109 protein-coding genes and 1 pseudogene (1 of these 110 running past the window's edge) are annotated in these 115343 nt (G+C 65.3%); 50 read left to right on the top strand and 60 right to left on the bottom strand.

Going from position 1 to position 115343, the window contains the following annotated elements; translation table 11 throughout:
• A protein-coding gene (locus QM615_RS20240; RefSeq protein ID WP_283347837.1) for an ATP-binding protein crosses the window boundary here: on the top strand, nt 1-1652 show its final stretch. The gene continues 3826 nt to the left of window position 1, outside the view; 1652 of the gene's 5478 nt are visible here — the last part of the coding sequence; its start codon lies off the left edge, out of view; its stop codon occupies nt 1650-1652.
• 112 nt (nt 1653-1764) lie between these two features.
• Here QM615_RS20240 and QM615_RS20235 read toward each other — a convergent pair whose 3' ends face one another.
• From QM615_RS20235 to QM615_RS20225, 3 genes are read right to left on the bottom strand one after another with little or no spacing between them, the layout of a single operon-like run.
• Nucleotides 1765-2640 (bottom strand): pseudouridine synthase, encoded by an 876-nt coding sequence (locus QM615_RS20235; protein WP_283347826.1) that lies wholly within the window; start codon nt 2638-2640, stop codon nt 1765-1767.
• A gap of 4 nt (nt 2641-2644) precedes the next feature.
• The gene (gene trhO / locus QM615_RS20230; protein WP_283347825.1) at nt 2645-3487 is read right to left on the bottom strand and encodes an oxygen-dependent tRNA uridine(34) hydroxylase TrhO; all 843 of its coding nucleotides are present in this window, start codon (nt 3485-3487) and stop codon (nt 2645-2647) included.
• 21 nt (nt 3488-3508) lie between these two features.
• Nucleotides 3509-5158 (bottom strand): alkaline phosphatase D family protein, encoded by a 1650-nt coding sequence (locus QM615_RS20225; protein ID WP_283347824.1) that lies wholly within the window; start codon nt 5156-5158, stop codon nt 3509-3511.
• Between the two features lie 127 nt (nt 5159-5285).
• Between QM615_RS20225 and QM615_RS20220 the strand changes: the two genes are divergently transcribed.
• Both QM615_RS20220 and QM615_RS20215 read left to right on the top strand, forming a co-directional pair.
• Nucleotides 5286-6758 (top strand): cryptochrome/photolyase family protein, encoded by a 1473-nt coding sequence (locus QM615_RS20220; protein WP_283347823.1) that lies wholly within the window; start codon nt 5286-5288, stop codon nt 6756-6758.
• 574 nt (nt 6759-7332) lie between these two features.
• On the top strand, nt 7333-8751 hold the full coding sequence (locus tag QM615_RS20215) for an HNH endonuclease signature motif containing protein (RefSeq protein ID WP_283347822.1): 1419 nt from the start codon (nt 7333-7335) through the stop codon (nt 8749-8751).
• A 160-nt stretch (nt 8752-8911) separates the two neighbouring features.
• On the opposite strand, the gene QM615_RS20210 is transcribed toward QM615_RS20215, so the two are convergent.
• Nucleotides 8912-9955, bottom strand: coding sequence for an iron-siderophore ABC transporter substrate-binding protein (locus tag QM615_RS20210; protein WP_283347821.1), 1044 nt, complete (start codon nt 9953-9955; stop codon nt 8912-8914).
• Nucleotides 9956-10055: 100 nt separating this feature from the next.
• On the opposite strand from QM615_RS20210, the gene QM615_RS20205 reads away from it, so the two are divergent.
• Nucleotides 10056-10880 (top strand): SDR family NAD(P)-dependent oxidoreductase, encoded by an 825-nt coding sequence (locus tag QM615_RS20205; RefSeq protein ID WP_121873565.1) that lies wholly within the window; start codon nt 10056-10058, stop codon nt 10878-10880.
• Nucleotides 10877-11371 (top strand): SRPBCC family protein, encoded by a 495-nt coding sequence (locus tag QM615_RS20200; protein WP_283347820.1) that lies wholly within the window; start codon nt 10877-10879, stop codon nt 11369-11371. Before QM615_RS20205 ends, QM615_RS20200 begins: the two co-directional genes overlap by 4 nt.
• On the opposite strand, the gene QM615_RS20195 is transcribed toward QM615_RS20200, so the two are convergent.
• Nucleotides 11362-11877 (bottom strand): mycothiol transferase, encoded by a 516-nt coding sequence (locus tag QM615_RS20195; protein WP_283347819.1) that lies wholly within the window; start codon nt 11875-11877, stop codon nt 11362-11364. The genes QM615_RS20200 and QM615_RS20195 overlap by 10 nt on opposite strands.
• 100 nt (nt 11878-11977) lie before the next feature.
• On the opposite strand from QM615_RS20195, the gene QM615_RS20190 reads away from it, so the two are divergent.
• Nucleotides 11978-13012, top strand: coding sequence for an NADPH:quinone reductase (locus tag QM615_RS20190; protein ID WP_283347818.1), 1035 nt, complete (start codon nt 11978-11980; stop codon nt 13010-13012).
• 1 nt (nt 13013) lies between these two features.
• Here QM615_RS20190 and QM615_RS20185 read toward each other — a convergent pair whose 3' ends face one another.
• A complete protein-coding gene (locus tag QM615_RS20185) occupies nt 13014-13487 on the bottom strand; it encodes a phosphoribosyltransferase (protein ID WP_283347817.1) in 474 nt (157 codons plus the stop codon).
• Nucleotides 13488-13571: 84 nt separating this feature from the next.
• Between QM615_RS20185 and QM615_RS20180 the strand changes: the two genes are divergently transcribed.
• The 3 genes from QM615_RS20180 (at nt 13572) to QM615_RS20170 (ending at nt 16274) form a co-directional block, all read left to right on the top strand.
• On the top strand, nt 13572-14240 hold the full coding sequence (locus tag QM615_RS20180; protein WP_283347816.1) for a class I SAM-dependent methyltransferase: 669 nt from the start codon (nt 13572-13574) through the stop codon (nt 14238-14240).
• Nucleotides 14241-14249: 9 nt separating this feature from the next.
• Nucleotides 14250-14612: a VanZ family protein gene (locus QM615_RS20175; RefSeq protein ID WP_283347815.1), complete on the top strand. Its 363-nt coding sequence runs from the start codon at nt 14250-14252 to the stop codon at nt 14610-14612.
• Between the two features lie 153 nt (nt 14613-14765).
• Nucleotides 14766-16274, top strand: a complete 1509-nt coding sequence (locus QM615_RS20170; protein WP_188078858.1) for a stealth family protein — start codon at nt 14766-14768, stop codon at nt 16272-16274.
• A 3-nt stretch (nt 16275-16277) separates the two neighbouring features.
• On the opposite strand, the gene QM615_RS20165 is transcribed toward QM615_RS20170, so the two are convergent.
• Nucleotides 16278-17189, bottom strand: coding sequence for a phosphodiesterase (locus QM615_RS20165; RefSeq protein ID WP_094641556.1), 912 nt, complete (start codon nt 17187-17189; stop codon nt 16278-16280).
• 158 nt (nt 17190-17347) lie between these two features.
• Here QM615_RS20165 and QM615_RS20160 point away from each other — a divergent pair, with 158 nt between their 5' ends.
• Nucleotides 17348-18157, top strand: a complete 810-nt coding sequence (locus QM615_RS20160; protein ID WP_094641337.1) for an alpha/beta fold hydrolase — start codon at nt 17348-17350, stop codon at nt 18155-18157.
• A gap of 72 nt (nt 18158-18229) precedes the next feature.
• Here the strand turns inward: QM615_RS20160 and QM615_RS20155 are convergent, their stop codons facing one another.
• Both QM615_RS20155 and QM615_RS20150 read right to left on the bottom strand, forming a co-directional pair.
• A complete protein-coding gene (locus tag QM615_RS20155; RefSeq protein WP_283347814.1) occupies nt 18230-19357 on the bottom strand; it encodes an acyl-CoA dehydrogenase family protein in 1128 nt (375 codons plus the stop codon).
• 16 nt (nt 19358-19373) lie between these two features.
• Nucleotides 19374-20549, bottom strand: coding sequence for an acyl-CoA dehydrogenase family protein (locus QM615_RS20150; protein WP_283347813.1), 1176 nt, complete (start codon nt 20547-20549; stop codon nt 19374-19376).
• Nucleotides 20550-20627: 78 nt separating this feature from the next.
• Here QM615_RS20150 and QM615_RS20145 point away from each other — a divergent pair, with 78 nt between their 5' ends.
• From QM615_RS20145 to QM615_RS20130, 4 genes are read left to right on the top strand one after another with little or no spacing between them, the layout of a single operon-like run.
• Entirely contained in the window at nt 20628-21182 is a 555-nt protein-coding gene (locus tag QM615_RS20145; RefSeq protein WP_283347812.1) for a histidine phosphatase family protein, read from the top strand.
• Nucleotides 21183-21196: 14 nt separating this feature from the next.
• A complete protein-coding gene (locus QM615_RS20140; protein WP_283347811.1) occupies nt 21197-21679 on the top strand; it encodes a RidA family protein in 483 nt (160 codons plus the stop codon).
• 39 nt (nt 21680-21718) lie between these two features.
• The gene (locus tag QM615_RS20135; protein WP_283347810.1) at nt 21719-23209 is read left to right on the top strand and encodes an ABC transporter permease subunit; all 1491 of its coding nucleotides are present in this window, start codon (nt 21719-21721) and stop codon (nt 23207-23209) included.
• Complete coding sequence (locus tag QM615_RS20130) at nt 23206-23952, top strand: amino acid ABC transporter ATP-binding protein (protein ID WP_283347809.1); 747 nt, start codon at nt 23206-23208, stop codon at nt 23950-23952. Before QM615_RS20135 ends, QM615_RS20130 begins: the two co-directional genes overlap by 4 nt.
• Nucleotides 23953-24037: 85 nt before the next feature.
• Here the strand turns inward: QM615_RS20130 and QM615_RS20125 are convergent, their stop codons facing one another.
• The 4 genes from QM615_RS20125 to QM615_RS20110 form a co-directional block, all read right to left on the bottom strand.
• Nucleotides 24038-26101, bottom strand: a complete 2064-nt coding sequence (locus QM615_RS20125; RefSeq protein WP_283347808.1) for a xanthine dehydrogenase family protein molybdopterin-binding subunit — start codon at nt 26099-26101, stop codon at nt 24038-24040.
• Nucleotides 26098-27093 carry an FAD binding domain-containing protein gene (locus tag QM615_RS20120; RefSeq protein WP_094688050.1) on the bottom strand — a complete coding sequence of 332 codons (996 nt, stop codon included), beginning with the start codon at nt 27091-27093 and terminating at the stop codon, nt 26098-26100. Before QM615_RS20120 ends, QM615_RS20125 begins: the two co-directional genes overlap by 4 nt.
• Entirely contained in the window at nt 27090-27590 is a 501-nt protein-coding gene (locus QM615_RS20115) for a 2Fe-2S iron-sulfur cluster-binding protein (RefSeq protein WP_068053261.1), read from the bottom strand. The genes QM615_RS20120 and QM615_RS20115 overlap by 4 nt, the downstream gene beginning before the upstream one ends.
• Before the next feature lie 95 nt (nt 27591-27685).
• Complete coding sequence (locus QM615_RS20110; protein ID WP_231911489.1) at nt 27686-29431, bottom strand: DEAD/DEAH box helicase; 1746 nt, start codon at nt 29429-29431, stop codon at nt 27686-27688.
• 310 nt (nt 29432-29741) lie between these two features.
• Here QM615_RS20110 and QM615_RS20105 point away from each other — a divergent pair, with 310 nt between their 5' ends.
• Nucleotides 29742-31529, top strand: coding sequence for an AMP-dependent synthetase/ligase (locus QM615_RS20105; RefSeq protein WP_176460380.1), 1788 nt, complete (start codon nt 29742-29744; stop codon nt 31527-31529).
• A gap of 60 nt (nt 31530-31589) precedes the next feature.
• On the opposite strand, the gene QM615_RS20100 is transcribed toward QM615_RS20105, so the two are convergent.
• Nucleotides 31590-32207 (bottom strand): alpha/beta hydrolase, encoded by a 618-nt coding sequence (locus tag QM615_RS20100; protein WP_068053245.1) that lies wholly within the window; start codon nt 32205-32207, stop codon nt 31590-31592.
• 79 nt (nt 32208-32286) lie between these two features.
• On the opposite strand from QM615_RS20100, the gene QM615_RS20095 reads away from it, so the two are divergent.
• Nucleotides 32287-35736, top strand: a complete 3450-nt coding sequence (locus tag QM615_RS20095; RefSeq protein WP_149407959.1) for a TM0106 family RecB-like putative nuclease — start codon at nt 32287-32289, stop codon at nt 35734-35736.
• Here QM615_RS20095 and QM615_RS20090 read toward each other — a convergent pair.
• Together QM615_RS20090 and QM615_RS20085 are read right to left on the bottom strand one after the other, a co-directional pair.
• Nucleotides 35706-36920, bottom strand: a complete 1215-nt coding sequence (locus tag QM615_RS20090; RefSeq protein WP_283347807.1) for an alanine racemase — start codon at nt 36918-36920, stop codon at nt 35706-35708. The two genes, QM615_RS20095 and QM615_RS20090, sit on opposite strands and share 31 nt — an antisense overlap.
• A 72-nt stretch (nt 36921-36992) precedes the next feature.
• Entirely contained in the window at nt 36993-37634 is a 642-nt protein-coding gene (locus tag QM615_RS20085) for a TetR/AcrR family transcriptional regulator (RefSeq protein ID WP_068053247.1), read from the bottom strand.
• A gap of 101 nt (nt 37635-37735) precedes the next feature.
• Here QM615_RS20085 and QM615_RS20080 point away from each other — a divergent pair, with 101 nt between their 5' ends.
• Nucleotides 37736-39049, top strand: a complete 1314-nt coding sequence (locus QM615_RS20080) for a D-arabinono-1,4-lactone oxidase (protein ID WP_283347806.1) — start codon at nt 37736-37738, stop codon at nt 39047-39049.
• 134 nt (nt 39050-39183) lie between these two features.
• Nucleotides 39184-40671: a molybdopterin-dependent oxidoreductase gene (locus QM615_RS20075; protein WP_283347805.1), complete on the top strand. Its 1488-nt coding sequence runs from the start codon at nt 39184-39186 to the stop codon at nt 40669-40671.
• Nucleotide 40672: 1 nt separating this feature from the next.
• On the opposite strand, the gene QM615_RS20070 is transcribed toward QM615_RS20075, so the two are convergent.
• Both QM615_RS20070 and QM615_RS20065 read right to left on the bottom strand, forming a co-directional pair.
• A complete protein-coding gene (locus QM615_RS20070) occupies nt 40673-41614 on the bottom strand; it encodes an adenosine deaminase (protein ID WP_283347804.1) in 942 nt (313 codons plus the stop codon).
• Between the two features lie 10 nt (nt 41615-41624).
• On the bottom strand, nt 41625-42416 hold the full coding sequence (locus tag QM615_RS20065) for an enoyl-CoA hydratase/isomerase family protein (protein ID WP_068053232.1): 792 nt from the start codon (nt 42414-42416) through the stop codon (nt 41625-41627).
• A gap of 89 nt (nt 42417-42505) precedes the next feature.
• On the opposite strand from QM615_RS20065, the gene QM615_RS20060 reads away from it, so the two are divergent.
• On the top strand, nt 42506-43651 hold the full coding sequence (locus tag QM615_RS20060; RefSeq protein ID WP_032396497.1) for an acyl-CoA dehydrogenase family protein: 1146 nt from the start codon (nt 42506-42508) through the stop codon (nt 43649-43651).
• A 196-nt stretch (nt 43652-43847) separates the two neighbouring features.
• On the opposite strand, the gene QM615_RS20055 is transcribed toward QM615_RS20060, so the two are convergent.
• The gene (locus QM615_RS20055) at nt 43848-44051 is read right to left on the bottom strand and encodes a cold-shock protein (protein ID WP_008714360.1); all 204 of its coding nucleotides are present in this window, start codon (nt 44049-44051) and stop codon (nt 43848-43850) included.
• A 173-nt stretch (nt 44052-44224) separates the two neighbouring features.
• On the opposite strand from QM615_RS20055, the gene QM615_RS20050 reads away from it, so the two are divergent.
• The 8 genes and pseudogenes from QM615_RS20050 (at nt 44225) to QM615_RS20015 (ending at nt 57440) form a co-directional block, all read left to right on the top strand.
• On the top strand, nt 44225-44968 hold the full coding sequence (locus QM615_RS20050; protein WP_283347803.1) for a GNAT family N-acetyltransferase: 744 nt from the start codon (nt 44225-44227) through the stop codon (nt 44966-44968).
• A gap of 68 nt (nt 44969-45036) precedes the next feature.
• A pseudogene (locus QM615_RS20045) lies at nt 45037-46054 on the top strand (glutathione S-transferase family protein).
• Between the two features lie 29 nt (nt 46055-46083).
• The gene (locus QM615_RS20040) at nt 46084-46803 is read left to right on the top strand and encodes a hypothetical protein (protein ID WP_283347802.1); all 720 of its coding nucleotides are present in this window, start codon (nt 46084-46086) and stop codon (nt 46801-46803) included.
• Nucleotides 46804-46846: 43 nt separating this feature from the next.
• The gene (locus QM615_RS20035; protein WP_283347801.1) at nt 46847-47686 is read left to right on the top strand and encodes an LLM class F420-dependent oxidoreductase; all 840 of its coding nucleotides are present in this window, start codon (nt 46847-46849) and stop codon (nt 47684-47686) included.
• A 111-nt stretch (nt 47687-47797) separates the two neighbouring features.
• Nucleotides 47798-48841: an ABC transporter ATP-binding protein gene (locus QM615_RS20030; RefSeq protein WP_283347800.1), complete on the top strand. Its 1044-nt coding sequence runs from the start codon at nt 47798-47800 to the stop codon at nt 48839-48841.
• Entirely contained in the window at nt 48838-49608 is a 771-nt protein-coding gene (locus QM615_RS20025; protein WP_283347799.1) for an ABC transporter permease, read from the top strand. Before QM615_RS20030 ends, QM615_RS20025 begins: the two co-directional genes overlap by 4 nt.
• Nucleotides 49609-49662: 54 nt before the next feature.
• The gene (locus QM615_RS20020) at nt 49663-53523 is read left to right on the top strand and encodes an ABC transporter ATP-binding protein (protein ID WP_502941897.1); all 3861 of its coding nucleotides are present in this window, start codon (nt 49663-49665) and stop codon (nt 53521-53523) included.
• A gap of 110 nt (nt 53524-53633) precedes the next feature.
• A complete protein-coding gene (locus QM615_RS20015) occupies nt 53634-57440 on the top strand; it encodes a multifunctional oxoglutarate decarboxylase/oxoglutarate dehydrogenase thiamine pyrophosphate-binding subunit/dihydrolipoyllysine-residue succinyltransferase subunit (RefSeq protein WP_283347798.1) in 3807 nt (1268 codons plus the stop codon).
• Nucleotides 57441-57762: 322 nt separating this feature from the next.
• Here the strand turns inward: QM615_RS20015 and QM615_RS20010 are convergent, their stop codons facing one another.
• Nucleotides 57763-58416: a TetR/AcrR family transcriptional regulator gene (locus QM615_RS20010; protein WP_149407950.1), complete on the bottom strand. Its 654-nt coding sequence runs from the start codon at nt 58414-58416 to the stop codon at nt 57763-57765.
• 69 nt (nt 58417-58485) lie between these two features.
• Between QM615_RS20010 and QM615_RS20005 the strand changes: the two genes are divergently transcribed.
• The 3 genes from QM615_RS20005 to QM615_RS19995 are packed head-to-tail and all read left to right on the top strand — an operon-like array spanning nt 58486 to nt 61852.
• Entirely contained in the window at nt 58486-60057 is a 1572-nt protein-coding gene (locus tag QM615_RS20005; protein WP_149407949.1) for a flavin-containing monooxygenase, read from the top strand.
• Nucleotides 60054-60887 (top strand): SDR family NAD(P)-dependent oxidoreductase, encoded by an 834-nt coding sequence (locus tag QM615_RS20000; protein WP_068053168.1) that lies wholly within the window; start codon nt 60054-60056, stop codon nt 60885-60887. The genes QM615_RS20005 and QM615_RS20000 overlap by 4 nt, the downstream gene beginning before the upstream one ends.
• An 8-nt stretch (nt 60888-60895) precedes the next feature.
• Entirely contained in the window at nt 60896-61852 is a 957-nt protein-coding gene (locus QM615_RS19995; protein WP_149407948.1) for an alpha/beta hydrolase, read from the top strand.
• On the opposite strand, the gene QM615_RS19990 is transcribed toward QM615_RS19995, so the two are convergent.
• Nucleotides 61808-62698, bottom strand: a complete 891-nt coding sequence (locus QM615_RS19990) for a glycine betaine ABC transporter substrate-binding protein (RefSeq protein WP_149407947.1) — start codon at nt 62696-62698, stop codon at nt 61808-61810. The two genes, QM615_RS19995 and QM615_RS19990, sit on opposite strands and share 45 nt — an antisense overlap.
• A gap of 207 nt (nt 62699-62905) precedes the next feature.
• Here QM615_RS19990 and QM615_RS19985 point away from each other — a divergent pair, with 207 nt between their 5' ends.
• Genes QM615_RS19985 through QM615_RS19970 form a run of 4 tightly spaced genes read left to right on the top strand, consistent with a single transcriptional unit; the run spans nt 62906 to nt 66382 of the window.
• A complete protein-coding gene (locus tag QM615_RS19985; RefSeq protein ID WP_149407946.1) occupies nt 62906-63880 on the top strand; it encodes an ABC transporter substrate-binding protein in 975 nt (324 codons plus the stop codon).
• Nucleotides 63880-65031, top strand: a complete 1152-nt coding sequence (locus QM615_RS19980) for an ABC transporter ATP-binding protein (RefSeq protein WP_149407945.1) — start codon at nt 63880-63882, stop codon at nt 65029-65031. The genes QM615_RS19985 and QM615_RS19980 overlap by 1 nt, the downstream gene beginning before the upstream one ends.
• On the top strand, nt 65028-65693 hold the full coding sequence (locus QM615_RS19975) for an ABC transporter permease (protein ID WP_068053154.1): 666 nt from the start codon (nt 65028-65030) through the stop codon (nt 65691-65693). Before QM615_RS19980 ends, QM615_RS19975 begins: the two co-directional genes overlap by 4 nt.
• Nucleotides 65690-66382, top strand: a complete 693-nt coding sequence (locus QM615_RS19970) for an ABC transporter permease (protein ID WP_149407944.1) — start codon at nt 65690-65692, stop codon at nt 66380-66382. The genes QM615_RS19975 and QM615_RS19970 overlap by 4 nt, the downstream gene beginning before the upstream one ends.
• Before the next feature lie 79 nt (nt 66383-66461).
• Here QM615_RS19970 and QM615_RS19965 read toward each other — a convergent pair whose 3' ends face one another.
• From QM615_RS19965 to QM615_RS19950, 4 genes are all read right to left on the bottom strand, one after another.
• Nucleotides 66462-67667, bottom strand: a complete 1206-nt coding sequence (locus tag QM615_RS19965) for an NAD(P)-dependent malic enzyme (protein ID WP_188078852.1) — start codon at nt 67665-67667, stop codon at nt 66462-66464.
• Nucleotides 67668-67899: 232 nt separating this feature from the next.
• On the bottom strand, nt 67900-68187 hold the full coding sequence (locus QM615_RS19960) for a hypothetical protein (RefSeq protein ID WP_149407943.1): 288 nt from the start codon (nt 68185-68187) through the stop codon (nt 67900-67902).
• Nucleotides 68184-68798, bottom strand: coding sequence for a MarC family protein (locus tag QM615_RS19955; RefSeq protein WP_149407942.1), 615 nt, complete (start codon nt 68796-68798; stop codon nt 68184-68186). The genes QM615_RS19960 and QM615_RS19955 overlap by 4 nt, the downstream gene beginning before the upstream one ends.
• Complete coding sequence (locus tag QM615_RS19950; RefSeq protein ID WP_149407941.1) at nt 68795-69631, bottom strand: PHP domain-containing protein; 837 nt, start codon at nt 69629-69631, stop codon at nt 68795-68797. Before QM615_RS19950 ends, QM615_RS19955 begins: the two co-directional genes overlap by 4 nt.
• A 57-nt stretch (nt 69632-69688) precedes the next feature.
• Here QM615_RS19950 and QM615_RS19945 point away from each other — a divergent pair, with 57 nt between their 5' ends.
• Together QM615_RS19945 and QM615_RS19940 are read left to right on the top strand one after the other, a co-directional pair.
• Entirely contained in the window at nt 69689-70777 is a 1089-nt protein-coding gene (locus QM615_RS19945) for a magnesium and cobalt transport protein CorA (RefSeq protein ID WP_188078851.1), read from the top strand.
• Nucleotides 70778-70915: 138 nt separating this feature from the next.
• A complete protein-coding gene (locus QM615_RS19940; protein ID WP_149407939.1) occupies nt 70916-71872 on the top strand; it encodes a lipase in 957 nt (318 codons plus the stop codon).
• A gap of 7 nt (nt 71873-71879) precedes the next feature.
• Here the strand turns inward: QM615_RS19940 and QM615_RS19935 are convergent, their stop codons facing one another.
• Nucleotides 71880-72473: a suppressor of fused domain protein gene (locus QM615_RS19935; protein WP_094641303.1), complete on the bottom strand. Its 594-nt coding sequence runs from the start codon at nt 72471-72473 to the stop codon at nt 71880-71882.
• 70 nt (nt 72474-72543) lie between these two features.
• On the opposite strand from QM615_RS19935, the gene QM615_RS19930 reads away from it, so the two are divergent.
• The 4 genes from QM615_RS19930 to QM615_RS19915 all read left to right on the top strand — a co-directional run bounded on the left by QM615_RS19930 (nt 72544) and on the right by QM615_RS19915 (nt 76136).
• A complete protein-coding gene (locus QM615_RS19930; RefSeq protein WP_149407938.1) occupies nt 72544-73260 on the top strand; it encodes a metallophosphoesterase family protein in 717 nt (238 codons plus the stop codon).
• Nucleotides 73250-74113: a chromosome partitioning protein ParB gene (locus QM615_RS19925; protein WP_094641301.1), complete on the top strand. Its 864-nt coding sequence runs from the start codon at nt 73250-73252 to the stop codon at nt 74111-74113. The genes QM615_RS19930 and QM615_RS19925 overlap by 11 nt, the downstream gene beginning before the upstream one ends.
• A gap of 124 nt (nt 74114-74237) precedes the next feature.
• Nucleotides 74238-75692, top strand: coding sequence for an MFS transporter (locus tag QM615_RS19920; protein ID WP_149407937.1), 1455 nt, complete (start codon nt 74238-74240; stop codon nt 75690-75692).
• Between the two features lie 159 nt (nt 75693-75851).
• Nucleotides 75852-76136 carry a hypothetical protein gene (locus QM615_RS19915; protein WP_149407936.1) on the top strand — a complete coding sequence of 95 codons (285 nt, stop codon included), beginning with the start codon at nt 75852-75854 and terminating at the stop codon, nt 76134-76136.
• A gap of 64 nt (nt 76137-76200) precedes the next feature.
• Here the strand turns inward: QM615_RS19915 and QM615_RS19910 are convergent, their stop codons facing one another.
• The 6 genes from QM615_RS19910 to QM615_RS19885 form a co-directional block, all read right to left on the bottom strand.
• Nucleotides 76201-77370 carry an ABC transporter ATP-binding protein gene (locus QM615_RS19910; RefSeq protein WP_094641297.1) on the bottom strand — a complete coding sequence of 390 codons (1170 nt, stop codon included), beginning with the start codon at nt 77368-77370 and terminating at the stop codon, nt 76201-76203.
• A 5-nt stretch (nt 77371-77375) separates the two neighbouring features.
• Nucleotides 77376-78209, bottom strand: coding sequence for a carbohydrate ABC transporter permease (locus tag QM615_RS19905; protein WP_032375916.1), 834 nt, complete (start codon nt 78207-78209; stop codon nt 77376-77378).
• The gene (locus QM615_RS19900) at nt 78209-79159 is read right to left on the bottom strand and encodes a carbohydrate ABC transporter permease (RefSeq protein WP_149407935.1); all 951 of its coding nucleotides are present in this window, start codon (nt 79157-79159) and stop codon (nt 78209-78211) included. Before QM615_RS19900 ends, QM615_RS19905 begins: the two co-directional genes overlap by 1 nt.
• Nucleotides 79156-80478 (bottom strand): ABC transporter substrate-binding protein, encoded by a 1323-nt coding sequence (locus QM615_RS19895; protein WP_149407934.1) that lies wholly within the window; start codon nt 80476-80478, stop codon nt 79156-79158. The genes QM615_RS19900 and QM615_RS19895 overlap by 4 nt, the downstream gene beginning before the upstream one ends.
• A 195-nt stretch (nt 80479-80673) precedes the next feature.
• Nucleotides 80674-81162: a YflT domain-containing protein gene (locus QM615_RS19890; RefSeq protein WP_057475533.1), complete on the bottom strand. Its 489-nt coding sequence runs from the start codon at nt 81160-81162 to the stop codon at nt 80674-80676.
• A 70-nt stretch (nt 81163-81232) separates the two neighbouring features.
• Nucleotides 81233-82174: an HpcH/HpaI aldolase/citrate lyase family protein gene (locus QM615_RS19885; RefSeq protein ID WP_283347835.1), complete on the bottom strand. Its 942-nt coding sequence runs from the start codon at nt 82172-82174 to the stop codon at nt 81233-81235.
• 74 nt (nt 82175-82248) lie between these two features.
• Between QM615_RS19885 and QM615_RS19880 the strand changes: the two genes are divergently transcribed.
• The 4 genes from QM615_RS19880 (at nt 82249) to QM615_RS19865 (ending at nt 86267) form a co-directional block, all read left to right on the top strand.
• Nucleotides 82249-83523, top strand: coding sequence for a magnesium transporter MgtE N-terminal domain-containing protein (locus QM615_RS19880; protein ID WP_068053108.1), 1275 nt, complete (start codon nt 82249-82251; stop codon nt 83521-83523).
• A gap of 20 nt (nt 83524-83543) precedes the next feature.
• On the top strand, nt 83544-84083 hold the full coding sequence (locus QM615_RS19875) for a DUF1003 domain-containing protein (protein WP_149407932.1): 540 nt from the start codon (nt 83544-83546) through the stop codon (nt 84081-84083).
• Between the two features lie 113 nt (nt 84084-84196).
• Complete coding sequence (locus QM615_RS19870; protein WP_188078850.1) at nt 84197-85069, top strand: lytic transglycosylase domain-containing protein; 873 nt, start codon at nt 84197-84199, stop codon at nt 85067-85069.
• A 61-nt stretch (nt 85070-85130) separates the two neighbouring features.
• Nucleotides 85131-86267 carry an Mrp/NBP35 family ATP-binding protein gene (locus tag QM615_RS19865; protein WP_068053099.1) on the top strand — a complete coding sequence of 379 codons (1137 nt, stop codon included), beginning with the start codon at nt 85131-85133 and terminating at the stop codon, nt 86265-86267.
• A gap of 191 nt (nt 86268-86458) precedes the next feature.
• Here the strand turns inward: QM615_RS19865 and tatB are convergent, their stop codons facing one another.
• The 4 genes from tatB to sigE form a co-directional block, all read right to left on the bottom strand.
• A complete protein-coding gene (gene tatB / locus QM615_RS19860) occupies nt 86459-86908 on the bottom strand; it encodes a Sec-independent protein translocase protein TatB (protein WP_068053096.1) in 450 nt (149 codons plus the stop codon).
• Between the two features lie 18 nt (nt 86909-86926).
• Nucleotides 86927-88459 (bottom strand): S1C family serine protease, encoded by a 1533-nt coding sequence (locus QM615_RS19855; RefSeq protein WP_394855413.1) that lies wholly within the window; start codon nt 88457-88459, stop codon nt 86927-86929.
• 73 nt (nt 88460-88532) lie between these two features.
• Nucleotides 88533-88859: an anti-sigma factor family protein gene (locus QM615_RS19850; protein ID WP_068053118.1), complete on the bottom strand. Its 327-nt coding sequence runs from the start codon at nt 88857-88859 to the stop codon at nt 88533-88535.
• A 16-nt stretch (nt 88860-88875) separates the two neighbouring features.
• Complete coding sequence (sigE, locus tag QM615_RS19845) at nt 88876-89502, bottom strand: RNA polymerase sigma factor SigE (protein ID WP_052047749.1); 627 nt, start codon at nt 89500-89502, stop codon at nt 88876-88878.
• Between the two features lie 239 nt (nt 89503-89741).
• On the opposite strand from sigE, the gene QM615_RS19840 reads away from it, so the two are divergent.
• The gene (locus QM615_RS19840; protein ID WP_068053115.1) at nt 89742-90353 is read left to right on the top strand and encodes an O-methyltransferase; all 612 of its coding nucleotides are present in this window, start codon (nt 89742-89744) and stop codon (nt 90351-90353) included.
• 100 nt (nt 90354-90453) lie between these two features.
• Here the strand turns inward: QM615_RS19840 and glgC are convergent, their stop codons facing one another.
• A complete protein-coding gene (glgC, locus tag QM615_RS19835; protein ID WP_094681525.1) occupies nt 90454-91668 on the bottom strand; it encodes a glucose-1-phosphate adenylyltransferase in 1215 nt (404 codons plus the stop codon).
• A 76-nt stretch (nt 91669-91744) separates the two neighbouring features.
• On the opposite strand from glgC, the gene glgA reads away from it, so the two are divergent.
• On the top strand, nt 91745-92908 hold the full coding sequence (gene glgA / locus QM615_RS19830; protein ID WP_149407930.1) for a glycogen synthase: 1164 nt from the start codon (nt 91745-91747) through the stop codon (nt 92906-92908).
• Nucleotides 92909-92918: 10 nt separating this feature from the next.
• Here the strand turns inward: glgA and QM615_RS19825 are convergent, their stop codons facing one another.
• The 12 genes from QM615_RS19825 to QM615_RS19770 all read right to left on the bottom strand — a co-directional run bounded on the left by QM615_RS19825 (nt 92919) and on the right by QM615_RS19770 (nt 102402).
• Nucleotides 92919-93773, bottom strand: coding sequence for a methyltransferase domain-containing protein (locus QM615_RS19825; RefSeq protein ID WP_149407929.1), 855 nt, complete (start codon nt 93771-93773; stop codon nt 92919-92921).
• Between the two features lie 103 nt (nt 93774-93876).
• Nucleotides 93877-94044 (bottom strand): DUF3117 domain-containing protein, encoded by a 168-nt coding sequence (locus tag QM615_RS19820; protein WP_008714277.1) that lies wholly within the window; start codon nt 94042-94044, stop codon nt 93877-93879.
• A 95-nt stretch (nt 94045-94139) separates the two neighbouring features.
• Nucleotides 94140-94748 carry a DNA-3-methyladenine glycosylase I gene (locus QM615_RS19815; protein ID WP_149407928.1) on the bottom strand — a complete coding sequence of 203 codons (609 nt, stop codon included), beginning with the start codon at nt 94746-94748 and terminating at the stop codon, nt 94140-94142.
• The gene (locus tag QM615_RS19810; RefSeq protein ID WP_068053083.1) at nt 94745-95071 is read right to left on the bottom strand and encodes a DivIVA domain-containing protein; all 327 of its coding nucleotides are present in this window, start codon (nt 95069-95071) and stop codon (nt 94745-94747) included. The genes QM615_RS19815 and QM615_RS19810 overlap by 4 nt, the downstream gene beginning before the upstream one ends.
• 31 nt (nt 95072-95102) lie before the next feature.
• Nucleotides 95103-96032 (bottom strand): glucosyl-3-phosphoglycerate synthase, encoded by a 930-nt coding sequence (locus QM615_RS19805; RefSeq protein ID WP_068053080.1) that lies wholly within the window; start codon nt 96030-96032, stop codon nt 95103-95105.
• The gene (folP, locus tag QM615_RS19800; RefSeq protein ID WP_094641281.1) at nt 96029-96889 is read right to left on the bottom strand and encodes a dihydropteroate synthase; all 861 of its coding nucleotides are present in this window, start codon (nt 96887-96889) and stop codon (nt 96029-96031) included. The genes QM615_RS19805 and folP overlap by 4 nt, the downstream gene beginning before the upstream one ends.
• 36 nt (nt 96890-96925) lie before the next feature.
• Entirely contained in the window at nt 96926-98701 is a 1776-nt protein-coding gene (locus tag QM615_RS19795; protein WP_068053074.1) for a long-chain-acyl-CoA synthetase, read from the bottom strand.
• Between the two features lie 92 nt (nt 98702-98793).
• The gene (gene log / locus QM615_RS19790) at nt 98794-99357 is read right to left on the bottom strand and encodes a cytokinin riboside 5'-monophosphate phosphoribohydrolase (protein WP_149407927.1); all 564 of its coding nucleotides are present in this window, start codon (nt 99355-99357) and stop codon (nt 98794-98796) included.
• A complete protein-coding gene (locus QM615_RS19785; RefSeq protein WP_149407926.1) occupies nt 99354-100160 on the bottom strand; it encodes an LOG family protein in 807 nt (268 codons plus the stop codon). Before QM615_RS19785 ends, log begins: the two co-directional genes overlap by 4 nt.
• Nucleotides 100161-100170: 10 nt before the next feature.
• The gene (dapE, locus tag QM615_RS19780) at nt 100171-101256 is read right to left on the bottom strand and encodes a succinyl-diaminopimelate desuccinylase (protein WP_149407925.1); all 1086 of its coding nucleotides are present in this window, start codon (nt 101254-101256) and stop codon (nt 100171-100173) included.
• Between the two features lie 11 nt (nt 101257-101267).
• A complete protein-coding gene (locus QM615_RS19775; RefSeq protein ID WP_149407924.1) occupies nt 101268-102212 on the bottom strand; it encodes an SMP-30/gluconolactonase/LRE family protein in 945 nt (314 codons plus the stop codon).
• 46 nt (nt 102213-102258) lie between these two features.
• On the bottom strand, nt 102259-102402 hold the full coding sequence (locus tag QM615_RS19770; RefSeq protein WP_156516329.1) for a hypothetical protein: 144 nt from the start codon (nt 102400-102402) through the stop codon (nt 102259-102261).
• A 211-nt stretch (nt 102403-102613) separates the two neighbouring features.
• Here QM615_RS19770 and dapD point away from each other — a divergent pair, with 211 nt between their 5' ends.
• Nucleotides 102614-103567 carry a 2,3,4,5-tetrahydropyridine-2,6-dicarboxylate N-succinyltransferase gene (dapD, locus tag QM615_RS19765; RefSeq protein ID WP_149407923.1) on the top strand — a complete coding sequence of 318 codons (954 nt, stop codon included), beginning with the start codon at nt 102614-102616 and terminating at the stop codon, nt 103565-103567.
• A gap of 85 nt (nt 103568-103652) precedes the next feature.
• Here the strand turns inward: dapD and QM615_RS19760 are convergent, their stop codons facing one another.
• From QM615_RS19760 to QM615_RS19745, 4 genes are all read right to left on the bottom strand, one after another.
• Nucleotides 103653-105080 carry an HNH endonuclease signature motif containing protein gene (locus QM615_RS19760; RefSeq protein WP_149407922.1) on the bottom strand — a complete coding sequence of 476 codons (1428 nt, stop codon included), beginning with the start codon at nt 105078-105080 and terminating at the stop codon, nt 103653-103655.
• Nucleotides 105081-105430: 350 nt separating this feature from the next.
• Nucleotides 105431-105886: a 6,7-dimethyl-8-ribityllumazine synthase gene (locus tag QM615_RS19755; protein WP_149407921.1), complete on the bottom strand. Its 456-nt coding sequence runs from the start codon at nt 105884-105886 to the stop codon at nt 105431-105433.
• A 10-nt stretch (nt 105887-105896) separates the two neighbouring features.
• A complete protein-coding gene (locus QM615_RS19750; RefSeq protein ID WP_149407920.1) occupies nt 105897-106328 on the bottom strand; it encodes a DUF1810 domain-containing protein in 432 nt (143 codons plus the stop codon).
• A gap of 10 nt (nt 106329-106338) precedes the next feature.
• A complete protein-coding gene (locus QM615_RS19745; protein WP_149407919.1) occupies nt 106339-106923 on the bottom strand; it encodes a TetR/AcrR family transcriptional regulator in 585 nt (194 codons plus the stop codon).
• A 61-nt stretch (nt 106924-106984) separates the two neighbouring features.
• Here QM615_RS19745 and QM615_RS19740 point away from each other — a divergent pair, with 61 nt between their 5' ends.
• A complete protein-coding gene (locus QM615_RS19740) occupies nt 106985-107746 on the top strand; it encodes an SDR family NAD(P)-dependent oxidoreductase (RefSeq protein WP_262498613.1) in 762 nt (253 codons plus the stop codon).
• Nucleotides 107747-107750: 4 nt separating this feature from the next.
• On the opposite strand, the gene QM615_RS19735 is transcribed toward QM615_RS19740, so the two are convergent.
• The 6 genes from QM615_RS19735 to QM615_RS19710 form a co-directional block, all read right to left on the bottom strand.
• Nucleotides 107751-108236, bottom strand: coding sequence for a CoA-binding protein (locus QM615_RS19735; protein ID WP_149407917.1), 486 nt, complete (start codon nt 108234-108236; stop codon nt 107751-107753).
• Nucleotides 108233-109531 carry an O-acetylhomoserine aminocarboxypropyltransferase/cysteine synthase family protein gene (locus QM615_RS19730; protein ID WP_149407916.1) on the bottom strand — a complete coding sequence of 433 codons (1299 nt, stop codon included), beginning with the start codon at nt 109529-109531 and terminating at the stop codon, nt 108233-108235. Before QM615_RS19730 ends, QM615_RS19735 begins: the two co-directional genes overlap by 4 nt.
• A gap of 4 nt (nt 109532-109535) precedes the next feature.
• The gene (locus QM615_RS19725; protein ID WP_094641255.1) at nt 109536-110048 is read right to left on the bottom strand and encodes an OsmC family protein; all 513 of its coding nucleotides are present in this window, start codon (nt 110046-110048) and stop codon (nt 109536-109538) included.
• A 190-nt stretch (nt 110049-110238) separates the two neighbouring features.
• Nucleotides 110239-110898, bottom strand: a complete 660-nt coding sequence (locus QM615_RS19720; protein ID WP_094641253.1) for an SDR family NAD(P)-dependent oxidoreductase — start codon at nt 110896-110898, stop codon at nt 110239-110241.
• Nucleotides 110899-110969: 71 nt separating this feature from the next.
• Nucleotides 110970-112028: an ABC transporter substrate-binding protein gene (locus QM615_RS19715; RefSeq protein ID WP_149407915.1), complete on the bottom strand. Its 1059-nt coding sequence runs from the start codon at nt 112026-112028 to the stop codon at nt 110970-110972.
• 45 nt (nt 112029-112073) lie between these two features.
• Nucleotides 112074-113489, bottom strand: coding sequence for an acyl-CoA synthetase (locus QM615_RS19710; RefSeq protein ID WP_149407914.1), 1416 nt, complete (start codon nt 113487-113489; stop codon nt 112074-112076).
• Between the two features lie 2 nt (nt 113490-113491).
• Between QM615_RS19710 and QM615_RS19705 the strand changes: the two genes are divergently transcribed.
• Nucleotides 113492-113917 (top strand): hypothetical protein, encoded by a 426-nt coding sequence (locus QM615_RS19705; RefSeq protein ID WP_149407913.1) that lies wholly within the window; start codon nt 113492-113494, stop codon nt 113915-113917.
• 108 nt (nt 113918-114025) lie between these two features.
• Here QM615_RS19705 and QM615_RS19700 read toward each other — a convergent pair whose 3' ends face one another.
• The gene (locus tag QM615_RS19700; RefSeq protein WP_149407912.1) at nt 114026-114643 is read right to left on the bottom strand and encodes a LysE family translocator; all 618 of its coding nucleotides are present in this window, start codon (nt 114641-114643) and stop codon (nt 114026-114028) included.
• A 157-nt stretch (nt 114644-114800) separates the two neighbouring features.
• On the opposite strand from QM615_RS19700, the gene QM615_RS19695 reads away from it, so the two are divergent.
• Nucleotides 114801-115343: transposase (locus QM615_RS19695; RefSeq protein ID WP_502941896.1), on the top strand; the 543-nt coding region annotated here is incomplete at its 3' end.

Here is a 115343-nt window from a genome sequence, read left to right as displayed (position 1 = left end):
TTCCGTTGCTCAGCAGCAACGGCGGCACGTTCACCGAGTACGACTTCGACGCCGACGGCGTGCTCGCACCGGTCGATCGTCCCTACGGCCGCAACACCGCAGGCGTCATCGTCGGCGTCGCGACCACACCCACCGCCAAGTACCCCGAGGGCATCACCCGCGTCGCACTGTTCGGCGACCCGACCAAGGCACTGGGCACCGTCGCCGAGGCCGAGTGCTCGCGGATCGTCGCGGCCATCGACCTCGCCGAGCAACTCGGCGCACCTGTCGAATGGTTCGCGTTGTCTTCCGGTGCAACGATTTCCATGGAATCGGGCACCGAGAACATGGACTGGGTCTCCCGCGGACTGCGTCGCATCATCACCTTCACCCAGGCCGGCGGTGAGATCAACATCGTGGTCGCAGGCATCAACGTCGGCGCGCAGCCGTACTGGAACGCCGAAGCCACCATGCTCACCCACACCAAGGGCATCCTGGTGATGACCCCCGACAGTGCGATGGTGCTCACCGGAAAGCAGTCCCTGGACTACTCCGGCGGCGTCTCGGCCGAGGACAACTTCGGCATCGGCGGCTACGACCGCGTCATGGGCCCCAACGGACAGGCGCAGTACTGGGCACCGAACCTACGGGCCGCGTGCGACATCCTGTTCGCGCACTACGACCACGCGTATGCCGCACCAGGAGAACGCTTCCCGCGCCGCGCGGCCACCGCAGACCCGACCGAACGCGACGTGCGCACCTACCCGCACGTGCACCCGTCGAGCGACTTCACCACCGTCGGCGACATCTTCTCCTCGGTCACCAACCCGGACCGTAAGAAGCCGTTCGACATTCGTACCGTGATGCGCGCCGTGGTGGACCAGGACCACTCGGTACTCGAACGTTGGGCCGACATGGCCGACGCCGACACCTCGGTGGTGTTCGACGCCCACCTCGCCGGAATCCCGGTGTCCGTCATCGGCATCGAATCGCGGGCCATCCCCCGCAAGGGCTGGTTCCCGTCCGACGGCCCCGATCAGTGGACATCGGGCACCCTGTTCCCGAACTCGTCGAAGAAGACCGCACGCGCCATCAACGCCGCCAGCGGAAGCCGGCCGATCGTGGTGCTGGCCAACCTCTCCGGCTTCGACGGATCACCGGAATCGCTGCGCAACATCCAACTCGAATACGGAGCCGAGATCGGCCGCGCCATCGTCAACTTCGACGGACCGGTCGTGTTCTGTGTCGTCTCGCGCTACCACGGCGGCGCGTTCGTGGTGTTCTCCGGAGCGCTCAACGACAACATGGAAGTCCTCGCCGTCGAGGGCTCCTTCGCCTCCGTGCTCGGCGGTGCCCCGGCAGCAGCCGTGGTGTTCACCCGCGACGTCAACGCCCGCACCGCAGCCGACTCCGAGGTCAAGGACCTCGAAGCCAGGTTGAACACCGCAGACGACGACGCCACCCGCTCGGCCCTGCGCGTCGAACTCGCCACCGTCCGAGCGAACGCCCGCAACGCCAAACTCGGTGAAGTGGCAGCCGAATTCGAGGCCATCCACAACATCCAGCGAGCGCAGAACGTCGGATCGGTGCACCACATCGTCCCCGCAGCCGAACTACGACCGCAGCTGGTCGCCGCCATCGAACGCGGAATGGCGCGATCGCTGGCGAAGTAGGGTAGGGGTTCTCGCAAACGCGCGCGCGTTTGCTGGATGCTCGCGGAATGGTTACCTGTTCCGCGAGCGTCTGGCGAATGCGCGCGCGTTTGTCGGTGGGGGGTCCGGGCCGTCAGAGCTCGAGGGTTCGGGCACTGACGAAGCGCCTGGGTTTACCGGTGAGTGGGTCCGTAAAATTCAGAGCCCGGGCGAGAAGCTGCAACGGCCGGGCGAAGTCGTCTGCCGGGACCGATGTGTACACCGGATAGTACGGGTCGTTCACGATGGGAATTCCCAACGACGACAGATGGATTCGCAGCTGATGAGTCTTGCCCGTCTTGGGGAAGAGTCGATATCGGGCGGCTGTGCCGAACGCATCGACCAGTTCGATCGTAGTCTCACTGTTCGGCTCCCCCGGCTCCTCGTATGCCGTCATGACCCCGTGCTCTTTGAGGATTCGACTGCGCACGACGCGGGGAAACTCCAGCGACGCATCGAATCCCGCAACGGCCTCGTATTCCTTGGTGACGTTTCGGGAAGAGAAGAGTTCCTGATACGGCCGTCGGGCATTCTTGGTCTTGGTGAAGAGCAACACCCCGGCGGTGGCGCGATCGAGTCGGTGCGCGGGCGTCAGGTCCGGACAGTCGTACTGCCTGCGCAGCCGCACAGTCGCGGTTTCGGTGACGTGTCGGCCACGCGGGATGGTGGCGAGGAAGTGCGGCTTGTCGACCACCAGCAGATTCTCATCCTCGTGCAGGATGCCGATCTCGAACGGAACCGGAACCTCCTGTGCGGGAACGCGATAGAAGTACACCTGGCTGCCGGCGCGGTACCGCGTCGCGTCGGAGATGGGCCTGCTCTTCTCGTCGACCACTTCGGCGTCGCCCATGGCCCGTCGCCAGTCGTCTTCGGGCATCTCACGTTCGAGATACTCCACGATGGTGGTGGCCGAATCACCGTGCGGCAACAGCAGTCTCAGTGGAGCGAGACCGTCCCGGAAGGGCAGCATGTCTCTACGCGCAGTCGAGACAGATCAACCGCAGACCACGGCCGGCGTCGCCGTCGAAATCCTGGTAGCGGGACGTCGGGTTGCCGCAGGCACTGCAGCGACCGATCACGGCGGTGTGATCGGAGAAGTTCTGCGCCATCCGCTTGTCGAAGACGAACAGCGAGCCCTCCCAGAGCGCGTCGTCGCCGAAAGTCTCTGCGTACCGAACAATTCCGCCGTCCAGTTGGTAGACCTCCTCGAACCCGCGCGCGACCATCAACGACGAGAGCACCTCGCACCGCACTCCCCCGGTGCAGTACGTGACAACCGGGGACTGCTTCAGATGGTCGTAGGCACCGGAATCGAGTTGGGAGACGAAGTCTCTGGTGGTCTCGACGTCGGGCACCACTGCGTTCTTGAACTTGCCGATCTGCGCCTCGAAGGCGTTGCGGCCGTCGAAGAAGACGACGTCGTCGCCGCGGGAATCGACGAGCTCGTGCACCTGCTGCGGGCTCAGGTGAGTACCGCCGCCGACCACTCCGTCGGCGTCGACCTTCAGTTCCCCGGGGGCTCCGAATGTGACGATCTCGTCTCGGACGCGAACGGACAACCGCGGGAAGTCGTCGCCGAGTCCATCGGACCACTTGACGTCGGCCGCCTTGAACGCCGGATAGCTGCGAGTGCCGCGGACGTACCGTTTGACGTCGTCGACATCACCGCCCACCGTCGCGTTGATGCCGTGTTCGGAGATCAGGATGCGTCCGGTCAGGTTGTTGGACGCGGCCAGCGTCTGCTGCCACAACCGGATCGCCTCGGGATCGGGTAGCGGAGTGAACACGTAGAACAGGACGATTTTCGGTACAGCCACGCCGACCAGTATGGCGCGTTGTCAGGCAGGCGGTGCCGCCGCCCGGACGCGCTGAGTGCCCGAGTCGACGGTGAAGCCCGCTCCCCAGTACACGCCGGTCTGCGGATCCTCCTTGGCGGTGAGGAACCAGTGGTCCATCCGAGCCGCCGTCCTGGTGACCTCGAAGACGCCGAACCCGTGGCTGTCGAGGTCCACGAACTTCACGTGCTGGTTGAGCGCCTTGAACGCCTCCTCGGCGACTCGGCCCAGCGTGTGCGGCGGAGTACGCGTCAGGTCGTCGATGTTGGCCGAGCTCACCGAGGTGACGACCAGCTCGGTGGCAGCGGGCTCCGTAGTTGCGTAATGCGCCGCGTCGAGGGGTACCTCGCAGGCCCACGCCGAGTGGATGTCGCCGGTGATGAAGACGGTGTTGTCGACGCCTGCGTCCACGATGGCACCGAGGAGCTTCCGGCGGTCGGCGGTGTAGCCGTCCCACGGATCGGCGTTGTACGGCAGACCGCCCTCTGGAATGCCGAGCAGCGAGGTGACGGCCCTGGCTGCGTCGCGATCGAGCGGCGGGATGAGAGTGGGTGTGATCATCACCGGGTTGCCGACGATCTTCCACTGCGTCGGCGACGAGACGATGCCGTCGGTGAGCCACTGCATCTGCTCCGCGCCGGTGATGGTCCGGTTGGGAGAATCGACCTCGGGCCCGTTGAACGGCAACACCTGCTGCGAGCGGTACGTGCGTAGGTCCAGCATCGAGAGTTCGAGGAGGTTGCCGAACCGCAGCCGACGGTAGAGGTGACGGTTGGTCGCCGTGCCTGCCGCGCACACCGGCATCCACTCGTAGTACGCCTGCTCCGAATTCGCCTTGCGCGTGGACCAGTCGCCCTCGGTGCCCGGGGTGTGATTCTGCGCGCCGGTGTCATAGGCATCGTTGGCGGATTCGTGGTCGTCCCACGTGCAGATCCACGGCACGCCGATGTGCGCGGCCTGCAGATCGGGATCGGACTTGTACTGGCCGTGGCGCTGCCGGTAGTCGGCGAGCGTGACGATCTCGTGGGTGGGCGAATGCTGCCGGATCACCCCGTCGCGGCCAGGGAACCCGCCCGTCTCGTACTCGTAGATGTAGTCACCGAGATGGACGATGGCGTCGAGGTCTCCCCGGGCGGCAAGATGCCGGTACGCACCGAAGTAACCCGACTCCCAGTTGGAGCACGAGACGACACCGAAGCGCATCGCGTCGACGTCGGCATCGTTGCGCGGTGCGGTGTGTGTGGTCCCGACGGCCGACGTCGCGTCGCTCGTCCGGAAATCGTAGAAGTACGTGGTGTCTGCAGCCAGGCCGTCGACGTCGACCTTGACGGTGTGGTCGGTGTCGGGGCCGGTTGCGACGGTTCCGGAGGAGACCACGTCGCCCATGTCTGCACTGCGGGAAATCCGCCACGTCACCGATACCTGCGGGCCGACGCCGGAGCCCGGGGTGGCGTCGGGCGTGGGGGTGATGCGGGTCCAGAGGACGATCGCGTCGGGCAACGGATCTCCCGATGCGACTCCGTGCAGGAAGCCCTGATCGCTGCCCTGCGCGTGTGCGATTGCCGGCAGCGTCGTGGCGACTCCGGCCACCGCGACGGCCACCGACGACGAGCGAAGAAACGTCCTTCTGGAAAGCGCAGAATCAGCGTGCATCGGGTCAGTCCATGCGATGGATCGTCGGTGGTCAAGTAAGGCGCACCTGGGTCGGCCACAGTGTTCACCGGACGGCCATGTGCCGGATGCTGGTTTGCCAGACTGGCGGCGGGAGAACACTGGGTGCATGGACGCTCTGTGGTTGTTCGGTGATCAGCTCGGTCCGCACTTTCACTCGGTTGACGAGCATGCCGACCGGGATGTGCTGATGATCGAGTCCCGGCGCGTGTTCCGGCGTCGGAGATACCACCGGCAGAAGCTGCATCTCGTGTTGTCGGGGATGCGTCATCTGGCCGACGAGCTGGGCGATCGCGTCACCTACCTGCAGACCGAGACGTACCGGGAAGGGTTGGCCGAGTACGGCAAGCCCGTAGTGGTTTTCGAGCCCACCTCACATGCGGCCGAGAAGTTCGTAGCCGCCTTGCACGAGGAGGGACTGGTCTCGGAGATTCTTCCGACGCCGATGTTCGCTCTCCCGCGCGCCGAGTTCGCGGAGTGGGCAGCCGAACGCGGCACCTTTCGGATGGAGACGTTCTACCGGGAGCAGCGCAAGAAGTTCGGGGTGTTGATGGACGGTTCCGAACCGGTTTCCGGAAAGTGGAACCTCGACGCCGAGAATCAGTCGCCGCCGCCGAAGGGACGCCTGACCCTGGGTGTCGAAGAACCGTGGTGGCCGACCGAGGATGACATCGACGATCAGGTGCGCGCCGACCTCGACTCGTGGGACCTCGACACCGTCGGAGTCGACGGACCTCGCGTGTTTGCGGTGACTGCTTCTGAGGCGTCGGAAGCCTTGGCGCACTTCGTGAACTATCGCTTGGACGACTTCGGCAAGTACGAGGACGCGGTGATGGCCGACGACTGGACGATGTCTCACTCGCTGCTGTCGGTGCCGCTGAACCTCGGCCTGCTGCAGCCGCTGGACGTGGCGCACGCCGCCGAGGACGCCCACCGCGACGGCACCCCGCTGGCGAGCGTGGAGGGTTTCGTTCGCCAGATCCTCGGCTGGCGCGAATACGTGTGGCACCTGTATTGGCATCTGGGGCCCGAGTATCTCGAACACAACAAGCTCGAAGCCCATGAGCCACTGCCGGATTGGCTGCTCGAGTTGGACGGCGACGCTGTGGTTTCGAAATGCCTGTCCAGCACGGTGGACGGCGTGCGCGAGCGCGGCTGGGTGCACCATATCCCCCGACTGATGATCCTGGGAAACTTTGCGCTGCAACATGCCTGGGATCCGCGGGCGTTGACCGACTGGTTCGCAACGGCTTTCGTCGACGGGTTCGCCTGGGTGATGCCGGTGAACGTGATCGGCATGAGTCAACACGCGGACGGCGGCGTGATCGCCACCAAGCCCTACGCCTCGGGCGGGGCGTACCTGAACCGCATGACCGACTACTGCAAGCCGTGCGAATTCAACCCGAAGAAGCGACTGGGCGACGACGCATGCCCGTTCACTGCCGGTTACTGGGCATTCGTGCACCGGCATCGAGAGATGTTGGCACTCAATCACCGTACGGCGAGACAGGTGTCGTCGATGAACCGATTGAGCGACCTCGAGCAAGTGTTGGAACAGGAACGGCAACGCGAGGTGTACTGACGCGTTGAGTTCTCGAACCCGGGAGCCTCCACTCGCGAGGAGACCAGGCAGCAGTGAGAGCAGCATTGCCCTGTCCGGAGTCGTGGGTGCTGACGGCGCGCCGGCCGAAATGCTGCCGTGAGGGCCGACCGTGATCCAAGGAAACTGCCTCACCCGCCAGTGAACCCAGTCCACCTGATTCATAGGAAGTCCCCGAATAGCTAAGTATGGCAGCAGAATTAGCTAATCATCGGTGCGTCGGTTCGACGTCGCCGCCGACTGCAATACCGAGCTGACCCTTGTGAGCATCGCGCTCCGCACCGAATCGTCACCGCGAAACCACATTGCCGCAGAATTGGATGTCTCACCCCGACCCGGCACTTGGGCAACGTTCAGGGTCGATGGGTCAGTCCACATGCATCGATGTTCGAGCGTACTTCTCGCCGACGAATGGCGGTCTTGTGCGATCGTCGGAGAAATCGCGTATCCACCACGCGCCACCGACAGGTTACGATTCACGAATCCTTATGCACGGCAACAGTTTCAGATTCGACTATCATTGCGAATCGAACACTCGTTCGATACACTTGCTCCCATGACGACGGAGATCTGGCAACTGAGCGAGAGCGAACTCCTCGCCGACGCCGCCGCCGTCTCCCACCAAATCCAGCTGCTCGAAGCCCGACGTATCGCTCTCGTCGCCGAAATCGACACCCGCGTCTCGCGGGAGAAGCTCGGTTTCCCCGGACCCGCCGGCTGGCTGACCTCCACCACCCTGCTTTCACCGTCCACAGCAAACAAGATCGTCGCCCTCGCCCGCGGCATGGCTGCATTTCCCGACATCGCCGACGCCGTAAACACAGGCGTCATGTCCGTCGATCACGCCGCGTTGATCCTGACCTTCGCCGAAACACCCCCGGAGAACCTGCCGGAAGAGGGTCGCGATGTCGCGCGTAAAGCTCTGATAGCCGCCGCCACCGGGCCCGAAGCGCGCACCGGCCGGATTCGTGCAGCGATCACCAGACTCGAAGACAGCTTCGGCAAGAAGAAACCACCCGCCGAGGACACCGACCGCAACGAATTCTTCGCATCCAAAACGTTGAACGGGCGGCTGGTGTTGAAAGGTGATTTCGATGCGATCACCGGAGAGAAGCTGCTCACCGCACTCTCCCCGTTGACCGAACCCCGCCCCGCCGCCGACGGCACCCAAGACGACCGCAGTCCCGCCAAGCGCAGAGCCGACGCCTTCGGACACATCCTCGACCAATACCTCGCCTCCAGTAACCGCCCCATCGAAGGCGGTGAACGCCCGCACCTGAACCTGCACATCCGGCTGCAGGACCTCACCGACCTCCAGAGCCGCGGCGACGAAGACGACATCACCGACGACGAAAACTCGCGCGCAGCAACAGAATCCGACACCGACCGAGCAGATCCGGTCGACATCAATACCGGCGTACCAATTCACCCCGACACGGCAGAGTCGGACACCGGAACCGCCCACACTGACAGTGACACCGGCGGTGACCGCCGTGCAGCGGATCCTGGCGCGTATCACGACTTGTTCGGCGACGGCACTTCGGTCGGGTGGCTGCCGTGGATGGGACCGCTCTCCCGCAACACTTCCCGCCAGTTGGCCTGCGACTGCGTCCTCACTGCCATCGTGATGGACGAGCACGGCAACCCGTTGAACCTCGCCCGCACCGCACGCACCGTCACCGCCAAACAACGCAAAGCCCTCACCGCCCGCGATCACGGCTGCGCATTCCCCGGCTGCGGAAAACCCGCCGCTTGGACCGAAGGACACCACATCTGGCACTGGGGCGACGGCGGCCCCACCGACATGAACAACCTGGTCCTGCTCTGCGGATTCCACCACCGCCTCATGCACCACAGCGACTGGGAGGTGTTCATCGGCACCGACAACCACCCCTGGTTCGTACCACCAGCCACCGTCGACCCCTACCGACAACCCAGACCATCCCACGCCCGAGCAGGCCCCCACATCGCATAAGCCCCAAGAAAAGCTCCAGCCCCGCACCGAGAACACGGTGCGGGGCTGGAAGAGATTACCGGGCAGCTACTTCGGTCGAATCAAGGATCCGTCACCGCGGTCGTGCCACATCACCTCGAGCAGGTGTTGCAACAGGAACGACAGCGCGAGGTGTTTTGACCTAGTTCGCGTCCACCTTCGCGACCGCCTCGTCGATCATCGGCACGTATCGCTCGAGTGCCCACGGCACCGTCAGCGGATTGATGATGGACGACCCGGTGACGAACGACTGATCCGTCGGCGCAACGACCGAACCGCGGGACACAGCCGGAATCTGCTGGTAAGCAGGCTGATTCTCGGTGTCGGTGCGGTTCTGCGGATCGGAGTAGAAGGTGAAGATCAAGTCCGAGTCGTTCAGCAGATTCGCGTTCTCCAATCCGATGACCGCCGAGTCGGTGCCCTCGGTCTCGTCGAAGGTGTTCACCACCGGATCGACCTGCAAGCCGAGTGCGCGGACCATCGCGACGCGTTGCTCGTCGGCGAGGAAAACCCCGAGCGTCCCCGGCCCGGTGTTGTAGGTGTACGAAAAGCTCACTCCGGCATATTCGGGATGATCGGTGGTGGCGTCGGCGAAGCGGGCCTTGATCTTCTCGATCTCCTCCGCAGCCTTCCGCTCCTCACCCATGGCCTTGCCGATGACGGTGATCTGGTCTTCCCAGGTGATCGTCCAAGGCTGCTCCTCGTAGGCGACCACCGGAGCGAAGGCGCTCATCTTGTCGAATTGATCCTGCGTCACTCCCGACCACGGAGCCAGGATCAGATCAGGTTCGAGGGCTGCAACGGATTCGATATTGAGTTCGGTTCCACCGGTGAATTGTTCGGGAAGTTCGGCACCCAACTCGGTGACTGCGTCGTGAACCCACGGCAGATATCCCGATTCGTCGGCACCCCACGAGTACTCCTCGACGCCGACCGGGACGGTACCCAATGCGATCGCGGTCTCGGCCGACCCCTGACCGAGAGTCACGATGCGCTCGGGCTTCTCGGTGATGACGGCCTGCCCCAGAGCCGAATCGATGGTCACGGCCGCAAAATCGCTGGACTGCTCGGGCTCGGCAGTGTCGGCAGACGAGCACGCGCCGACCACCAGGGCCGACACAGCGAGGACGGACAGCAGGGACGCGCGGCGAGTGAAACGCCGACCGACCGGTGGGGCAGAGAACATGGTTACCTCTCGACGACTGACGGGCTTTAAGTAAGTCAAGGCTAACCTACAAGAGCGGTTCGAATGCACTGCACAGCGGGCGTTCGCTACGGTGGGAGCCATGAGCCTTCCTCGCCCCGCCCCTGATCGGACAGCCGTCGTGACCGGAGCGTCATCGGGAATCGGAGCCGCGATCGCCCGCGTGCTCGCATCCCGCGGCCACGGCGTCACCCTCGTCGCCCGGCGTGCCGACAAGCTCGAAGACTTGGCACAGGAGATCCGCGCACGGGGAGTCCGAGCCGAAGTGCTCGCCGCAGACCTGTCCGACCGCACTGCTCGCGCCGAGCTACTCGGCCGCATCACCGAACTCGGCCTGATCCCGGACATCCTGATCAACAACGCCGGGCTCTCCACCCTCGGACCGGTCGCAGAATCCGACCCGGACGCCGAGATGCACATGATCGAGGTCGACGTGGTCGCCGTCGCGGACCTGTGCACCCGATTTCTCCCCGGCATGATCGAACGACGACGCGGCGCACTGCTCAACGTGGCCTCGACCGCTGCTTTTCAGCCTCTGCCCGGTCAGGCAGGATACGGCGCGTGCAAGGCGTTCGTGCTCTCCTACACCCAGTCCCTGACCGGCGAGCTGAAGGGAACCGGCGTGACCGCAACTGCACTGTGCCCCGGACCGGTGCAGACCGGGTTCGGCGAGGCCGCCGGCTTCGCGAAAGACGATGCAGAGAAAGCACTTCCGTCGATCATGTGGGTCTCGGCCGAGACGGTGGCCAGAACTGCCGTCGACGACATGACCAAGGGACGCATGGTGTCGATCCCCGGGCCCGCCAATCGAATCGGATCGATCTTCGCGCAGATCACCCCGCGCACACTGTTGGTCCCGATGCTCACTCGTGTTCATCCCGGCCTGAAGAAGGGTGCGTCGTCGTGAAGCGCGAACTCACCGTTTGCGACAGCATCGTCGTCGATGCCGACGCCGACACTCTCTACGCTGCGATCAGTGACCCCACGAAAATGGGTCAGTGGAGCCCAGAGAACACCGGTGCCACCGTGCACGAACCCCGCGAAACCGCCTATGTGGGAATGGTATTCGACGGCACCAACAAACGCGGCCCAGCTACGTGGGTCACCCGCTGCACAGTGACTGCTGCCGACCCGGGCAAGACCTTCGAGTTCCGAGTCCACGCCATCGGCAAGAGCGCTCCGAAGATCAAGGGCGCGAATGCAACCTGGCGATACGACTTCGAACCGGTCGAGGGCGGCACGAAAGTCACCGAAACCTGGACCGACGACCGCACGAAGTGGCCCGACGCGCTGGCGCTGGTCTTCGACAAGATCGTCACCAGCGGTAAGACGTTCCCGCAGTTCCAGCGTCGCAACATCCGTAAGACTCTGGAGAACCTGCAGAAGCGTTACGCCTGAGCGCTTCTGGAGTACATACCGAGCACGTACGACGCCTGCCCCGCGTGCTGGAGGTCGTCGGACAAGACCGAGACCAGCCTGGTGCCCAGGGTGACCGGCGGGTTCCAGTTCTCGTCGACGATCCGGTCCAGATCGTCGACCCCGATACTGCCCAGGTACGCAATGGTTTTCGAGTGCACAGCGTCGTAGTACTCGCGTAGTAGCTCGGCACTCGAGGCGACCTCGGCGACGTCGGACGAGGAGTGGCCGTACCCGATGTCGGACTTCTCGAACGGGAGGCCGAAACGCTCGAACCACGAGTCCGACGTCCAGACCTGTTCGCTCCCGGCCACACCCGCGATGTGGTCGTCCTGCACCCGAGTCAGGTGCCACACCAACCACGCGATGCTGTTGGCATCGGCGTCCGGTCGATAGGTCAACGCAGCCGCGGGGATGTCGTCCAGGACCGAATGCACGAGTTCCTTGATTCGGTCGAACGCGTCGGTGAGCAGGTCGTTGTGATTCATGAAAGATCCATCTCTTCTGTGACAGCACTGATGACCACTCATGCATACCCCGATGGGAGCGCAGGGAACATCGGGGCGGGCCGAGCGCGTTGGACCTGACATGACTGCTCCAGCAATTGTGTACACCCGCACCGGCGATTCGTCCGTCCTCGAGCTGAAGGATCGTGAGGTGACCGAGCCCGCCGCAGGCGAGGTGCGTGTTCGCATCGTGGTCTCCGGCGTCAATCCGACGGATTGGAAGAACCGAACCGGTTCCGGACCAGGTGAGAAGCTGGCATTCGACGAGGTGGTGCCAAACCAGGACGGTGCCGGAGTGATCGACGCCGTCGGCCCCGAGGTCGACGGCGTGGCCGTGGGAGATCGAGTGTGGATCTACCTGGCCCAGCATCAGCGTCCGACCGGAACAGCGCAGTCCTTTGCAATTCTGCCCGCCTCCCGGGTGGTTCCTCTGCCCGACGGCGTCGGCTTCGACGTGGGCGCGAGCCTCGGCGTGCCCGCGATGACGGCACACCGCGCGCTGACCGTCTCCGAGGACGGACCCACGCGGCTGCACCCGGGTGCACTGGACGGCAAGTCGGTGCTCGTCGCCGGTGGTGCCGGTGCCGTCGGCCATGCCGCGATCCAGTTGGCCCGATGGGCGGGGGCGACGGTTGTGACGACGGTCAGCGGGCCGGAGAAGGGCGCACTGGCGACCGCCGCGGGCGCGCATCATGTGGTCGACTACAAGGCCGGTGACGCCGCCGCCGAGATCCGCGAACTGGTTCCTGCCGGAATCGATCTCGTCGTCGAGGTTGCTCCCGCACAGAACGCAGCGCTGAACGCTGCCGTGGGGGCGAACCGAGCATCAGTTGCCGTCTACGCCAACAACGGTGGCGACACTGTGACGTTCGACGTCCGACCGAACATGGTGTTGAACACCCGCTACCAGTTCGTGCTGCTCTACACCGTGGGCGACGAGGCTCTGCGTAACGCCGAAGAAGACGTCAGCGCGGCTGCAGCAGCAGGCGTTCTCGAAGTGGGCGAAGCCACGGGCCTACCGCTGCACCGCTACTCGTTGAGCGAGACCGCTGCAGCACACGACGCCGTGGAGAACGGTGCCGTCGGCAAGGTGCTGATCGACGTCTCCAGCGAATAATTCAGGTGATGACCGGCAACGTGGACCATGGGAAATTGATCCACTTGTCGGTCTCTCGCCACGAGTAGTCCGGCTGCACAATGGTTCTCGGCTTGGTGTAGATCACGGCCGAACGCACGTCGACGGTGTGCGCCGTCAACAGGTCGATGACCAGAGCCAGGGTGCGGCCGGAATCGGCGACGTCGTCGACGACGAGCAGCTTCTTGCCGACGATGGCGTCGGTGTCCAGAAGTGGTTCCAGGACAACAGGATCGGGCAGAGTCTCTTCGATGTCGGAGTAGAACTCGACATTGAGGGTACCGGCAGCCTTGACGCCCATCGCGTAGGAAATCGCACCCGCAGGAATGAGTCCGCCGCGAGCGATCGCGATCACGATGTCCGGGACGAAGCCGTCGTCCACGATCTTCTTCGTCAGGTCGCGCGAGGCGTCCCCGAACGTCGCCCACGTCAGTACTTCGCGTTCCTGTTCGGTCATGGAGCATCACTCTACCCAGCACCGAATTTTGCCGAAATAGCAACGATGTTTGCGTGAAGGCCCGGCAGCGGGCAGTCTCGAACCATGGCCGACCACACACATACTCACACTCATTCCGCCGACGGGGCCCACGTGGAACCGGATTTCGAGAACGGTGCCTTCGACGAGGCATTCTGGGACGACCTCTACAACCAGCGCACCACCATCTGGAGCGGCAATCCCAATGCCGTGTTGGTACAGGAAGCGTCCGAGCTGACTCCGGGTCGCGCACTGGACATCGGCTGCGGTGAAGGTGCGGACTCCCTGTGGCTGGCCGGCGAAGGCTGGAACGTGACCGGCGTCGACATTTCCGATGTCGCCCTCGGCCGGGCTCGCGCGGCGCAGCAGGCGCTGGAGCCGCAGACACTCGAGGTGGAATGGCGTCAGGAAGACGTTCTGGACTGGACTCCCCCGGCCGCGGCGTTCGATCTGGTGTCGGTGCACTTCCTGCAGGTGCCGCCGGACGAGCTCGCACTGACCACTCGCAGGTTCGCGGCTGCTGTCGCACCGAAGGGACGTCTTCTGATCGTCGGGCACAGTCCGAGCGACAGCCACGCCTCGCAGCACCCGGCCAAGAACCGGCTGTTCGCTCCGGAACCGGTGGTCACCGCGGCGGGCAATGGGTTCGAGCAGATCCATGCCGAACACCGCACCCGTACGACGCCCGACGGCGACGAGCGAATCGACACGGTGGTGGTACTGCAGCGCCGGTAAACTCAGGCGGTGTTCTCGCAGTCGACGTATCGAATTCCCCTGGCTGTCACCTTCGTGGTGGCGCTGATCGTGCTGTTCACCCCTGCGTCCGGGGTGCCGTCGGGATTTCAGCACAGCGACAAGATCATTCACTTCCTGTTGTTCGCGGTACTCGCGTACACCTCTCGCCTGGCCGGAATCGGCTGGGCCGGCACCGCAGTGTGGGTACTGGCATTCGCGGCGATATCGGAGGTCCTGCAAGCGAATCTGCCGCTGGGACGCTCCGGATCGGTCGCCGACGCTCTCGCCGATGCCGCCGGAGTTGCTGTGGGCCTGGTCGCGGCGAGCCGGGTACTACCGCGGCCCGTCGGAAATGCCGCGGACCTGCACTAGACTGTGTCTGCACCGGGTTTCCCCGGCCTGCGCGCACACTCCGGAAGGAACGCCATCACCTCGTCCTCTGCCCCGCACGATATCTACCTCGTTCCACCGGAGCACGAGACCAATGATGCCGTCACCCGAGAATCCGCAGCGTCCGCAGCACGCCTGAGCGAACGATCCGACGTGGTCAGCCACGACGGCCGCTACGCACTGACGATCACCTCCACCACCCCGCACCAGGCGATGGTCGAGGACCTGCTGTTCGTTCGCGCCGTGCTCGACGCCGCCCGCATCAAGTACCTGCTCGTCCGCGGCAACGACGAACGACCGGTCATCGCCATCGAACTGGCTGCCCGGGACGCGCTGACCACCGCATTGGTACACGCCTGCCGCGCCGAGCCGTTCTACTCCAAGACCGTCGACGCCCGCGGGAAAGCCGTGCTGGTTGCCGACGGCACACTCTCGCCGTCCGCGAACGCCCGGATCGTGCGGCTGTACCGTCCGCGAGTCGAACCGTTCAGCGGGTTGTACTACGGCGCATCGACGGCAGTGCAGATCGAACTGTGGTCGTTCTCGCCGTCCGAGATCGTGCTTCCGATCGAGAATTCGCTGACCCGTCGCAACATTCGGCCCGACGAAGCCGTCCGCGGAACGGTCGAACGCTTCGGCAGAACGTGGCCGACCATCGAGAACATGTTCGCCGACCACGCGTCGGACATCAATTTCGACATCGACATCGTGTTCTCCTGGGTCGACGGCTCCTCGGCAGAATTCCAGGCCCAGCGCGCGCGGCGGATGGCTAACTACGTCGTCGGTGAGGGTGATGACTCAGCAGCCCGCTACCGGCAGATCGACGAACTGAAGTATGCGCTGCGGTCGATTCACATGTACGCACCGTGGATCAGGCGCATCTTCGTGGCCACCGACTCGGCGAGGCCGGCGTGGCTGGCTGACCATCCCAAGGTGACGTTCGTGCCGAGCGAGGCCTTCTTCGTCGACACATCCGTTCTGCCGACCCACAATTCGCAGGCCGTCGAAAGCCAACTGCACCACATTCCCGGATTGTCCGAGCACTTCCTGTATTCGAACGACGACATGTTCTTCGGTCGACCGGTCAGTCCGTCCATGTTCTTCTCCCCCGGTGGAATCAGCATGTTCATCGAGGCGACGACCCGAATCGGGTTGGGGTACAGCGACGCCGACCGCAGCGGTTTCGAGAACGCGGCGCGGGTGAACCGTCGAATCCTGCAGAACCGATTCGGAATGACCACAACCCGGCATCTCGAACACGCAGCAACACCGCTGCGGCGCAGCGTGATGCAGGAGATGGAGAACGAATTCCCGGACGAGTTCGCCTCCACCGCGGCGAGCGCGTTCCGGGCGAGTACCAACATCTCGGTGACCAACTCGCTGTACCACTACTACGCGCTGATGAGCGGTCGCGCCGTGGTCCAGAAGGACGCCAAGGTCCGGTACATCGACACCACCACCGTGGCTGGTCTCGACCTGATGGAGAAGCTGCTCCCCAAGCGATCGGTGGACTTCTTCTGCCTCAACGACGGCAGCTTCCCCGAGGTCGACCTGGACCTGCGCACCCGAACGGTGACACAGTTCCTGGACAAGTACTTCCCCATCGTCGCGCCCTGGGAACGCGCGAGGACCGACGAACGCTGATGCTCATGCGTCACTGAACGTCTTGCGCCGCGCGCTGTCTGCGATGGTCACTCCCGCTGCATTCAGCCTGCGCGCAGTCTCCTGAGCCGAGACCGGCTCTCCCACAGTGTCGTACGACCCTGTGGGCACCACCGAATGCACGACGGTGTCCTCGTAGACATGGACCAAGTTGTAGCCCTGGGCACCGTCGCGTCCGCGCAACCCGCCTGCGGGCACGTTCAGATCCTGGGTGTAGCACGTGGCCGACGCCACCGAGACCGGGATACCCGCGAACGTGGCGGTCGTCGAATAGTGCAGGTGCCCAGCAAGAATGGATCGCACATCGGTTCCGCGTAGCACGTCGGCCAGCCGAGGCTGATCGATCAGTTCGACCAGCACGGCGAGATCGAGCACGGTCGGTACCGGCGGATGATGCATCGCGAGAATGGTGCCGAACTCGGCGGGGGTCGCGAGAGTGTCTGCCAGCCAGGTCAATTGCTCGTCGCCGAGCTCACCGTGATGCCTGCCCGGCACCGTCGTGTCGAGCGTCACCACACGAAGACCGTCGACGTCGTGGACACGATCGATGGACTGCCCGGTGGGTTCGGCGTCGAGAAGCTTCTGACGAAACGTCGCCCGGTCGTCGTGATTGCCCATCGCCCAGACGATCTGCGCACCGAGTTCCTCGGCCACCGGCTCGACCAACGCGCGCAATTTCTCGTACGCGCCCGGCTCACCCTTGTCCGTCAGATCCCCCGTGAACACCAATGCGTCGGGCCGCACACCGGAGTTGCGTACGTCGGTCATCACCTGCTCGAGCCGCAAATGGCTGTCCACGCCCCCGTACAACCGACCTCCGCCGTCGACGAGATGCGTGTCGCTGATATGCAGCAAGCAGTGATGGGGACGTGGGTACTCGGCCATCCGAGACTTCATCGAACTCTCGCTCACGATCGGACCTACCGTTTCACGTTCACCCGGCCGGGCGAACGCCACTGTTGCAACCCAAGCATACGAGCGTTCACTGAGAAAAAGCTGGTCGGATCTACGCGGTGAACACCGCACCAACATCCGGCGTGTGACAGGTTGAGAGCATGACGAAACCGAAGCTGACCACCCTTCTCGCAACTGCAGGACTGACGGTGGGGTCGATGGTCGGCATCGGCGTCGCGCCCGCTGCCGCGCAGGAGCTGCCGACCGTGGTGCTGGTGCACGGAGCCTTCGCGGACAACACCAGCTGGGACGGCGTAGCCGACAACCTCCGCGGCCGCGGCTACCCGGTGGTGACGGCGGACAACTCGCTGCGCGGACCGGCATTCGACGCGGCCTCGGTCACCGATGTCGTCGAGAGCATCGACGGGCCGGTGGTACTGGTGGGCCATTCGTACGGCGGCACGGTGATCAGCAACGTGCACGCCGACAACGTGGAAGCGCTGGTCTACGTCGCCGCGTTCATGCCCGTCGAGGGCGAACCCGTCGCCCTGGAACTCGACCCCATCCGATTCCCGGTGACCGCGCTGGTGCCGCCGGTGATCGGCCTGTCGATCGTCGACGACTCCTCCAACCTGATCGGCAAGAACGTCGACTCGTACATCACGCCTGCCCTGTTCCGGCCGTTCTTCGCCCCTGATGTCACCGAGGAGCAGGCCGCGCGCATGGTCGCTCACCAGAAGACGATCGCTGCCGGTGCGCTGCTCGAGCCGAGCGGTCCGCCGTCCTGGGCGGACACACCGTCGTGGGCGCTGATTCCCCAGCAGGATCAGATCATCCCGGCCTCGGCCGAGCGGTTCATGGCGCAGCGGGCGGGTGCTCGGGTGACCGAGGTGCCGGGTTCGCACGCGATCCTGGTCTCGAACCCCGCAGCCGTGGCCGACCTCGTCGCCGAGGCGGATGCGGGCAGCTGACACCTCACGAAACGACCTCGGGCCCGGCCACCTGTCGAAGGTGGCCGGGCCCGAGGAGTCTTCGGACGAGCGTCAGATCCCAATCAGATCGTGATCGGCGACCTTCGCGGCAAGGATGCGTAGGTGCTCGTCGGCACCACCGAGCGTGTGCTCGATGGCCACCAGTCGACTGGTGTAATGCCCCACCGGATACTCGGCCGTCACGCCGATTCCGCCGTGCAACTGAATGGCCTCCTGGCCGATCTTGCGACCGGACCGCGAGATCTGCAGCTTCGCGCGCGACGCGATGGTCGGGTCGACGTTGCCGTCGGCCAAGGACATCGTGGCGTACAGGCTCATGCTGCGGGCGAGTTCGAGCAGCACGTACATGTCCGCCGCACGGAAGGTGAGCGCCTGGAACTTGGCCAGCGGAACCCCGAACTGCTTGCGCTGCTTGAGGTAATCGGTGGTCAACCGAAGCGCCTCTTCCATCGCACCGATCGCCTCGGCGCAGAGCGCGGCCTGCGCTCGCACCTCGGCACCGGTGATGGCCGCGGCCGCGTTCTCGGCGGTGCCGAGCGGTTCGGCTGCGACGTCGACGAATTCGATCTGCGCGGCGCGCTGACCGTCGTGGGTGGCGTAGGACTTGCGCGTGAGACCGGTCGCGTCGGCGTCGACGACGAACAGTCCTGTTCCACCGGTGGGCAGCGTCGCACTGACGACGATCACGTCTGCGCTACCACCGTGCGGAACCGGATTCTTGACGCCGCTGATCGACCACGATCCACCGTCCTCGGTGGCGGCGGTGGCGACCTCGACGTTGGGCCAGCGGCTACCGGATTCGTTGTGCGCGAACGCCAACATCGACGATCCCTCGGCGACGGGCGGCAGGAGCCGCGCGCGCTGATCGGCGCTGCCGAGCTCGGAGATCAACCCGCCGGGGACGAGAACGGCGTCGAGAATCGGCTCCGGTGCGAGCCGTCGTCCGACCTCGGTCATCACGGCCATGATCTCCACCGGGCCGGCGTCCATCCCGCCGTCTTCTTCGCTGAACGTCAGACCCAGCAGGCCGACCTCGGCCAACTGCTTCCAGACGTCGGTGCTCCAGCCCAGCTCACCGGCAACGATCTTGTTGCGCTTCTCGGTGTCGTAGGCCCGTGAGAGAACCTCACGAGTGGTGTCGCGCAGCAGCTTCTGCTCTTCGTTGAGTTCGAAATCCATGTCTTCAGATGCTCCCTTACAGTCCGAGAATCGCAGAGGCGATGATGGTGCGCTGAACCTCGTTCGAGCCGCCGTAGATCGACACCTTGCGGTAGTTGAGATACCCCGGTACCGAGCGCTGAGCCCAGCCCTCGCTCTCGATGTCCTCGCCCGCCTCGTAGGGCAGTGAGTCCGGCCCGGCGACGTCCATCAGCAATTCGGTGGTGGCCTGCTGCAGTTCCGATCCCCGCAGCTTGAGAATGGACGACGCCGGATTCGGCTTGCCGTCGTCGGAGCTCGACACCATGCGCAGCTGAGTCAGCTCGAGGGCGAGCAGTTCGTTCTCGACCTCGGCCATCTTGGCCGCGAACAGTGGATCGTCGAGCAGCGTGCCGGTGCCGACCTTGGTCTGCGCCGCGTGCTTCTTCGCCTGTCCCAGATGCACTTTGGTGTGCCCGGCACGGGCGACGCCGGTGCGCTCGTTGCCGAGCAGGAACTTGGCGTAGCTCCAGCCCTGGTTCTCCTCGCCGACGAGGTTCTCCGCTGGAACGCGGACGTTGTCGAAGAAGACCTCGTTGACCTCGACACTGCCGTCGACCAGCTTGATGGGACGCATCTCGATGCCGGGAGTGTTCAGATCGATGAGCAGGAAGGAGATTCCGGCCTGCTTCTTCGGCGCGTCCGGGTTGGTGCGCACGAGGGCGAAGATCCAGTCGGCGTACTGGCCGAGCGTGGTCCACGTCTTCTGTCCGTTGACGATGTAGTCGTCACCGTCGCGGATGGCGGTGGTGCGCAACGACGCCAGGTCCGATCCGGCCTCGGGCTCGGAGAAGCCCTGGCACCACCAGATGTCGAGGTTCGCCGTCTTGGGCAGGAACTTCTCCTTGAGCTCCTGCGAGCCGAACGTCGCGATGACCGGACCGACCATCGAGGCGTTGAACGCCAGCGGCTCGGGCACCGACGCCAACTGCATTTCGTCGAGCCAGATGTGACGCTGTACAGCGGTCCAGTCGCGGCCACCGAACTCGGCGGGCCAATGCGGCACCGCCAGGCCGTTCTCGTTCAGGATTCGCATGGTCGTAACCACCTCGTCCTTGCTCAACTCCTGACCCGTCGCGCTCTTCTCGCGAATCTCGGCGGGGACCTTCGTGGTGAAGAACGTCCGCATCTCGTCACGGAACGCGGCCTCTTCTTCTGTCAGGGCAAGATTCATCGACAATCCTCCAAGCTCGTTCGCGTATCTTCGTATCGACCGTACTCCCTGGTAACTCTGGGATATTCTCCGCTCACTATGACTCTTCTGGCACTGGTTCGGCACGGTGAAACGAACTGGAATCTGCACGGGCGCCTGCAGGGCTCTTCGGACATTCCTCTCAACGACACCGGGCGAGCTCAGGCCCGCGAGGCCGGCTACGAGCTCGAGTACCGGACATGGGACCACCTGGTCAGCTCCCCGCTGATCAGAGCGGCGGAAACCGCAGACATCATCGGCGCGCACCTGGGTCTGACCCGCACCGCCGAGTTCCCCGATCTGGCCGAGCGGCACTTCGGTGACGCCGAGGGCTTCACCGACTGGGACGCGTACTCGCACTGGCCGGACGGCCGGTACCCGGGCTTGGAGCCGCGTTCGAACCTGATCGTGCGAGGTGTGCGCGGCGTGGACGAGATCGCGTCGCGTTACCCGGACTCGGCGGTGATCGCCGTGGCGCACGGCGGCGTCATCCGGGCGATCTTCGACGCTATCCGGCGACGCCACTCCCCGCGCATCCTCAACGCGGGCGTCTCCACCCTCGAACACGACGGTTCTCGCTGGACCGTTCGCACCATCAACGGCATCCCGGTCTGACAGAGTTTTCTTTCATGGAGATCGAACGTCGCATCACCGAACTCGGCTTCACGTTGCCCGGCGAACCGACCGCCCCACCCGGTTTCGAGTTCTCGTTCGAATGGGTGCGCGTACGCGGCAACCGGGTCTTCGCCTCCGGCCATTCCCCCTTGGACCGGGACGGCACCCTGGCCGGCCCGTTCGGTGCAGTGCCGTCGCAGGTCGATCTCGATTCGGCCACCGATGCCGCACGCGACACCGCGCTGGCGCTCCTCGGCAGCGTCGCCCGTGCCATCGGCGACCTCGATCGAATCAGCGCGTGGCTGACCGTGACCGGGTCGGTCAATGCCGACCACGGCTTCACTCAGACCACCACGGTCGTCAACGGCTTCTCGGATCTGGTGCTCGCCATCTTCGGTCCGGAGATCGGTGCTCATGCCCGCACCGCACTCGGGGTGTCTGCATTGCCGATGAACAACACCGTCGTGGTGTCAGCGGAACTGGAGATCGACGGGTAGGTTTTGCTCCACTCGTACATACGGCGAAAGCGGGCGCAGATGGTGCGCAGATCGATTCTTGCTCTGGTCGCGATTCTCATCGGCATCCTCGGGTTGTCCGGCTGCAGTTCGTCCTCCCAGTCGTTGCTGGACCGGGTGCAGGACGAGGGCGTACTGGTCGTCGGCACCGAGGGCACCTACAGCCCGTTCAGCTATCAGGGCGCGGACGGACAACTCACCGGATACGACATCGACGTCATCAACGCCGTCGGAGCCGAGTTGGGCGTACGCGTCGACTTCGTGCAGACCCCGTTCGATTCGATCTTCGCCGGACTGCAATCCCAACGCTTCGACCTGATCGCCAACCAGGTCTCGATCACCCCTGCGCGCCAGTCGGCCTACGACCTGTCCACGCCGTACACGGTGTCGGAAGGCCAGATCCTCACGGCCGCAGACGACTCCACCATCACCTCTCTCGCCGATCTGGCCGGCAAGACCACCGCGCAATCCTCGACGAGCAACTGGGCCGAGGTCGCGGCGAACGCAGGCGCGAACGTCGAAGCCGTCGAGGGATTCGTACAGGCGGTCACTCTCGTCAAGGACGGCCGCGTCGACGCCACCGTCAACGACTCCCTCGCCATCGCCGAATACCTGCAGCAGACCGGCGACACCGGCGTGAAGATCGCAGGCGAGACCGGCGACACGACGCTGCAATCCTTCGTGGCCCGCAAGGACAGTGGGCTGATGGACGAGGTCGACACCGCCATCGACACGCTGCGCGAGAACGGCACCATCGCCGAGATCTCGAACAAGTACTTCGGCAGTGACGTCGCCGCACCGACCGCCGACACCGTGGTTCCGACGAGCGACGACGCAGCGTCGACGGCACCGTCCAAAACGCAGCTCGTTCTCGACAACCTGTGGCCGATGCTCGAAGCCACGGTGACAATGACGATTCCGCTGACCGCCATCAGCTTCGTGGTCGGACTCGTCATCGCCCTCGCGGTGGCACTGGCCCGGATCTCGTCGATCGCACCGCTCGCTGCGGTCGCCCGGTTCTACGTCTCGATCATCCGCGGCACTCCCCTGCTGCTGCAGCTGTTCATCATCTTCTACGGGCTCCCGCAGTTCGGCATCGTGATCTCGCCGTTCCCGGCCGCGGTGGTCGCGTTCTCGCTCAATGTCGGTGGCTACGCGGCCGAGGTGATCCGGGCCGCGATACTGAGCGTGCCCAAGGGACAGTGGGAGGCCGCGCAGACCATCGGGATGGGCTACCGAACCACGTTGCAGCGCATCGTGCTTCCACAGGCACTGCGCACCGCGGTACCACCGTTGTCGAACACGCTGATCTCGCTGGTCAAGGACACCTCGCTGGCATCGACCATCCTGGTGACCGAACTGCTGCGCGTCGCACAGCTGGCAGCGGCACCGACCTTCGACTTCTTCACCCTGTATACCGTTGCGGCGCTCTACTACTGGGTGATCTGCATCGTTCTCTCGTTCTTCCAAGGCAAACTCGAAGTCCGACTCGACAGGTACGTGGCCAAATGACAGACCTGCTGGAAGTATCCGCACTGAAGAAATCGTTCGGGCCACTCGAGGTGTTGAAGGACATCTCGTTCACCGTGCCGTCCGGCACCGTCACCGTCATCATCGGACCGTCCGGATCCGGCAAGACCACGGTGCTGCGCACACTGAACGCACTCGATCAGGCCGACGCAGGCATCATCCGGATCGGGGACGTGTCGGTGGATTTCGCACAATCCGTCAACGCGGCGCAGCTCCGACACTTCCGCGCTCAGAGCGGCATGGTGTTCCAGAGCCACAACCTGTTTCCACACAAGACTGTGCTGCAGAACATCATCGAGGGACCGGTGATCGTGCAGAAGCGAGCCAAGGACGACGCCATCCGTGACGCGCACGCGATCCTCGATCAGATCGGTCTCGACGCCAAGTCCGACCAGTACCCGTTCCAGCTTTCCGGAGGCCAGCAACAACGCGTCGGAATCGCCCGAGCTCTGGCCCTGCGCCCCAAGCTGATGCTGTTCGACGAGCCCACCTCGGCACTCGATCCCGAACTCGTCGGCGAGGTACTGGCCGTCATCAAAGGTCTTGCCGCGCAGGGCTGGACGATGGTGATCGTCACCCACGAAATCCGCTTCGCCCAGCAGGTCGCCGATCAGGTGCTGTTCATCGAGAACGGCGTCGTCCTCGAACGCGGCACACCCGAGCAGGTGCTGGTGAACCCGACCGAACCCCGCACCCGCCAGTTCCTGCAGCGGATTTTGGCCTAGAGGGGCTGCGTAGAGGGGCTGCGCCCCAGGTGTGTGGAACTTCGTAGCAGGGGTCGAGTTTCCACTCACCTGCGGCGAAGCCGCTCTAGAGGTGCGGCAGCACCTTGTCCATGGTGATCGGCAGGTCGCGGACTCGGACGCCGGTGGCGTTGTAGACGGCATTGCCGATGGCCGCCGAGGATCCGACCGCACCGATCTCACCGATTCCCTTACCGCCCATCGGCGCGAGTTCGGTGTCGACCTCCTCGACCCACACGGCCTCGAGATCGGTGACGTCCGCACAGGCCGGGATGTGGTACTCGGCGAGATCGTGATTGGCGAACCCGCCGAACTCGTGATCGGTGATGCCGTTCTCCATCAGCGCCATGCCGAGTCCGAACGTCATGCCGCCGATGAGCTGAGACCTCGCCAGCCGCGGATTCATCACCGCGCCGATGCCGAAGACTCCGAGCATCCTGCGTACCCGCACCTCACCGGTATCGATGTCGACCGCGACCTCGGCGAACTGGGCACCGAAAGCCATGCGCGCCAGCTCCTTCTGCCCCTCGACGTCATCGGTGGTGTCGGCCTCGGCGGAGTTGCCCGGCTCGTACGAACCCTGAGACTTCAACGAGTGGCAGACCTTGGTGACGGCCCAGCCCCACGACGAGGTACCCGAGGACCCACCGGCTCCTGGAGCGGTCGGCAGAGCGCTGTCGCCGAGTTCGACGGTCACGCTGTCTGCATCGACCTCGAGCGCATCGGCGGCAATCTGTCGCAGCACGGTGCGCGCGCCGGTACCGATGTCCGACGCGGCGACGGACACCGTGATCGTGCCGTCCGACTCCACTCGCGCCGACGCGGTACTCGGCGAGATCAACACCGGGTAGCTGGCCGTCGCGACTCCCATGCCGACAAGAGTGTTGCCTTCTCGACGCCGACCGGGCGTGGGATCGCGGCGGTCCCAGCCGAACTGCTCCGCACCCTCGCGAAGGCACTGCACCACACTGCGTGAGCTGAACGGGTTACCACTGGCGGGATCGACGTCCGGCTCGTTGCGAACGCGCAGTTCGATCGGATCGACGCCGGTGGCCGCGGCCAATTCGTCGATGGCCGTCTCGACGGCGAACATGCCGGGTGCCTCGCCGGGTGCCCGCATCCACCGCGGCGTTCCGACGTCCAGTTTCGCGAGACGGTGGGTGGTGCGACGGTTGGGGGCCGCATAGATGTGCCGAGTCGATTCCGACGTCTGCTCACAGAACTCGAAGATCGTGCTGGTCTGCTGGAACGAATCGTGCGCGATCGCCTGCAGCGCACCGGTCGAATCAGCGCCCAGACGAACGTGATTGAGCGTCGGCGTGCGGTACCCGACGACATCGAACAACGCCTGCCTCGGCAGCACCAATTTCACGGTGCGGCCGGTGGCTCGCGCGGCCATCGCAGCGAGGATCGCATTGGGCCGAGTACTTCCCTTGGCTCCGAATCCGCCGCCGACGTTCTCCGCGACGACGCGAACGTTCTCGGGCTCGAGGTCGAACGCCGTGGCGAGATCGCCCTGCACACCCGACGGTGCCTGCGTCGAGTCCCACAGCGTCAGAACGCCGTCGGCCCACTGCGCCGTGGTGGCATGCGGCTCCATCGGACTGTTGTGCATCGGCGCGGTGGAATACCAGTTGTCGACGACATGCTCAGCCGTCTTCAGCGCTGCATCGGGATCCCCGATCGTCACGTCGGTGGGAAAGCCGGCGTTGACGGACTCGGGTGCGTAGAGCGAGCCGTGCTCGGCCGTCAAAGAGTTGTCGGGTGAGCGGACATCGGTGTACTGCACCCGCACTCGGGCTGCGGCGGCGCGGGCGTCCTGAAGAGTATCGGCCACGACGACGGCCACGATCTGACCGCGGTACGCGACGGTGTTCGATTGCAGGACATGCAGTTCGGCGTCCTCGACCTCACCCAGCTTCTCCGCGTTGCCGTGCCAGACGACCGCATGCACCGTGGGGTCGTCGTCCAGTTCGACTCGTTCGACCGTGCCCGCAGGAACTGTCGCGGGCACGTACCAGGCGTACAGCTGCCCGACGGCCGGCGGCTGCTCGGCGGCGTACCGAGCCCGGCCGGTGACCTTCGCGATCGATTCGGTGCGCTGAATCGGTTGTCCGATCGATGCAGTCATGACCGGTCTCCCGACACTGTGAGTTCCGCCAAGGTGCGGGTGACGAGATTGGTCACCAGTGGGATCTTGAACGCGTTGTCGCGCAACGGTTCCGCCGCATCGAGTTCCAACGCGATGGCCCGCCGGAACGACGCCTCCTCGGCGGCCGCGCCGAGCAGCGTGTGCTCGGCCGTGCGAGCCCGCCACGGCTTGTGCGCCACACCGCCCAGCGCGATCGACACCCCGCGCACGATTCCGTCCTCGACATCGAGAGTGGCGGCGACCGAGGCGATCGCGAAGGCGTAGGACTGCCGGTCTCGCACCTTGCGGTAGGTGGAGACGGTGCCGTCCGCCGGTGCCGGTATCTCGATGGCCGTGACGAGTTCGTCCCGCGCGACCGTGTTGTCGCGCTCGGGCGCGTCGCCGGGGAGCCGATAGAAGTCATCGATCGCGAGGGTGCGCTCTCCGTCGACTCCGCGCACGACCACACGTGCGTCGAGAGCGGACAGCGCGACCGCCATGTCGGAGGGATGCGTCGCCACGCAGGCCTCCGAGGCCCCGAGGATGGCAAGGTTGCGGTGCTCACCGGTCCGGGCCGGGCAGCCCGACCCGGGTTCGCGCTTGTTGCACGGCTTCGATGCATCCATGAAGTACACGCACCGAGTGCGCTGGAACAGGTTCCCACCGGTGGTGGCCATGTTGCGCAACTGACCCGAGGCACCGGCCAGCACCGCCCGCGAGAGCACCGGATAACGCTGACGCACCACCGGGTGCACCGCGAGATCACTGTTGCTCACGCCGGAACCGACACGAAGCGAGCCGTCGTCGGATACATCGATGTCGTGCAACGGAAGTCGCGTCACGTCGATCAGCGTCGTCGGGCCCACGACTCCGAGTTTCATCAGGTCCACGAGGTTGGTTCCCCCGCCGAGCAGCATCGCGTTCTCGTTCTCGGCGAGGCGGGCCACGGCGTCGTCGACTGCGGTGGCTGCGTCGTACTCGAAGGTCTTCACGACGCGTCCCGTACGGCCGACACGATATTGCAGTAGGCACCGCAACGACAGAGGTTGCCGCTCATACGTTCTCGTATTTCGTCGGGATCGAGTTCGACGTCGGCACCCTCGATGTCCTCGGTGACCGCGCTGGGCCATCCCTGCTTGGCCTCTTCGATCACCGCGACCGCCGAACAGATCTGCCCGGATGTGCAGTACCCGCACTGGAACGCGTCGCGATCGACGAAGGCCTGCTGCACGGGGTGCAGGGTGTCGCCGTCGGCCAACCCCTCGACCGTGGTGATCTCACGATCCTGCTGCGCCACTGCGAACGTCAGGCAGCTGTTGATCCGCCGTCCGTCCACCAGCACCGTGCAGGCCCCGCACTGCCCGTGGTCACACCCCTTCTTGGCACCGATCAGGTCCAGGTTCTCGCGGAGAGCGTCGAGCAGGGTGGTTCGGGTATCGCAGTCGAAAGCGCGGTCGGTCCCGTTGACACGGAGAGTGACGTTGGTCATGCACGGGCGGATACCCGCGGCCTCGGCCACCAAACGCTCGCGCTTGGGTCGTGCGCGGAAACTCGTAGTGGGCTACGAAGTGCCGTGCACGTGCGCTAGCGCCGCCCCTTGTACTTTCCGCCGCCGCTGCGTCCGGGAGGACCGGAATCGGGTTGCAGCTGAATCAGTACGCCACTGATGCGGGTGCGGCGCAACGCCTCGACGGTCTCGTCGGCGAGGTCGGCCGGCAACTCCACCAACGAGTGATCGGGACGAATGCTGATGTGCCCGAAGTCGCTTCGACGCAGACCGCCCTCGTTGGCGATGGCACCGACGATCGCTCCCGGGGCGACGTGATGCCGCTTGCCGACGCTGATGCGGTACGTCGCCATCTCCTGGCCGGTCTTGCGATGATGCGAGCTGGCCGCGTCCTCGTCGAACGTGCGCGGTGGCCGGGGTTCGCGCGGCTCGCGCGGTGCCCGCGGCGGGGCAGGCGGCTCGGGCTTGAGCAGGAACGCTTCGCCGTCGCGGGACTGAATGGCCAGCGCCGCCGCGATGTCGACCAAGGGCACGTCGTGCTCGCGCTCGTAATCCTCGATGAGACGACGGAACAGCGCCAGATTCTCGTTGCCCAGGCTCTCGGTGATGGAGTCCTTGAACTTCGTCACGCGCTGCGCGTTGACGTCGTCGACGCTCGGGAGCTGCATCTCGGTGATCGGCTGACGCGTCGCACGCTCGATGGCCTTGAGCAGGTGCCGCTCGCGCGGCGCGACGAACAGCAGGGCCTGCCCGGCGCGGCCGGCGCGACCGGTACGACCGATGCGGTGCACGTAGGACTCGGTGTCGTGCGGGATGTCGTAGTTGATGACGTGCGAGATGCGGTCGACGTCGAGACCACGGGCCGCGACGTCGGTGGCCACCAGGATGTCGATCTGACCGTTCTTGAGCTGACCGATGGTGCGCTCACGCTGTGCCTGCACGATGTCGCCGTTGATCGCCGCGGCCGAGAAGCCCCGTGCGCGCAGCTTCTCGGCGAGCTCCTCGGTGGCCTGCTTGGTACGGACGAACATGATCATCGCCTCGAACTCTTCGACCTCGAAGATTCGAGTGAGCGCCTCCAGCTTGCGCTGATGTGCCACCTGAACGTAGCGCTGGGTGATGTTCGGTGCCGTCGACGTCTTGGTCTTGACGGTGATCTCCACCGGATCGTGCAGGTACTGCTTGGAGATCTTGCGAATCGCGGCCGGCATCGTGGCCGAGAACAACGCGACCTGCTTGTACTCCGGGGTATCGGAGAGGATGCGCTCGACGTCCTCCTGGAAACCCATCTTGAGCATCTCGTCGGCCTCGTCGAGGACCAGGTACTCTAGCCCGGACAGGTCGAGGGTGCCCTTCTCGAGATGGTCGATGACGCGGCCGGGAGTACCGACGATGATCTGCGCGCCCTTGCGCAGACCGGACAGCTGGATGCCGTACGCCTGACCGCCGTAGATCGGCAGGATGTGCAGACCCGGAATGTGGGTGGCGTACTTGCCGAACGCCTCGGCGACCTGGAGCGCCAGCTCACGGGTCGGGGCCAGTACCAGAGCCTGCGGCACCCGACGCGAGACGTCGAGACGCGAGAGGATCGGCACCGCGAACGCGGCGGTCTTGCCGGTTCCGGTCTGCGCGAGTCCGACGACGTCGTTGCCTGCCATCAGCGGCGGAATGGTGGCCGCCTGAATGGGCGACGGGCTCTCGTAGCCGACATCGCGGAGGGCCTTCAGGACCCGCTCGTCGATCCCGAGGTCGGCGAAGGTGATGTCGTCGCCCGCTGGAACGGCGGACTCCTGCGGGGGCGAATTCGTCTCGTCGGACGTCACGGCGGCATCCTGTTCAGTTTCTGAAGTGCTCATATGTCGCACGAGTTTAGTACCTGCTCGGGCCCTGCGAACCCTTCTACGCTGATCAGGTGACGAAAACGGTCACGACGGCCTGCGGTGCGAGCGGCCTCACACCGGCGACCCGACACCCGAACGCGACTGCGGACCGTTAAGTTGTACCCCGAGTCACACTCAACTACCCCGGACTCGCGGCAAAGTCGACAAACCGGACACCCCGGATGGTGCGCCACGGCCTCGAATGTGATGAAATGCACAACTACCACGCTATTTTTCCGTAAGGGGTCCAGCAGTGCGCGAATATTCTGTGCCGGCGTCGTTCACCATTCCTGACGACGCATCCATGGCCGACACCGTCTACAGGTACGAGAAGGAATCGCCCAACTTCGTACCCTTCCAACGTCTGGTGAACGGCAACTGGACCGATGTCACCGCAGCTCGCTTCGCGACCGAGGTCGCGGCAGCAGCCAAGGGACTGATCGCCTCCGGTATCGAACTCGGCGACCGTGTCGCGATCCTCAGCGCGACGCGCTACGAGTGGGTCGTCCTCGACTACGCCATCTGGTCCGCAGGTGGCTGCACCGTCGCGATCTACGAGACCTCCTCCGCCGACCAGGCGCAGTGGATTCTCGAGGACTCCGCCACCAAGTTGCTCGTCGTCGAGACCGCAGCGCACGCCTCGAACCTCAAAGAGGTCACCGAGGGTGCCAAGGATCTGCGTGAGGTTCTGCAGATCGACGCCGGAGCCATCGACGAGCTGACCACCCGCGGAGCCTCGGTCAGCGACGAGGAACTGCATGCACGACGCCATCAGGTCAGCGCGGCATCGCCCGCGACCCTGATCTACACCTCGGGCACCACCGGACGACCCAAGGGCGTTCAGCTCACGCACGCCAACTTCTACGCCGAGGTGCAGGCCACCCAGATCGCGCTGCACGACTCGATGAAGGAAGGCAACCGCACGCTGATGTTCCTCCCGATGGCGCACGTGTTCGCCCGCGCCGTCTCGTTCGGCTCGTTCGAGTCCAAGGTCACCGTCGGACACACCTCGGACGTGACGACGCTGGTGGATCAGTTCGCCGTGTTCAAGCCGGACTTCATCCTGTCGGTGCCGCGTGTGTTCGAGAAGGTCTACAACTCCGCCAAGCAGAAGGCACACGACGGCGGCAAGGGTTCCATCTTCGACAAGGCCGCCGCGACGGCCATCGAGTGGAGCGAGGCCCAGGAGAAGGGCGGAGCCGGGCTGGTTCTGAACCTCAAGCACACGGTGTTCGACAAGCTCGTGTACTCCAAGCTGCGCGCCGCACTCGGCGGCAACTGCACCCGCGCGGTGTCCGGTGGTGGACCTCTCGGTGCCCGCCTCGGCCACTTCTTCCGCGGTGCGGGCGTCCCGGTCTACGAGGGCTACGGCCTGACCGAGACCAGCGCGGCCATCACCGTCAACACCACCAAGGAACAGCGCGTCGGCACCGTCGGCAAGCCCATCGACGGCCACTCGGTGAAGGTCGCCGAGGACGGCGAACTGCTGCTCAAGGGACCGGTCGTGTTCAGCGGCTACTGGCACAACGAGAAGGCCACGTCCGAGGCCATCGTCGACGGCTGGTTCCACACCGGCGACCTCGGTGCCATCGACCAGGAAGGCTACGTCTCGATCACCGGCCGCAAGAAGGAGATCATCGTGACCGCGGGTGGCAAGAACGTCGCCCCCGCAGTGCTCGAGGACGCCCTGCGCGCGAACGCGATCATCAGCCAGTGCCTCGTCGTGGGCGACGCCAAGCCGTTCATCGGTGCGCTCATCACCCTCGACCCGGAAGCACTGCCCGGCTGGCTCGAGCGGCACAACCTGTCCGCGGACATTCCGTTCTCCGAATTGTCCAAGAATCCCGAGATGGTCGCCGAGATCGACAAGGCCGTCGCCGAGGCCAACAAGAAGGTCTCGAACCCGGAGCAGATCAAGAAGTACACGATCCTCGAGAACGACTTCACCGTCGAAACCGGTGAGCTCACCCCGACGATGAAGCTCAAGCGCAACATCATTCATGCCGAGCGCGGCAGCGACATCGAAGCCATCTACTCGTAGATCGACCGAACGAGAACGGGCCCGGCGCTATCCTCGCGCCGGGCCCGTTCTTTTTCGTTGTCAGGACATGTGGTCGTCGAGGAACTCCGCCACCACCGACGTAACCTGCAGATGGATCTTCTCGTGCAGCAGGTCGTGGCCACCGTCCTCGAATTCACGCAGGGACGCGTCGGGAACACCGCCGATCCACTCGCGCACCGCATCGACCGGAGCCAGACGATCGTCCACGCCGTGCACGGCCAGCAGCGGAATGACGTTGTCGGCGAGATCGGTGACCGAGCCGGTCACCGACTTGGGCGTTCCGCACAGTACGGCGCACTGCACCGCCTCCGGATGCGCACCGAGGGCTGCGATGGCCGTCGCCGCGCCCAACGAATGACCCATCAGTGCAAAGGACAACTCCGGGTGTTCGGCCTCGGCGATCTCGAGCAACTGCAGCGCGTTCTGAGCGAGTGCGGGAATCTGAGCGGCGTCCGTCAACTCACCTTCGGTGAGGCCGTGGCCCACATGGTCGACCGCCCACACATCGACTCCGCGTCCGTTGAGGACGCGAGCGAAACGGTGATAATGGCCGCTGTTCTGGCCGAGACCGTGCAGAAAAACGAGACCGAAACGAGCATCGGGGACAGTCCAGTTTCGGTAATGGACCGCGCCGGTGGCTCCGTCGAAAAAAGGCATTCGATCATTTTGCCTCCTCGCGACGGCATCCGCGCGCAACGTGACCGGAACCGCTCGCGGCGGTGACTAGGGTGGGCGCGTGTTCCTCATCGGCGATCGCGTCATCTACAGCGCCAGCGACCTCGCCGCGGCAGCGTCGTGCGAATTCGGACTGCTGCGCCGACTCGACGGCCTCACCGGTCTGATCCCGCGGGCCACCGCCGAGCCGGATCCGATGCTCGACCGCACCTCTGCACTCGGATTCGAGCACGAACGCCGTCAACTCGAGACATTCCAGCAGCGGTTTCCCGGCGGCGTCCTGACGATGGACCGACCGGGACGCACAGCGCAGGAAATGGCCGACGCGGCCTGGGCGACGTTCACCGCCCTGACCTCACGCACACCCGTGGTCTATCAGGCCACGTTCTTCGACGGCCGATTTCTCGGTTTCTGCGACTTCCTGGTGGCCGAGGGCGATCGGTACGCCGTGTACGACACCAAGCTGTCGCGGCACGCGAAGGTGTCGGCACTGCTGCAGTTGGCGGCCTACGCGGACGCGCTGCGGTCCGGCGGCATCACCCCGAGCGACGAGGTGCACCTGATGCTCGGCGACGGCAGCGACTCCGCGCACTCGCTCGCCGAGATCCTGCCGGTCTACCGACAGTCCAGGGAACACCTGCAACACATCCTCGACGAGCACCACGCCGAGGGGACCGTCGTCGACTGGTTCGACGCGCGCTACTCCGGCTGCGGGCAGTGCGAGGCATGCACGGTCGAGGTGGAACAGCACCGCGACCTGGTTCTGGTCGCAGGCATGCGCGCGAGCACCAGGGACAGACTGCTCGACGCCGGCATCTCGACGGTCGACCAACTGGCTGCATCGACCGGAAGCGTGGACGGCATGTCGTCTCGCACGGTCACGAATCTGCGAGCTCAGGCCGCGCTGCAGGTTCGTCAGGAACACAGCGGCGACGCCGAGTTCGAGATCTTCGACGCCGACGCCCTCGGCGTGATCCCCGAGCCCGATCCGGGAGACATCTTCTTCGACTTCGAGGGCGACCCACTGTGGGCCGAGGCCGGCAGTGCCGAATGGGGACTCGAGTACCTGTTCGGTGTCTACACCGCCGACGGCGATTTCCTCCCGTTCTGGGCGCACGATCGCGCGCAGGAACGCCGCGCCCTGATCGACTTCCTCGACTACGTGACCACCCGTCGCGCCGCCTACCCGAACATGCACGTCTACCACTACGCGCCGTACGAGAAGACCGCGCTACTGCGCCTCGCCGGACGCTACGGAGTGGGTGAGGACGCGGTCGACGACCTACTGCGGGACGACGTTCTGGTCGACCTCTACCCGATCGTGCGATCTGCGGTGCGCATCGGAGCCAGGTCGTACAGCATCAAGAAGCTCGAACCCCTGTACATGCCCGCGGCCCGCGACGGGGACGTCACCGATGCGGCCGCGTCGATCGTCGAATACGCGAACTGGTGCGATCTACGAGACCAGGGCAAGGACGCCGAGGCTGCTGCGCTCCTCGCCGATATCGCCGAGTACAACCGCACCGACTGCGAATCGACGCTGCGACTGCGGGATTGGTTACTTGGGCGCGCGTCGGACGCCGGTGTGCACCCGCGGGCTCGGCAGCATCTCGAACTCGAAGACGGTGCGACGGACACCGCGAGCCCGCTGGAGCTCGAACTCGCCGACTACGCCGGTCTGCCGTGGGAGCGCACCTCGACGCAGCAGGCCGTCGCATTGTTCTCCGGTTCCATCGGCTACCACCGCCGCGAGCGAAAGCCGTTCTGGTGGGCGCACTTCGATCGCCTCACCCACCCGCTCGACGAGTGGGCCGACGCAGCCGACGTGCTGAAGGTCGAGCGCGCAGAGCTGGTGCACGACTGGATGAAAACTGCACCGAAGCAACGGGTCCTGCGACGACAGCTCAAGCTGTTGGGACACCTGAGCAGCGGCGTCCTGTCGAGCTCCAAGGTCAAGCTGCTCTACGAAAACCCGGCCCCGGAGGGATTACCGAAACAGCAGCCGACCCATCGCGCGACCACGACGGTCGAGATCGTGGAGGCGGGCTACGAGGGCACCCTCGACATGGTGGTGGTGCAGGAGAACCTGCGCAAGGGAGTGGACGAGTACCCCGACTTTCCCGTCGCCACCGCACCCGAGCCGCCCCCGGCCACCAAGTATCTGGAGCAGGCGATCGTTGCCGTCGCGGCCGAGGTCCACGCCGCGCTGCCGCACCTTCCGCGCACGGCCGTCGCCGATCTGCTGACGCTGTCGCCGCCCCGAACCCGTTCCGGCACCGGACTTCCCGAGGTGCACGCCGGTGACTACGCGGCGGCCGTCACGGCGGCGCTGCTCGATCTGGACCGGTCGTACGTTGCCGTGCAGGGGCCGCCCGGGACCGGGAAGACGTACACCGCCGCCCGGGTCATCGCCGAGTTGGTCGGTGTCCATCACTGGAAGGTCGGGGTGGTGGGCCAGTCGCATCACGTGGTGAACAATCTGCTCGACACGATTGTTCAGGCCGGAGTCGACCCGGGTCGGGTGGGCAAGAAGGCCCCGACCGCCCACACCGTCCTGGACCCGACGGACTACTGCCGCTTCGTCACCGAGGCCGACGAGGGATGCGTCATCGGCGGTACCGCCTGGGACTTCTCCAACCCCGGCCGCATTCCGCCCGAGTCGCTCGATCTGCTGGTCATCGACGAGGCCGGGCAGTTCTCCCTGGCCAACACCATCGCCGTCTCGGTGTCCGCACGCAACCTGCTGCTGCTCGGCGACCCGGCACAGTTGCCGCAGGTCAGCCAGGGCACTCACCCAGAACCCGTCGACGAGTCGGCTCTGGGTTGGATCACCAGCGGTCACCCGACGCTGCCCGTCGACCGCGGGTACTTCCTGGCCACGACGTGGCGGATGCATCCCGATCTGTGCGCGCCGGTCTCGGCACTGTCGTACGAGGGCAAGCTCGAGTCCAACCGTGCTGTGACACAGGCACGTTCACTGGAGTCGCTCGAACCCGGCCTGCACCTCGTCTACCTCGACCACCACGGCAACTCCACCGACTCGGTGGAGGAAGCCGACGAGATCGTCACTCACGTGCAGAAGCTGCTGGGCCGACTGTGGAGCGACCCGCAATCCTTCGAGGGTGCGCGGCCGATGGACCAGGGCGACTTCCTGGTCGTCGCGGCCTACAACGCGCAGGTGGCCGTCATCGCCCTGCGACTCGCGGCCGCCGGACTCGACGAGGTCTCGGTGGGCACCGTCGACAAGTTCCAAGGACGGCAGGCACCGGTGGTGTTGATCTCGATGGCCGCGTCGGCAATCGAAGACGTGCCACGAGGCATGGGATTCCTGTTGTCCCGCAACAGACTCAACGTCGCCGTCTCGCGAGGCCAGTGGGCGGCGATACTGGTCCGGTCGCGGGCACTGACCCGGTACCTGCCGTCGACCCCGGCCGGACTGGTCACCCTCGGCACTTTCATGAGCCTGTGCGAGAACGGAATTCAGCCGAACGCCATGCCCTCACCACGATAGGTGGGGAGCGCCTCGACGGACCCGTCGGCGTGTACCAGATGCAGGGTGTCGAACCGCTCGCACAGCTCGCCGGCCTTGGCATGCCGGAACCAGACGCGATCACCGATCCTGATCTCGCCCGCTCCGCTCACCGGAGTCTGGACCTCGCCCGCGCCTTCGTTGCGCAGCAACTTCAGACCGGACGTCACCACGCCCCTGGCCTTTCTCGACCACGCGATCGGCCGGGGTGCCCGCGACGACGATGCCGGACCCGACGCGATGTAGCCACCGCCGAACAACGTCGCGATCTGCGGGGTGGGCTTGCGCACCGCGGGCAGCGCGAAGAACAGCGACGGCTCCGCCGAGAACGCGCGATACCGATCGAAGAGCGTCGGCGCGAACAGACCCGATCCCGCAGTCACCTCGGTGACGACCGGATCGGTCGCCGAGAACTCGATCGACCCGGTCCCGCCACTGTTGACGATCTCGATCCGGCCGACTGCCGCGGTCACTGCCTCGACCACTGCCGTTCTGCGCGTGGAGATCTCACGAGACGACAGCGACTTCATCCATTCCACCGCGAGATTGGCGTCGGGCACACCGGCGATCTGCGCCTCGTAGAACATCAGCCCGACTACTCGGAACCCCCGCGCCTGCGCCGCCCGTGCGAAGGCGGCGACCTGCTCGGGTTCGCGCAGTGGCGAACGTCTGACACCGATGTGCAGCGGCCCGATCCGCAGCGAGGCATCGACGTCGAGACAGATACGGGGCTTGAGAAGATCGCTGGCGGTGGCGTCGCGCACGATGTCCAGCTGTGCGACGTCGTCGACCATCAGCGTGATGCGCCCCGACAGAACACGATCGTTGACGACCTCGGCGAGAGCGGTGCGGTCGACCGTCGGATACCCCATCAGGATGTCCTCCACGCCGTGGCGTGCCAACCAGATCGCCTCACGCAGGGAGTACGCCATGACCCCGCTCACGCCGTCGGCCGCGAGCACCCGATCCAAAACCCCCCGGGACCGAACCGACTTGCTCGCGATCCTGATCGGCACTCCGTCCGCCCGTGCTCGCAGCGCCGCAGCATTGGCATCGAGAGCCGCCAGATCGACTGCAGCCAAGGGTGATTCGAGCCCTTCGGTGGCAGCGGCGATACGGGACAGTGGTGTCGTGTCGGTGGTTGCGACACCGGCGATCGAACTCATGCGGCTCATTCCTTTGTCGTTGCCAGGTCCGAACAGTCAAACACTCCACAGCCGAGAAGTCCCGGCGAGCATTCAGCGGTCCTGAGCCTTGGCCGCTATCAGACCCGACAGGTCGTCGATCTGCGCCAGCACCTCGAGATCGTCGCCGTCGACCAACCATCGCAGCACCAGGCCGTCGAGAGTGGCCATCCCGAAACGCGCGATCGACGCCACCGGCTCCAGCCATCGCGTCCCGGTGTGGGCGGAACACTTCTCGAAGAACAACCGGGCCTCGGAGTCTCGGATTCGGTACTGCCCACTGGCGATCTCGGCGGCCGTGGCGGACCCGAGCGCACGATGGCGCAGCAAGTAGGTCTTGATCTCGTACGCGAGCAACTGCCGACCCGGTGACTTCTCGATCAGCAACCACACCGCGCTCAGACCGCCGTGCACCAGCTCGCGCAGACCCCGGACACCCGGGAGTTCGCGCGTGCCCACCGCGCTGTCCAACGCGGCATGCAGAATCTCGGTGACGTCGACGATGAGGTGCTCCCCCATCGCGATCACCAGATCCTGCTTGGTCTCGAAGTGGTACTGCACGATGCCCTTGGTGACGTCGGCGTGCTCCGAGAGAGCACGCACGGTCAGAGACTCGATGCCGACCCGCTCCGCGACATCGATCGCAGACTGCACCAGTTGTGCGCGCCGCACATCAGCGGGCAGCCTCGATTGCATCACCCGATCCTAGGGCGCGGACGAGTTCTGTGCCTCCGATTGACCCACGGGAGTGGAGCCTGCGGAATGACCCGCCGTTCGAGCAGTGCGATAGTGATTCGATGATCGAGCGGTCGTGGCAGAACTGGGCGGGGAACCAGCATGCGTATCCGGTGCATCGAGCCGAGCCCTCATCGGTGGACGAGTTGCGTGCGATTCTGCGGGATGCCGTCGAACGATCTCGGACGGTGCGGTGCGTCGGAGCGGGCCACTCGTTCACTCCGATCGCGGTCACCGACGGCGTTCAGATCAGCCTGGATTCGCTGCAGGAGATCGAATCGGTGGTGCACGAGGACGACGGCTCCGCCCGGGTGACGGTGCTCGCAGGCACTCGGCTGCGCGATCTGACCGCGCGGTTGTGGGACCTCGGCCTGGCCATGACCAACCTCGGCGACATCGACGAACAATCGATTGCCGGAGCCATCTCCACGGGCACTCACGGAACCGGAGCCCGCTTCGGCGGCATCGCCACCCAGGTGCGCGCACTGGAACTGATGACCTCGGACGGCCGGCTGGTGCAGTGCTCTCGCGAGGAGAACACGGCACTGTTCGACGCGGCCCGCGTCGGGCTCGGTGCGCTCGGTGTCATCACCCGAGTCACGCTCGAATGCGTTCCGGCCTTCGCCCTCCGGGCCGTCGAGGAGCCGTCGACGCTCCGGGCGACGCTCGCCGATCTCGATGCGATCGTGGCAGGCGTCGACCATTTCGAGTTCTACTGGTTTCCGCACACCGACCGAGTGCTGACCAAACGCAACACCCGACTGCCCGGCGACGCTGCGCTGCGTCCGCTGGGAAAGGTGCGGTCGTATCTCGACGACGAATTGCTGTCCAACACGGTCTTCGAGGGCCTCAACCGCGTGGTGACGCGGGTGCCTGCCCTGATTCCACGCCTCAACGCGGTCTCGGCGAGAGCGCTGTCAGCCCGCGAGTACACCGATCGTTCGTACCGGGTGTTCGCATCGTCGCGGACCGTCAAGTTCGTCGAGATGGAATATGCGGTGCCTGCAGCCGAGATCGGCCGGGTGCTGCGCGAGGTGGATCGCTGGCTGGAGCGGTCTGCCATGTCCATCGCGTTCCCCGTCGAAGTGCGGTTCGCCGCGGCCGACGACATCTGGCTCTCCACCGCGTACGGACGCCCGACGGCCTACATCGCCGTGCACCAGTACCACCGCCGCGATCACCGCGAGTACTTCGACGCCGTCGAGGCCATCTGCCGCAGCGTCGGCGGCAGGCCACACTGGGGCAAACTGCACTCCCTCGGCGGCGATGAGCTCCGCGATACCTACGAACACTTCGACGACTTCCTGCGTGTTCGGGATGCGATGGACCCGATGAAGCTGTTCGGCAGCAGATACCTCGAACACCTACTGTCCTGAGCGGCCGACCGGTGTAGCGCTGCGCGCAATTTTTGCTCCACTCCTGCGACCGTCGAGTGGGTTTCCGCAGGTGAACGCGTCGAGTGGAGTGTCCTGTGCACGCAGCCACTCCCCGCACGCTTACATTGGAACGAGTGAGCACAGGAAAACGCGCGCTGTCCGGCATCGTCGCCGCCGGGGTGGTCCTCGGCGTCGGTGAATTGATCGCCGTCCCCATCGGACCCAACTCGTCACCGCTGACCGCCGTCGGCTCCTCGGCCGTCGACAACAGTCCGGCCCCGATCCGTGAATGGGCCATCGACACGTTCGGCACCTCCGACAAGCTCGCCCTGTTCATCGGCATGGCAGTGGTGATCGGAGCGATCGCCGCGGCAGCAGGCATCGCCCGCAAGCCGATCGGTGCCGTGGTGTTCGCCGCGCTGGGCGTCGTGGGCGTACTCGCCGCAGTGACCCGACCCGACGCGACGGCTCTCTACGCAGTCCCGACCATCGGCGGCGTCATCGTCGGCATCGTCGTGCTGCACGCCCTCATCGGTGCCGCCGCGCCTGCGACCGAGGGAATGAACCGACGCAGCTTCCTCACTCTCGCCGCCGGTGCCGCGGTGCTCGGCGTCGTCGCCGGAACAGCCGGACGGATGCTCACCTCCGCCCGCGCCGTCACCGCCGATCGACTCGGCTTCATGCTGCCCACGCCGACGCCGCAACCCCCGATACCGGCCGGGGCGGACCTACAGATCGACGGCCTGGCGTCGTACATCACCCCGAACGACGACTTCTACCGCATCGACACCGCGTTGGTCGTGCCGCGCGTGGCGTCCGAGGACTGGTCGCTGCGCATCCACGGCATGGTCGACCGCGAGATCGAGCTGACGTTCGCCGACCTCGCCGAGCGCCAGGCAGTGGAGAAGACGGTCACGTTGACCTGCGTGTCCAATATCGTCGGCGGCGACCTCGTGGGCAACGCAACGTGGATCGGCTACCCGCTCAAGGACATTCTCGAAGAAGCGGGCATCTCACCCGACGCCGACATGGCCCTGTCGTCGAGCAGCGATGCCTTCACCGCGGGCACTCCCCTCGAGGTTCTGCTCGACGGCCGCGACGCCCTCCTGGCCGTCGGGATGAACGGGGCCCCGCTGCCCGTCGAGCACGGCTACCCGGCCCGGCTCGTCGTCCCCGGCCTGTACGGATACGTCTCGGCGACCAAGTGGGTCACCGACATCGAGATCACCCGCTTCGACCGCGCGACGGCATACTGGACCGACCGCGGTTGGGGCGAACGCGGACCGATCAAGACGGCCTCGCGGATCGACACCCCGCGATCGGGCAGTTCCGTGCCGGCCGGGCAGACGGTGATCGCGGGAGTGGCGTGGGACCAGCACACCGGAATCGACGGCGTGGAAGTGCAAGTGGACGAGGGCAACTGGGTGCCGGCCACGCTGTCGGAGGAGTACTCCAAGGACACCTGGCGGCAATGGACGGTCGAGCTCGACCTACCCGCGGGACAGCATTCGATCCGAGCCCGCGCCACCAACTCCGCAGGAGAACTGCAGACCAACAGGACCGCAGACACCGTTCCCGACGGCGCGACCGGCTACCCCAGGATCTCGGTCACCGCGAGCTGATCTAGACAGTCATGAAACTCGCGCGGATCGAGTTCTCGGCCAACACGTTTCGCTCCTGCGCGGTCAGCCCCATACCTGCTTCGAGGGCAGCGAAATTGTCGTCGACGTAGCCGCCGAAGTAGGCGGGATCGTCGGAGTTGATCGACACCGACAGTCCGCGTTCGAGCATCTGTCGCAGCGGCAGCTGCTCTACATCGTCGATCACCTTGAGCCGGACGTTGGACAGCGGGCATACCGTGAGCGGAATCTGTTCCTCGACAAGACGATTCACCAGCGCCTCGTCTTCGAGGCACCGCACCCCGTGGTCGATGCGCTCGACCTTCAGCAGATCCAGTGCCTGCCAGATGTAGTCGGGTGGACCTTCCTCACCGGCATGGGCGACGACGTGCAGACCCTCGGCGCGGGCCTTGGCGAACACGTCGACGAACAGCGATGGCGGGTAGCCCACCTCTGCGGAATCGAGGCCGAGACCGATGATCGGGGCCTGCATGGCCAACAGATCGTCCAACAGCTGATTGGCATGCAGCACCGGCTTGTCCCGCAGGATCGACGCGATCAACCCACTGGTGACACCGAATTCGCGCTCGCTGGATGCGCAGGCGTCGGCCAATCCCTCGACGACGGCCTCGAGCGGGACACCACGCTCGGTGTGCGCCTGCGGATCGAAGAAGATCTCCGCGTGCGTCACCCCGGCCTGCGCGGTGCGGCGGAAGTAGGCCCGGGCGAGGTCGGCGAAATCCTCGGCAGTGCGCAGCACGGCCATGTTCGCGTAGTACAGATCCAGGAACGACTGCAGGTCGCTGAACTCGTACTTCGCCCGCAATTCATCGATGTCGTTGTACGGCAGTGACAATCCGTTGCGCTCGGCGAGATCGAATATCAGCGGAGGCTCGAGCGACCCTTCGATGTGCAGGTGCAGTTCGGCCAGCTGATCGGTACTCACTCACCCGATGCTACTTGCCCGTGTACGTAGCCTTCCCCGGGCCGACCTCGAGGAAGCTCTTCACCGCACCCCGCAGATCCTCGGTCTCGAACAGTGCTCCGGAGACCTCCGAGGTGATCTCGTCCGCGTGGGCCACGCCGCCCGAACGCCACGCTGCCACAATCTGTTTGGTTGCCGCATGCGCGACGGTGGGGCCGTCGGCCAGGCGATGCGTCAGCGCGAGCGCCGCGGCATCGACGTCGTCGTGGATCTGATTGACCACGCCCCACTCCTTCAGCGTCTGCGCGTCGTACAGATCACCGGTCATGACGAGCTCGCGAGCTCGACCCGAACCGGCCCGCTCGGCGAGGCGCTGCGGTCCACCCATCGACGGTGTCAGACCGACGACGGTCTCGACCAGACCGAACTTGGCCTTGGGACCGGCGAGAATGATGTCGCACGCCAGCGAGATCTCGAACGCCGCCGTGAGCGTCAAACCGTGCGCGGCGTAGATCACCGGGCAGGGCAGCGCCTCGAGCGGATGGGCGATCTGTGCGAACAATCCACGCCACAGATCGGCACCCTGCGCGGCGGACAGACCATCGAAGACGTGCACGTCGACGCCCGCAGAGTTCACCTTGCCCTCGGCGCGCAACAACACCGCCCGCGGGGGGCGTGCGACGAGATCGGCAACGTTCGCGGCAACCGCGTCGAACATGGCCTGATCGAAGAGGTTGAGCGGACCGTGGTCGAAGGTGAGGACGGCGAGCTCGGCGCCTGCCGCGGTGGTCGATCGAACGAGCGAAGTGGGTGCGTCAGCCATGGTTCGCATAGTGCCACACCGGTCCGGGACGGTTGTTACCAACGAGTATTGTTCGCTGATAACTCACCGTTACCGAGAGGAACAGATAGATGAAGCGCAGCTTGTTCGAGGCCGATCACGAGGACTTCCGCGCGTCGGTGCGCGAGTTCGTCACCCGGACCATCACACCGGTCGAGGAAAAGCTCGTCGAGCAGCGATACATCGACCGCGAGATCTGGCTCGAAGCCGGACGCAACGGCTTCCTGGGACTGGAAGTACCGGAAGAATACGGCGGTAGCGGAGCCGAGGACTACCGATTCAACGCCGTCCTCGCCGAGGAACTCGCCCGCTCGAGCGCCGCGGTGGCGTCGTGCTTCGGTATCCACGTGGACATCGTCGCGCCCTACTTGGTCAAGCTCACCACCGAAGAGCAGAAGAAGCGCTGGCTGCCCGGCTTCTGCAGCGGTGAGATCCTCACGGCGATCGCGATGACCGAACCGTCCGGTGGCTCCGACCTGGCCGCGCTGAAGACCACTGCCGTCAAGGACGGAGACGACTTCATCATCAACGGTTCGAAGACGTTCATCACCAACGGCAACTCCGCAGACCTGGTCATCGTCGCCACCCGCACCACGCCGGAGAAGAAGGCCAAGGGCATCACGCTGTTCGCCGTCGAGAACGGCACCGAAGGATTCTCCCGCGGCCGCAAGCTCGACAAGGTCGGTCAGCCCGAATCCGACACGGCCGAGCTGTTCTTCGAGAACGTGCGCGTCCCGAGCTCGAACATGATCGGCGAGTTCGACGGCGGCTTCATCCACATGATGCAGCTACTCCCCCAGGAACGGATCAGCTGCTCGGTGGCCAACCTCGGACACGTCCGTCCCATTCTCGAGGAGACGCTGCAGTACGCCAAGGATCGCAAGGCATTCGGCCAGCAGATCGGCTCACTGCAATGGAACAAGTTTCTGCTCGCCGAGCTCGTCACCAAACTCGATGTGGCACAGGCGTACATCGACAACTGCATCGCCGCACACGGGATCGGTGAACTGACCGCCATCGACGCCGCCAAGGCGAAGTGGTGGAGCTCGCAGGTGCAGAACGAAATTCTCGACCACTGCGTCCAGCTACACGGCGGCTACGGATTCATGAACGAATACCGCGCCGCTCGGGCGTGGAAAGACGCTCGCGTGACGAAGATCTGGGCCGGATCGAACGAGATCATGAAGGAACTGATCGGACGCGATCTGGGGCTGTAGGTGAGTGCCTGCGGCAGTGGTGTGAACAAGTGCCCTGGAAGGCACCCAACCGCACCACTGCCGCAGGCACTTCGAAACAGACGAAGACCGGATACTCGGAGTTTCTTCCGTGTATCCGGCCTTGTCACCGAGTTTCTGGTGGAATTTACTTCGGAAAGGTCACTCCACCAGGAGAAGTCGGGTTACGAAGCTTGAATCAGATGGCGCGGACGCCGGTAGCCTGGGGGCCCTTCTGACCCTGGCCCACCTCGAACTCCACGCGCTGGCCCTCGTCGAGCGACTTGAAGCCGCTACCCTGAATCTCCGAGTAATGAACGAAAACGTCCGGTCCGCCACCATCCTGCTCGATGAAGCCGAAGCCCTTTTCGCCGTTGAACCACTTCACACTGCCCTGCGTCATTCTGTAAACCTTCTGTAAGCGAGCTAGATCTTCACGTCGAAGCTCTAATCTCAAAAGTGAGTCTGCCATCTATCGGCGCTGAGCGAAACACCGGGGGCGAAAAAGTTCGAAAGATTGCTTTTGGACGGTGAAACCGGAACGTCGCTCAGCGCCTCGGTGGCTAGGGTTCAGACGTGGATCTCCCCCTTCTCGATGCCGGCCCTTTCGATCCCCATCGACTCGACATCGTCCGTCTGGCCTGGTGTCGCCGACTGCAGATGGACGATCGAGCCCTCGACACCGACGCCGAGCGCGTCGAACATGTCGGTGCCACCGACGACGTCACCGTGCTGCGACTGGCCGAGACCACCGTGATCGTCGGACCGTCCTGGGCCGTTGATGCCTCTCGCGCGATCAGTGGCCCGGCGAGCGCGGACCGAACCTGGATCTCGGCACTGCTCGGCGACCGTTCGGCGCACTACGAGATCGGCACCCACACGCTGGCGTACGGCTCGGACATCGGCCACACCATCGACGTACACGACCCGCTGATCTCCCACGATGCGCAGCACGCACGCAACCTTGCCGCGCACTGCAGCGACGCCGACGTCGCCGAAGCATTCGGCGAGCCGGTCTCGCGGAACTGGTTCACGCTGCTCGGCGACGACCGACCTGCCGACTCGGCCCATTCGCTCGCATCGGCCGGCTACTCGGAGGAGCAGCTGATTCTGGCCGACATGCGCGTGCTGACGGACCCGGACCATCGCCGACGGGGCCACGCCCAGGTGGTCGGCAGGCTGGCCACCAACGACGCCATCGACGACGGCCTGATTCCGCAGTGGCGATCGCGACCCGAGAACGCCGTTGCTCGACGCCTCGCCGCGCGGCTGGGATATGTGGAAATCGGCGCGTGCCACACCGCAGTGCTCCGACCGTGACCCGGTTGAGCCGGCTCCGAACTGGGTAGCGTCGAGATGAGACCGATCGATGTGAGGAGTTCGAGAGCATGGCCGACGATGCCGCATATGTGGAACCGGGCAAGGAATTCAAGCGCGACACCAACTACATCCCGACGCGGATCACCGCCGACGGCCGGGACGGGTATCCGGTGGAGCCGGGACGGTACCGATTGATCGCCGCGCGCGCCTGCCCATGGGCCCATCGATCCATCATCGTCCGACGGCTGCTCGGCCTCGAAGATGTTCTCTCGCTCGGCATTCCGGGTCCGACCCATGATCCCCGGAGTTGGAACTTCCAGGAGGAGCCCGGCGGCGTCGACTCTGTATTGCAGATCCCTCGACTTCAGGACGCGTTCTTCGCCCGCTTCCCCGATTACGAGCGCGGCATCACCGTCCCCGCCATCGTCGACGTTCCCTCCGGCCAAGTAGTCACCAACGACTACCCGCAGATCACCCTCGATTTCTCGACCGAGTGGACGCAGTATCACCGCGACGGCGCACCCGATCTGTACCCGGAGGCCCTGCGCACCGAGATCGACGAAGTGGCCCAGCTGGTGTTCGAGGACGTCAACAACGGCGTCTACCGCTGCGGATTCGCTGGATCGCAGGAGGCATACGACAAGGCCTACGACCGACTGTTCGCCCGCCTCGATTGGCTCGTCGAACGCCTCTCCACGCAGCGATACCTGGTCGGCGACCACATCACCGAGGCCGACGTGCGCCTGTTCACCACATTGGTGCGCTTCGATCCCGTCTACCACGGCCACTTCAAGTGCAACCGCAGCAAGCTCAGCGAGATCCCGGTGCTGTGGAACTACGCACGCGACCTGTTCCAGACCCCCGGATTCGGCGACACCGTCGACTTCGACCACATCAAGCGGCACTACTACGAGGTGCACACCGACATCAATCCGTCGGGCATCGTGCCGAACGGACCGGACCTGACCGGGTGGCTCGAACCCCACGGCCGCGAAGCCCTGAGAGGATCACCCTTCGGCGACGGCACCGCGCCCCCCACCGCCCAAGCCCGACGAGCTCGTTCCGCCCGATCACTGGGTGCGTTGACTCACAACTCTCCAGAAGAAAGAGGACCGATGGCAGGCAAGCAGGACGACGCGCAGGTCGAGGGCGGGGGCGGAGGCAAGCTCGAACGCGCGCTGGTCAACATCCTCGACAACGCCAGCCGCCTACAGGGACCCGCCGTCGACAAATATGTCGCGCACGTGCGTCGAGCACACCCGTACGACACCCCGGCACAGATCATCGAACGCCTCGAGAAGCGGTTCCTGCTCGCGGTCACCGGCAGCGGTTCGGCGGTGGGCGGAGCGGCGGCGATCCCGGGCGTCGGGACCGTCGCCTCGCTCGCCGCGGTCGGTGCCGAAACCGCGTTCTTCATCGAGTCCTCGGCGCTGCTGACACTGTCGGTCGCGTCCGTGCACGGCATTCCCGTCCAGAACCACCAGCAACGACGCGCCCTGGTGCTGTCGGTCGCCCTGGGCGAATCGGGCATGCAGATCGTGCAACGAACCGTCGGCAAGACCGCCAAGAACTGGGGACCGCTGATCACCTCCCGCATCCCGGGCGGGTCGATGGCGACCATGAACAAGTCGCTGGTGAAGAAGTTCATCACCAAGTACCTCGCCAAGCGCAGCGCGCTGTTGGTCGGCAAGATGCTCCCCGCCGGAATCGGCGCGGCAATCGGCGGCGCGGGCAACCGCGCGGTCGGCAAGGGTGTCATCAAGAACGCACGCGACGCGTTCGGTCCGCCGCCGGCCCGGTTCCCGGAGAACCGCATCATCGAGCCGGACGTATGAGGGCTCGTGGAATCTTCGCGAGTCCGACGCGTTGACTCCGAACATGACTTCCACACCTGAGCTCGGCACGTACGGCGTCTGGCGACTGCACTCGGCGTTCACACCCGAACTGTCCCGGGCGATCGAATCCTTCGGCTACGGCACGATCTGGCTCGGCGGCTCGCCGCCTGCGGACCTGACCACCACCGAGGAGATCCTCGACGCCACCGAGACAGTTGTCGTCGCCACCGGCATCGTCAACATCTGGTCGGACGCAGCGGCCGACGTCGCCGCGTCGTATCACCGGTTGGAGAGCAAGCACCCGGGCCGTTTCGTCCTCGGAATCGGCGCGGGCCACCCGGAGGCGACGCAGGAATACACCAAGCCGTACGACGCTCTGGTGGCCTACCTCGACGCTCTCGACGAGGCCGGAGTCCCGGTGGAGCGACGCGTCCTCGCTGCTCTCGGCCCGAAGGTGCTCGCGCTGGCGGCCGACCGCACCGCAGGTGCGCATCCGTACCTGACCACCCCCGAGCACACCCGTGAAGCACGAGAGGCATTGGGACCGAACAAGATCCTGGCACCCGAGCACAAGGTGGTCCTCGAGTCGGATCCGGAGAAGGCTCGCTCGATCGGCCGGCCACCGGTCAACAACCCCTACCTGCACCTGCGCAACTACACCAACAATCTGAACCGACTCGGCTACTCCGACGAGGAGATCGGCGACGGCGGCAGCGACCGACTGATCGACGCGTTGGTGGCGCACGGTACCGCCGACGCGATCGCAGCACGATTGAACGAACACATCGACGCAGGTGCATCGCACGTGACACTGCACTCGCTGCCCGACATGGCCGATCCGCTCGAGACCTACCGAGAGATCGCCGCCGCGCTGCACCGCTGACAGCGGTAGGCGCTCTCGCCACGTTGTCGGTCGCACCCCGTAGCCTCGGGTACCGGTTGCCGCGCGCAGCCGGTACTCGAGGTGACCAACGGCCAGGGGGATTGCGCACAGATGACCAGCTATCCGGGAGCGGCGCTCGAAGCGCAGGCACTGACCAAGCAATTCGGCACAGTTCGCGCGGTCTCGGACCTGAGCTTCGTCGTTCCACGCGGAACGGTCACCGGATTCCTCGGCCCCAACGGATCGGGCAAGACGACGACGCTGCGCATGCTCCTCGGACTCGTCGCCCCCACCTCGGGTGTCGGCCTCGTCAACGGGGCTCCGTTCCGCACGGCAACCCACCCGGCCCGCACGGTGGGAGCCGTCCTCGACTCGCTGAGCCTGCACCCCAAGCGCAGCGCTGCACATCACCTGAAGATCTACACCGCCGCGATCGGCGTACCCGACAGTCGCGCCCTCGACGTGCTGCACCTGGTGGGCCTCGGCGATGCCGCCGACCGCGCCGCGGGCGGGTTCTCACTCGGCATGCGTCAACGCCTCACGCTCGCCACCGCGCTGCTCGGGGATCCGGAAATCCTCGTGCTCGACGAACCCGCGAACGGTCTCGATCCCGAAGGAATCGCCTGGCTGCGCGACTTCCTGAAGGCCTTCGCTGCGTCAGGGCGCACCGTGCTCGTATCGAGCCACATCCTGCGCGAGATCGAGCAGACCGTCGACAATCTGGTGATCGTCAGCGCCGGCGCACTCGTGTACCAGGGTTCCATCGCGCAACTGCGATCGACGCGTCCGAGCCGCGTACTCGTGGCCGCATCGGACCCCGCGGCATTGGCACTGGCGTTGGCCTCGAATGGGTTCAACGACAGTCAACTGCTGCCCGACGGACGCATCGGCGTCGCCGGGACCGACGCGTCCACGATCGCCCGCATCGCGGCCGCCGCCCAGGTGACGATCTTCGGGACCACCGGTGAACACGTCGACCTCGAGCAGGTGTTCCTGTCGATGACCGCGGGTCAGTACAACGCCGCACCCGTTCAGCAGAATCCGTACGGTTACGGCCCGCCGGGTCATCGGCCGGGTTACGGCCCACCGCCGGGGTACGGCCCCCCGCCGCAGAATTACGGCCCGCCGCAGAACTGGAACGGGGGTCCGCGATGAACGCCTTGCTGACGTCGGAGATCCGCAAGGTCACGACACTGAAGTTCTGGTGGGCTTTGGCTATCGCCCCGATCGTCGTCGGAGTGTTCGCGTCCGTCATCACGTCGGTGATCGCGAATGGGCTGGGCGAATTCGAGGAGGACCTCGACATCTCCGGCGGGGTCGCCTCGATCGGCCTGTACGTTGCCGCCGGTGCCGCAATTCTGTTTGCCGGCATCTTCGGTGCCGTCAACGCCGGAACCGAATTCCGCCACAAGACCATCACCACCAGCTTCCTGACCGCTCGCGGCCGCGACGGGGTGATCGCCGCCAAACTCATCGTCACTGCGCTGTTCGGCCTCGGATACGGCCTGGTGGTGCTGCTGGCCAGCTTGATCTGCCTGCTGATCTTCAACGAGCGGACAGTGCTGCTGGACGGCGCGTTCATCGGCGTGGTGGCGTCGTGCCTCCTCGCAGTCGTGCTGTGGTCGATGATCGGTGCCGGCCTGGGTCTGTTGCTGAAATCTCCGACGTGGGCCGCGATCGTGCTGGTCGCCTGGCTGCCGTTCGGCGAGGGTCTGATCTCGCTGATCCTGTTCGGCCTCGGGCTCGGATCGGTTGCCGTGGCGTTGCCGTCGAACCTGACTCTGCCGACCATGGCGGCGACTCAACTCGACGACGCGGGCGACCTGGCATCGTGGCCGTGGGCACCGCTCGGACTCGCGCTGTGGGCCGCGATCCTCACCGGCGTCGGCTGGTTCCTGGCCCGCACCCGCGACATCGACTGAGGTCGGTATCGGCGGGCCGAAGCTGTCGGTACTCGGGTCTAGCGTGGTGAATCGATGGCACACAGTAATGCGGTGAAAGACCGTGCGGCGGTACCCGGACGCAGCTCGTCGACACTCGACAGCGCAGAACCCACGTCGAGTAGTCGGCGTGGGTGGATCAGACGTCTGATCGCGCAGTGCATGCTGCATCGACGTACCGCACTCGGAGCTCTGGGCGTGACGATGATCGCCGCGGTCATCGACATCTCGTTCCCGCTGCTCACCAGGGTTGCCATCGACGACGCGACTGCAGGTAGGGGCGAGAAGATCGCCACCGTCGCCGCCGCCATCGCACTGTTGGGTCTGGTGCGTTTCGCGTGCCAATTCGGTCGACGCATGCTCGCCGGCCGGCTCTCGATCGACGTCCAGCACGATCTACGCCTCGACCTGCTCGCGTCACTGCAACGGCTCGACGGGCGCAAACAGGACGAGATCCGTACCGGTCAGGTCGTGTCGAGATCGATCACCGACCTCCAACTGTTGCAGGGGCTGTTGGCCATGGTGCCGCTGTCGGCGGGAGCCGTCCTGCAGTTCGTGCTGGCGTTGGCGGTGATGGCATATCTGTCGCCACTGCTCACCATCGTCGCGGTCCTCATCGTTCCTGCGGTCGGCATCGTGGTCTACCGAATTCGGCCCACTCTCTTCGCGGCCACCTGGTCTGCGCAGCAGCGCGCCGCCGATCTGGCGCAACATGTGGAGGAGACGGTCACCGGCGTCCGAGTGGTGAAGGGCTTCGGCCAGGAAGCCCGTGCGGTGGATCGCATCGAGACGCTCGGTCGCACGCTCTTCGCCGAGCGCATGCGATCGGCGAAGATCAACTCGCGGTTCGCACCGTCGCTGGCCACCATTCCGCAACTCGGACTCGTCGGAGTCATCGCCCTGGGCGGCTATCTGGCCCTGCAGGGCCACATCACGATCGGCACGTTCCTGGCCTTCGCCACCTACGTCGCAACCTTGTCCGCCGTGACCCGCACCGTCTCGTCGGTGGTGATCATGGCTCAGCTCTCCCGCGCGGCCGTCGAGCGCGTCTACGAGGTGGTCGATACCCAGCCGTCCGACCCGGAACCGGCCGCCCCCGTCGCATTGCCCGACGGCCCGCTCGGAGTCCGCATCTCCGAGGTGACCTTCGGGTTCGAGCCCGAACGCGATGTGCTGACCGGCCTGAATCTGACCATCTCGCCGGGTGAGACGGTGGCCGTCGTCGGCCACGCGGGCTCGGGAAAGACCGCTCTCGCCCTGCTGCTCCCCCGTTTCTATCGCCCCTCCGAGGGACAGATTGCGCTGACATCCGACGGAACGTCGTTCGATATCGACGACCTCGACTCGACGTCGCTCCGCGAAGCGGTCTCGCTGGTGTTCGACGAGCCGTTCCTCTTCTCGGACACCATCGCCGCCAACATCGCCCTCGGCAGGCCCGACGCCACAGCGGAGGAGATCGAGCATGCGGCGCGGCTGGCACAGGCATCGACCTTCATCGACGCGCTGCCCGAGGGATACGACAGCCTCGTCGGCGAACGCGGACTCACCCTCTCCGGTGGCCAACGCCAACGCATCGCACTGGCCCGTGCTCTTCTCGTCGAGCCGCGCATTCTGATTCTCGACGACGCCACCTCCGCAGTCGACGCCGAGACCGAGGCCGCCATCTTCGACGCGTTGCGTGGCGTCCGGACGCGCGCGACCCTCGTTCTCGCTCATCGCCGCTCGACCCTGACCCTGGCCGACCGCGTCGCCGTGCTCGACAACGGCCGCATCATCGACACCGGAACCGTCGACGAACTCGATCGGCGTTGTCCGTTGTTCCGGGCCCTCCTGGCCGGTGGAGACGGAGAGGAGAACGACGATCCCGGTGAGGAGCCGACCGTCGACCCCTCCGCCGACACGCTCTGGCCGGACACGGATCCGGAGTCGACGGTCGAGCCCGGCGCAGTATCGACACCCGCGCCCGGAGGCGGCGGTGGTCACGGAACTGCGATGGCCGGGGCTTTCGGCTCACTCGCACCCACACCCGCCATATCCCGGGCAGTCGCGGCCCTGCCGCCTGCGACCGAGGATCCGGGCACATCCGGATCCCAGTTGCGTCGACCCGACCCGGAGTTCCGGCTGTCGAGACTGCTGAGCCCCGTGCGCTCGTTGCTCGCAGTCGTGGTCGTGCTTCTCGCGCTGGACTCACTGGCCTCGATCGCCTTCCCCTCGCTCGTTCGCTATGCGGTGGACAACGGAGTGGCGAGTGGAGACTCGAACACCCTGTGGATCGCCACCTCGATCGGCGTCGTGTTGGCAGCGGCGAGTTGGTTCGTCGTCTGCTGGACGACGGTGATCACCGCGCGGGCGGGTGAGCGAGTGCTCTTCGGACTCCGCGTCCGCAGCTACGCGCACATTCAGCGGCTCGGCCTCGACTACTACGAACGTGAGCTGTCGGGCCGCATCATGACCCGCATGACCACCGACGTCGACGCACTGTCGTCGTTCATTCAGACCGGGGCATCGACGGCCGTGGTGAGTGTGCTGACCGTCGTCGGTATCGCCGCCGCTCTGCTCGTCACCGACCCCACTCTCGGGCTGGTGGCGCTGGCCGTCGTGCCACCGCTTGCCGTGGCCACCGTGATCTTCCGGCGCATCTCCTCGGCGGCGTACTCGACGTCCCGCGAGCGAATCTCCATCGTCAACGCCGATTTCCAGGAGAACGTCACGGGCCTGCGCGCGGCACAGGCCTACCGGCGCGAGGAGTACGCCGCATCCCGATTCGCCGAACGCTCCGACCGCTACCGCGCGAGTCGAATGCGATCGCAGACCGCGATCTCGGTGTTCTTCCCCCTCATCACGTTGCTCTCCGATATCGCCCTCGCCGTCGTCGTGTTCGTCGGCGCGCACCAGATCGCCACCGGCACCACCACAGCGGGCACCCTCGTGGCGTTCGTGCTCTACCTCGGACTGCTCTTCGGACCCATCCAGCAGCTCTCGCAGGTGTTCGACGGTTACCAGCAGGCACGTGTCGGTGTCGGCCGCATCGGGGATCTCCTGCGCACCACGAGTTCGATCGAAACCTCCGCCGACGCGAACACCACCGCACTTCCCGGCGGACGCCTTCGCGCCGACATAGAACTCGTCGATGTCGGTTTCCGGTATGCCGGGGCTCACTCCGACGCCCTGAGTGAGGTAAATCTCACCATCCCCGCCGGGACCACCGTCGCCTTGGTCGGACGGACCGGCGCGGGCAAGTCCACGGTGGTGAAACTGCTGGCCCGCTTCTACGATCCGACCTCCGGATCGGTGCGGGTCGGCGGCCACGATCTACGCGACTATCGCCTCTCGGACTACCGCCACCGACTCGGCGTCGTACCGCAGGAAGCGCACCTGTTCACCGGAACCGTGGCGTCGAACATCGCCTACGGCAGACCCGATGCCAGCCGCACCGACATCGAGAACGCGGCACGCTCGGTGGGTGCTCTGAGCACCATCGCCGCACTTCGCGGCGGTATGCACCAACCCGTCGGCGAGCGCGGCCAAGGACTGTCCGCAGGTCAACGACAGCTGATCGCACTGGCCAGGGCCGAGCTGGTCGACCCCGACCTGCTGCTCCTCGACGAGGCCACCGCCACGCTCGATCCCGCGACCGAACGCACCGTGCTAGCCGCCGGCAGTGCCGTCGCGCGTACTCGCACCGCAGTGGTCGTCGCGCACCGCTTGGCCACCGCCGCGCGGGCAGATCTGATCGTGGTGGTCGACGGCGGCCGTATCGTGGAAGTAGGTCGACATTCGGAGCTCCGCACGCAGGGCGGCTTCTACGCGCAGCTGTGGACTGCAGCCGAAACGAACCGAGGGAATAATTCGATAATCGAAGGTGTCATCGACAACGAGGCCGATGGTTACCGGTGAGTACATATCACAGCTACGTCCCGGACGCACGTGAGCTGGACCAACGGTCTAGCCTTGACACGTACGCGCGCTGAACGGGAACGAAGACAGAAACGAGGCGAACTACTGCCGTGAGCAGCAGCTCTACTACCCAATTCGGACAAAACCAATGGCTGGTCGACGAGATGTACCAGCGATTCAAGCAGGACCCTTCATCCGTCGACGCGAGCTGGCACGAGTTTCTGACCGGTTACGACCCCGAGGCAGCAACCGACGAGACCGCCGGATCCAACGGTGCTGCCGGTAACGGCGCAGCCTCGAACGGTAGCTCGACCAAGTCCGCGCCTCCCGCAGCACCAGCGCCACCAGCCAAGCCGGCCGCCTCTGCTCCCGACAAGACGGACGCGCCGAAGGCCGCAGCACCCAAGGCCGCTCCGAAAGCCGCCGCTCCCAAGGCTGAGGCCGAGAAGCCTGCCGCTGCTGCCAAGCCTGCCGAGAAGAAGGCCGCGCCGGCCAAGTCCGCTCCCGCGAAGCCCGCCGCAGCCGAGTTCGGTGAAGAGTCGAGCAAGATTCTGCGCGGCGCTGCTGCCGCGGTGGCGAAGAACATGTCCGCCTCGTTGCAGATTCCCACCGCGACCAGCGTGCGTGCGATTCCGGCCAAGCTCATGGTCGACAACCGCCTCGTCATCAACAACCATCTCGCTCGTACCCGCGGCGGCAAGATCTCGTTCACACACCTGCTCGGCTACGCCATCGTGCAGGCCGTCAAGGCGTTCCCGAACATGAACCGCCACTTCGCCGAGGTCGACGGCAAGCCGAACGCCGTCACTCCGGCCGCGATCAACCTCGGTCTCGCCATCGACCTGCCCGGCAAGGACGGCAACCGTTCCCTCGTCGTCGCTGCCATCAAGAACACGCAGGACTTCACGTTCACGCAGTTCTACAACGCGTACGAGGACATCGTGCGTCGCGCTCGCGACGGCAAGCTCACCGGTGAGGACTTCCAGGGCGTCACCATCTCGCTGACCAACCCCGGTGGAATCGGAACCGTGCACTCGGTGCCGCGTCTGATGAACGGCCAGGGAGCCATCATCGGTGCCGGTGCCATGGAGTACCCGGCAGAGTTCCAGGGAGCCAGCGACGAGCGTCTCGCCGAGTTCGGCGTGGGCAAGCTCATGACGCTGACCTCGACGTACGACCACCGCATCATTCAGGGTGCGGAGTCGGGTGACTTCCTCAAGACGATCCACAACCTGCTGATCAGCGACGAGTTCTACGACGAGCTGTTCCACTCGCTGAAGATCCCCTACGAGCCCATTCGCTGGCGCAAGGATCTGCCCGAGGGCACGGTCGACAAGAACACCCGCGTGCTCGAGCTCATCGCCGCGTACCGCAACCGCGGTCACCTGATGGCCGACACCGATCCGCTGCAGTTCACCAAGGACAAGTTCCGGATGCATCCGGACCTCGACGTGATCAGCCACGACCTCACGCTGTGGGATCTCGACCGCGAATTCAAGGTCGGTGGATTCCACGGCAAGGACAAGATGAAGCTGCGGGACGTGCTCAGCGTTCTGCGCGACTCGTACTGCCGCCACGTGGGCGTCGAGTACACCCACATCCTCGAGACCGAGCAGGTCACCTGGCTGCAGGAACGCGTCGAGGCCAAGCATGTCAAACCGACTGTGGCGCAACAGAAGTACATTCTGAGCAAGCTCAACGCAGCCGAGGCGTTCGAGACGTTCCTGCAGACCAAGTACGTCGGGCAGAAGCGCTTCTCGCTCGAAGGTGCCGAGTCGGTCATCCCGATGATGGACTCCGTCATCGACCAGAGCGCCGAGTACGCCCTCGACGAGGTCGTCATCGGTATGCCGCACCGCGGTCGCCTCAACGTGCTCGCCAACATCGTCGGCAAGCCCTACTCGAAGATCTTCACCGAGTTCGAGGGCAACATGAACCCGGCCGCCGCACACGGCTCCGGCGACGTGAAGTACCACCTCGGTGCCGAGGGCACGTACATCCAGATGTTCGGTGACAACGACATCAAGGTCTCGCTCACCGCGAACCCGTCGCACCTCGAAGCCGTCGACCCGGTTCTCGAAGGCCTTGTCCGCGCCAAGCAGGACCTGCTGGACAAGGGCACCGGCCAGGGCGGTTACTCCGTTCTGCCGCTGATGCTGCACGGAGACGCGGCATTCGCCGGCCAGGGCGTCGTCGCCGAGACGCTGAACCTGTCCGATCTGCGGGGCTACCGCACCGGCGGCACCGTGCACATCGTCGTCAACAACCAGGTCGGCTTCACCACGTCACCGGAGTTCTCGCGTTCGTCCGAGTACTGCACCGATGTGGCGAAGATGATCGCCGCGCCGATCTTCCACGTCAACGGCGACGACCCCGAGGCCTGCGCCTGGGTGGCTCAGCTGGCGGTGGACTTCCGTCAGAAGTTCCACAAGGACGTCGTCATCGACATGATCTGCTACCGCCGTCGCGGCCACAACGAGGGCGACGATCCCTCGATGACGCAGCCGGCGATGTACGACGTGATCGACACCAAGCGCAGCGTCCGCAAGAGCTACACCGAATCGCTCATCGGCCGTGGAGACATCTCGCTCAAGGAAGCCGAGGATGCACTCCGCGACTACCAGGGCCAGCTCGAACGCGTCTTCAACGAGGTACGCGAACTCGAGAAGTACACCCCGGAGCCCAGCGAATCGGTCGAACTCGACCAGCAGTTGCCTGCCAAGCTCACCACGGCCGTCGACAAGGCAGTGCTGCACCGCATCGGCGATGCGCACCTCGACGTCCCCGACGGATTCAACGTCCACCCGCGCGTCAAGCCGGTGCTCGAGAAGCGTCGCGAGATGGCGCACGAGGGCAAGGTCGACTGGGCCTTCGGCGAGCTGCTGGCGCTCGGATCGCTGGTGGACGAGGGACGCAACATCCGCTTCTCCGGCCAGGACACCCGACGCGGCACGTTCACCCAGCGTCACTCGGTGATCATCGACCGCAAGACCGGTGCCGAGTACACCCCGCTGCAGAACATCGGCAGCGACAACCCCGGCAAGTTCATGGTCTACGACTCCGCCCTCAGCGAGTTCGCTGCAGTCGGCTTCGAGTACGGCTACTCCGTGGGCAACCCGGACGCGCTGGTGATGTGGGAAGCGCAGTTCGGCGACTTCGTCAACGGCGCGCAGTCCATCATCGACGAGTTCATCTCGTCCGGTGAGGCCAAGTGGGGTCAGCTCTCCGACGTCGTGCTGCTGCTGCCGCACGGCCACGAGGGCCAGGGTCCCGACCACACGTCCGGACGCATCGAACGCTTCCTGACGCTGTGCGCCGAGGGCTCGATGACCGTCGCACTCCCCTCGACCCCCGCGAACTACTTCCACCTGCTGCGCAGGCACGCGCGTGACGGCATCCGTCGCCCGCTGATCGTCTTCACCCCGAAGTCGATGCTGCGCAACAAGGCAGCGGTGAGCAACATCGAGGACTTCACCGACGGCAAGTTCCACTCGGTGTTCGACGAGCCCACCTACGACACCGGCACCGGTGACCGCAGCGCGGTCAAGCGAGTGCTGATGGTCAGCGGCAAGCTTTACTACGAGCTGCTCGCACGCAAGCAGAAGGACAACCGCGACGACGTCGCCATCGTCCGCATCGAGCAGCTCTACCCCGTGCCGGTCCGCCGCATCCGGGAAGCACTCGAAAGCTACCCGAACGCAACGGAATTCCGTTGGGTTCAGGAAGAGCCTGCGAACCAGGGTGCCTGGCCGTTCTTCGGTCTCGCGTTGCCCGAGCTCGTCCCCGAGAAGTTGGTCGGCATCAAGCGCATCTCGCGTCGCGCAATGTCCGCCCCGTCGTCGGGATCGAGCAAGGTGCACGCCGTCGAGCAACTCGAAATCATCGACGAGGCCTTCAACGCAGTCGGCGAAGGCTAGAAAATTCGACGACAACAGCGGCCCACTTCCTCGGAAGTGGGCCGCTGTTGTCGTTTCGGGGCTCCCCACTCCGCGTCAATGGACCATCACATGCGTCTGAGCAGTGCAACGGTCCATCCACGCAGCGTTGGGGGCTGAGTGAATGGACCGCTGCATACGTCTGGGAAGTGCAAGGGTCCATTGACGCGTGCGGGCGGGGCGACGCGTGCGGGGCGGGGCGACGGGGCGGGGGCCATCTACTGGATCAATGCGAGATTCAGTCGGTCGGACTGCAACAAAGGGACATTGATCCCAGCCGGGGCGGGCGTCGGGCGGGCGTCGGTCAGGCTGAGGCGTCGGCGTCGGTTCCCAGGAGTGCGGTGATCATTCCTGGTGCCAGTGCGACCGCGGGCAGAGCGTTGACGTTGAGGTCGATCAGTTCGTCGCGGCTCAGTTCGGGCGCGGTGAGCCAGTTGATCGTCGTTTCCTCGACGAAGGCGATCCAGCCGCGGACGGCCAGCACGATGGTGGGGGTGACCTCGATGTCGAGTCCCCCGAGTTGCGCGACGGTTCGCTCGGCCATGGCGGAGCGGGTGTCCTCGAACACCGCGCGCATCTGCGGATCACCACTGGGAGTGCCGCGCAGGAGCGAGACGTACATCTGCCGCTTGTCGGTGACGTAATCGACGTAGTTCGCGATGGAGTCGCGCAAAATCTCGTACGGTGGCAACGACGGATCGGGTGCGGTGCGCTCGAGCATGACGCGCGAGGATTCACGCACGATTTCGAGGTGGAACTCCTGCTTGGAGGCGAAGTAGTGGAACAGAAGACCTCGGGAGACGCCTGCTTGGTCTGCGATGTCCTCGACGGAGATCTGTTCGAGGGGGCGGTCGGCGAGCATCTCGGTGCCGAGCTCGATCAGTTGCGCTCGTCGTTGCTGCGGACTGAGCCTGGTCCTCTTCGTGGTCGATGTGCCGGGGCTGTTCACGAACGCCATGCAACCACCCTACTGAATGTTAGTCAATAACTATTGACTCACACTCAATAAGCTTCTACGCTCCCCTACATGAGTCTTCCCGTAACAGATACTTCGGACCGTGCAACGACGCCGCGTCACGTCGATACGCTGATCATCGGCAGCGGATTCGCCGGCCTCGGTGCCGCGATCAAGCTGACGAAGGCAGGCAAGAAGGACTTCGTCGTCATCGAACGCGGCCACGATGTGGGTGGCACCTGGCGCGACAACACCTACCCCGGTGCCGCCTGCGACGTGCCGTCGCACCTGTACTCCTACTCGTTCGCGTTGAACCCGAACTGGACGCGTTCGTTCTCCACGCAGCCCGAGATCCAGAAGTACATCGCCGGGGTGGCGCGCAAGTACGGCGTGATGGACAAGCACGTGTTCGGCACGGATGTGACCTCGGCCCGCTGGAACGCCGAGACCAACCGCTGGGACGTCGAGACCACCACGGGCAACTACACCGCGAAGATCGTCGTCTCCGCCGTCGGCGCGCTGTGTGAGCCGAACCTGCCCGACATCAAGGGAATTCACGACTTCAAGGGCGACGTCTTTCATTCGGCCCAGTGGAATCACGACGTCTCGCTCGCGGGCAAGCGCGTCGCCGTCATCGGTACCGGCGCGTCGGCGATCCAGATCGTGCCCGCCATCGCAGATCAGGTGAAGCACCTCGACGTGTACCAGCGCACCGCGCCGTGGATTCTTCCCCGCGCGGACCGCCCGTACACCAAGCTCGAGCGCTTCGCCTTCAAGCACGTTCCCGGATTCCAGCGTCTCTCCCGCACCGGCATCTACGCGATGCGCGAGACGCAGGTCGTCGGACTTGCGAAGGCTCCGGCCTTCATGAAGCCGCTGCAGTGGGCGTCGGAGAACCACCTGCGCACGCAGATCAAGGACAAGGCCCTGCGCGCGAAGGTCACGCCGAACTTCCGCATCGGCTGCAAGCGCATGCTGATCTCGAACGCGTACTACCCCGCGCTCGCCAAGAGCCACGTCGATCTCGTCACCGACGGTATCGCCGAGATCCGCGAGGGCTCCATCGTCACCAAGGACGGCACCGAACGCCCCATCGACGCGCTCGTCGTCGCCACCGGCTTCCACGTCACCGACTCCCCCGCCTACCACGGCATCACCGGCAAGGACGGCCGCACACTGGCCGAAACCTTCGAGGACGGCGGTCAGCAGGGCTACAAGGGCGCGGCGGTCGCGAACTTCCCCAACATGTTCTTCCTGGTGGGCCCCAACACCGGTCTGGGCCACACGTCGATGGTGTTCATGATCGAGTCGCAGATCAACTACCTGGTCGACGCGTTGAACACCATCGACAAGCACGACATCGGCACCATCGAGGTGCGCAAGGACGTGCAGGACGAGTACAACGTGACGCTGCAGGACCAACTCTCCAAGAGTGTCTGGATGAACGGCGGATGCGCCAGCTGGTACCTCGACAAGCACGGCAACAACACGACGCTGTGGCCGGGCTTTACCTTCGAGTTCCGCAGAATCACCAGGAACTTCGATCTCGATGCGTACCGTAGCGTCGCTACCGCAGACCTGCCCTCCGGACCGTCGGCGACCAACTCCGCCGGCAACAACACAGACAAGGTGTCCGCACGATGAGCACATTCACAGGCAAGGTGGCCGTCGTCACCGGCGCGGGCTCGGGAATCGGCCGCGCCCTGGCCCTCGAACTGGCCGGCCGCGGAGCGAAGTTGGCATTGTCCGACGTCGACACCGCCGGACTCGACGAAACGGTTCGACGAGTCGAGGCGTTGGGTGCCGAGGTCAAGTCGGATTTCTTGGATGTGTCCCAGCGGGAGACCGTGCTGGATTACGCCGAGGCCGTCGTTGCGCATTTCGGCAAGGTCAACCAGATCTACAACAACGCGGGCATCGCGTACCACGGTGACGTCGACAAGTCCTCGTTCAAGGACATCGAGCGCATCGTCGACGTCGATTTCTGGGGAGTCGTCAACGGCACCAAGGCATTTCTGCCCCACATTCAGGCCTCCGGCGACGGCCACATCATCAATATCTCCAGCCTCTTCGGCCTGCTCGCCATGCCGTCGCAGTCGGCGTACAACGCCGCGAAGTTCGCCGTCCGCGGGTTCAGCGAGTCGCTGCGCATGGAGATGTTGATCTCCAAGGCACCGGTGAAGGTGACCGTGGTGCACCCCGGTGGTATCAAGACCGCCATCGCCCGCAACGCCACGGTCGCCGAGAACTTCGATCAGGCCGACGTGGCCAAGTTCTTCGACAGCAAGCTCGCCAAGACCACCCCGATCGACGCTGCCAAGACCATTCTCAAGGGCGTCGAGAAGGGCAAGGGCCGGGTGCTCATCGGATCCGACGCCATCGCCCTCGATCTGTTGCAGCGCATCACCGGCTCGCGCTACCAGGGCCTGATCGCCGCGGTGTCCAAGCGCGCGCTTCCCCGAACGAAGAAGTAGGCGAGCCCGTGAAGTCCTTCTACGTTCCCCTGCCGATCGTCGCGGCAGCACTCAAGCCTTTCTATCGCCTGGCGCTGAATCCGCGTCTGTCGTTCCGAGCCCAGCGGGCCCTGCTCGAGGCGGCGGCTCCGGCGCAGACTCTTCCGCACGGAACCGTCGCGCAGAAGTTGACGCTCGCCGGACGGCGAGCGGAGCGCATCACCGTCGGGGCAACCGAACGCGACACCGCGATTCTGTACCTGCACGGCGGCGCGTACACGATCGGTTCGATCAACACGCACCGGTCGTTGGCAGCGCATCTGGCGCGGGAATCGGCCAGCGCCGTCTACGTGCTCGATTACCGGTTGGCCCCGGAGAACCCGTACCCGGCCGGTCTGGACGACGCTGTCGCGGCGTTCCGCGAGCTGGTCCGTGTTCACAGATTCACCGCGGACCGCATCGCCATCGCAGGCGATTCCGCCGGTGGAGGTCTGACGGTTGCCACCGCCAGGCGTCTGGTGGACGACGGCACCAGCCCGGCCGCCCTCGGCCTGATCTCGCCCTGGGTCGATCCCGGTGCACGCGACGCCGCCAAGGACCGCGATCTCGTGGTCAACACCGGCTGGTCGTACAGCTCGGCCGACGCTTATCTGGGCGCGGGCGATCCACTGGACCAAGGCTTCGCACCGCTGCTGGGCAACCTCGACGGGCTGCCTCCGATCGTCATGCACGTCGGCACCGACGAGGTGCTGTACGCGCAGATCACCGCCTTCGCGGACAAGCTGCGTCTGTCGGGCGTGGAGCTCGAGCACGTGGAGTACAAGAAGCTCTGGCACGTGGCCCATCTACAGGCGTCGATCCTGCGGGAGGCGGCTCAGGCCGTCCATCACATGGGCTCGTACCTGGGCCGCAAGGTCAGGGCAACGCAGACCGGCACAGTGTCACAGGTTGCGCTCACCGAGCCAGCGGCCGGCGACCTCGCCTGACGGAACGCCGTTGCGGACCTCGCCGATCATGTCGGCAAGGTCCGCAGTCGTCAGCTCCCCCGCCACCACCGAGAACGACCTCAGAGCACTCTCGCTGAGCACTCCGTCGACGTAGAGCGGAACCACGTTCTGCGCGGGATACACATGATCGTCGTCGGGCAGCGTGGTCAGATCCTTCGCCAACGGGCCGAACGAGGCGGTGCGAATCGCCAGTGCATCGACCTCCCCGGCGTTCAACCCGTCCACGGCGGACTGCCCATCGGCATACGGAGTGAAATCGGTGAACGACGCCCCCGTGAACGTGGGGCTCTTCGTGCCTTGCGCAAGGACGTCCATCGGATCGACCTGATCGTCCACGATTCCCACGGTCTTTTCCCCACGCCCCAGGAAGTCGGTCACCGTCTCGTCGCCCGATTCACTGTCCGACGCCACCGCAATGGCAAGTCGATCCTCGGCGGTGGCGTAATCCCCCACCGACAACCCGGCCGGCAGTGATCGGTTCAGTTCGGTGTACACGTCCTCGGCCTCGGTTGCCGCAGACAGAGTGTCGAAGGTGCGCAGCAGCTCTCCGGTGAGATCGGGAACCATCGTCACCTCCCCGCGGTCCAGCGCCGCGAGGTAGTCGGCCCGGTCTCCCAGGTCTTCCTTCACCTCGACGTTCGCTCCCGTCGATCGCAGTCCACCGGCGTAGATCTGCGCGAGCAGACGCGACAGATCCGAGCTGCCTGCTCCGACGACGACGGCCGCGCCGGCAGGGTCGGTCGACGCACCCGCACTGCAACCGCCGACCAGTCCGGCGATCGACATCACCAGGGCTGCTGCCAGAACCGACGATCGCACTATCATTTTCTCCTGTTCACTGCCCGGGTGGTTTACCGATCTCGGCCGCGGGGCACTAGTGCGAACGAGACGGTAGTCGAACCAACCTTATGGGCACGCTGAATTCGACTACCATCCCGAGCAGCCCGAGTCCTGGTTTCGACGATGCCCCCGCAGCCCGGTGGCGGCGATCGGAGATGGGTAGGACTGTGCCCGAACCGATGGAAGGACACCATGACCACCTCCCGAATCACGCGCGCGTTCTCCGCTCCGAGGGCAGTGGCCGCCGTAGCCGCACTCGCCCTCTCGGTCACCGCTCTGACCGCCTGCGGCGGAAATTCGGATCCACTGTCCAGCGGTGGCGGCGAGAGCAACAGCGACACCAACTCGATCATCATCGGCTCGGCCAACTTCCCCGAGTCCGAGACCGTGGCGAACATCTACGCCGAGGCTCTGCGCGCCAACGGTTTCGAGGTGAGCACCAAGCTCAACATCGGCAGCCGTGAGGCCTACATTCCGGCAGTGCGAGACGGGTCGATCGACCTGATCCCCGACTACACCGGCAACCTGCTGCAGTACTTGGACGAATCCGCGACCGCCACGTCCTCCGAGGACGTCCTGGCCGCACTGCCCGCGGCTCTGGGCGACGACCTCACCGTGACAGCGCAGGCACCGGGCGAGGACAAGGACGCCGTCGTCGTCACGCGCCAGACCGCCACCGAGCGCAACCTCACCACCATCGGCGACCTCGCCCCGTTCTCGTCCGAGGTGACCTTCGCCGGTACCCCGGAATTCCAGGAACGCGTCGGCGGCCTGCCCGGTCTGCGAGACAAGTACGGTCTGGACATCTCTCCCGGCAACTACATCCCGATCTCCGACGGCGGCGGCCCGGCGACGGTCGAGGCCCTCGTCTCCGGACAGGTCGTCGCAGCGGACATCTTCACCACCGCGCCCTCGATCGCACAGAACGATCTCGTCGTTCTCGAGGATCCGGAGAACAACTTCGCTGCCCAGAACATCATTCCGGTGCTGCGTACGGCCAAGCAGTCCGACAAGCTCACTCAGGTGCTCGACGCCGTGTCGGCGCAGATCACCACCGAGGAGCTCATTGCGCTGAACACGCGAGTGTCCGGTGACGAGAAGGTCGAGCCCGCGGCAGCAGCAGCGGATTGGGTCCAGGACAAGGGTCTGGATCAGCCGGTCAGCTGATGATCACCTTCGAGAGCATCAACAAGACGTATCCGGACGGCACCACGGCCGTCGACTCGCTGGACCTGGTGATCGAGCCACACTCGTTCACCGTGTTCGTGGGGCCGTCCGGCTGCGGCAAGACCACCTCGATGCGGATGATCAATCGCATGATCACGCCCACCTCGGGCGTCATCACAGTCGACGGGCGCAACATCGCCGACATCGACGCGGTGAAGCTGCGCCGCGGCATCGGCTACGTCATCCAGAGTGCCGGGTTGCTGCCGCACCGCACCGTCGTCGACAACGTCGCCACGGTGCCGGTACTCAACGGCGAATCGCGTCGCGCAGCACGCACAGCCGCGCTCGACGTTCTCGAGCGCGTCGGCCTGGACCCGGCATTCGCCTCGCGCTACCCGGCGCAACTGTCCGGCGGGCAGCAACAGCGGGTGGGCGTCGCCCGGGCGCTTGCCGCAGACCCGCCGATCCTGCTGATGGACGAGCCCTTCAGCGCGGTCGACCCGGTGGTTCGGGAAGAACTGCAGATCGAGATGCTGCGACTGCAGGCCGATCTGAAGAAGACAATCGTGTTCGTCACCCACGACATCGACGAGGCCGTACGGCTCGGTGATCGCATCGCCGTGTTCGGACCCCAGGGCCGATTGCAGCAGTACGACAAGCCGGAGACCGTACTCGCCTCACCGGCAACGTCTTTCGTGGCGTCGTTCGTCGGTCGCGATCGTGGCTACCGCGGCCTGTCGTTTCGGTCGGCACAGTCGGTGACCATGCACCCCATCCGTACGGCGACGCAGGACGAGATCCACGGTCTGAGGCTGGACCAGGGGCAGTGGGTCCTCGTCGTCGATGGGCAGCGCCGTCCACTCGGATGGATCGACGCGACCGGAGTCGAGAAGGTGCGCGAAGGCCGGAGCATCGACGAGAGCACGGCGGCGGGCGGCTCCCTGTTCCTCGAGGGCGGCGATCTGCGTCAGGCACTCGACTCGGCGATCTCCTCGCCGTCGGGAATCGGTGTCGCGGTCGATGCATCCGGGGCGGCCGTGGGTAGCGTCGACGGGGCGGAGATACTCGAAAACCTTGCCGCACAACGCAAGTCGGAGGACTCCGAACGCAACCGGCACCACTTCCTCGCTACCGGGGACAACGAACAGTGACCTGGCTGCTGGACAATTTCGATGTGGTTCTCGGCTACACGAAGACGCACCTGTATCTCTCGCTCGTCCCGCTGCTCATCGGACTGTTGATCGCCATCCCGTTGGGTACCGTCATTCGCAACACCCGTTGGGTTCGCCGAATCACGCTGACGGTGGCCAGTATTGCGTTCACGCTTCCGTCGCTGGCCTTGTTCGTCACCATCCCCGCGATCGTCGGTCTTCCCGTTCTCGATCCGTTGAACGTGGTGATCGCGCTGGCGGTGTACTCGACCGCGCTGCTCGTGCGCGCAGTACCCGAGGCACTCGATTCGGTGCCGTTCGCCGTGGTCGATTCCGCCGAGGCGATGGGCTACTCGACACTGCGGAGAGCAGTGACCGTCGAACTGCCACTGGCACTTCCGGTACTCATCGCCAACATCAGGGTCGTCGCGGTCACGAACATCTCGTTGGTCTCGGTGGGCTCGGTGATCGGCATCGGCGGCCTCGGCCAGCTGTTCACCCAGGGCTACCAGCGTGACTATCCCGATCAAATTTTCGCGGGCATCATCTCGATCGTGTTCCTGGCGTTGATCTTCGACGCGGCCCTGTACCTGCTGGGGCGTCGACTCACCCCATGGACGCGGCTGAGCACAGGCTCGTCGAAGAAGAAGGCACGCGCATGAATCTCTTCTCCGAGGCGTTCTCGTACATTCTCGACGGCGGAAATTGGGCCGGTCCCACGGGAATCGGCGCACGGCTGATCGAACACATGTGGTATAGCCTGTTGGCAGTGTTGCTCTCGGCTGCCGTCGCGGTTCCGGTCGGTCTGCTCATCGGTCACCTGCGCCGCGGTGAGGCCGTCATCGTCGGGCTCGTCAATGCGCTGCGGTCGCTGCCGACCCTCGGCATTCTCGTCTTTCTGGTTCTGGTGATCGGATTGGGCTTGATCCCGCCGATCATCGCGTTGGTGCTACTGGGCATTCCTCCCCTGTTGGCCGGCACGTACTCCGGCATCGCCAACGTCGACGCCAACGTCGTCGACGCCGCCCGCGCGATGGGGATGACCGAAACCCAAGTGCTGTTTCGCGTCGAGATCCCCAACGCTCTGCCCCTGATCCTCGGCGGGTTGCGCAACACCACACTGCAGATCATCGCTACCGCGACCATCGCGGCCTACGTCAACCTCGGCGGGCTCGGCCGCTACATCTTCGACGGGCTCGCGCTCTACGACTACGGCCGCGTTCTGGTCGGCGCGATTCTGGTGGCGCTGCTGACCCTGATCGTCGACGGTCTGCTCGCCCTCGCGGTGTGGACGTCCGTCCCGGGAACCGGTCGCCTACGGCGGATGCCGACCGGACTCGCGAAGGTCTGACTCGACCCACTACGAAAGACACCGGCGAACCGCAGGCCCGGGTGGGGGCCGGGTTCGCCGGTGTTTTCTTTCCGTTTTCCTACGCGACGCCCTCGGCTCGCGCTGCTGCCGCAACTGCGTCCGCAACGGCCGGGGCGACACGAGGATCGAGTGGGCTGGGCACGATTTTGTCCGCAGCCAACTCGTCGCCGAGAACCGAGAGGATTGCCTCGGCAGCGGCGAGCTTCATGCCTTCGGTGATGCGGCGGGCACCTGCGTCGAGCGCGCCCTTGAACACACCGGGGAAGGCGAGAACATTGTTGATCTGGTTCGGGAAGTCGCTGCGTCCGGTTGCCACGATGGCGGCGTACTTCCTCGCCACCTCCGGATGGATCTCCGGATCCGGGTTGGACAGCGCGAACACGATGGAGTCCGGGGCCATCGAGGCGATGTAGCTCTCGTCGACCTTGCCCGCGGACAGACCGAGGAACACGTCTGCGCCGGCCAGGGCGTCGGCCGCTCCGCCGGCCAGTGCACGGGGGTTGGTGCGCGCGGCGAGGTCGGCCTTGACGCTGGTGAGATCCTGGCGATCGGAAGAGACGATCCCCCGCGAGTCCAGCACCACCACGTCCCGGATGCCGGCCAGGAGGAGCATGTTGGCGCACGCCACACCTGCTGCCCCGGCTCCGGAGATGACGACCTTCAGTTCGGAGGTGCTCCGGCCCTGCACCTTCGCAGCCCCGTTGAGCGCGGCGAGGACGACGATGGCGGTGCCGTGTTGGTCGTCGTGCATCACCGGGCATTCGAGCGCCTCGATGACGCGGCGTTCGATCTCGAAGCAGCGCGGTGCCGAGATGTCTTCGAGGTTGACGGCACCGAAGCTGTGCCGCATCCGCACGATGGTCTCGACGATCTCGTCGACGTCGTTGGTGTCGAGCACGATCGGGATGGAGTCGAGGCCCGCGAACTTCTTGAACAGTGCGGCCTTGCCTTCCATCACCGGCAACGACGCGCGGGGACCGATATCGCCCAGGCCGAGCACTGCGGAACCGTCGGAGATGACGGCGACGAGGCGATCGGTCCAGGTGTATCGCTTGGCCAGCGCGGGTTCGGCGGCGATGGCGCGGCTGACCTGGGCCACTCCTGGGGTGTAGGCGATCGAGAGATCGCGCTGGGTCTCGAGCGGCGCTGCCAACTCGACCGACAGCTTCCCGCCGAGGTGCCCGGCGAAGATCTCCTCGTCGGTGATTCCGGCGGGAAGGGCCGGCGTTGTGGGTGTTGCTGCGGTGTCTTCGACTGCCGTCACTGTGAAAGCTCCTCGCACTGTCGACCTCGACCGGCGAGGCGACGAAATGTCAACGAAGTGAGTAGTGGAAATGAGGGCCGTCGGAGTGCGCCAGTGCTGGCTGCAAACTGCCGAGAGCGTGTCTCGCATGTGAGGCGGGTGCGCCTGCACGATCAGCGATGGGCTGTAGCCCTGTCGGTGCCCCAGTGTGCCACATCGCCACCCCACCTGACCACAGAGTCAGAACGGGCGCTCACTGCCACCACTGTGTCCACAGGACGAGGCCGGTGGCGACGAAGACCACGATCGCCCCGAGAACGGCCGAGAATCCGCGACGGTGATCGGTGACGCGCTGCGCGAACACGGCAACGATCGCGGCGACGATGTGTGCGGCGACCGAGAGACCACCAGGACCGGGGAATCCGCGGGAGTGCCCCAGATACTGCGTGACGGCGACGCCGATGGCGAGCACCACCAGTCCTGCGGTGACGACGCCGCTGAGCCCGCGCAGGAATCGGAGCCCGAACGATCCCCCGGTCATCCGCCGGCCACGAATCCGCGAACAGAATCCGCGATCAGCTGCACCGCGATGGCGGCGAGCAACAGGCCGGCGATGCGGGCCAACAGCGAGATGCCGCCTTCTCCGAGGAGCCGGATCAGCGCCGTCGAGAATCGCAGCACCAGGAAGAACAGCACGTGAATGGTGATGATGCCCAACGCAATTGCCAGGAACGAACCGACGTCACCGTCGGCCTGGCTGACGTAGACGATTACCGCGGCAATGGCACCGGGGCCGGCCATGAGCGGAGTCCCGAGCGGCACGAGCGCGACGTTGACGTCCTCCGCGGCGGTGTCTCCGCCCGCGCCCTTTCCGGTGAGCAGTGACAACGCGATGAGCAGCAGCAACAACCCACCTGCGCCCTGTAGCGCCGGAATGCCGATGTGCAGGTAGCTCAGGATCGCCTGGCCGCCGATCGCGAACACCGAGATGACGGTCAGTGAGACGGCGGGAGCCTGCCACGCGGCCTTGTTGCGTTCTTCTTTGCTCTTGCGGCCCACCAGCGACAGGAACACCGGGATCGCGCCCGGTGGGTCCATGATGACGAACAGGGTGATGAGCACCGTCAGATAGAGCGTCACGTCGAATGTCATGCGCGTGCCGCCGCTACGAGACGGTCGTATTGCTCTGGGGCCGTGGTGTATTCGCCTAATTTCACCGTCTTGTTGGTGCCGTGGTAGTCCGAGGATCCGGTGACGATCAGGTCCAGTTCGGCAGCGAGATCGACCATCACCGCGGTGTCCTGCGGCGAGTGGTCCATGTGATGCACTTCCACTCCCCCGAGACCGCGCGCTGCGAGTTCGCGAATGTGATCGAGGTCGAGGATGCGACCGCGGGCACGAGCTCTGGCGTGCGCGAGCACACTGACACCGCCTGCTGCGGCGATCATGTCCACCGCGACTTCGAGGGGGGTGTCGACCTTCTCGACGTAGTACTTGCCGCTCGTCGCCAACGGACCGGCGAACGCGGCGTCCATGTTCGGAACGTAGCCGGCGTCGATCAGCGCGCGACCCAGGTGCGGTCGTCCGGCTGCCGCTCCGGCCGAGGCCAGCACCGCGTCGGGATCGATGGGCAGACCGTCCGCCGCCATCTTCTCGGCGATGGCACGCAATCGAGTGACCCGCTCGCCGCGCAACCGTGCGCGCTCTCCCGCGAACGCCTCGTTCGCGGGGTCGAACAGATACGCCAGCAGATGCACAGGAACCGGCTCGCCGTCCTCGCCTCGCCCGGTGCAGGAGAGTTCCATGCCGCGCACGAGCGTGAGGCCGGACGGCAGTGCGGCGGCCGCTTCGTCCCACCCCGAGGTGGTGTCGTGATCGGTCAGAGCCACCACCGACAGTCCCGCCTCGGCTGCGGCGCGGACCAGCTCGGCCGGGCTGTCGGTCCCGTCGGACGCCGTCGAGTGGGTGTGGAGATCGATGAGCACCTGCACAGTGTTCCAGGCCCACTCTCTCGTCGTTTTGCTGGCGTACGATTGCCCGCCATGCCGTCCCTTCCACCACGCCCGTCGCTGCCGTCACTGCATCGACGTTCGGCCAAGGCCGGTCCCGAGCCGATACCGCGCATTCCGGTGCCCACGGCCCGAGCGATCGTCGACTGCGCGGTCTACGTCGACGGGGCTCGACTGCCCGGGAGATTCACGCACACCTCGGCCATCGCGGAGGTCCGCGCCCGCGGTGAGGGATTCGTGTGGGTCGGTCTGCATGCACCCGACGAACACCAGATGAGCGCGATCGCCCAGTGTCACGGCCTGCACGAGCTGATGGTCGAGGACACCGTGCACGCCCATCAGAGGCCCAAGCTCGAGCGCTACGACGACGTCGCATTTCTGGTGCTGCGCACGGTGAAGTACGTCGAGCACGAGTCGGTGACGACCGCCAACGAGATCGTCGAGAGCGGCGAGATCATGGTGATGGTCGGCCGCGACTTCGTCATCACCGTCCGGCACGGGGAACATTCGGGGTTGGCCGGCGTGCGTCAGCGCCTCGAAGCGAACCCGGAACAGCTCGCGCTCGGTCCGTCGGCGGTACTGCACGCGGTGGCCGACCACGTCGTCGACGAGTACCTCGCGGTGACCGACTCGATCGAGCGAGACGTCGACGGCATGGAAGAGGAAGTCTTCTCGCCGCACCACCATGTGCCCATCGAGAACATCTACCTCCTCAAGCGGGAGGTCGTCGAGCTGCGCCGGTCGGTGACACCGCTGTCCACGCCGTTGGCGCGTCTGGTGCAGGAGCCGAGCGTCCCCAAGGCGGTGCGACGCTACCTGCGCGACGTGCAGGACCATCACACGACCGTCGCCGAACGTATCTCCGAGTACGACGAGGTGCTCAGCTCATTGGTCGACGCCGCGCTGGCGCGAGTGACGATGCAGCAGAACCTGGACATGCGCAAGATCTCGTCGTGGGTGGCGATCGCCGCTGTGCCGACGATGGTCGCGGGCATCTACGGGATGAATTTCGACAACATGCCCGAGTTGCACTGGACGTACGGCTATCACCTGATGGTCGCGGTCGTGTTGTGCGTGTGTATCGGACTGTGGCGGACGTTCCACAAGAACGACTGGCTCTAGGAGCTGGATTCGGTTGGGCGATGTCCAACCGAATCGAGCGGTCGTTGGTGATTGCCCCGACCCCTTCCGGGTCACGATCCCGCCGGTCCTGACCGGATGAGACTGCAGAAGCCCTGCATCCTCGTCCGGAAGGGATCGATGAGAATCCGCTCACTGGTACTGGCCGTCGCGATCATGACCGTCTGCGTGCCGGGTACAGCTCATGCCGGGTCGAACCCCGATCTCGGTCCCGTGCTCACCGTCGCTCCGGCCGCCCTCGACCACGCCCTCACGTGCACCCCCGATCTGCACGACGCCACCCGCGATCCGGTCCTGCTCACCCCGGCCTTCGCCACCGATCAGCAATCGTTCGGTTGGAACTATCTGCAGTCACTGCCCGCCGCTGGGATACCGGTGTGCAGCCTCTCGCTTCCCGACGAGGGCTACGGAGACCTTCAGGTCGCCGCCCAGTACGTGGTGCATGCGGTCCGCACCATGGCAGCCGACAGCGGTCGCCAGGTCGTCCTGATGGGTCACCAGCACGGTCCACTGGACGAGCTCTGGGCATTGACGTTCTGGCCGGATCTGCCTGCGCTGGTATCGGATTTCATCTCGCTCGCCACCCCGTACAACGGCACCGACTCGGCGCGCTCGGGATGCGACGACTCGCAGGAGTGCCCGCCGGCGAACTGGCAGATCGCCACCGGGTCGAAGTTCCTCACCGCGCTGGCGGCGCGTCCGTTGCCCGCGGGGCCCAGTTACACCTCGATCTACACGACATTCGACCAATTGATCTATCCGCAACCGCACGCCAGCACCCTCGCCGGGGCCGCCAACATCGCCGTCCAGGACATCTGCCCGCTCCGGCCCGTCGAACACTTCAACATCATCGGCGACAACGTCGCCTTCTATCTCGTCCTCGACGCGCTCGAACACGACGGACCTGCTGTGCGCGAACGCATCTCGGACGACCTCTGTTTCACCACCACGATGCCGAACCTGCGTTACGACGCAGATGCCGCGATCACCGGACTGAAGTACCTGGCCGAGGTGCCTCTGCACCTCATCTTCGATTCCGTCACTGCCGAACCGGAATTGGCGTCCTACGCGCGGTGACTTCTCGTCAGAGACTGGCCGCAGATCGATTCGGATCGCGCACGTCGATCCCAGCCTCGGTCCAGGCCTCCCGCAGGGCCGCTGCACCGCGTAGACGCACCCACGCGGCCTCGGTACCGGTCAACGGCACGGCGGCCAGAAAGCGAACCGGGTCGTAGGGCTCGGGCAGCGTCAGATCGGCGATATCGCTCTCGCCCAGCAGCACCGCGGTGAACGGCGCGTTGGTCCACAGCGGCTCGCCCAGGTCGAGCAGCGCGTCCTCGACGAGCACGACGCCCTCCACCGCGGGAGAGGCAGCGAGCACGGCCAGGGACTTGTGCACGCCCGACGCCACGCCTGCCCCACCGCGCAGAGTCAGCACCAGTTCGGCTCGGGGGCCGCGCGAGGGATCGGCGACGAGTTCGTTGGGGTCGGCCATGGGGTGACGAGAACAGCCGAGACTGACGTACCGGACCACGTCGGAGTCCGCGCCGAATCTCAGCACGTCCAGTGACTCGAGGCCGAGGAACGTCACCGACGCCGACGACGGATTCTCGTCGCCGATCTCGGTCACCAGATGTGCGCGTACCGCTTCGATGACACTGTCGCTCACCTGACCCATCCAACACCACCGATGCCCGAGAAGTCCGTTCGGAGGTACCACCGCACCGGAGGTGGGTACCGTCGTACCCGTGGTCTCCGTTCTCGCAGTTGCCGACGAAACGATCGAATCCCTGTGGAGTCCGCAGGTGAAGTCGCTCGGAGTCGACCTGATTCTCGGCGCGGGCGACCTCCCGTTCGATTACCTCGAGTACCTCACCGACGCGCTGAACGCACCGTGTGTGTTCGTGCCGGGCAATCACGACGCGGACCTCACCGGATACTCGGCCGGGCGCGCCGGGTGGATGCGCGCCGGGCTGCCCGCCACCTGGCCGGGACCGGTCGGTGCCGTCAACGTCGATCGTCGCATCGTGTCGGCGGCAGGCCTGCGGATCGCCGGGCTCGGCGGGTCCATCCGCTACAACGGTGGGCCCAATCAGTGGACCCAACGGCAGCAGCGACGTCGATCACGAACCCTGACCCGGACGTTCGCGTGGCATCGCAACGTGCGCAAGGACCTTCGGCCCGTCGACATTCTGCTCACCCACAGTCCTCCGCTCGGCGTCGGCGACGACACCGACCCGGCGCACATCGGTTTCGACTGTCTGGACGAGGTGACGCGTCGACTCTCCCCACAGTTGTTGTTGCACGGCCACATTCATCCGCACGGTCACACCCCGGACGATCTGACCCTGCACGGCGCGGCGGTGATCAACACCGTCGGATACACCCTCCTCGAGATCGAACCGGGCGGCGAAAGACCGGATTTCGAGACACCCAAGATCGTGAGGCGCAGACATGGCACGTGACACCGGATTTCCGGCCGCCGATGCGGAGAACGACTTCACCCGCCAACGCCGCCGCGCCGACGTCGCACGTCTGGTCGGGTGGCTGCGTCGTCAACCCGACGACGTCAACACCATCCTGCCGTTCGACGAGGTGGTCGCCGCCCTCGGCAAGGTGGGCGAGCGTCACCTCGGCCTGCAGGTCATCCGCGTCGAGACCATCGTCGGCAGTGTCGATCGCACGCGCGATTTCGATCGGTTCTTTCGGCCGACGTCGGCGCGCATCCGCGAACGCTGGCAGCGACTCGCGGCTGCTCAGCGCCGCGGCGAGGCGATGCCGCCCATCCAGGTGTACCGCATCGGTGGCATGCACTTCGTCGTCGACGGACACCATCGAGTCTCCATCGCCTTCGCGATGCACCGGACGTCGATCGACGCCGTGGTCACCGAGATCATCACGCGCATCTCCCCCGAGGGCATCACCCGACGTGGCGATCTGCTGATCAAGGATCACCGGCGCATCTTCCTCAGTCGTGTCCCGTTGGTGGGCAAGGCACGCGAGGCCGTTCAGGTGACCGATCCGTTCGATTACGCCCAGCTGAGCGAATCGGTGGAGGCATGGGGCTTCCGGTTGATGCAGGAGGTCGGTGAATTCGTCGACCGCGGTACCGTCGCGCGGCGCTGGTTCGGTGAGGAATACCTCCCGGTGGTGCGCATGGTGCGCGCAGCAGAGATCCTCGAGGACCGCACCGACGCCGAGGCGTACCTCTGGATGAGCCGGGAGCGTTACCGCCTGGTGCGCGAACACGTGTGGAACGACGAGATCGTCAGCGAACTGCGACAGAAGGCGCTGGGCAAGCCCACTCGCCCGCAGTGACACGGTGCCGTCGTCGGGGCCCGCTTCCCTCGTTCGGCGATATCTGATAATCACTTAGATGCATTCAACAATTTATTTGCGTCGGTTCTAGTGCATTTTCGACAGGTAACGAGGTAGTTCTTCCATGTCCACCCGCCGCATACTGCTGCCCGGACTCTGTTTCATCGTCATGACTCTCGCCGTTCTGCAGACGATGGTCGTCCCCATCGTCGGAACCATCGGCACCCAACTCGGCGTCAGCACCACGGCCGCCGGTTGGGTACTGACGGGCAACCTCCTCGCAGCGGTCATTGCCACCCCCGTCATCGGCCGACTCGCCGACCTGCACGGCAAGCGGCCGGTGCTCATCGGTGTACTCACCGTCGTCCTCGCCGGGTCCTTGCTCGCGGCCCTCACGCACTCGCTGCTCTGGTTGATCGTCGGTCGCGTCCTGCAGGGAGTGTCCTATGCCCTGTTCCCCATTGCGCTGGCCGTACTGCGCGACGAGATGCCCCCACGAAAGCTCGTCGGCTCGATGGCCGTCCTGTCCGGGACACTGGGCGTCGGCGGCGGCTTCGGACTGGTACTGACCGGGCTGCTCACCGCCAACGGAGCCGACTACCACCGCGTGTTCTGGCTCACTGTCATGTTCGTCGTGCTGGCCCTAGCGATCGCCTGGTTCGGCGTGCCCGCGCGACCGAAGACCAGCGGTGGCACCGTCGACTGGTGGGGTGCGGCAGGACTCGCCGTGACCCTCCTGCTCCTGTTCCTCGCGCTGACGCAAGGCCGCACGTGGGGCTGGGGTTCGGTGGCCACCATCGGCTGCGCCCTTGCCGGTGTACTGACGGGAACGCTCTGGTGGCTGCTCGAGAAGCGCACCGCCGAACCGTTGGTCGCGCCCCGAATGCTCACCCACGGTCCGCTGCTCGCCACCAACGTCGCCACCGTGTTCGTCGGTATCGGGATGTTCGTCAACTTCCTCGCCTGCTCGTACTTCGTGCAGACACCACGAGCTGTGGCGGGCTACGGCTTCACCGCCAACGTTCTCGAGGCGAGCGTCGTCTACCTGCTACCCGGTGCAGCGGTCGGCGTGGTCGCCGCCGTCCTCAGCGGTCGTCTCATCCGGTCCTTCGGGCCGCGTCGAGTTCTGATCGCAGGTGCGGTGATCGGGCTGGTCGGCTTCGTATTCGTCGCGCTGGCTCACGATCACACCTGGCAACTGATCACCGCCGGTGTGGTCATCAACGTGTTCGTCAGTCTCGCGTTCGCTGCCCTGCCCAACCTGCTCATGGCCGAGGTCGATGCAGCGGACACCGGAGTGGCCAACAGCGTCAACTCGATCGTCAGAACCGTCGGCACGTCGATCGCAAGCGCAACACTGTCCACCGCACTGGCCATGTTCACCATCGACGGGACCGGGGTCGCCCGTGAAATCGTCTACACCGCGGCCTTCGCCGCCGGTGCGGTGGCCTGTCTCGTCGTCGGACTGGCGGCCCTGGCCATCAAGAGCACTCCGACCACCGGCGAATCGGTGGTCGGCGGCAACAGCGAACCGGCCGTTCCGGCTGGCAGTACTGCCAGGTCTGCGCCGACGACCTGACCACTGCCCGTGCCGCGACCAGGGAAGACAAACGAAATCACGCGCGACGCTCCTTGGCAGAAAGCTCGTAATATGCTGGGAGGTAGCAGTTTTCCCTGTCGCGGGCCCACCGTGTCGACCTAACGTCGGAGAAGTACGAACACCGACGAAAGGGAACACATGAACACCCGAAAGATCCTCACCCGCGCAGCAGTGACCGGGGCTCTGGTGGCCATTCCTCTGGTGGCGATGGCAGGCACCGCGTCGGCCGATCCACTGTGGACGGATCGGGGCGACAATCACACCCGATACGACGACAACCGAAACGACGGGCCGAACCAGTTCGAGCTCCCCGAGCTGTTCCCCCAGGCACCGGCACCGCAGCTGCAGAATCCGGCACCGAACGTGGTGCCATACAACTTCTTCCAGGGCTACCAGCTGCCGAGCACCGGCTCTGCGTTCTGAGTGCTGCGCAGTGGTGCGGTTATGTGCCCCAGCGGGTACTCAACCGCACCACTGCCGTAGGCACTTACAGCGTCAGGTTCGCACCCGAGGCCTGGTCGAACACCGAGATCTTCGCCGGGTCGAACCACAGTTCCACCTGACCACCCTCGGCGGCCTTGGACTCGGCGGCGAGGCGGGCAACCACCTGTGCGCCACCGAGATCGGCGATACCAGCGTCGGCTGCGAGCTCCTGCAGCTCGCTGGATTCGACCCGGGCACCCTTGAGCGTGAAGTAGACGTACTTGTCGCTACCCATCGACTCGAGCACGTCGACGGTGGCGGTGAAGGTGGCACCGCTCATCTTCTGGTAGCCGTCGATCAGGGCTGCGTCCTCGAAGTGCTCGGGGCGGATGCCGACGACCACCTCGCGACCCGGGTTCTTGGCCTTGATCGCGTCCATCCGCTCGAGCGGGATGTCGATCTCACCGAGCGCGGTCGAGACACCGTTCGCGGTGAGCTGTCCGGGAACGAAGTTCATCGAGGGCGATCCGATGAAGCCGCCCACGAACAGGTTTCGCGGCTTGTCGTAGAGCTCCTGTGGAGAACCGATCTGCTGCACCAATCCGCCGCGCAGCACCACGACGCGATCGCCGAGGGTCATGGCCTCGGTCTGGTCGTGCGTGACGTACACGGTGGTGGTGCCGAGCCGCTTCTGCAGACGTGAGATCTCGGCGCGAGTCTGCACGCGCAGCTTCGCGTCGAGGTTGGACAGCGGCTCGTCCATCAGGAACGCACTGGGGGTACGAACGATGGCGCGGCCCATGGCAACTCGCTGACGCTGACCGCCGGAGAGGTTCGCCGGCTTGCGGTCGAGGTGCTGACTGAGGTCGAGGATCTTGGCTGCCTCTTCGACCTTGCTGTTGATCTCCGACTTCGAGAGCTTCGCGAGCGTGAGAGGGAAGGCGATGTTCTGCCGCACCGTCATGTGCGGATACAGCGCGTACGACTGGAACACCATCGCGATGTCGCGATCCTTCGGTGCCTTCTCGTTGACGCGCTCCCCCGCGATGCGCAGCTCGCCGGACGAGATGTCCTCCAGACCGGCGATCATGTTGAGCGTCGTGGATTTTCCGCAACCGGACGGGCCGACGAGGATGATGAATTCGCCGTCGGCGATGGTGATGTCGACGTCGCTGACGGCAGCCGCGCCGTCGGGGTAGAGCTTGGTGACTTTGTCGAGAACGATTTCGGCCATGACGGTTATCCCTTCACTGCGCCGGACGTCAAGCCCGCCACGATACGTCGTTGGAAGAAGAGCACGAAAATGATGATCGGGATCGTGATGACGACTGCTGCCGCTGCGATCGATCCCGTTGGCTCCTCGAACTGAGAGCTACCGGTGAACTGCGAGATGGCCGCCGGGACGGTGACCGAACGTTCTGTCGCCGTCAACGAGATGGCGAGCAGGAGGTCGTTCCAGGCGAAGATGAACACCAGAATGGCGGCGGTGACGATGCCGGGTGCGGCCAGCGGGGCGATGACCTTGCGGAACGCCTGTGCCGGCGTCGCGCCGTCCATCTTCGCTGCCTTTTCGAGCTCCCACGGAATCTCGCGGAAGAACGCCGACAGGGTGTAGATCGCCAACGGCAACGCGAAGGTGATGTACGGAATGATCAGCCCCGGCCAGGTGTCGAACAGTCCCAGCGAGCGGGAGATGTCGAACAGCGGTGTCACCAGGGAGATCTGGGGGAACATCGCAATGAGCAGCGCTGCACCGACCAGAGCCTTCTTTCCCGGAAAGTCCAGACGCGCAACGGCATACGCGGCCATCGTGCCGATCACCACGGCGATCACGGTGGTGATCAGTCCGATACCGATCGAGTTGACCAACGCCGAGGTGAACTGATTGGTCGAGAAGATGCCCTTGTAGTTGTCGAAAGTGATCGAACGAGGAATGAAGTTGCCGTCGGCGATGGTGGCCGTCGACTTGAACGAGAGGCTGATGATCCACAGCAGTGGAACGAGTGCGTAGAGCAGGACGAGGACGTTGACGACCGTCCAACCGACCTTCTTGCGAGGCGTAACAGTGGTCATTACTTGCGGCCTCCGTCGTCGGATCCCGGTGCCGATGCACCGAACAACTTGATGAACACGAACGCGATGATCGCGACGCAGAAGAAGATCAGAATGCTGATCGCCGATCCGAGCCCGAGGTTGAACGCACCGAACAGGTTGTTGTAACCGAGAATCGAGACCGATCCGGTTTCGTTGCTACCGCGGGTGAGGACGTAGATGTTGTCGAAGATGCGGAACGCGTCGAGGGTGCGGAAGAGCACCGCGACGAGAATCGCCGGCTTCATCAACGGAATCGTGATGCGCATCAGCCTGGTCCACGCACCTGCTCCGTCGACCTCCGCCGCCTTGAGCAGATCGTCGGGCACCAGCGCCAGGCCTGCCAGAAGAAGCAGCGCCATGAACGGCGTCGTCTTCCAGACCTCGGCCAGTACGACGATCGCCAGTGACGGGAACTGCTCGGTGAGCGGAGCACTACCGTCGGGCAGCAGATTGGCGAGATAGCCCGTGCCGGGGGTCCACGCGTAGTACCAGCTGTACGCGGCGGCGACGGTCACGATGCCGTACGGGATGAGCACCACGGTGCGTACGAGTCCGCGACCGAAGATGGTGCGGTGCATGACCAGAGCCACGGCCAGGCCGAGGATGAACTCGATGATCACCGAGATGATCGTGATGCCTGCCGTCACACTGAACGCCGTCCACCAGTAGCCGTCGGACAGCACGGTCACGTAGTTGGAGATACCGACGAATTCACGATCCTCGGGGAATGCGAGGTTGTACTTCTGCAGACTGAGCCAGAACGCGTAGATGATCGGATACCCGGTGACCGCGATCATCAGCAGGGCGGCGGGTGCAATGAGCATCAGCCCCAGGCGACGTTCGGCCTTCTTGCCGTCGGAGACGTTCTTCAGAGCCGCCTGCTTGTCGATAGGCTGCGATGCGGGCTGTGACTCGGTGGTGGCGCTCATGGAATCAACCCTTCGGAATTGACGGCCTTGGAGACCAAATCTGCGAGCTTGTCCACGTCGGCCACCGGATCGATGTTCTGCGGCGGATTGAGCGCATCGGTCAGCAGAATCGAAATGCTCTGGTAGGCAGGCGAAACGGGTCGCACAGCCGCAGATTCGATGGAACCGAGAACCCCTTCCCACGCGGGATAGACGGCCTGGAACTCGGGATCGGAGTACAGCGACTTCAGCACCGGCGGCACACCACCGTTGACGGCGTTGTTGCGCTGGTTCTCCTCGTTGGTGAGGCACTCGACGGCCTCCCACGCGAGATCCTCGTGCTGAGTGGTCTTCGCGACGCCGATGTTGAAGCCACCGATGGTGACCTTCGCGGGCTCGCCCGGGTTCACCTCCGGATACGGCGCGCTACGGAAGACCTCGGCGATGCGTGCGTCCTGCTGATCCTCAGGCACCGTCGACAGGTCGAGGAACGAGACGGCACCGGCAACGGCGTTCTCCTTCAACCCGGGCAGCACGAACGGGTAGTTGACCTGGAAGGCCATCCGTCCCGATTCCATGCCGAGGCGGGCAGTTGCCTCGTCGCTCTGCGAGACCGAGGGATCGCGGCCGTCGGCCGTGGCCACTCGCTTGATGATCTCGAGAGCTTTCTCGGTGGCGGCGCGATGCTCGGGAGTGTCGTTCAGCGTCACCGTCGTTCCGTCCTCGGCGACGACCGAACCACCAGCGCTCTCGAGCAGCGAGTTGAACCAGACCATGAAGCCCTCGTACTGCTTTGCCTGAACGCCGATCTGTGCGGGCTTGCCCGCCGCCGCATTGGCCTCGGCCACGTCGATCAGCTGATCCCACGTCTGCGGCGGCGCTCCGTCGGGTACCTCGTCCGGGCGGTACCAGAGCAACTGGGTGTTGGAGTTGAGCGGCACCGCGTACAGCTGATCCTGCCACTCTGCCGTGGCGAGTGGGCCCTCGAGCGTGGCACCGTCGCGCAGCTTCTCGGACAGGTCCTCCGGGACGGGCAATGCCCATCCGGCCTCGGCGAACTCGGCCGTCCAGACGACGTCGAGTGTCATCAGATCCAGCGTCCTGTCGTTGCCGGCGAGGCGCCGCGCGAGCTGGAGCCGCTGATCGTTGGCGCTCTTGGGCAGAGTCCGTTGCTCCACTCGGTAGCGGCCGTTGGAGGCGTCGGAACACACCTGTGCCGCAGCGGCGTACTGCTCTGCGCCGTCTGCGGCAGTGTAGAAACTCAGAACCGGAACCGAACTGTCGGACGAACCACACGCTGCGAGCAACGGACTCGTGACCAGAGCCGCTGCCGCCAACACCCCTATCCTCGTTGCTTTTCCACGCCTACGACCACGATGTCTCGGCACTTTCCGCCTCCGTACGTTCAGTTACTCGCGCAGCACATTGTGTGGGACTGCCGTGCACGAAAGAAACGTAACCGAACTCACTGGCATAGAGGGCGATTTGGGGCTATTCCGTTACCTGTCGGTTGCCTGGTCGTCCACCAGGTGTGATCAGATCGACAGTTTGGCGAGCAGGTCGCGTGCTTTCTCCGCGGTTCGCGGCTCGCAGATGACGTCGTATCGGCCCGCGACCAACTGCATGCTCGACGCGAAATCTCGCTGTCCCTTGGTGGCCGCGTACGGAATGGACGCCGAGATCAGGCCGAAGATGATGCCGCCGCCGACGCCGATCAGCAGCGCTCCGAAGATGTTCTCACTGAAGATGCCGAGGACCAGGCCGAGGAAGACTCCCAGCCAGGCACCCGAAACAATGCCTCCACCAATGACTTTGGGCCAGGTGAGGCGGCCGAGCACGCGTTCGACCTGCATCAGGTCGACACCGACGATCGTCACGTCCTGCACCGAGAACTCTTCGTCGGAGAGGTAGTCGACGGCGCGCTGCGCCTCGGCGTAGGTGGGGTAGGAACCGATAGGCCAGCCGGAGGGCGGAGTCGGCAGGCCCTGCCCTGGGCGACCGGGCTGTGAGAGGGGATTGGTCATGGCTCCATTGTGCCCCGAAACGGACAACCGACACACCCGTTGTAGCGGTTCACAGCAGGTTGACGGTCGGTCAGGACGTGGGCGGCACGAAGGCGGTCGTACGCGTCAGGCCTGCCGCACGTCCCTTCGCCGAGACGACGAGCGCCATCTTGCGGCTCGCCTCGTCGATCATCTCCTCGCCCAGCATCACTGCGCCGCGGCCGCCGCCCGCCGCGGAGGTGTGGAACTCGTACGCGTCGAGAATCATCTCGGCCTTGTCGTAGTCGGCCTGACGCGGCGCGAAGATCTCGTTGGCGGCCTCGATCTGCGTCGGGTGCAGCACCCACTTGCCGTCGAAACCGAGGCCTGCAGTCCGGCCCGCCGCCCGGCGAAAGGCGTCGAGATCGCGAATCTGCAGATACGGACCGTCGATCGCCTGCAGACCGTGTGTTCGGGCAGCGAGCAGGATGGTCATCAGAATGTGGTGGTAGGCGTCGCCCGTGTCGTAACCGACCGGCTGCTCGCCGACGACCAGGGTGCGCATGTTGACGCTGGCCATCAGGTCTGCGGGACCGAACACCAGGGTTTGCACCCGCGGGCTCGCGGTCGCGATCTCGTCGATGTTGCGCAGACTGCGGGCGCTCTCGATCTGCGGCTCGATTCCGATGGCTCCGACGTCGAGTCCGTGCTCTTTCTCGAGCTGGGTGAGCAGCAGATCCAACGCCTGCACGTGCGCGGCGCACTCCACCTTCGGCAGCAGGATGGCGTCGAGATTGCGTCCGGCACCGGACACGACGTCGATGACGTCCCCGTACGTCCACTGCGTCGTCCAGTCGTTGACGCGTACCACCTTGATCTGATCGCCCCAGCCATCGGAGTTCAGAGCATCGACGATGCGTGCGCGGGCCTCGACTTTCGCGATGGGCGCGACGGCGTCTTCGAGATCGAGGAAGATCGCGTCGGCAGGCAGTCCCTTGGCCTTGGCGATCATCTTGTCCGAACTGCCCGGAACGGCCAGCACCGACCGCCGCATGCCCGACGCATTCACCGCAGCACAACCCCTGTCTGATTCATCGTCTGTATCGCCCAACCTCTAACCTTGCCATCATGGCAGCACTGAGCAAGGTATTCGCGGCCAGGCTCGCCGGCCTGGGTGTCCTGGGCCCCGACGGCGAATCCATCGGCCGAGTTCGCGACGTGGTCATCTCGATGCGGGTCGGCAGAGCGCAACCCAGAGTCCTCGGCCTCGTGGTCGAATTGGCAACGCGCCGAAGAATTTTCGTACCGATGCTCAGAGTCACCAGTATCGAGCCCAACTCGGTTCAACTCACGACCGGCAACGTCAGTCTGCGGCGATTCACCCAGCGCGCGAACGAGATCCTGGTGTTCGCCCAGATCCTCGACTCCAAGGTGCGCGTCGACGACCCCGAACTCGACGAGCTGCACGACGCCGATTCCATCGTCGTCGATCTGGGTATCGAGCTCACCCGAACGCGGGACTGGGTGGTCGCGCGAGTGGCGGTGCGCAAGCAACGTCAGCGGCTGGCGCGCCGCGGTGCCATCCACGTCGTGGACTGGCTGCACGTGCAGGGACTCACCCAGAACGAGCTGTCGATGCCCGATCAGGGTGTCGCGCAGCTGCTGATGCAATTCGAGGACCTGCGAGCGGCCGACGTCGCCAACGCGATGCGCGAGCTCCCCGTCAAGCGTCGCATGGAAGTGGCGCGGGCCCTCGACGACGAGCGGCTCGCCGACGTCGTCCAGGAACTGCCCGACGACGATCAGGTGGAGCTGATGCACTACCTCGGCGTCGACCGCGGTGCCGACGTGCTCGAGGCCATGGACCCCGACGACGCCGCCGACCTCCTCGGAGAGCTGCCCGAGACCGAAGCGGAATCGCTTCTGCGACTGATGGATCCGGAGGACTCCGCACCTGTCCGACGGCTGCTCGAACACTCCCCCGACACCGCCGGTGGTCTGATGACCCCCGAACCCGTCGTACTCACCGCATCGACGACGGTGGCCGAAGCGCTCGCCCGTGTACGCAACCCCGACCTGACGCCCGCGCTCGCCTCACTGGTGTTCGTGGTGCGGCCGCCCACCGCCACTCCCACCGGGCCGTACCTCGGCTGCGTACATCTGCAGCAGTTACTTCGAGAACCCCCGGCGAGTCTGGTCGGCGGCGTGGTGGACAGCGCGCTGCCGCGCTTGTCGCCCGAGGACAGCCTCACCGCCGTGACGAGATACTTCGCGACGTACAACCTCGTCTGCGGCCCGGTGGTCGACGACGAGGACCACCTGGTCGGGGCCGTGACCGTGGACGACGTCCTCGATCACCTGCTGCCCGAGGACTGGCGAGATCAGGAAGTGGCCGGACAGTGAAAGAAACAGCACGCCAGAGAATGGACACTCCGCGCGGATCGCGGATGTTCAACGTCAACGTGGACTTCGACCTCGGCAGGTCGGGCGAGAAGGCCGCGAGGTTCCTCGGTACCGGCCGCTACCTGGCAATCCAGACGGGCATCGTGATCGTCTGGATCTTCCTCAACGTCGTGGCGGTCAATCTCAGGTGGGACCCGTATCCCTTCATCCTGCTCAACCTCGCGTTCTCGACCCAGGCTGCGTACGCGGCTCCGCTGATTCTGCTGGCCCAGAATCGGCAGGACGACCGAGACCGCGTCTCGCTCGAGGAGGACCGTTCTCGCGCCCAACAGACGAAGGCCGACACCGAGTTCCTCGCTCGCGAGTTGGCATCGCTGCGGATCGCGGTCGGCGAGGTCGCCACCCGCGACTACCTGCGCCGCGAACTCGACGAGATCAAGGCGCTCCTCGAGCAGGCGACGGGCCAGCCCACAGCGACTCCGAAGAAAGCACGGAAGAAGGCCGCCGCCAGGGTGCAGGACGACTCGGGCACCCCGGAGGTCCCCGACCTCGATACGTAGCGGCCCGCTCTGTAACGGCCCGATAACGGAACAGTCTCGAATCAGGTACCCTCGATCCCGGTCATCGGTCGGGCCCCGGTTGTCATCCGGGGAAATCAGGAGGTACAGCACGCGTGGGTCGTCACAGAAAAGCATCGACTTCCAAGGTCCGACGGAATTCGGTGATTGCTCTGGCAGGTCTCGTCCCCGCAGGACTCGTCACCGCCGCCACCAGCGCCGGAGCCACGGAATACATTCCGTTCGTCTCGGCCAAGACCACCCCGGCCGCCCAGGAATCGAACTCCGTGGTGGAGACTCCGCAGCCGATTGCCCAGGACCAGCAGGCGCAGCCGGTGGCTCAGGCCGAGCAGCCGGTGCCCGCCGCGGTCCCCGCACCCGCGCCGGTTCCCGAGATCCCGCCCACACCCGAGCTACCCACCAACCTCGCCGTCAGCCCCATCGCCATCCCGGTCGTCAACGTCTCGGCGTACAAGAACGCCGAGCGGATCCTGGCCCAGCAGCAACCCGGTTGCGGTATCAGCTGGACCGTCATCGCCGGCATCGGCCGCGTCGAATCCACCCACGCCAACAACGGCAAGGTCGACGACTCGGGCGAGCTGCACGAACCCATCCTCGGCCCCCGGCTGAACGGAACCCTCGCCGGCAACCAGGTGATTCGTGACACCGACGGCGGGGCGCTCGACGGCGATGCCGAATACGACCGCGCAGTGGGACCCATGCAGTTCCTGCCCTCGACGTGGAACCTCTATCACGCCGACGGCAACGGCGACGGTGTCTCCGACCCACAGAACCTGTTCGACGCAGCCCTGGCCACCGGTATGTACCTGTGCGACAACGGCACCGACATGCGCGATCTGGGATCGACCACCAAAGCGATCCTGCGCTACAACAATTCGATGGCCTACGTAGCGAACGTGCTCGCGTGGTCGGCGGGTTACGCCACCGGCATCGTCCCGTCCTCGGACCAGCTGCCCCGCATTCACTGACATTGCGTCCGCGCCTGCCCTGCTGTCCATCGGCGCACAACCCACCGCCTAGCATGAGGCAATGGCTGTACTGACCGAATCCGACGTTCGGACCGCGCTCACGAAGGTGATCGACCCCGAGATCCGCAAACCCATCACCGACCTCGGGATGGTCAAGAGCATCGACATCTCCGACGACGGCGCGGTCGGCGTCGGCATCTATCTGACCACCTCCGGCTGCCCGATGAAGACCGAAATCAGCGATCGCGTGAAGAACGCCGTCGCCGACGTCGCCGGCGTGGGCACCGTGACGGTCGAACTCGACGTCATGAACGACGAGCAGCGCACCGAACTACGCAAGTCTCTGCGCGGCGATTCCGCGGAGCCGATCATTCCCTTCGCGCAACCCGGATCCCTGACCCGCGTGTACGCGGTGGCGTCGGGCAAGGGCGGCGTGGGCAAGTCCAGCGTGACGGTCAATCTCGCCGCATCACTGACCGCCCGTGGGCTGTCGGTCGGCGTGCTCGACGCCGACATCTACGGTCACTCCGTGCCCCGGATGCTCGGAAACGACGCGCGGCCGACGCAGGTCGAGAAGATGATCATGCCGCCACAGGCGCACGGAGTGAAGTTCATCTCGATCGCGCAGTTCACCCAGGGCAACACTCCCGTCGTCTGGCGCGGCCCGATGCTGCACCGCGCACTGCAGCAGTTCCTCGCCGACGTCTTCTGGGGCGATCTGGACGTACTGCTGCTCGATCTCCCGCCCGGCACCGGTGACGTGGCGATCTCTGTCGCCCAACTCATTCCGAGTGCCGAGATCCTCGTCGTCACGACCCCGCAGCAGGCCGCGGCCGAGGTGGCCGAACGAGCGGGCGCGATTGCATTGCAGACGCGTCAGCGCGTGGCAGGCGTCGTGGAGAACATGTCGTGGCTCGAGCTGCCCGACGGTACCCGGATGGACATCTTCGGATCCGGTGGCGGACAGGACGTATCCGACAGACTGACCAAGGCGGTGGGGGCCAGCGTTCCGCTACTGGGCCAGATTCCCCTCGACACCGCCGTCCGGGAGGGCGGAGACGCCGGAACTCCGATCGTGCTGAGCAACCCGGAATCGCCGGCTGCCCAGGCACTGGAGGCAGTGGCAGCGAAATTGGCAGTCCGCGAACGCGGACTGGTCGGCATGTCACTCGGAATCGACTCGGCCCGCAAGCTCTAGCGGACCGAACCTGCTTCCCACTGCCGCGTCTGCTTCCCCGCCGCGTCAATGGACCCTTGCACGGCCGGGACGCCTGTAATGGAACATTCACGCAGCAGCGGGTTCTGCGTGAATGAACCATTGCCGCGCTCAGACGTGTGCAGTGGTCCATTGACGCAGACGGGTGAGACCGTACGACGAAGGATTCAGGCTTACGTGGCGTCGGCGTCGATCGGCGGGGTATCGCCTGCAGACAGTTTCGGCTCGTTCTTGCTCATCGACACCCCACTGCGAGCGGTTCCGGTCTGTGGAGTCGGTCCGCCGACGTTCTTCGGCTTGGTCTCGAAGGGCTTGCCCTTGAAGGTGTCGTCGAGTGGGTTCTTGAAGACCGAGTCGTCACCGTCGAGCAGGTGTTTGGTGATCACCGCGCGCGGGGTCATGCCCCGGAGCTGGTTGAGATCGGCAAGCGGCTTGCGAAGGTCCTCGAAGTCGGTGCCGAGCTCGTCCTTGAGCTGCTGGCTCGCGCCGTTGGCGTAGTCCTTGACCTGCCGGATCGACTTGGACACCCAGCTGATGGCGCCGGGGAGGCGATCGGGGCCGAGGATCACGAGAGCTGCTACGAGGAGAATGACGAGCTCTCCCCAACCGATGTTGCCGAACACGCCTGCCAGCCTACGTCGTCAGTCCGAAACCGGCGTGACGGAGAGGTCCACCAGCCGTCCCGATCGGACGAGTTGCACCGGAACCGACTCCCCGATCGTCGTGGCCTGCACGGCGACGACCAGTTCGTCGGCGTTACCCACGGTGCGGTCGCCGACCTTCGTGATGACATCTCCCTCGACGATGCCCGCTTCCTGAGCAGGCCCGCCCGAGCGCACGTTGGCCACTTCCGCCCCGGCGGAGGTGTCGTTGATGACCGATCGGGCGTTGACGCCGAAGTCGGGATGACGCATGACGCCGTCCCGGATGAGACTCTGCGTCACCTCGGTGACCTCGTCGACGGGAATCGCGAAGCCGAGGCCGACCGATCCGCCGCTCTCGCTGCGGATGGCCGAGTTGATGCCGATCACGCGGCCCTCGAAGTCGATGAGCGGACCGCCGGAGTTGCCGGGGTTGATGGCGGCGTCGGTCTGCACGGCATCGATGACGGCGTTGGTGTCGGTGCCTTCACCCGACAGCGCCACGGGCCGATCGAGCGCGCTGACGATGCCGGAGGTGACGGTTTTGTTCAATCCCAGCGGCGAGCCGACCGCGATCACGTCCTGCCCGACGCGAACGTCGTCGGAACGACCGAGTTCGGCGACGGTGAGGTTGCCGACGTCGGTCTTGAGGACGGCGAGGTCGGTCTTGGTGTCGCGGCCGACGATGTCGGCGGGCACCTTGGTGCCGTCGGAGAAGGTCACTTCCAGGGTCGAGTTCTCCGGGTCGGATGCGGCCAGGGAGATCACGTGGTTGTTCGTCACGATGTAGCCGGCACCGTCGATGACGACGCCCGAGCCGGTGCCGCCGGTCTCGCCGAGCGTCACCTGGATCGAGACGACGGACGGCAGGACGGCGTCGGCGACGTTGCTGATCTGGCCGCGCGGGATGTCGTCGCCGCTGGACTGGGTCAGCGTCACTTTTTGGCTGGTCAACGCGCCCGTCACCTCGGCGGTGAGGCGACCGAACAGCCCGCCTACCAATCCGATGACGAGTGCGAGAACACCGAGTACGACGAGAGCCCGGACGGACACCGACCGACCGAACAGCACGTCTCGCACACCGAGTTTGGTGCCCGGTGGAAGAACGGGAGGGGGCGGGGAATCGAGCGCCGCGCTGCCGAGGGAGACCCGAGAGGTGGGGTCGCGCCACGGATCGGCCGGAGCCGACGGGGCGGTGTCGCTCTCGTCCTCGGCGTTCGGGTCTCGTTGCAGTGATTCATGGGAATCGTTCGGGCGACCGAACGCCTCGGCGAGGACAGGATCGGGTGGGCGCACCGATACGCGCGAGGGAAGTTCGTCGCCGGGCCTACGAGGAGAGAACGATCCGTCCACGTCGTCGGGACGTCCGAACACCGAGGCCGACACCGGATCGACGGAGGGCCGATAGAGCGGACGCGGTGGCAACCGAGGACCTTCCGGACCGGTCCCTGCGGCCTCGGAATCTGCCGGATCGGTGCCCGCGGTCTCGGTGCTGGTCGAATTCGATGTCACGCGTCCGGTTACCCCTCGCATACGTCGGTGTGAGAGTTCAGTATCACTCGAGCGGTCGGCGCGGCTCGATGCAGGTGAGAAGAGTCGGGCACCGTCAGCGTCGTCGACGGCGGACGTCGGCTACGGCGGACATGAAGGTTCGCTTGGTGTGGGACGGCCGATCCTCGCCCGCGCAGGACGGTATCTGGCTGAGCAGACCGAGCAGAGAATGGGGCATCGACATCTCCCCTGCTCCGCGCAGGGCCTTGCGCGCCTGCTGCTGGGCCTCGACCTCGGCGGCGCACTCGGGGCATTCGGACAGATGGTCGGCTGCACGGAGATAAGCGGGCATTCGCAACTCGCCGTCGACGTACGCCGCGACGGCCTCACTGGCCAGATGTTCGGTGGAGCTGAATTGCTTCGGCTTGCGCGCCTGCGTCATCCAACCCTCCTCGTAGCTAGTGGACACTTGCGTGACCGGAGTCGACCTTCCCGTGCACTCGAAGGTACTCGCGTAGCGCCTGGCGTCCACGGTGAATGCGACTGCGAACCGTTCCGAGCTTGACGCCCAGTGTCGCACCGATCTCTTCGTAGGACAGTCCTTCGATGTCGCACAGCACGATTGCGGCGCGGAACTCGGGTGCCAGCGAGTCGAGCGCGGACTGCAGATCGGGATCGAGGCGGGCATCGTGGTAGATCTGCTCGGGGTTGGGTCGGTCGGAGGGGACGCGGTCGTAATCCTCGGGGAGCGCTTCCATACGGATGCGGCTGCGACGACGAACCATGTCCAGGAACAGGTTGGTGGTGATGCGGTGCAGCCACCCCTCGAAGGTGCCCGGCTGGTAGTTCGACAGGGAGCGGAACACGCGAATGAAGGTGTCCTGCGTCAGGTCCTCGGCGTCCTGAGCGTTGCCGGACAGACGGTAGGCCAGTCGGTAGACGCGGTCGCCGTGTTCGCGAACCAGTTCGTCCCAGGACGGCATGGTGGAGTCCTCGCCGGTCGCATCGAACACTGCGGTGCCGCTGAGGTCGTCGGGCGCGGGTACGGACTCGGGTAGACGCGCGGTGTCGCGATCGCCGTTGATCTTGTAAATAGTTGGATCCTCCTGCTCAGGACTGCGTACGTCCTTCTGATTCAACCGACGACTACCCTCGGATGTTCCAGCTCACACTTCGCAATCGAGATGGACCTTCGATTCCTCCATAGCCTGACGGACCCGCGTGTGGGTCCGGTATGAATCAGCTGAGGCGCACCTGAGAATGTGTGCGTGAGAATGTGCCATGGGCACGATAGCCTCGGGGCGTGCCGACCAACGCCGAGAAGATGCTCGCCTACGCCGAAGACTCCGCTCAGGAGGACGAGGTTCTGATCGCAGCCAGAGAGCGCGCCGTCGACCTGGGTGCCGCCCCGGTACCGCCGTCGGTCGGAGCGATTCTGTCCATCTTCACCCAGATGCTCGGCGCGAAGACCGTCGTCGAAATCGGAACCGGCGCGGGCATCAGCGGCTTGTGGCTGCTCGACGGGATGCGCGCGGACGGCGTTCTCACCACCATCGACACCGAACCGGAGCACCAGCGCGCGGCCCGAGAAGCGTTCCGCGCGGGGGGAATTGCACCCTCACGCACCCGGCTGATCAACGGTTGGGCGCTGGACGTGCTCCCCCGGTTGGCCGACGACACCTACGATTTGGTGTTCATCGATGCCAGTCCGGCCGACCATCCGCACTTCGTTGCCGAGAGCGTCAGACTGCTGCGCCCCGGCGGAGTTCTGGTGCTGCACAACGCGTTGCTCGGCGGACGGGTCGCCGATCCCACTCAGCGCGACGCGACCGCAGTGGCCGTCCGATCCGCCGCCAGGGCCATCGCCGAGGACGACCGTCTGACGACGGTGCTGCTGCCCCTGGGCGACGGGCTGATCTGCGCGTCGAGGGCGTGAGTGCGCTCCGCGCAGTGGTGCGATCAGGTGCCCTCTGCGGCACACAGGAGCGGAGCCTGCGGAGCGACCAGAGATCGGAGCCGCACCACTGCCGCAGGCTTTAGATCCAGACGCCCTTGCCGACGGAGACGACTCCCCCGGCACTGACGTTGAAGCGTTCGCGATCACGTTCGTGGTCGACGCCGATGATCTCGCCGTCGCCCACCACGACGTTCTTGTCCAGGATCGCGTGCCGCACGACGGCACCCTTACCGATCTTGACGCCGGGCATCAGGACGCTGCCCTCGACCGTCGCGCCGCTGTCGATCATGACGTTGGAACTGAGCACCGAGTTGCGGACCGTGGCCGCGGACAGGATGCACCCGGCACCGACGACCGACTCCTGAGCCAAGCCGCCCTGGACGAACTTGGCGGGCGGCAGGTTCTCGGCCGATCCGCGGATGGGCCAGCGGCGGTTGTACAGATTGAAGATGGGATGCACCGACACCAGATCCATGTGCGCGTCGTAGAAGGCGTCGATGGTGCCCACGTCTCGCCAGTACCCGCGGTCGCGCTCGGTGGCACCGGGCACGACGTTGTCGTTGAAGTCGTAGACCGAGGCGACGCCCGCTTCGACGAGCGCCGGAATGATGTCGCCGCCCATGTCGTGGTCGGAGTCGACGTTCTCGGAGTCGGCCTTGATGGCGTCGACGAGCACCTTGGTGGTGAACACGTAGTTGCCCATGGACGCATAGGTGACGTCCGGGTCGTCCGGTGTGCCGGGCGGCTGCGCCGGCTTCTCGAGGAACTGGGTGATCTTGCCGTTCTCGTCCGAATCGATGCACCCGAACGCGAAGGCCTCGCTGCGCGGAACCCTGATACCGGCGACGGTGACGCCCGCCCCGGAGTCGATGTGCTGCTGCACCATCTGCTCCGGATCCATCCGGTACACGTGGTCGGCTCCGAAGACCACGATGTACTCGGGGTCCTCGTCGTACACCAGGTTCAGCGACTGGAAGATCGCGTCGGCGCTGCCGGTGTACCACCGGGGTCCGAGACGCTGCTGCGCGGGAACCGGAGTGATGTACTCCCCGGCGAATCCGGACAGCCGCCACGTCTGCGAGATGTGGCGGTCCAGTGAATGGGACTTGTACTGGGTGAGCACGCAGAGCCGGAGGTAACCGGCGTTGACGAGATTGCTCAGCACGAAGTCGATGAGTCGGTAGGCGCCCCCGAAGGGAACTGCCGGCTTGGCTCGGTCCGCGGTCATCGGGTAAAGACGCTTACCCTCGCCGCCGGCAAGCACGATCCCTAGTACGTGCGGTTGTGTCCTCACCCACTCAACCTATCCGCACCGAGAGAACCTTGCGAGCAGTACACGCACAACTGCTGGGGAATGTAGGTTCGTTCACGTGCGCGTAGCAATGATGACCAAGGAATATCCCCCGGAGATCTACGGTGGCGCAGGAGTTCATGTCACCGAGCTATCCGCTCAGCTGAAGTCGCTGTGCGACGTGGACATCCACTGTATGGGCGCGCCCCGCGACACTGCGCAGGTGCACGACCCGGATCCCGCGCTCGCCGGAGCCAACGCTGCGTTGACGACGTTGTCGGCCGAGCTGCGGATGGCGAACGCCGCCGCAGGCGCGGACGTGGTGCATTCGCACACCTGGTACACCGGCCTCGCCGGTCATCTGGCAGCAGAGTTGTACGACGTACCCCACATCCTCACCGCGCACTCCCTCGAGCCGCGCCGGCCGTGGAAGGCCGAGCAACTCGGCGGCGGCTACCGCATCTCGTCGTGGTCGGAGCGCAATGCCGTGGAGTACGCCGACGCGGTCATCGCCGTCAGCGAGGGCATGGCCAAAGATGTGCTCGACGCCTATCCGCGCCTCGATCCGAGCCGGGTTCATGTGGTGCGCAACGGGATCGACACCCAGCGGTGGTTCGCCGACCACGGCACCTCGACCCTGGACGAGATCGGCGTCGATCGAAGCAAGCCGATCGTCGCGTTCGTCGGACGCATCACCCGGCAGAAGGGCGTCGGGCACCTCATCGCAGCAGCCCACCACTTCGACCCGTCGATCCAGCTCGTCCTGTGTGCAGGCGCGCCCGATACACCGGAGATCGCCGCGGAGACCGAGCGCGCGGTGGCGTTGCTCGCCGAGCAGCGCAGCGGCGTGTTCTGGGTCAAGGACATGCTGCCCACCGACAAGATTCGCGAGATTCTCACGGCAGCAGCAGTGTTCGTCTGCCCCTCGGTGTACGAGCCACTCGGCATCGTCAACCTCGAGGCGATGGCGTGCGAAACTGCTGTGGTGGCTTCGGATGTCGGCGGCATTCCCGAGGTCGTCGACGAGGGCCGCACCGGACGCCTGGTGCACTACAACTCCTACGAACCCGACGCTTTCGAGCGAACCCTCGCCGACACCGTCAACGAGGTCGCCCTCGACCCCACGCTCGCAACGACGATGGGCAAGGCGGGCCGCGAACGCGCTGTCGCCGAGTTCTCCTGGGCCTCTATCGCGAAGCAGACTCTCGCCGTCTACAATGACGCGCTGGCGCGGCGCCGCTGATCGGGACGACTCAGCGATTCGCCCTGCGATAGGTCGAGACCGTCACCGACGCGGTGACCTCGGTGACGTCCGGTAGCTCCCCCAGGGCAGCGGACCGAGCGTCGGGGTCACCGTGGCGCGACGACGGACCCATGCCGATCAGCGCCTCGATGTCGTTGTGCGAGAGCATCATCGAGTACTCGAGCGCAGACTCCGCCACCGGCTCGAACAGACCGGACAACGATTCGCCGAGCCGGCGGGTCTTGTCCTCGGCGACGCCGATGAGTCCCAGTGGCCCCCGCAGCTCACGCTGATGTCGCATCGTGGGCGTGACGACGACCAACACTCCGTCGTCGACGAGGACTCGGTTCAGCTCACCGGCGTTGCGCGGGGCGAACACGCACGTCACCGCAGACAGGGCACCCGACCGCACCGGAAGTCCACTCCAGATGTCCGCGACCACGGACCCCAGCCTGGGATGGGATCGTGCGGCGCGCCTGGCCGCGAACTTCGACACGTCGACGCCTATCCCCCGGGCCTCGGGGCGGGCATCGAGAACCGCCGCGAGATAGTGACCGGTTCCGACTCCGACGTCGAGCACCACCTCGCTGTCCACCGGCACACCCGCCGAGACCGCTTCGGCGATCGGATCGAAATGCCCCTTCTCCAGGAACACGTCGCGTGCCGCGATCATCTCGGCCGAATCGCCCGCGAACTTGCCGCCGTCACCAATGAGCAGACTGACGTAACCCTGCCGGGCCACGTCGAAAGAATGCCCTCGATCGCACCACAAAGTCCGATCCGTGTCGCCTACACCGAGGCCGGAGTCGACCTCACGCACTCGGCACTGCGGACACAGCAGCACGTCCACGACGTCGGTCAGCATCGAGTACCTCTTTCACACCGGCGCGCACACCCTTGGAAACAACACAAAGCCCCGCTTGCCGGTACGGCCAGCGGGGCTGAGCGATGATCGATCGACAGGGCGATCAGCCGGTGACACCCTTCAGTTCGTCACCGAGTGCCGCGGCCTCGTCGGGGGTCAATTCGACGACCAATCGGCCGCCCCCCTCGAGCGGGACACGCATGACGATTCCTCGTCCCTCTTTGGTTGCTTCGAGGGGACCGTCCCCGGTCCGGGGCTTCATCGCCGCCATCCTCTGCTCCCTCCAGATCTGCGCCCACCAACTCGGCGCCTCGGCCTAAAAGATAAATTCGTCGCGGGGCGACGGGTGTTGACTCCTATTCTTCCCTATCGACCTCGATACCGGGAAACGGAGTCGGTATTCGTGACCTGCACCCAGCACTCCGACAGGTGATCGTCGACCATTCCGGTGGCTTGCATCAGGGCGTAGGCGGTTGTCGGACCGACGAACCGCAGACCACGCCGCTTGAGCTCCTTGGCCATGGCTGTGGACTCTTCGGTCGAGGCGGGCACCTCGGAGAACTCGATCAGGCGCGCCGGCCTGGGTTCCGGTGCGAAGGACCACAGCAGAGTGTCGAGGTCGGTGTCGTGGAGATCGACGACGGCGCGCGCGTTGTTCACCGCTGCCTCGATCTTGAGCCGATTGCGCACGATGGACGCGTCGTTCATCAACCGATCCACATCGGCCTCGTCGAAGCGGGCCACGTGCTCCGGATCGAAACCGGCGAATGCGGTGCGGAAACTCTCGCGCTTGCGCAGGATCGTGATCCACGCCAGACCCGATTGGAACGCTTCGAGACACAGTCGCTCGTAGAGCTCGTTGCGTCCGTGGAGCGGCTGACCCCACTCGGTATCGTGGTAATCCCGATACAGCTCGTTGTCGGTGGCACCCCACGGGCAGCGGAGCTTGCCGTCCGGTCCGGCGACAGCACTCATTGCCCGTCCGGCTCGGATGCGGCCGACTGTGGGGTACCCGAGGACTGCGCGGCCGACAATCGCGAACGAAGCATGTCGATCTCGCCGCCGAGTCTCTCCAGTGCCCAGTCGACCTCACTGGGCTTGTAACCCCGCAGGCTCTGCTGGAACTTCAGCGCGCGCACGTCGGCACCGGTGACGCCCTCCGCAGGCAGAACGGTCGCGGTGGTTCCCTCGGGCAACGGGCCCAGTTCCTCACCGCGACCGAACACCGCCGACGCCACGAAGAACAGTGCAGCAGCGACGACGGCAATGACGACGACGTAGATCAGCAGCGTCAACATGCCTCGATCTTGTCACGACCGCCCGACACGACTATTTCAGCGAGTTCATCGCCGGTCGATCCAACAACGACACCTCGGTCGAGAACGGCTCGAACGAGTCACCGTCGACGCGGAACTGCAGAAGACCGGCACCGGAATCGACCATCCCGCAGCGGTTGAGCATCGTCCCGACGATCTGTCGGCTCATCGCGCCGAGTTCGACCAGCGGGCGGTTGCGGTGCTTGCGCACTCCCAGATTCACCTGGCCGATCGCCCCCAGCCCGAGCCTGTCGTAAGTATCGAGCAACAGCCCGATCTCCACTCCGTAGCCGGGCGCGAACGGCACCGCGGACAGAAGCTCACGCGTACCGGCGTACTCGCCCCCGAGGGGCTGAATGACCCCGGTCAGCTCGGGCCGCAACGCAGCGAGCAGCGGCCGTGCCACCAGCTCGGTGACGCGTCCACCGCCGTTGGCGTCCTCGGTTCCACTGGTCCGCAACGGACGGCGGTAGTAGCCCTTGACGAGATGGATGCCGTCGCCCATCAGCAGGGGGCCGAGCAACTTGGGTACGAACGCCGGATCGGGGTTGATCAGGTCGGAGTCGACGAACGCGATGAGGTCACCGGTCGACGCAGCCACCGATCGCCACAGCACCTCGCCCTTGCCGGGTACCGGGTCGACCCCGGGTACCGCTTCCTCTCTGCTGATGACCCGTGCACCGGCCGCCGTCGCGCGCACAGCCGTTTCGTCGGTGGAACCGGAGTCCAACACGATCAGCTCGTCGACGAGTCCGCCGAGCAACGGGTGGATCGTGTCGATGACGGCGGCGACCGTCTGTTCCTCGTTGAGCGCCGGGAGTACCACCGACACCGTTCGGCCCGCTTTGGCGGCCTCGAGTTCGGCGACGGTCCATTGCGGGGTGTCCCAGCTGTTGGTCTCGGACCACGCCCTGGTGACGTCCGTTCGATCTGCGAGTGTCATGCCAGACCCCTGACCGTCCGCGCCGGGGTTCTCAGACCCTGGATCGCTGCCACCATGTCGACGACTCTTCTGGTCGACGCAACTTCGTGAACCCGGAACATTCGGGCTCCGCCTGCTGCGGCCAATGCTGTCGCTGCCAATGTTCCCTCCAACCGGTCGGCGAGCTCTACCCCTAGAGTCTCGCCTACGAAGTCCTTGTTGCTCAGCGCCATGAGCACAGGCCACCCGGTGTTTACAAGATCGTCCACGCGACGCAACAACTCGAGCCCGTGATAGGTGTTTTTGCCGAAATCGTGCGTCGGATCGATAAGAATCGAATCCTTTTTCACCCCCTCCGCGACGGCGTTCTCCGCGGCAGCGGTGACTTCGGCGATCACGTCGGCCACCACATCGGTGTACCGAACACGATGCGGGCGCGTACGGGGCACCGCCCCGCCGGTGTGCGAGCAGACGATGCCGACACCTTCGGCGGCAGCGACGCGCACCAGCTCCGGGTCGGCCCCGGCCCACGTGTCGTTGATCAGATCCGCGCCGACGCCACAGGCCAGTCGGGCGACCTCGCTGCGCCAGGTGTCCACACTGATCAGCAGCTCCGGATACGCGTCCCGGATGGCCTCGACGAACGGAACGACACGGCGAATCTCCTCCTCGGCGTCGACGATGGCGCCGGGGCCGGCCTTCACACCGCCGATGTCGATCATGTCGGCACCCTCCGCGACGGCCCGGTGCACCGACGCCATCGCGGCGTCGTCGGAAAAGTTCGCACCCCCGTCGTAGAACGAATCGGGGGTGCGATTGACGATCGCCATGACCAATGCGCGATCGTCGGCGACCGGTTTGCCGCAGAGAGTGCTCATGAAATCAATAGTGGCACGTGAGCATCTTTCGAGTGCTCAGCCCTTGGGCGCCTTGCCTGCGGCGACCTCGGCCACGTAACCGTCGTACGCCTTCTCGTAGCCACCGGACTTGCCACGCAGCACGTACAGGTCGCTGTCGCTGTCCTCCTCGTAGCCGAGCTTGCGCAGGGCCACCTTCTGACTCTTGAACGTCGACGTCTGCTCGAGGCTCTCGACGACCCTGACGAACAGCGGCACCGCGTACGTCGGGAGCTTGTCGTAGAGGTGCTCGGCCATCGTCTTGCCGTCGAAGGTCTCGCCTTCGCGCAGCGTCACCGCAGCCATACCTGCTTTGCCGTCGGTTCCCTCGATGTCGACGCCGTACACGACGGCACCGTCGATCGAGGAGTGGCCACCCAGGGCTCCCTCGACCTGTGTGGTCGCGACGTTCTCGCCCTTCCAGCGGAAGGTGTCACCGAGGCGGTCGACGAACGCGACGTGCATGAAGCCCTGCTTGCGGACCAGGTCGCCGGTGTCGAACCATGCGTCGCCGTCCTTGAATCCGTCGCGCACCAGCTTCTTCTCGGTGGCCTTGTCGTCGGAGTAGCCGTCGAACGGAGCTCGGTCGGTGACCTTGGACAGCAGCAGTCCGACCTCGCCGTTGCCGACCTTGCGGAGCTTGCCGTCCTGGCCGCGCTTGGCCTTGCCGGACTCCTCGTCGTACTGGACGACGGCGTACGGCAACGGGCAGACGCCTGCAGTCTTCTTCATGTTCAGGGCGTTGATGAACGCGATGTTGCACTCGCTCGCACCGTAGAACTCGGCAACGCGGGAGATGCCGAATCGCTGGGTGAACTCTTCCCAGATCTCCGGGCGCAGCCCGTTGCCGACGATCAGCTTGACCGAGTTGTCTCGGTCGGACGGCTTCTCCGGCTGCGTCAGCAGGTAGCGGCACAGCTCACCGATGTAGGTGAACGCGGTGGCCTTGTTGAGCCGGATGTCGTCCCAGAAGTTGCTCACCGAGAACTGCTTGCCGATGGCCATGGTCGCGCCGCCTGCGAGCACCGAGGACAGCGTCACCGTCAGTGCGTTGTTGTGATAGAGCGGCAGGCAGCAGTAGATGACGTCGTTGCTGCGCAGCCGCACACCCATGTTGCCCAGACCGGACATCGACTTGAGCCAGCGGAAGTGGCTCATCAGGCTGGCCTTCGGCATGCCGGTGGTGCCCGAGGTGAAGATGTAGAACGCCTTCTCCTTGGCCTGGATCTCGGCGGTGACCTTCGGATTGGCCGTCGACGCCGTTGCCGCGAGCTCGGCCAGCTTCTTCAGCGGCAGCACTGCTCCGACCTTCGGCTCCCCGTCGAGCGAATCGAGGGCTTCCTGCGCGCTCTCGTCCAGCACGAGGACCTTCGCGTCGAGAATACCGAGGCTGTGCTCGAGCACGTCACCGCGCTGGTTGTAGTTCAGCATTCCCGCCGTGGCACCGAGCTTGACGGTAGCGAGCGCGGCGAACAGTGCCTCCGGCCTGTTCTTGCTGAGAATGCCGACGACGTCGCCGCGCTTCACCCCGTGGTCCGCGAACACCGCGGCGTACTGATTGACGAGTTCGTTCGCGTCTCGGTAGGTGATCGATTCGCCCTCGAACCGCACGAACGGACGGTCGCTGTTCTTCGCGGCGGCGTCCTGGAAGACCTGACCGATCGACGCTTTGTGGTCGGGCTTGCGGGTGAATCCCGCCAGGCCCTTGAGCAGACTAGGCACCTCCGTCACCATTTTCGGCAACGCGACCGCGAGGTCGGTCACTCCAATTTTCTGACGGGCATCGACAGCCATGAACTCCCCTTTGAAGACGATGTGAGATTTCTTACCCTACTTGAGAGTAACAACTTTGAGCATCTCACTTCGTGGCCACGCTTGGTGACCTGTCACAACGTTGCGCAGGCATCCAGTGCTTCATCGACAGTCGACGTTCTGACCAGGGCGTCCAGGGCGCGTTGCTGGACGAATCCGGTCTCTCGCAAACCTTCTATCCACTGCATCATGCCGTCGAAATGTCCGAATGGGTCGAGCATCACCATCGGCTTGCTGTGCATGCCCAGGTAGCCCGCCGTCCATGTCTCGAACAGCTCCTCCAACGTCCCGATCCCACCGGGCAAGGTGATGAACGCGTCGGCGCGGTCCTCCATGATCTTCTTCCGCTCACGCATCGTGTCGGTGACGATCAGCTCGTCGGCGTCGACATCGGCGACCTCACGGTGCACGAGCGCTTTCGGAATCACGCCGACCGTGTTGCCGCCCGCTGCTCGCGTCGCCGCGGCGACCGCGCCCATCATCGAGACGTTCCCGCCGCCCGAGACGAGCTGCCAGCCTCGCCGACCGATCTCGGTGCCGACCTCACCGGCCAGGTCGATGAACGAGGAGTCCACGGGACCCGACGCGCAGTAGACGCAGACGCTGAGCGCGCGTTCGGTCGATGCTCGCTCGCTCACTGCTGGGCCTCGCGGACGATCCGGACAGCCTCGTCGACGCTGTCGGTGCAGTGGATGAGGTCGAGGTCCTTCTCGGACACCTTGCCTTCTTTCACGAGCGTCGTCTCGAGCCAATCGAGCAGTCCCGACCAGAAGTCCTTGCCCAGCAACACGATCGGGAATTTCGTGACCTTGGCGGTCTGCACCAGGGTCAGCGCCTCGAAGAGTTCGTCGAGAGTACCGAAACCGCCGGGGAGGCACACGAACGCCTGGGAGTACTTCACGAACATGGTCTTGCGCACGAAGAAGTAGCGAAAATTGACGCCCAGATCGACCCACTCGTTGAGGCCCTGCTCGAACGGCAGCTCGATGCCGAGCCCGATCGAGTAGCCGTCGGCCTCGCTCGCACCGCGGTTGGCCCCTTCCATCGCGCCCGGCCCGCCGCCGGTGATGACGGCGAAGCCCTCCTTCGCAAGAGCGGCTCCGAGTTGCCGGGCGCGCTCGTACTCGGGATGGTCGACGGGGGTGCGCGCCGAACCGAACACGGTTACGGCCTTGGGGACCTCGGCCAGGGCACCGAATCCCTCGACGAATTCGCTCTGGATGCGCAGCACTCGCCAGGTGTCGGAGTGAATCCAGTTTCCTGGCCCACGCTCGTCGAGCAGGCGCTGATCCGAGGTGGACGTCTCGGTGTTCCGGCCACGCCGAAGTACGACGGATCCCTTGTGCTTGGCGAGCTTCTCGCTGCTGTGCCCCTCGGAACTGTCGTGGTCCTCGAAACCGCCGTGTTCCTCGAAACCGCTTGGGCCCTGGTCGCTGTTCATGGCGTTCAGGCTATCCGGCAGAGAGGTAGCTCCGGAGCACCTGTGTGACATGGGTGATCTGCTCGACGGGTACGCGTTCGTCACGCTTGTGGGCCAGGTTGGGGTCGCCGGGTCCGTAGTTGACCGCCGGGATCCCGAGCGCCGAGAAGCGCGAGACGTCCGTCCAGCCGTACTTGGCCCGGAACTGTCCGCCCGCGGCCTCGATGAGAGCGGCCGCTGCGGGTCGGTTCAAACCGGGAAGCGCTCCGGGCGACGAGTCGGTGACCTCGAAGCCGAGATCCAGTCCCTCGACCACCTCACGAACGTGTTCGACGGCGTCGTCGACGTTGCGATCCGGTGCAAAGCGAAAGTTGACGTCGAGTTCGGCTGCGTCGGGAACGACATTGCCCGCGACCCCACCGGAGATCCGGACTGCTTGCAGCCCTTCGCGATACACACAGCCGTCGATATCGACGGTGCGTGCGCGATACGCGGCGAGACGGTTGAGAACCGCACCGAACTTGTGAATTGCGTTGTCGCCCAACCAGGACCGGGCACTGTGGGCCCGCGTTCCCGACGCCGTCAGCCGAACCCGCAGTGTCCCTTGACAACCGGCCTCGATGAATCCGCCGGACGGTTCGCCGAGGATGGCGACGTCGGCAGCGAGCCATTCGGGGAGTTCGCGCTCGATCCGGCCCAGTCCGTTCCGCGCGGCCGCGATCTCCTCGCAGTCGTAGAAAACCAGGGTCAGATCGTGCGCAGGGTTGTCGATCGTGGCGGCGAGGTGCAGGAACACCGCGTCACCCGACTTCATGTCGACGGTTCCGCACCCGTGCAGAATGTCGCCCTCGGCGCTGTCGAGCTCGCGTCGCGACGGCACGTTGTCCGCGATGGGAACCGTGTCGAGATGACCCGCGAGCATCACCCTCGATGCCAGTCCGCGGTTGGTTCGGGCGAGCACGGCGTTGCCGCTGCGGATGATCTCGAAGCCCGTCGTCTGCTCGCGAAGCGCTTGCTCCACCTCGTCTGCGATGCGCGATTCGTCCTCACTGACACTGGGGATGTCCACCAGCGCCGCGGTGAGGTCTATCGGGTCGGCATGCAGTTCGAGCGTCACGGGAGAAAACTCTAGGCCGTGGATCCCGGAATCTCGCGGACCACGCCGTCGAAGCCGGCACCGAACAATCTTCCGCTCGAGAAGCCCTGGTCGGAACGCCCGTAGGCCACGACGCTCGTCAACCGCGTACCGGTGCCGATGACACATGTCGCCCCCGGCGCATCGATGCGGACGACGGAGCCGCCTGCGTTGAGCGGCACCACCGGGCGTCCGGCATCGTCGAGGGTGAGCCCGTCCGGAGCCGCGAAACTGTCGAGCCCCGACAGGTCGAGAACACTTTCCGGTGCCGAGGGGTCGGCGATCGGGATCCTGCTGACGCCCGGGTTCACGAAAGTCCGCGAGACGTACAGGTACCGATCGGCGGCGTCGAGTACCGCGCCGTTGGCACTGGGGAAGCTCGCCCACGCCGGGTCGACCGAACCGTCGGGGCCGATCCGGCCGATCAGCGAGCCGAAGTCGTTGGTGGCGTACACCGTTCCGTCGGCGGCAACGGCAAGGCCGTTGGCCGCGCTCAGACCGGTCGCGAACGGAGTGACGGTGAGAGTGTCGACGTCGAGTCGAACGATCCCCGCGGCCCTGACGATGTCTCCGACGAAGACGCGAGGATCGGCTCCGTAGCCGACCAGCAGGGTGCCGTCGGGCATCCAGGCCAGAGCGCCGCCGCCACCGCTGGGGACCGTCGCGATGGGATACGCGGCCTGTCCTGGCGCGTCGATGCGGTACACCCGGCCGGAGACGATGTCGGTGACGTAGGCGCGGCCCGACGCGTCGACTGCCAGTCCTTCCAGAGCTGACCCCGGGATTCGTGCGACCACTGCCGACGGCCCGCCTGCTCCGGCGCAATCGGGATCTGCGGCTGCGGTGCCGGAGCCTAGGGCGACGCCGCCCGACACCACCACAGCGGCAGCAATAGCCGTGACGACCGAACGTACGCGCGCGGACTTGCTCGAATTCATGACTCTCCCCCAGCCTCGGCGACCCCCTGTCAGCCGATGACGATGTCTACCACGCGCCTGTGACAACCAAACCCAGTGCGACTCCGAGCACGATCGTCGTCGCCAGGGTTGTCACCAACCCGGTGAAGGACACACTGCCCGCCATCACCGAGGTCGCGCCACGGCTACGGGAGGCGGTACGAGTGATCACCGGACACACTCTGTCAGCTCCCCCGCGGCCGATTCGTCGGCATGCATCCCGATGCGATCACGCTCGGCAGTCGAACCGATAACGAACCGACGCAGCACCCGAATCGAGGTGTTCCCGCAATCCGCACGCCCGAGACCGTGTGCAGAACAGTCGCCGACCGGAGCCGGTTGCCGAGCCCACCGCATTCGGCCAACCGCGTATTCTTCGTCCCGTGAGCGCACATGGAGCATCAGCAGTAGGAATCGCCAACATCACGACATCGGGCGTTGTTCTCGACACCTGGTTTCCGAGCCCGGAGCTCGGGTCGGGCTTCGAGACCGGCACCACCCGGCTCGAGGGTTCGGACGTCCCCGAGGAGCTGGCCGCTCTCGTCGGACCGGACGAGGCGCGCGGCGTCGAGGTAGTCGCAGTGCGCACCAGCATCGCCTCGCTCGACGACGCCCCGATCGACGCCCACGATGCGTATCTGCGACTGCATCTGCTCTCGCACCGGTTGATTCAGCCGCACGGGCAGAACCTCGACGGAGTGTTCGGTCTGCTGGCCAACGTGGTGTGGACCAACTTCGGGCCTGCTGCCGTGGACGGTTTCGAGACGGTGCGCGCAAAGCTGCGCGCCCGCGGTCCGGTGACCGTGTACGGAGTCGACAAGTTCCCACGCCTGGTCGATTACGTCGTTCCCACCGGAGTTCGTATCGCCGACGCCGACCGCGTTCGTCTCGGTGCGCACCTGGCCAGCGGGACGACGGTCATGCACGAGGGCTTCGTCAACTTCAATGCCGGCACGCTCGGCAACTCGATGGTCGAGGGACGTATCTCCGCGGGTGTCGTGGTGGGCGACGGTTCCGACGTGGGTGGCGGTGCGTCGATCATGGGCACGCTCTCCGGTGGCGGCAAGAACGTCATCTCCGTCGGAAAGAGCTGCCTGTTGGGCGCCAACTCCGGGCTCGGCATCTCGCTCGGTGACGACTGCGTCGTCGAGGCCGGGCTCTACATCACCGCCGGCACGAAGGTGAGCGGTCCGGATGGGACAGTGGTGAAGGCTGCCACGTTGTCCGGCAAGTCGAACCTGCTGTTCCGTCGCAACTCACTGTCGGGTGCTGTCGAGGTGGTGCCGTGGAAGGGCACCGGTGTCGAACTGAACGCGGCATTGCACGCCAACGACTAGCCGCTCCACTCGAATCGGCCTGTCGAACAATCTCATCCAGCCCCGCACCGTGTTCTCGGTGCGGGGCTGGAGTCTTTCCTGACGCTCACGCGATGTGGGGGCCTGCTCGGGCGTGGGATGGCCTGGGTTGCCGGTAGGGGTCGACGGTGGCCGGCGGTACGAACCAGGGGTGGTTGTCGGTGCCGATGAACACTTCCCAATCCGAATGGTGCATGAGGCGGTGGTGGAATCCGCAGAGCAGAACCAGGTTGTTCATGTCGGTGGGTCCGCCGTCGCCCCAGTGCCGGATGTGGTGTCCTTCGGTCCAGGCGGCGGGTTTTCCGCAGCCGGGGAACGCGCAGCCGTGATCGCGGGCGGTGAGAGCTCTGCGCTGTTTCGCGGTGACGGTGCGGGCGGTGCGGGCGAGGTTGAGTGGGTTGCCGTTCTCGTCCATCACGATCGCAGTGAGAACACAGTCGCAGGCCAGTTGGCGGGAGGTGTTGCGGGAGAGCGGTCCCATCCACGGCAGCCACCCGACCGAAGCGCCGTCGCCGAACAAGTCGCGATACGCGCCACGATCGGCGGCAGCTCCCGCAGCGCTGTCGGCCTCGGGTTCTTCCGCCGCATGCGGTTCTGCGGTGTCGGGGTGCATCGGTGCGCCGGTGTTGATGTCGACGGGATCTGCTGTGTCGGTGTCGGATTCGGCTGCTGCGCGTGAGGTTTCGTCGTCGGTGATGTCGTCGTCGCCGCCGCAGTTCTGGAGGTCGGTGAGGTCCTGCAACCGGATGTGCAGGTTCAGGTGCGGGCGCTCTCCGCCTTCGATGGGGCGATCGCTCGAGGCGAGGTACTGGTCGAGGATGTGTCCGAAGGCGTCGGCTCTGCGCTTGGCGGGGCTGCGATCGTCTGCGATTTTGAGTGTCCCGGCTCCGTCGGCGGCGGGGTGGGGTTCGGTCAACGGTGAGAGGGCAGTGAGCAGTTTCTCGCCGGTGATCGCATCGAAGTCTCCTTTGAGCACCAGCCGCCCGTTGAGGGTTGTGGAGGCGAAGAGTTCGTTGCGGTCGGTGTTCTCGGCGGGTGGTTTCTTGTTGCCGAAGCTGTCTTCGAGTCGGGTGATCGCTGCTCGGATGCGGCCGGTGCGTGCGTCGGGTCCTGTTGCAGATTTGATCAACGCGGCGCGGGCCATATCGCGGCCCTTTTGCGGCAGGTGTTCCGGTGGGGTTTCGGCGAAGGTGAGGATCAACGCGGCGTGATCGACGGACATCGCACCGGTGTTCACGGCGTCGGCGATGTCGGGAAACGCAGCCATGCCGCGGGCGAGGGCGACGATCTTGGTCGCTTTGCTGGGGGACAGCAGGGTGGTGGAGGTCAGCCAGCCTGCGGGTCCGGGGAAGCCGAGTTTCTCCCGGCTCACGCGGGTGTCGATCTCGGCGACGAGAGCGATCCGGCGGGCCTCCAACAACTGGATTTGGTGGGAGACCGCGGCGGCGTCGGCGAGCAGTTCGCTCTCGCTCAGTTGCCAGATCTCCGTGGTCATGGAGCAAGTGTATCGAACGCGCGTTCGACTGGCAACCATAGTTGAATCGAAAACTGTTGTCCTGCTTAACTATTCGTGAATCGGAACTTGTCGGTGGCGTGTGATAGGAGCCGACTCATTCTTCACGATTCGCGGTCGACCACCACAGTTCCTTGGTGGTAGAGAATCTTCCAAGCATCGTCACTTCGCTGCCACACCGTGACCCTGCGGGTGAGCCGGTCGTCGAGCAGCAGGGTGCACGTCAGCAGGAAGGTCTCGGGTGCAACTTCCCGTAGCTCGAACCCGCCCGCCTCCCAGTCTGCGTCGAACCGGTCTTCCGGCGCGATCGATATCGGAGGCTCGGACCAGCGTCAGCCGATGGTCCCCAGCGACGCCAGAGTCTTCACCACTGCGCGTGCAGCCTCGGCACCCTTCTTCTCCAGGTGCGCGGTGAAGAAGGCCATGTGGTCGGCGTGTTCGTGGAAGTGGTGAGGCGTCAGCACCACCGAGAACACCGGCACGTCGGTGTCCAGCTGCACTCGCATCAGGCCGTCGATGACCGCTGTTTCGACGAAATCGTGTCGGTAGATTCCGCCGTCGACCACCAGCGCAGCGGCGACGATCGCGGCGTACTTGCCCGTCTTGGCCAACCGCTGTGCATGCAGTGGGATCTCGAAGGCCCCTGGCACCTCGAACACGTCGAGCGTCGTCTCGGCCTGTCCGAGCTTCTCCAGTTCGGCGGCGAATCCCACTCGCGCACGATCGACGATGTCCAGGTGCCAGCTGGCGTGGACGAAAGCAATGGATCCGGCGAGTGGAGTGGTCATGGGTGCGATGCTAGCGGTATCGCTCGTCGAGCAAGTCGAGTGTCGGGCCATCGAATTCACCGGCGAAATACTTCTGCAACACTTCGCCGAATACAGACGGACCCTTGGTAGCTTCGGCGAAAAGCGTCATGGACGAATGCAGCTTCAGGTTGTCGGGATAACCGAAGATCTCGTCGACGGTCCGCCCCTCGACAGCCACCACAAGCCGGGCCGCCTTCTTCAGGCGAGGCCCCAATACTTCGTGGGACAGGTACAGCTTCGCCTCGGTCAGATCGGCGATGCCGAAGTGTTGGGCAGTCGCACTGCGCCCCAACCCCGCCAACTGCGGGAACACGAACCACATCCAGTGCGTCTGCTTTCGCCCTGCTTTCAGTTCCTTCGTCACCGCGGTCCAGACGGGGTCCTGAGCATCGACGAAGCGTTGCAGGTCGTATTCGGTCATGCCGTTCAACTTAGGTGAACCCGCGCAGCAGAGTGTCCACGGTGGCGTCGAGCAGATCCTCGGTCGGGACGCCGTCGAGCAGGTCGCCGGTGGCCAGCATCGCGAGTCCGTGCACGCTCGCGAAAGCGACGCGCGCGAGTATCTCGGGTGGAGCCTCGGTGATCACACCGGCCGCCATCGCTTCCATCAGCAAAGCCTCGGTGGCGGTCATACTCTCGTGCGCAACGCTTTTCAGCTTCTCACTGGCGTCGGGGTGATGCTTGGTGCTGTACATGACATCCAGCAACTCCGGGTGTTCGACGGCGAATCCGAGGTAGGCACGGGCCACGCCACGGAACCTGGCCATCAGCTCACCGGGTCCCGTTGCCGCTGCGACCATCCGGCGGTTCAATTCCTCGAAACCGTGCAGCGCCAATGCATCCAGCAACGCTTGCTTGTCACGGAAGTGGCGCGCCGGGGCACCGTGACTGACTCCGACGTCTCTGGCCAGCTGCCGAAGCGACAACGCGTCGACCCCGCCGTGCGCGATGCTCCGTTCGGCCTCGTCGAGCAACACCGCACGCAGGTCGCCATGGTGGTAGCGCTGCGTTGCCATGACCTCACCCTAGGCGATGTTGGCGTTGACAACAATGCTGACACTGCCTACATTGGCAACCATGACTTCCACAGCGCTCATCACCGGAGCAAGTTCGGGCCTCGGCGAGGAATTCGCCACCCGCTTCGCCGCACGCGGCGAGAACGTCGTCCTCGTGGCACGACGCGCCGATCGACTGAACGCCCTGGCGCGGCGCATCGAAACCGATCACGGCGTGACGGCCACCGTCGTAGCCATGGATCTGGGCGTCCCCGGCATCGGCGAAACCCTGCGAACCACATTGACGGACAGGGGAATCACCCCCACCACCCTGATCAACAACGCAGGTTTCGGCACGCACGGGAAGTTCGCCGACGAGGACCCCACACGCGTCGCCGCCGAGATCGCCCTCAACATCAGTGCGCTGGTGGACCTCACTCACGCATTCCTGCCGAACCTGACCGGCGCACTGATCAACGTGGCGAGTACCGCCGCGTACCAACCCACACCCAATATGGCCGTCTACGGCGCGACGAAGGCATTCGTCCTGAACTTCACCGAAGCGCTTGCCTTCGAGCACCGCGCCTCGCCGCTGAAGATTCTCGCGCTCTCCCCCGGCCCTACCCGCACCGAGTTCTTCGACGTCGTCGGATCCGAGGACGCCGCGGTGGGCAACTTTCAGACCTCCGAGCAGGTGGTCGCGACGGCTCTGCGCGCGTTGGACTCTCGCCGCACCCCCGCCAGCATCGTGTCCGGCCTGTCCAACAAGATCAGCGCCGGCAGTGTCCGTTTGGCTCCACGTGCACTGGCCACCGTGATCAGCGGCCGTCTGCTGAAGGCGTGAACCTCTAACCGCGGGTACGACGCGAATCGATCACTCCCGTATCGAATCCGGCCAGGTGCAAACCCCCGTGGAATCGGGCGTGTTCGATCTTCAGGCACCGATCCATGACGACGTTCAATCCCGCTGCCTCGCCGTCATTGGCCACCTGCTCGTGCCACAGCCCCAACTGCAGCCAGATCGTCTTCGCATGCGCTGCAATGGTTTCCGAAAGCACTGCAGCAAGGTCGTCGTACTTGCGGAACACGTCGACCAGATCCGGCGGCTTCGGTAGGTCCGCGAGTGTGGGGTAGACCGTCGTTCCTTCGATGTCGGTGACCGTCGGGTTCACCAGAAAGATCTCGTAGTTGCTCGTCGACGAGAGGTAGCGGTTGACGAAGTAGCTTGCCCGCGAGGGATTCTTGGACGCTCCGACGATCGCCACCGTCTTGGTCTCCCGCAGGATGCGCTGCCGTTCCTGGGCGGACGGGCCCTGCCAGGTGCGTTCGCTCATGACCGCTCCTTTCCGGTTGCCAGTGTCAGGGCCTGATCCAGGTCCCACAGAATGTCCTCGGTGTCTTCGAGGCCGACGCTGATACGAATCAGCTCGGGACCGACACCTGCTCCGCGGAGTTGCTCGTCGGTCAGTTGTCGGTGCGTGGTGCTTCCCGGGTGGATAACGAGCGTGCGCACGTCACCGATGTTGGCGACGTGGCTGGCGACCTGAACGCTCTCGACGAACGCCTGTCCGGCGGCCCGGCCTCCGTCGATTCCGAAGGCGAACACCGCTCCAGGTCCGGCGGGCAGATATTTCTCGGAACGTTCGTGATGCGGGTGGCTGTGCAGCCCAGCCCATCTCACATAGTCGATGCGGGAATCGCCCTCGAGCCACTCGGCGACCACCCGAGCATTGGCGACGTGCGCGTCCATGCGTTGCGGCAGCGTCTCCACTCCCTGGATCAACGTGAATGCCGATTGCGGTGCCAGTGCGCCGCCGATGTCGCGCAACTGCTCGCTGCGCAGCTTGGTCAGAAATCCGTACTCGCCGAAATTTCCCCACCACGACAGACCGCCGTACGAATCCACCGGGGCCGTCATCTGCGGGAATTTGCCCGAGCCCCAATCGAATCGCCCGGATTCGACCACCACTCCCCCGAGCGTCGATCCGTGACCGCCGAGGAACTTGGTAGCCGAGTGGATCACGATGTCGGCGCCGAATTCGATGGGCCTGCTCAGCCAAGGCGTCGCCATCGTCGCGTCGATCACCAACGGAATTCCGTGCTCGTGCGCTACGGCGGCGAGACCCTCGAGGTCGGCGATCTCCCCCGACGGATTGCCGATGATCTCCGCGTAGATCAGCTTGGTCGAATCCGTCACCGCTGCTGCGTAATCCGCAGGATCGGTACCGGGAACGAATGTGGTCTCGACGCCGAAGCGACGCAGCGTGACGTCGAGCTGGGTCACCGTGCCGCCGTAGAGCCCGGCCGCGGCAACGATGTGGTCGCCGGTGCCGGCAAGCGCAGCGAACACTGCGAACTCGGCCGCCAACCCACTGGCGAACGCCACCGCCCCGATGCCGCCTTCGAGGCTCGCGATGCGCTCCTCGAAGGCGGCGACCGTGGGGTTGCCGATGCGGCTGTAGACGTTGCCGTACTTCTGCAGAGCGAACAGATCGCCTGCGTCCGCGGAATTCTCGAACACGTAGCTGGCCGTCTGATAGATGGGCACAGCACGCGAACCGGTGGAAGGATCTGGTCTCGCTCCGGCGTGAATTGCTCTGGTACGCAGGCCGAATGTCCGTTCGCTCATGACATCAGGCCGTTTCGAGAACGGTGTGAATCGGGGTGGGATTGCGCGTCAGATCCAGCACGGGGCAGTGATCGTCGACGGCCTTCTGCAGCTCCTCGTACCGCTCCCGGCTCTCCGGACCGGTGACGGTCACGACGACGCGCACCTCACCGAATCCGGGACGAACGTTGTCGTCGAAACCGAAGAATCCGCGAACGTCGAGGTCACCCTCGGCCTTGGCCTTGATGTCGTCGACGACGATACCGAGCTTCTCGGCCCAGACGCGGTAGGTGACCACCTGGCAGGACAGCAGCGAAGCCAGGTAGTACTCGACCGGGTTGGCGGCCTTGTTCTCACCGCCGAGGGCGGGCGGCTCGTCGACCTCGACGCTGAACTTGCCCAGGGTGACGGTGCTGGCGACGGCATCGTGCGCGGTGGCGGAGGCACGGAACACCGCGTGGGCGTTCTTGGCGTCGGCCTGCACGGCATCGTCGGTGGCAGCGATGACGCCGCCGATGTGGGACACAGAAGTGGTCATGGAAGATTCCTGTTCGATTCGAGGGTTGCCGGAACTACCCGAGGAGCGCGAAATGCTCGTCGGGGATGGGTTCGATCGACAGCTACGAACAGGAAGAAGTGCAGACGAGACCGAAGTCGATGGTGCGACGACGCACGAGCCTTCTGGCTGCGTCGGTCACGTGTGTCTCGGTCACGATGCCGACAATAGCTTACGAGAACTGATCCGCGCCGACATCGGTCTCGTCGTCGGTGATCGCCGCGACGATGCGTGCTGCCACCGCATCCGGCGTCAGACCCTGCGGTAGTTTCGGTGCCTGCCCGGCGATCGGCCGCGTCGCAAGCCCCGTCTCGGTGTGCGGCGGACGCACGTCGACGATCCTGATCTTCGACTTCCGCGCTTCTGTACGAACACTTTTCAGCAGCGCGCTCACCGCTGCCTTGCTCGCCGAATAGGCACCCATGTTCGGCATCGGCTTGTCGGCCACGACGGCACTGATGTTGAGCACGAACCCGCCCTGATCCAGCGTGGTCAGTGCTTCTCGAAGCACACGCAGCGGTGCCAGATAGTTCAGCAGCAGCAATTCGTCGACGGTGTCGTCGTCCACCTCGGTCACCGGCCCGAACGCCACAACACCTGCGGCGATGACGATTCCGTCCAATCCGCCGTGGTGTTCGACGGCCTCCGCGACCACCGATCGGGCCGAATCGGGCAGCGTCAGATCGGCGTTCACCGTGTGATGGTCCGACTCGATGCTCCGGCCGCTCAGAGTCAACCGAGCCCCGGCCTTCGCGAGCTGCTCGACGATCGGTCCGCCGAGACCGCCGCTGGCACCGAATACGAGAATGCGTGCGCCGTCGAGAGTGGTCATGATTTCGAGGCTAACCGCCTACTCGAACGCTCGCTGACGACCGGCCGAACGACGTTGCCCGGGGCGTGTACTCACAGCAGTTCGGCCGCACGGCGAACCACGTCGATGCAGAGGTCGAGATTGAGCGGGCTCAACGTCGAGAAGCCCTGAGCCACTTCACCTTGTTCGAGCACCACCACCCGGCCCGCTGCGACGCTCGGCAACGACGTGAACAGTCCGGTCTCGACGATCCCGGCCGAGCCGAAGTCGAACACGACGAGCACATCGGCGTCGGCGAGGACGTCGGCGTTCTCGGCGGAGAACTCGGGACGCGGAGCGTCGGCGGTCGCTCCGTCGGACAGTGCGGCGACCGTCGTGAACCCGGCTCGCCGGAACAGATCGACGGCGGGGATCGATTCGTGACCGAGCCCGTAGAACATGGACGTGTCGTAGGCGGCGATCAAGCCGACCGTGGCACCGCCGACGTCGAGCCCTTCCAGCGCGGCGGACATCCTCGCGTCGGTGTCCGCGATGAGCTCGTCGGCGCGATCTCGCCGGTCGAGTGCGTCGCCGATCATCTCGAGGTTGGCTCGCCAATCGAACGACGCGATCTGCACCACCGGGGCAAGCGATTCGAGCTGAGAACGAGAATCGGCCAACCCGTCGTCGCCGATGATGAGATCGGGTTCGGCTGCTGCGATGCGCTCGGTATCGATCGATTCACCGAGGGGGATCCGCTCGCTCGTCCCACCGAGTTCGGCGAGGGCGTTCTCGTGCCACTCCCATGATCTGTTCGGTGCGCCGATCATCTCGGCGAAGCCCTCGCGAACCCCGAACTGCACGGGGACGACCCCGAGCGCGAGCACCGTATCGAGATCCCACAGGTTGGCCACACAGGCAACCCGCTGTGGTCGACGGTCGATCACGACGGACTCACCCGCATCGTCGACGATCGTGCGGGGATAGCCGTCCCCTGCCGTCCCGTCGCCCGTGGCCTGCTCCTCACCGCTACCGCAGCCGGCGATCAACGCAGCAAGGGCAACGCTGCCGATGAGGAACTCACGACGCGTCGCCGCCTCGATGATGGTTGCCTCCGATCGGTGTGCTCCGATAGCGAAAGCGGCGGCCAATTCGGGCGCAGGTGCGGTCATGACCGGAAATAATAGGCATGCCTAACCTATGCCGTCAAGGGGTCATCAGCCGAGCAACTTCTTCTGGACCTTGCCCATCGCGTTGCGTGGGAGAGAGTCGACCACTCGAATCTCGCGGGGCCGCTTGTGAATCGAGAGCTCGGTGGCCACCAGATCTATCAGCACCCGATCCTCCACATCGGTGCCGACGACGTACGCCACGATGCGCTGTCCGAGGTCGTCGTCGGGCACACCGACCACGGCCACCTCGTCTACGCTCGAATGCCCCAGCAACACCGTCTCGATCTCCCCTGCGCCGACGCGATAGCCGCCGGACTTGATCAGATCGGTCGAGGCTCGTCCCACGATTCGGTGGAAGCCGTCGGGCTCGATGAGAGCGACGTCTCCGGTGTCGAACCACCCGTCCTCGGTGAACGTCTTCGCCGTCGCGTCCGGGTTGTTGAGGTAGCCGTCGAACAGCATGGGGCAGCGGATCTGCAACGCTCCGATGGATTCGCCGTCGTGCGGCAGGATTTCACCCTTCTCACCGCGCAGCCGGGTCTCGACGCCTGCGACCGGCAGTCCCACCGAGCCTGCTCGACGCTCCCCGTCGGCGCGGGTGCTGATGGTGATGAGGGTTTCACTCATGCCGTATCGCTCGATCGGGGCCTGGCCGGTGAGTTCACGTAGCTTCTCGAACACCGGAACCGGGAGCGGCGCACTGCCGGAAACCAGAAGTCGGGCACCGGCAAGAGCGCGGGCCGACGCCTCGTCCGCGGCGACACGCGACCATACGGTCGGCACCCCGAAGTACAGGGATCCGCGCGCGGCCGCGTAGAGCTCCGGCGTCGGCTTCCCGGTGTGGATCAGCGGGCTGCCCACTCGCAGGGGGCCGAGGACGCCGAGGATGAGACCGTGCACGTGGAACAACGGAAGTCCTTGCACCACAGTATCTCTCGACGTCCATACCCAGGCCTGCGCCAACGCGTCGAGCCCGGCCGCGATGGCACTGCGAGAAATCAACACACCTTTCGGCGGGCCGGTGGTACCGGAGGTGTAGAGCACGAACGCGACCGAGGACGGTTGCGGTTCGGGGTAGCTGTGCCACGACCGTGCATGCTGACGCACCGGCAGGACCTCGAGTCCGGAGGTGTCCGGCGGCGCTTCACCGAGCCACGCCTGCGCGCCCGAGTCGCGGAGGATGTGCTCACGTTCGGCCACCCCGGCGTCGGGCGGAACCGGGACCACGGTGACACCGGCGATGAGTGCGCCCACAACAGCGAGCACCGTCTTCACCGACGGCGTCGCGTAGACCGCAAGTCGGTCGGCACGCGAGATACGTTCGGCCACGGACGTCGCCGCGCCCAGGATGTCGGCACGGGAGAGCGAGACTCCGTCGATCGTGATGGCGTCGGGAATATCGTCTCCCCGCGCAACGGCGAGTGGGTTCAGTGAACGAAGCAGCACATGGCTACCGTACATACATGGACGTGGACGGAATCGACACCGGCGACTACGCCGAGTACATGACGGTCGCCGCCGGTGACCTGCAGGCGGGTGTCTATCTGATCGGAACCGACGCCGAGCAGGACACCGATTCCGAGGACGACCTCGACCTGGACCTCGAGGACTCCGATTCCGACGATGACGACATCGACATCGCGCACGTCACCGACGGCGCGCCCAGGCTGGTCTACTCGGTGCAATCGGACGATTTCTGGACCAGAGTGGAGTTGGCCGATCTTCGAGCCACTCAGCTCTACGAGGAAGCGCACGCACGCAATCCCGAGGTCAACACCGAACCCAAACGCTTCACCACCGTCGAGGCGTTCGGCAGCAACGAACTGGTCTACATCCTGCGCATCCGACGCGGCGGCTGGGATGGGATCGAGCCGGTACTCGAGCCGTGATCGGCGCGGCCCCTCAGACCTCGCAAACGCGAGAGCGTTTGCTGAACGCGAGCGGTTTCGCGTCACGATTTTGCGCGCGTATGGCAAGTGCGCGCGCGTCTGCGAGATCTAGGCCGAGGATGCAACGGTGCCGACGCCGAGGGCAACCAGGAATCCAGCGCTGATTCGGTCCAGCCAGTCGGTCACCGCGGGCCTGCTCAGCAAAGCCACCGCACGTGAGGCGAGAACGGAGAACACTCCCATCACCAGCGCGGCGACAACCACCTCGACCAAGCCGAGCGTCATGGCACCGGTGAAAGTGACCACGGTCAGGAACTGCGGCACCACCGCGAGGTAGAACAGTCCGACCTTGGGATTGAGCGCGCACGAGAGAACACCCGCACCGAACGCCGACCACGCAGATGCAGCGACAGGCACCAGCGGCTCACCGGCCACCTTGTTCTTACGTCGCGCCCGGAAGGCCTTCACGCCCAGGTACAGCAGATACAGTCCGCCGAGAATCTTGACGACGCGATACGCCGTCGCGGATTGCTCGACGATCGCCGCCAGCCCGACGGCCACCAGCACGGCCCAGAACAATCCACCGATCGCGACGCCCATCGCCGCCGCGATCCCGGGCTTGAGACCGCCGATGCTGTACCGCAGCACCAGAAACGAATCGGGCCCGGGCAGAATCGCCAGCAGAAAGCACACACCGGCGAAGCTGAGCAGCAGGCTGAGGGTCATGGGTACATGAGAACACCCGGTCCGAGCTGGGTCCAACTGACGTGAGTGTCCACAATTCACGTCGGCAGGCGGGATCCGGGCTGTTGCGAATTGGGCCTGGTTGATGTTGCTGCGTGTTGGTCTGTAGTGGGGTGTGGTCGGCTGGGAGAATGTGCTGGTGGCCAAAGGTTATCGCCCGGTGGATCGGGATCAGCAGTTCTTGTTGCCGGTGGACATGCGTGAGTGGTTGCCGGCATCGGATCCGGTGTTCACCGTGATCGATGTGGTCACCGCGTTGGATACCTCGGCGGTGCATGCGGTGCGCCGCACCGGTGGTGTCGGGCGCGCGGGATACGACCCGGACATGCTGCTAACAGTGCTGGTCTTCGGGTGGGCGCAGGGACAACGATCCTCGCGGGTCCTCGAGCGATTGTGTCAGCGCGATGCCGCGTTTCGGATCATCTGCGCGGGCAACACCCCCGATCACGTGACGATCTCCCGGTTTCGCGCTGACGTGGCCCCGTACATGGATGCCTTGTTCACCCAGGTTCTACTGTTGTGCGGGCAACTGGGTTTGGCCAGGTTGGGTGTCGTCGCGCTCGACGGAGTCAAGATCTCCTCCGACGCCTCACTGAGCGCCAACCGCACCGAGAAAGGTCTGCGGGCAGCGGCTGCCGAGGCCGCCGAGCAGCGACTTCGCGAGCATGCGCGGGCTGCCGCC

Source organism: Rhodococcus sp. IEGM 1341 (assembly GCF_030056895.1).
Lineage (GTDB): Bacteria > Actinomycetota > Actinomycetes > Mycobacteriales > Mycobacteriaceae > Rhodococcoides.
The sequence above is the reverse complement of the archived record's forward strand: the minus strand, read 5'-3'. Positions and strand labels throughout refer to the sequence as shown.

Excerpts from the sequence above, each read along its gene's own strand:
- QM615_RS19940 (WP_149407939.1), top strand. The coding sequence starts at position 70,916 with ATGAGAATCCGCTCACTGGTACTGGCCGTCGCGATCATGACCGTCTGC.
- QM615_RS19820 (WP_008714277.1), bottom strand. The coding sequence starts at position 94,044 with ATGGCGGCGATGAAGCCCCGGACCGGGGACGGTCCCCTCGAAGCAACC.
- QM615_RS19865 (WP_068053099.1), top strand. The coding sequence starts at position 85,131 with ATGGCTGTACTGACCGAATCCGACGTTCGGACCGCGCTCACGAAGGTG.
- QM615_RS20130 (WP_283347809.1), top strand. The coding sequence starts at position 23,206 with ATGACAGACCTGCTGGAAGTATCCGCACTGAAGAAATCGTTCGGGCCA.
- QM615_RS19810 (WP_068053083.1), bottom strand. The coding sequence starts at position 95,071 with ATGTTGACGCTGCTGATCTACGTCGTCGTCATTGCCGTCGTCGCTGCT.
- QM615_RS19855 (WP_394855413.1), bottom strand. The coding sequence starts at position 88,459 with ATGCGAGGGGTAACCGGACGCGTGACATCGAATTCGACCAGCACCGAG.
- QM615_RS19825 (WP_149407929.1), bottom strand. The coding sequence starts at position 93,773 with ATGCTGACCGACGTCGTGGACGTGCTGCTGTGTCCGCAGTGCCGAGTG.
- QM615_RS19910 (WP_094641297.1), bottom strand. The coding sequence starts at position 77,370 with ATGGCCGAAATCGTTCTCGACAAAGTCACCAAGCTCTACCCCGACGGC.
- QM615_RS20005 (WP_149407949.1), top strand. The coding sequence starts at position 58,486 with ATGAGTCTTCCCGTAACAGATACTTCGGACCGTGCAACGACGCCGCGT.
- QM615_RS19985 (WP_149407946.1), top strand. The coding sequence starts at position 62,906 with ATGACCACCTCCCGAATCACGCGCGCGTTCTCCGCTCCGAGGGCAGTG.
- QM615_RS20000 (WP_068053168.1), top strand. The coding sequence starts at position 60,054 with ATGAGCACATTCACAGGCAAGGTGGCCGTCGTCACCGGCGCGGGCTCG.
- QM615_RS20065 (WP_068053232.1), bottom strand. The coding sequence starts at position 42,416 with ATGGCTGACGCACCCACTTCGCTCGTTCGATCGACCACCGCGGCAGGC.
- QM615_RS19760 (WP_149407922.1), bottom strand. The coding sequence starts at position 105,080 with ATGACCACGGAGATCTGGCAACTGAGCGAGAGCGAACTGCTCGCCGAC.
- QM615_RS20140 (WP_283347811.1), top strand. The coding sequence starts at position 21,197 with ATGGAGATCGAACGTCGCATCACCGAACTCGGCTTCACGTTGCCCGGC.
- QM615_RS19710 (WP_149407914.1), bottom strand. The coding sequence starts at position 113,489 with ATGTACGGTAGCCATGTGCTGCTTCGTTCACTGAACCCACTCGCCGTT.
- QM615_RS20165 (WP_094641556.1), bottom strand. The coding sequence starts at position 17,189 with ATGAAGTCTCGGATGGCCGAGTACCCACGTCCCCATCACTGCTTGCTG.
- QM615_RS20115 (WP_068053261.1), bottom strand. The coding sequence starts at position 27,590 with ATGACCAACGTCACTCTCCGTGTCAACGGGACCGACCGCGCTTTCGAC.
- QM615_RS19735 (WP_149407917.1), bottom strand. The coding sequence starts at position 108,236 with ATGAGCGAACGCACCTGGCAGGGCCCGTCCGCCCAGGAACGGCAGCGC.
- QM615_RS19915 (WP_149407936.1), top strand. The coding sequence starts at position 75,852 with ATGAACACCCGAAAGATCCTCACCCGCGCAGCAGTGACCGGGGCTCTG.
- QM615_RS20030 (WP_283347800.1), top strand. The coding sequence starts at position 47,798 with ATGACCAGCTATCCGGGAGCGGCGCTCGAAGCGCAGGCACTGACCAAG.
- QM615_RS19785 (WP_149407926.1), bottom strand. The coding sequence starts at position 100,160 with ATGAACAGCGACCAGGGCCCAAGCGGTTTCGAGGAACACGGCGGTTTC.
- QM615_RS20185 (WP_283347817.1), bottom strand. The coding sequence starts at position 13,487 with ATGACCGAACAGGAACGCGAAGTACTGACGTGGGCGACGTTCGGGGAC.
- QM615_RS19795 (WP_068053074.1), bottom strand. The coding sequence starts at position 98,701 with ATGGCTGTCGATGCCCGTCAGAAAATTGGAGTGACCGACCTCGCGGTC.
- QM615_RS20085 (WP_068053247.1), bottom strand. The coding sequence starts at position 37,634 with ATGCAATCGAGGCTGCCCGCTGATGTGCGGCGCGCACAACTGGTGCAG.
- QM615_RS19935 (WP_094641303.1), bottom strand. The coding sequence starts at position 72,473 with ATGGGTCAGGTGAGCGACAGTGTCATCGAAGCGGTACGCGCACATCTG.
- QM615_RS20035 (WP_283347801.1), top strand. The coding sequence starts at position 46,847 with ATGACTTCCACACCTGAGCTCGGCACGTACGGCGTCTGGCGACTGCAC.
- QM615_RS19815 (WP_149407928.1), bottom strand. The coding sequence starts at position 94,748 with ATGAGTGCTGTCGCCGGACCGGACGGCAAGCTCCGCTGCCCGTGGGGT.
- QM615_RS19750 (WP_149407920.1), bottom strand. The coding sequence starts at position 106,328 with ATGACCGAATACGACCTGCAACGCTTCGTCGATGCTCAGGACCCCGTC.
- QM615_RS19725 (WP_094641255.1), bottom strand. The coding sequence starts at position 110,048 with ATGACCACTTCTGTGTCCCACATCGGCGGCGTCATCGCTGCCACCGAC.
- QM615_RS19715 (WP_149407915.1), bottom strand. The coding sequence starts at position 112,028 with ATGACCGCACCTGCGCCCGAATTGGCCGCCGCTTTCGCTATCGGAGCA.
- QM615_RS19720 (WP_094641253.1), bottom strand. The coding sequence starts at position 110,898 with ATGACCACTCTCGACGGCGCACGCATTCTCGTATTCGGTGCCAGCGGC.
- QM615_RS19885 (WP_283347835.1), bottom strand. The coding sequence starts at position 82,174 with ATGCGGCGGTCGGTGCTGGCCGTTCCGGGCAGTTCGGACAAGATGATC.
- QM615_RS20145 (WP_283347812.1), top strand. The coding sequence starts at position 20,628 with ATGACTCTTCTGGCACTGGTTCGGCACGGTGAAACGAACTGGAATCTG.
- QM615_RS19980 (WP_149407945.1), top strand. The coding sequence starts at position 63,880 with ATGATCACCTTCGAGAGCATCAACAAGACGTATCCGGACGGCACCACG.
- QM615_RS20010 (WP_149407950.1), bottom strand. The coding sequence starts at position 58,416 with ATGGCGTTCGTGAACAGCCCCGGCACATCGACCACGAAGAGGACCAGG.
- QM615_RS19840 (WP_068053115.1), top strand. The coding sequence starts at position 89,742 with ATGCTCGCCTACGCCGAAGACTCCGCTCAGGAGGACGAGGTTCTGATC.
- QM615_RS20125 (WP_283347808.1), bottom strand. The coding sequence starts at position 26,101 with ATGACTGCATCGATCGGACAACCGATTCAGCGCACCGAATCGATCGCG.
- QM615_RS19705 (WP_149407913.1), top strand. The coding sequence starts at position 113,492 with ATGGACGTGGACGGAATCGACACCGGCGACTACGCCGAGTACATGACG.
- QM615_RS19805 (WP_068053080.1), bottom strand. The coding sequence starts at position 96,032 with ATGACACTCGCAGATCGAACGGACGTCACCAGGGCGTGGTCCGAGACC.
- QM615_RS20020 (WP_502941897.1), top strand. The coding sequence starts at position 49,663 with ATGGCACACAGTAATGCGGTGAAAGACCGTGCGGCGGTACCCGGACGC.
- QM615_RS20180 (WP_283347816.1), top strand. The coding sequence starts at position 13,572 with ATGGCCGACCACACACATACTCACACTCATTCCGCCGACGGGGCCCAC.
- QM615_RS19920 (WP_149407937.1), top strand. The coding sequence starts at position 74,238 with ATGTCCACCCGCCGCATACTGCTGCCCGGACTCTGTTTCATCGTCATG.
- QM615_RS20025 (WP_283347799.1), top strand. The coding sequence starts at position 48,838 with ATGAACGCCTTGCTGACGTCGGAGATCCGCAAGGTCACGACACTGAAG.
- QM615_RS20210 (WP_283347821.1), bottom strand. The coding sequence starts at position 9,955 with ATGTTCTCTGCCCCACCGGTCGGTCGGCGTTTCACTCGCCGCGCGTCC.
- QM615_RS19990 (WP_149407947.1), bottom strand. The coding sequence starts at position 62,698 with ATGATAGTGCGATCGTCGGTTCTGGCAGCAGCCCTGGTGATGTCGATC.
- QM615_RS20225 (WP_283347824.1), bottom strand. The coding sequence starts at position 5,158 with ATGCACGCTGATTCTGCGCTTTCCAGAAGGACGTTTCTTCGCTCGTCG.
- QM615_RS19905 (WP_032375916.1), bottom strand. The coding sequence starts at position 78,209 with ATGACCACTGTTACGCCTCGCAAGAAGGTCGGTTGGACGGTCGTCAAC.
- QM615_RS19955 (WP_149407942.1), bottom strand. The coding sequence starts at position 68,798 with ATGACATTCGACGTGACGCTCTATCTGACGGTGCTCATCACCCTGTTC.
- QM615_RS19850 (WP_068053118.1), bottom strand. The coding sequence starts at position 88,859 with ATGACGCAGGCGCGCAAGCCGAAGCAATTCAGCTCCACCGAACATCTG.
- QM615_RS19900 (WP_149407935.1), bottom strand. The coding sequence starts at position 79,159 with ATGAGCGCCACCACCGAGTCACAGCCCGCATCGCAGCCTATCGACAAG.
- QM615_RS19925 (WP_094641301.1), top strand. The coding sequence starts at position 73,250 with ATGGCACGTGACACCGGATTTCCGGCCGCCGATGCGGAGAACGACTTC.
- QM615_RS19960 (WP_149407943.1), bottom strand. The coding sequence starts at position 68,187 with ATGACCGGGGGATCGTTCGGGCTCCGATTCCTGCGCGGGCTCAGCGGC.
- QM615_RS20060 (WP_032396497.1), top strand. The coding sequence starts at position 42,506 with ATGAAGCGCAGCTTGTTCGAGGCCGATCACGAGGACTTCCGCGCGTCG.
- QM615_RS19775 (WP_149407924.1), bottom strand. The coding sequence starts at position 102,212 with ATGAATTCGAGCAAGTCCGCGCGCGTACGTTCGGTCGTCACGGCTATT.
- QM615_RS20090 (WP_283347807.1), bottom strand. The coding sequence starts at position 36,920 with ATGAGTTCGATCGCCGGTGTCGCAACCACCGACACGACACCACTGTCC.
- QM615_RS19875 (WP_149407932.1), top strand. The coding sequence starts at position 83,544 with ATGGACACTCCGCGCGGATCGCGGATGTTCAACGTCAACGTGGACTTC.
- QM615_RS20220 (WP_283347823.1), top strand. The coding sequence starts at position 5,286 with ATGGACGCTCTGTGGTTGTTCGGTGATCAGCTCGGTCCGCACTTTCAC.
- QM615_RS19755 (WP_149407921.1), bottom strand. The coding sequence starts at position 105,886 with ATGACCACTCCACTCGCCGGATCCATTGCTTTCGTCCACGCCAGCTGG.
- QM615_RS20215 (WP_283347822.1), top strand. The coding sequence starts at position 7,333 with ATGACGACGGAGATCTGGCAACTGAGCGAGAGCGAACTCCTCGCCGAC.
- QM615_RS20150 (WP_283347813.1), bottom strand. The coding sequence starts at position 20,549 with ATGAATCTTGCCCTGACAGAAGAAGAGGCCGCGTTCCGTGACGAGATG.
- QM615_RS20100 (WP_068053245.1), bottom strand. The coding sequence starts at position 32,207 with ATGCCTTTTTTCGACGGAGCCACCGGCGCGGTCCATTACCGAAACTGG.
- QM615_RS19700 (WP_149407912.1), bottom strand. The coding sequence starts at position 114,643 with ATGACCCTCAGCCTGCTGCTCAGCTTCGCCGGTGTGTGCTTTCTGCTG.
- QM615_RS20235 (WP_283347826.1), bottom strand. The coding sequence starts at position 2,640 with ATGCTGCCCTTCCGGGACGGTCTCGCTCCACTGAGACTGCTGTTGCCG.
- QM615_RS19730 (WP_149407916.1), bottom strand. The coding sequence starts at position 109,531 with ATGAGCGAACGGACATTCGGCCTGCGTACCAGAGCAATTCACGCCGGA.
- QM615_RS20155 (WP_283347814.1), bottom strand. The coding sequence starts at position 19,357 with ATGGATTTCGAACTCAACGAAGAGCAGAAGCTGCTGCGCGACACCACT.
- QM615_RS19740 (WP_262498613.1), top strand. The coding sequence starts at position 106,985 with ATGACTTCCACAGCGCTCATCACCGGAGCAAGTTCGGGCCTCGGCGAG.
- QM615_RS19880 (WP_068053108.1), top strand. The coding sequence starts at position 82,249 with ATGGCAGCACTGAGCAAGGTATTCGCGGCCAGGCTCGCCGGCCTGGGT.
- QM615_RS19745 (WP_149407919.1), bottom strand. The coding sequence starts at position 106,923 with ATGGCAACGCAGCGCTACCACCATGGCGACCTGCGTGCGGTGTTGCTC.
- QM615_RS20040 (WP_283347802.1), top strand. The coding sequence starts at position 46,084 with ATGGCAGGCAAGCAGGACGACGCGCAGGTCGAGGGCGGGGGCGGAGGC.
- QM615_RS20080 (WP_283347806.1), top strand. The coding sequence starts at position 37,736 with ATGATCGAGCGGTCGTGGCAGAACTGGGCGGGGAACCAGCATGCGTAT.
- QM615_RS20205 (WP_121873565.1), top strand. The coding sequence starts at position 10,056 with ATGAGCCTTCCTCGCCCCGCCCCTGATCGGACAGCCGTCGTGACCGGA.
- QM615_RS20190 (WP_283347818.1), top strand. The coding sequence starts at position 11,978 with ATGACTGCTCCAGCAATTGTGTACACCCGCACCGGCGATTCGTCCGTC.
- QM615_RS20055 (WP_008714360.1), bottom strand. The coding sequence starts at position 44,051 with ATGACGCAGGGCAGTGTGAAGTGGTTCAACGGCGAAAAGGGCTTCGGC.
- QM615_RS19945 (WP_188078851.1), top strand. The coding sequence starts at position 69,689 with ATGCCGTCCCTTCCACCACGCCCGTCGCTGCCGTCACTGCATCGACGT.
- QM615_RS19890 (WP_057475533.1), bottom strand. The coding sequence starts at position 81,162 with ATGACCAATCCCCTCTCACAGCCCGGTCGCCCAGGGCAGGGCCTGCCG.
- folP (WP_094641281.1), bottom strand. The coding sequence starts at position 96,889 with ATGAGCACTCTCTGCGGCAAACCGGTCGCCGACGATCGCGCATTGGTC.
- QM615_RS19970 (WP_149407944.1), top strand. The coding sequence starts at position 65,690 with ATGAATCTCTTCTCCGAGGCGTTCTCGTACATTCTCGACGGCGGAAAT.
- QM615_RS20195 (WP_283347819.1), bottom strand. The coding sequence starts at position 11,877 with ATGAATCACAACGACCTGCTCACCGACGCGTTCGACCGAATCAAGGAA.
- QM615_RS20135 (WP_283347810.1), top strand. The coding sequence starts at position 21,719 with ATGGTGCGCAGATCGATTCTTGCTCTGGTCGCGATTCTCATCGGCATC.
- QM615_RS20160 (WP_094641337.1), top strand. The coding sequence starts at position 17,348 with ATGACGAAACCGAAGCTGACCACCCTTCTCGCAACTGCAGGACTGACG.